This window comes from Stenotrophomonas sp. YJH_SMC_37 (assembly GCF_059370035.1).
The window spans coordinates 170468-263490 of sequence record NZ_JCAFTG010000007.1; the positions used below are offsets into that span (position 1 = coordinate 170468).

81 protein-coding genes, 1 rRNA gene and 1 riboswitch (1 of these 83 cut by a window edge) are annotated in these 93023 nt (G+C 67.3%); of the genes, 24 read left to right on the plus strand and 58 right to left on the minus strand.

From position 1 onward, the window contains the following. The 20 genes from AC5P8J_RS12105 to AC5P8J_RS12200 form a co-directional block, all read right to left on the minus strand. Positions 1-587 carry the 5' portion of an NAD(P)/FAD-dependent oxidoreductase gene (locus tag AC5P8J_RS12105; protein WP_021203494.1) on the minus strand. The gene continues 664 nt to the left of window position 1, outside the view, so the window shows 587 of its 1251 coding nt (coding positions 1-587); it begins with the start codon at positions 585-587; its stop codon lies off the left edge, out of view. Between the two features lie 53 nt (positions 588-640). Continuing rightward, complete coding sequence (locus AC5P8J_RS12110) at positions 641-3016, minus strand: MMPL family transporter (protein ID WP_032953699.1); 2376 nt, start codon at positions 3014-3016, stop codon at positions 641-643. After that, the gene (locus AC5P8J_RS12115; protein WP_021203496.1) at positions 2988-3617 is read right to left on the minus strand and encodes a LolA family protein; all 630 of its coding nucleotides are present in this window, start codon (positions 3615-3617) and stop codon (positions 2988-2990) included. Before AC5P8J_RS12115 ends, AC5P8J_RS12110 begins: the two co-directional genes overlap by 29 nt. Further along, positions 3614-4039: an acyl-CoA thioesterase gene (locus AC5P8J_RS12120; RefSeq protein ID WP_031270261.1), complete on the minus strand. Its 426-nt coding sequence runs from the start codon at positions 4037-4039 to the stop codon at positions 3614-3616. The genes AC5P8J_RS12115 and AC5P8J_RS12120 overlap by 4 nt, the downstream gene beginning before the upstream one ends. Beyond that, positions 4032-5582: an HAL/PAL/TAL family ammonia-lyase gene (locus AC5P8J_RS12125; RefSeq protein WP_014038932.1), complete on the minus strand. Its 1551-nt coding sequence runs from the start codon at positions 5580-5582 to the stop codon at positions 4032-4034. Before AC5P8J_RS12125 ends, AC5P8J_RS12120 begins: the two co-directional genes overlap by 8 nt. Further along, the gene (locus AC5P8J_RS12130) at positions 5572-6513 is read right to left on the minus strand and encodes a lysophospholipid acyltransferase family protein (protein ID WP_021203498.1); all 942 of its coding nucleotides are present in this window, start codon (positions 6511-6513) and stop codon (positions 5572-5574) included. The genes AC5P8J_RS12125 and AC5P8J_RS12130 overlap by 11 nt, the downstream gene beginning before the upstream one ends. 1 nt (position 6514) lies before the next feature. Beyond that, a complete protein-coding gene (locus tag AC5P8J_RS12135) occupies positions 6515-7285 on the minus strand; it encodes a glycosyltransferase family 2 protein (protein WP_495216834.1) in 771 nt (256 codons plus the stop codon). Further along, complete coding sequence (locus tag AC5P8J_RS12140) at positions 7275-8960, minus strand: ApeI family dehydratase (RefSeq protein WP_494540183.1); 1686 nt, start codon at positions 8958-8960, stop codon at positions 7275-7277. The genes AC5P8J_RS12135 and AC5P8J_RS12140 overlap by 11 nt, the downstream gene beginning before the upstream one ends. Next, entirely contained in the window at positions 8953-9504 is a 552-nt protein-coding gene (locus AC5P8J_RS12145) for a COG4648 family protein (RefSeq protein WP_031270265.1), read from the minus strand. Before AC5P8J_RS12145 ends, AC5P8J_RS12140 begins: the two co-directional genes overlap by 8 nt. Before the next feature lie 22 nt (positions 9505-9526). Next, the gene (locus tag AC5P8J_RS12150; RefSeq protein WP_006402206.1) at positions 9527-9784 is read right to left on the minus strand and encodes an acyl carrier protein; all 258 of its coding nucleotides are present in this window, start codon (positions 9782-9784) and stop codon (positions 9527-9529) included. A gap of 17 nt (positions 9785-9801) precedes the next feature. Next, positions 9802-10059: a phosphopantetheine-binding protein gene (locus AC5P8J_RS12155; RefSeq protein ID WP_005411610.1), complete on the minus strand. Its 258-nt coding sequence runs from the start codon at positions 10057-10059 to the stop codon at positions 9802-9804. Continuing rightward, complete coding sequence (locus AC5P8J_RS12160) at positions 10046-10843, minus strand: lysophospholipid acyltransferase family protein (RefSeq protein WP_021203501.1); 798 nt, start codon at positions 10841-10843, stop codon at positions 10046-10048. Before AC5P8J_RS12160 ends, AC5P8J_RS12155 begins: the two co-directional genes overlap by 14 nt. Then, positions 10836-11579, minus strand: a complete 744-nt coding sequence (locus AC5P8J_RS12165; protein ID WP_019661717.1) for a beta-ketoacyl synthase chain length factor — start codon at positions 11577-11579, stop codon at positions 10836-10838. The genes AC5P8J_RS12160 and AC5P8J_RS12165 overlap by 8 nt, the downstream gene beginning before the upstream one ends. A 215-nt stretch (positions 11580-11794) precedes the next feature. Beyond that, positions 11795-12808, minus strand: a complete 1014-nt coding sequence (cydB, locus tag AC5P8J_RS12170) for a cytochrome d ubiquinol oxidase subunit II (protein ID WP_197575346.1) — start codon at positions 12806-12808, stop codon at positions 11795-11797. 1 nt (position 12809) lies between these two features. Then, entirely contained in the window at positions 12810-14207 is a 1398-nt protein-coding gene (locus AC5P8J_RS12175) for a cytochrome ubiquinol oxidase subunit I (RefSeq protein WP_478436103.1), read from the minus strand. Positions 14208-14336: 129 nt separating this feature from the next. Continuing rightward, on the minus strand, positions 14337-15536 hold the full coding sequence (locus AC5P8J_RS12180) for an ABC transporter permease (protein ID WP_227853723.1): 1200 nt from the start codon (positions 15534-15536) through the stop codon (positions 14337-14339). Between the two features lies 1 nt (position 15537). After that, entirely contained in the window at positions 15538-16833 is a 1296-nt protein-coding gene (locus AC5P8J_RS12185; protein ID WP_495216835.1) for an ABC transporter permease, read from the minus strand. Between the two features lie 321 nt (positions 16834-17154). Beyond that, entirely contained in the window at positions 17155-17370 is a 216-nt protein-coding gene (locus AC5P8J_RS12190) for a hypothetical protein (protein WP_021203506.1), read from the minus strand. Then, entirely contained in the window at positions 17367-18020 is a 654-nt protein-coding gene (locus tag AC5P8J_RS12195) for an RNA polymerase sigma factor (protein WP_495216836.1), read from the minus strand. Before AC5P8J_RS12195 ends, AC5P8J_RS12190 begins: the two co-directional genes overlap by 4 nt. 37 nt (positions 18021-18057) lie before the next feature. Further along, on the minus strand, positions 18058-18387 hold the full coding sequence (locus AC5P8J_RS12200) for a hypothetical protein (RefSeq protein ID WP_010482336.1): 330 nt from the start codon (positions 18385-18387) through the stop codon (positions 18058-18060). Positions 18388-18554: 167 nt separating this feature from the next. Here AC5P8J_RS12200 and AC5P8J_RS12205 point away from each other — a divergent pair, with 167 nt between their 5' ends. The 5 genes from AC5P8J_RS12205 (at position 18555) to hemF (ending at position 24566) form a co-directional block, all read left to right on the plus strand. Further along, positions 18555-20924, plus strand: a complete 2370-nt coding sequence (locus tag AC5P8J_RS12205) for a S9 family peptidase (RefSeq protein WP_227853720.1) — start codon at positions 18555-18557, stop codon at positions 20922-20924. Beyond that, a complete protein-coding gene (locus AC5P8J_RS12210; RefSeq protein ID WP_134732117.1) occupies positions 20921-21340 on the plus strand; it encodes an NUDIX hydrolase in 420 nt (139 codons plus the stop codon). The genes AC5P8J_RS12205 and AC5P8J_RS12210 overlap by 4 nt, the downstream gene beginning before the upstream one ends. A gap of 30 nt (positions 21341-21370) precedes the next feature. Beyond that, positions 21371-21931, plus strand: a complete 561-nt coding sequence (locus tag AC5P8J_RS12215; protein ID WP_021203511.1) for a hypothetical protein — start codon at positions 21371-21373, stop codon at positions 21929-21931. Between the two features lie 70 nt (positions 21932-22001). Then, positions 22002-23615, plus strand: coding sequence for a hypothetical protein (locus AC5P8J_RS12220; RefSeq protein WP_111102305.1), 1614 nt, complete (start codon positions 22002-22004; stop codon positions 23613-23615). A 54-nt stretch (positions 23616-23669) separates the two neighbouring features. Next, the gene (hemF, locus tag AC5P8J_RS12225; protein ID WP_021203513.1) at positions 23670-24566 is read left to right on the plus strand and encodes an oxygen-dependent coproporphyrinogen oxidase; all 897 of its coding nucleotides are present in this window, start codon (positions 23670-23672) and stop codon (positions 24564-24566) included. A 36-nt stretch (positions 24567-24602) separates the two neighbouring features. Here hemF and AC5P8J_RS12230 read toward each other — a convergent pair whose 3' ends face one another. Both AC5P8J_RS12230 and polA read right to left on the minus strand, forming a co-directional pair. Further along, complete coding sequence (locus AC5P8J_RS12230) at positions 24603-25082, minus strand: DUF421 domain-containing protein (protein ID WP_021203514.1); 480 nt, start codon at positions 25080-25082, stop codon at positions 24603-24605. Positions 25083-25410: 328 nt separating this feature from the next. Next, the gene (polA, locus tag AC5P8J_RS12235; protein WP_227853719.1) at positions 25411-28185 is read right to left on the minus strand and encodes a DNA polymerase I; all 2775 of its coding nucleotides are present in this window, start codon (positions 28183-28185) and stop codon (positions 25411-25413) included. Between the two features lie 98 nt (positions 28186-28283). On the opposite strand from polA, the gene AC5P8J_RS12240 reads away from it, so the two are divergent. Further along, on the plus strand, positions 28284-28568 hold the full coding sequence (locus tag AC5P8J_RS12240) for a DUF2782 domain-containing protein (RefSeq protein ID WP_005411628.1): 285 nt from the start codon (positions 28284-28286) through the stop codon (positions 28566-28568). 160 nt (positions 28569-28728) lie between these two features. Here the strand turns inward: AC5P8J_RS12240 and AC5P8J_RS12245 are convergent, their stop codons facing one another. Beyond that, positions 28729-29175, minus strand: a complete 447-nt coding sequence (locus tag AC5P8J_RS12245; protein ID WP_005420335.1) for a universal stress protein — start codon at positions 29173-29175, stop codon at positions 28729-28731. Positions 29176-29358: 183 nt separating this feature from the next. On the opposite strand from AC5P8J_RS12245, the gene AC5P8J_RS12250 reads away from it, so the two are divergent. Next, a complete protein-coding gene (locus AC5P8J_RS12250) occupies positions 29359-29505 on the plus strand; it encodes a hypothetical protein (protein ID WP_195763046.1) in 147 nt (48 codons plus the stop codon). An 81-nt stretch (positions 29506-29586) separates the two neighbouring features. Here AC5P8J_RS12250 and AC5P8J_RS12255 read toward each other — a convergent pair whose 3' ends face one another. The 6 genes from AC5P8J_RS12255 to rpmB all read right to left on the minus strand — a co-directional run bounded on the left by AC5P8J_RS12255 (position 29587) and on the right by rpmB (position 36002). Beyond that, entirely contained in the window at positions 29587-30141 is a 555-nt protein-coding gene (locus AC5P8J_RS12255) for a hypothetical protein (protein ID WP_155030348.1), read from the minus strand. 121 nt (positions 30142-30262) lie between these two features. Continuing rightward, complete coding sequence (gene uvrD, locus AC5P8J_RS12260; protein ID WP_227853718.1) at positions 30263-32455, minus strand: DNA helicase II; 2193 nt, start codon at positions 32453-32455, stop codon at positions 30263-30265. Positions 32456-32464: 9 nt separating this feature from the next. Beyond that, positions 32465-33886, minus strand: coding sequence for an FAD/NAD(P)-binding protein (locus tag AC5P8J_RS12265; RefSeq protein ID WP_227853717.1), 1422 nt, complete (start codon positions 33884-33886; stop codon positions 32465-32467). A gap of 45 nt (positions 33887-33931) precedes the next feature. Next, positions 33932-35350: a cardiolipin synthase gene (gene cls / locus AC5P8J_RS12270; RefSeq protein WP_021203520.1), complete on the minus strand. Its 1419-nt coding sequence runs from the start codon at positions 35348-35350 to the stop codon at positions 33932-33934. 237 nt (positions 35351-35587) lie between these two features. Further along, positions 35588-35755, minus strand: coding sequence for a 50S ribosomal protein L33 (gene rpmG / locus AC5P8J_RS12275; protein WP_169411268.1), 168 nt, complete (start codon positions 35753-35755; stop codon positions 35588-35590). Positions 35756-35765: 10 nt separating this feature from the next. Next, positions 35766-36002 carry a 50S ribosomal protein L28 gene (gene rpmB / locus AC5P8J_RS12280; protein ID WP_005411638.1) on the minus strand — a complete coding sequence of 79 codons (237 nt, stop codon included), beginning with the start codon at positions 36000-36002 and terminating at the stop codon, positions 35766-35768. Between the two features lie 281 nt (positions 36003-36283). On the opposite strand from rpmB, the gene AC5P8J_RS12285 reads away from it, so the two are divergent. Next, complete coding sequence (locus AC5P8J_RS12285; RefSeq protein ID WP_227853716.1) at positions 36284-37498, plus strand: glycosyltransferase; 1215 nt, start codon at positions 36284-36286, stop codon at positions 37496-37498. A gap of 13 nt (positions 37499-37511) precedes the next feature. On the opposite strand, the gene dnaQ is transcribed toward AC5P8J_RS12285, so the two are convergent. Together dnaQ and AC5P8J_RS12295 are read right to left on the minus strand one after the other, a co-directional pair. Then, positions 37512-38021 carry a DNA polymerase III subunit epsilon gene (gene dnaQ / locus AC5P8J_RS12290; protein ID WP_021203522.1) on the minus strand — a complete coding sequence of 170 codons (510 nt, stop codon included), beginning with the start codon at positions 38019-38021 and terminating at the stop codon, positions 37512-37514. Positions 38022-38186: 165 nt separating this feature from the next. Beyond that, positions 38187-39080, minus strand: a complete 894-nt coding sequence (locus tag AC5P8J_RS12295; RefSeq protein WP_021203523.1) for a LysR family transcriptional regulator — start codon at positions 39078-39080, stop codon at positions 38187-38189. A gap of 108 nt (positions 39081-39188) precedes the next feature. On the opposite strand from AC5P8J_RS12295, the gene AC5P8J_RS12300 reads away from it, so the two are divergent. The 5 genes from AC5P8J_RS12300 to AC5P8J_RS12320 all read left to right on the plus strand — a co-directional run bounded on the left by AC5P8J_RS12300 (position 39189) and on the right by AC5P8J_RS12320 (position 45883). Next, positions 39189-39587 (plus strand): RidA family protein, encoded by a 399-nt coding sequence (locus AC5P8J_RS12300; RefSeq protein WP_021203524.1) that lies wholly within the window; start codon positions 39189-39191, stop codon positions 39585-39587. A 228-nt stretch (positions 39588-39815) separates the two neighbouring features. Next, entirely contained in the window at positions 39816-40148 is a 333-nt protein-coding gene (locus AC5P8J_RS12305; protein WP_021203525.1) for a hypothetical protein, read from the plus strand. A 56-nt stretch (positions 40149-40204) separates the two neighbouring features. Continuing rightward, complete coding sequence (locus AC5P8J_RS12310; RefSeq protein WP_065185918.1) at positions 40205-41458, plus strand: TolC family protein; 1254 nt, start codon at positions 40205-40207, stop codon at positions 41456-41458. Further along, positions 41455-42660, plus strand: a complete 1206-nt coding sequence (locus tag AC5P8J_RS12315) for an efflux RND transporter periplasmic adaptor subunit (protein ID WP_111128566.1) — start codon at positions 41455-41457, stop codon at positions 42658-42660. Before AC5P8J_RS12310 ends, AC5P8J_RS12315 begins: the two co-directional genes overlap by 4 nt. Before the next feature lie 10 nt (positions 42661-42670). Continuing rightward, entirely contained in the window at positions 42671-45883 is a 3213-nt protein-coding gene (locus AC5P8J_RS12320; RefSeq protein WP_495216838.1) for an efflux RND transporter permease subunit, read from the plus strand. 130 nt (positions 45884-46013) lie between these two features. Here AC5P8J_RS12320 and AC5P8J_RS12325 read toward each other — a convergent pair whose 3' ends face one another. From AC5P8J_RS12325 to AC5P8J_RS12360, 8 genes are all read right to left on the minus strand, one after another. Further along, on the minus strand, positions 46014-47786 hold the full coding sequence (locus AC5P8J_RS12325; protein ID WP_494540186.1) for a DUF885 domain-containing protein: 1773 nt from the start codon (positions 47784-47786) through the stop codon (positions 46014-46016). 387 nt (positions 47787-48173) lie between these two features. After that, positions 48174-48521, minus strand: a complete 348-nt coding sequence (locus tag AC5P8J_RS12330) for a lipid-A-disaccharide synthase N-terminal domain-containing protein (RefSeq protein WP_058979230.1) — start codon at positions 48519-48521, stop codon at positions 48174-48176. After that, positions 48521-49243: a glycosyltransferase family 2 protein gene (locus AC5P8J_RS12335; protein ID WP_227853713.1), complete on the minus strand. Its 723-nt coding sequence runs from the start codon at positions 49241-49243 to the stop codon at positions 48521-48523. The genes AC5P8J_RS12330 and AC5P8J_RS12335 overlap by 1 nt, the downstream gene beginning before the upstream one ends. Before the next feature lie 90 nt (positions 49244-49333). After that, on the minus strand, positions 49334-50299 hold the full coding sequence (locus tag AC5P8J_RS12340; RefSeq protein ID WP_111102317.1) for an NAD-dependent epimerase/dehydratase family protein: 966 nt from the start codon (positions 50297-50299) through the stop codon (positions 49334-49336). 85 nt (positions 50300-50384) lie between these two features. Continuing rightward, positions 50385-51308, minus strand: coding sequence for a ParB/RepB/Spo0J family partition protein (locus AC5P8J_RS12345; RefSeq protein WP_005411652.1), 924 nt, complete (start codon positions 51306-51308; stop codon positions 50385-50387). Continuing rightward, positions 51308-52105 carry a ParA family protein gene (locus AC5P8J_RS12350; protein ID WP_019661751.1) on the minus strand — a complete coding sequence of 266 codons (798 nt, stop codon included), beginning with the start codon at positions 52103-52105 and terminating at the stop codon, positions 51308-51310. Before AC5P8J_RS12350 ends, AC5P8J_RS12345 begins: the two co-directional genes overlap by 1 nt. A 113-nt stretch (positions 52106-52218) precedes the next feature. Continuing rightward, the gene (gene rsmG / locus AC5P8J_RS12355; protein WP_111098844.1) at positions 52219-52857 is read right to left on the minus strand and encodes a 16S rRNA (guanine(527)-N(7))-methyltransferase RsmG; all 639 of its coding nucleotides are present in this window, start codon (positions 52855-52857) and stop codon (positions 52219-52221) included. A 39-nt stretch (positions 52858-52896) separates the two neighbouring features. Further along, a complete protein-coding gene (locus tag AC5P8J_RS12360) occupies positions 52897-53496 on the minus strand; it encodes a 4'-phosphopantetheinyl transferase family protein (RefSeq protein WP_019661752.1) in 600 nt (199 codons plus the stop codon). Positions 53497-53580: 84 nt separating this feature from the next. Here AC5P8J_RS12360 and AC5P8J_RS12365 point away from each other — a divergent pair, with 84 nt between their 5' ends. Beyond that, a complete protein-coding gene (locus tag AC5P8J_RS12365; protein WP_005411656.1) occupies positions 53581-53832 on the plus strand; it encodes a GlsB/YeaQ/YmgE family stress response membrane protein in 252 nt (83 codons plus the stop codon). A gap of 81 nt (positions 53833-53913) precedes the next feature. On the opposite strand, the gene xth is transcribed toward AC5P8J_RS12365, so the two are convergent. From xth to AC5P8J_RS12385, 4 genes are all read right to left on the minus strand, one after another. Continuing rightward, positions 53914-54681, minus strand: a complete 768-nt coding sequence (gene xth / locus AC5P8J_RS12370; RefSeq protein WP_111098845.1) for an exodeoxyribonuclease III — start codon at positions 54679-54681, stop codon at positions 53914-53916. 174 nt (positions 54682-54855) lie between these two features. Then, positions 54856-56265 carry a coniferyl aldehyde dehydrogenase gene (locus AC5P8J_RS12375; RefSeq protein WP_188250627.1) on the minus strand — a complete coding sequence of 470 codons (1410 nt, stop codon included), beginning with the start codon at positions 56263-56265 and terminating at the stop codon, positions 54856-54858. Positions 56266-56392: 127 nt separating this feature from the next. Continuing rightward, on the minus strand, positions 56393-56932 hold the full coding sequence (gene tli1a, locus AC5P8J_RS12380; protein ID WP_276577078.1) for a Tli1a family immunity protein: 540 nt from the start codon (positions 56930-56932) through the stop codon (positions 56393-56395). A gap of 54 nt (positions 56933-56986) precedes the next feature. Next, positions 56987-57604 (minus strand): hypothetical protein, encoded by a 618-nt coding sequence (locus AC5P8J_RS12385; RefSeq protein ID WP_478436110.1) that lies wholly within the window; start codon positions 57602-57604, stop codon positions 56987-56989. A 315-nt stretch (positions 57605-57919) separates the two neighbouring features. On the opposite strand from AC5P8J_RS12385, the gene AC5P8J_RS12390 reads away from it, so the two are divergent. Beyond that, a complete protein-coding gene (locus AC5P8J_RS12390; protein WP_495216839.1) occupies positions 57920-58570 on the plus strand; it encodes a hypothetical protein in 651 nt (216 codons plus the stop codon). 42 nt (positions 58571-58612) lie between these two features. Beyond that, positions 58613-59257 carry a hypothetical protein gene (locus AC5P8J_RS12395; protein ID WP_447905606.1) on the plus strand — a complete coding sequence of 215 codons (645 nt, stop codon included), beginning with the start codon at positions 58613-58615 and terminating at the stop codon, positions 59255-59257. A gap of 168 nt (positions 59258-59425) precedes the next feature. Here AC5P8J_RS12395 and AC5P8J_RS12400 read toward each other — a convergent pair whose 3' ends face one another. Both AC5P8J_RS12400 and AC5P8J_RS12405 read right to left on the minus strand, forming a co-directional pair. Then, positions 59426-61087 (minus strand): MFS transporter, encoded by a 1662-nt coding sequence (locus AC5P8J_RS12400; protein WP_005420402.1) that lies wholly within the window; start codon positions 61085-61087, stop codon positions 59426-59428. A gap of 127 nt (positions 61088-61214) precedes the next feature. Next, entirely contained in the window at positions 61215-62642 is a 1428-nt protein-coding gene (locus AC5P8J_RS12405) for a DcaP family trimeric outer membrane transporter (protein WP_495216840.1), read from the minus strand. Positions 62643-62887: 245 nt separating this feature from the next. Between AC5P8J_RS12405 and acs the strand changes: the two genes are divergently transcribed. Both acs and AC5P8J_RS12415 read left to right on the plus strand, forming a co-directional pair. Then, a complete protein-coding gene (gene acs, locus AC5P8J_RS12410) occupies positions 62888-64831 on the plus strand; it encodes an acetate--CoA ligase (protein WP_262214560.1) in 1944 nt (647 codons plus the stop codon). A gap of 121 nt (positions 64832-64952) precedes the next feature. Then, positions 64953-65618 (plus strand): response regulator transcription factor, encoded by a 666-nt coding sequence (locus tag AC5P8J_RS12415; protein WP_111098071.1) that lies wholly within the window; start codon positions 64953-64955, stop codon positions 65616-65618. Positions 65619-65720: 102 nt separating this feature from the next. On the opposite strand, the gene AC5P8J_RS12420 is transcribed toward AC5P8J_RS12415, so the two are convergent. From AC5P8J_RS12420 to glyQ, 8 genes are all read right to left on the minus strand, one after another. Continuing rightward, the gene (locus AC5P8J_RS12420) at positions 65721-66176 is read right to left on the minus strand and encodes an REP-associated tyrosine transposase (RefSeq protein ID WP_021203537.1); all 456 of its coding nucleotides are present in this window, start codon (positions 66174-66176) and stop codon (positions 65721-65723) included. Positions 66177-66323: 147 nt separating this feature from the next. Continuing rightward, positions 66324-66899, minus strand: coding sequence for a manganese efflux pump MntP (locus AC5P8J_RS12425; protein WP_478436112.1), 576 nt, complete (start codon positions 66897-66899; stop codon positions 66324-66326). 88 nt (positions 66900-66987) lie between these two features. Continuing rightward, positions 66988-67077: riboswitch (yybP-ykoY riboswitch) on the minus strand. 140 nt (positions 67078-67217) lie between these two features. Beyond that, the gene (locus AC5P8J_RS12430) at positions 67218-70676 is read right to left on the minus strand and encodes a hybrid sensor histidine kinase/response regulator (RefSeq protein ID WP_021203539.1); all 3459 of its coding nucleotides are present in this window, start codon (positions 70674-70676) and stop codon (positions 67218-67220) included. Positions 70677-70882: 206 nt separating this feature from the next. Further along, complete coding sequence (locus tag AC5P8J_RS12435) at positions 70883-73030, minus strand: S46 family peptidase (protein ID WP_188250636.1); 2148 nt, start codon at positions 73028-73030, stop codon at positions 70883-70885. Between the two features lie 189 nt (positions 73031-73219). Further along, positions 73220-77074: a translocation/assembly module TamB domain-containing protein gene (locus tag AC5P8J_RS12440; protein WP_021204692.1), complete on the minus strand. Its 3855-nt coding sequence runs from the start codon at positions 77072-77074 to the stop codon at positions 73220-73222. After that, positions 77071-78867, minus strand: coding sequence for an autotransporter assembly complex protein TamA (locus AC5P8J_RS12445; RefSeq protein WP_019661765.1), 1797 nt, complete (start codon positions 78865-78867; stop codon positions 77071-77073). The genes AC5P8J_RS12440 and AC5P8J_RS12445 overlap by 4 nt, the downstream gene beginning before the upstream one ends. 206 nt (positions 78868-79073) lie before the next feature. Continuing rightward, positions 79074-81149, minus strand: coding sequence for a glycine--tRNA ligase subunit beta (glyS, locus tag AC5P8J_RS12450; RefSeq protein ID WP_227853707.1), 2076 nt, complete (start codon positions 81147-81149; stop codon positions 79074-79076). Between the two features lie 73 nt (positions 81150-81222). Further along, complete coding sequence (gene glyQ, locus AC5P8J_RS12455; protein ID WP_019661767.1) at positions 81223-82134, minus strand: glycine--tRNA ligase subunit alpha; 912 nt, start codon at positions 82132-82134, stop codon at positions 81223-81225. Between the two features lie 83 nt (positions 82135-82217). Here glyQ and AC5P8J_RS12460 point away from each other — a divergent pair, with 83 nt between their 5' ends. Genes AC5P8J_RS12460 through AC5P8J_RS12470 form a run of 3 tightly spaced genes read left to right on the plus strand, consistent with a single transcriptional unit; the run spans position 82218 to position 85732 of the window. Beyond that, the gene (locus AC5P8J_RS12460) at positions 82218-84053 is read left to right on the plus strand and encodes a GspE/PulE family protein (RefSeq protein WP_227853706.1); all 1836 of its coding nucleotides are present in this window, start codon (positions 82218-82220) and stop codon (positions 84051-84053) included. Next, the gene (locus tag AC5P8J_RS12465) at positions 84025-84771 is read left to right on the plus strand and encodes a glutamine amidotransferase (protein WP_134732171.1); all 747 of its coding nucleotides are present in this window, start codon (positions 84025-84027) and stop codon (positions 84769-84771) included. The genes AC5P8J_RS12460 and AC5P8J_RS12465 overlap by 29 nt, the downstream gene beginning before the upstream one ends. A 49-nt stretch (positions 84772-84820) precedes the next feature. After that, entirely contained in the window at positions 84821-85732 is a 912-nt protein-coding gene (locus tag AC5P8J_RS12470) for a BPSS1780 family membrane protein (protein WP_019661770.1), read from the plus strand. An 85-nt stretch (positions 85733-85817) separates the two neighbouring features. Here the strand turns inward: AC5P8J_RS12470 and tatC are convergent, their stop codons facing one another. From tatC to AC5P8J_RS12490, 4 genes are all read right to left on the minus strand, one after another. Further along, on the minus strand, positions 85818-86567 hold the full coding sequence (gene tatC / locus AC5P8J_RS12475) for a twin-arginine translocase subunit TatC (protein ID WP_058979271.1): 750 nt from the start codon (positions 86565-86567) through the stop codon (positions 85818-85820). Next, the gene (gene tatB, locus AC5P8J_RS12480) at positions 86564-87025 is read right to left on the minus strand and encodes a Sec-independent protein translocase protein TatB (RefSeq protein WP_019661771.1); all 462 of its coding nucleotides are present in this window, start codon (positions 87023-87025) and stop codon (positions 86564-86566) included. The genes tatC and tatB overlap by 4 nt, the downstream gene beginning before the upstream one ends. Before the next feature lie 15 nt (positions 87026-87040). After that, entirely contained in the window at positions 87041-87268 is a 228-nt protein-coding gene (gene tatA / locus AC5P8J_RS12485) for a Sec-independent protein translocase subunit TatA (protein ID WP_026347229.1), read from the minus strand. Between the two features lie 75 nt (positions 87269-87343). Continuing rightward, positions 87344-88234, minus strand: a complete 891-nt coding sequence (locus tag AC5P8J_RS12490; protein ID WP_019661773.1) for a lipid-binding SYLF domain-containing protein — start codon at positions 88232-88234, stop codon at positions 87344-87346. A 165-nt stretch (positions 88235-88399) separates the two neighbouring features. Here AC5P8J_RS12490 and hemH point away from each other — a divergent pair, with 165 nt between their 5' ends. The 3 genes from hemH (at position 88400) to AC5P8J_RS12505 (ending at position 92609) form a co-directional block, all read left to right on the plus strand. After that, complete coding sequence (gene hemH / locus AC5P8J_RS12495) at positions 88400-89362, plus strand: ferrochelatase (protein WP_019661774.1); 963 nt, start codon at positions 88400-88402, stop codon at positions 89360-89362. Continuing rightward, positions 89359-90213, plus strand: a complete 855-nt coding sequence (locus AC5P8J_RS12500; RefSeq protein ID WP_019661775.1) for an alpha/beta fold hydrolase — start codon at positions 89359-89361, stop codon at positions 90211-90213. Before hemH ends, AC5P8J_RS12500 begins: the two co-directional genes overlap by 4 nt. A gap of 290 nt (positions 90214-90503) precedes the next feature. Continuing rightward, positions 90504-92609: a methyl-accepting chemotaxis protein gene (locus AC5P8J_RS12505; RefSeq protein ID WP_021204699.1), complete on the plus strand. Its 2106-nt coding sequence runs from the start codon at positions 90504-90506 to the stop codon at positions 92607-92609. Between the two features lie 297 nt (positions 92610-92906). Here AC5P8J_RS12505 and rrf read toward each other — a convergent pair. Then, positions 92907-93021, minus strand: a 5S ribosomal RNA gene (gene rrf / locus AC5P8J_RS12510). Between the last annotated feature and the right edge of the window lie 2 nt (positions 93022-93023).

The following is a 93023-nucleotide window of genomic DNA, read 5'->3' on the forward strand; positions in this document are numbered from 1 at the left end:
TCGCGCACGTGGCAGAAGATCGCGCCGCGCACCGGGAAGTTGGAAGGCGACTCCAGCTGCAGCAGCCGCGGCAGCAGGCGCGCGAAGCCGGAGGCATCGAGGATGAAATCGGCCTCGATGCGGTATTCACTGCCGTCCGGGCGGCGCACCGTCACCGCCGGTTGCTCGCCCGGCTCGACCGCAAGCACTTCGTCGCCGAAGCGCAGCGTGGTGCCCATGCGCTCGGCACCGCGTGCCAGCACGTTGTCGAAGTCGGCGCGCTGCACCTGGTAGGTGGTGCCCCAACCCGGCGAGAACTTCTTCCTGAAGTCGAATGCAGTGCGCGCTTCGCCGTGCACGAAGGCGGCACCGTTCTTGTACTGGAAGCCCGCCTCGACCACATCCTGCAGCAGGCCGGCCGCCTCGATGTACTCCATGCTCTGCGGCAGCAGGCTTTCGCCGATGGAGAAGCGTGGGAACTGCTGGCGTTCCAGCATCAGCACCTGGCGGCCCTGCTGGCGCAGCATCGCCGCAGCCACCGAACCGGCCGGGCCCGCGCCGATGATCAGGATTTCAGTACGTTCGACAGCATCCACAGCAGTGTTCATCGGTGCGTCCTTGTTGCTCGATCAAGTGGAAAGAAGGAAGTCGGAAAACAGGCTCAGGCCGGCGGCAGATCGTGCGGCGGCGGACGGAACAGCGGCGAGATCAGCCAGACCAGGCCGATGCCGAACAGCAGGGTCAGGCCGAACGCGCGCAACGCCGGGGTCTGCGACAGGCCCAGCAGACCGAACGACAGCCAGGTACTGGCCGCGCCCACGCACACCGCCAGCCAGGCACTGGCATCACCGCGGTGCTCGATCAGGAAGATGCCGTAGTCGATGCCCATGCCCAGCAGCAGCATCAGCGCCAGCACGTTGAACAGCTGCAGCGGCTGGCCGAACAGGCCCAGCAGGCCCAGGGTCAGTGCACCGGCAATCAGGGTCGGTGCGAACACGCGCCAGGCTTGGCGTCGGTAGCGCAGCCACAGCGCGCCGAACACCAGCACGATGCCGACCAGCAGCAGGCCGCCCATCAGCTTGCGGTAGTGGCCCAGCAGCTGCGAGAAGTCGGCGGTACGGTCCACCCAGCGCACGCCGGGCAGGCCCTCGGCCGCGCCACGCAGGGTGGTCAGCGCATCGGCACGCGACAGGTCATCGACCATCACCACGCTGATCATCTGCCCGCCCACCGCGCCCACCCACAGGTGACGGAACGGCTGCGAGGCGGGCGAGGCCAGAAAGGCTTCGGCGGTAAGCGGCGCATCCGCGAACTGCGGACGCTGCAGCGGCTCTCCCACCGCCTCGGACACGGCCGACAGCACGCCAGGTTCCACCTTCGCGGTCAGCGCGGCATCGGCCTGCTGGCGCGCCGGCGACGGCAGCCAATCGCTGATCGCGCGATAGCCACCAATGCGCTTGTCGTTGGCCAGTACACGCAGGCGCTCGGTCAGTGCTTCCTCGCGCTGCAGCAGCTGCGCAGCATCCGCGCCCTGCACCAGGTAGAACTGCGCCGGGCTGGGCATGCCCAGCAGCTGGCTCAGGCGGATCTGCTGCGCCATCAACGCTGGCGGTGATGACTGCAGGCTGCGCAGGTCGTCGTTGCTGTGCAGGCGTGCGATGCCGATTGCAGACAGTGCCAGCGTGATCACCACGAACATCGTCACCGCGCGACGGCCATGCAGGCGCGGGAAACGTTCCAGCGTATTGCCCAGCCACTGCGAGAACCGGGTCTGGCGGATCTCGCCGCCATCGAGCCACGGGAACCAGAAGATCACCGTGAGGAAAGCAGCCGCCAGACCGACCACCGAGAACAGTGCCATCTGGCGCAGGCCCGGGAACGGGGCCAGGCCCAGTGCCAGGTAGGCCAGCGCGCTGGTCAGCAGGGCCAGCCACAGGCCGGGCAGCAGGTGCCGCAGCAGCTTCCAGCGACGATCGGCCGGCTCGGCCTGGCGCGAGGCGAACCAGTGAATGCCGTAATCCTCGGCCACACCCACCAGCGATGCACCGAACACCAGGGTCAGCACGTGCACCTTGCCAAACACCAGCACGGTCACCGCCAGTGCCACGCCGCAGCCGATCAGCAATGACGCGGCGACCAGCAGGATCGGGCGCAGCGAACGGAACGCCAGCCACACCAGCAGCAGCACCGCGGCCAGCGAGCCCCAGCCGATCGTGTTGATCTCACGGTTGGCCTGCACTGCGGCTGCCTCGGCATGCAGCGGCACGCCGGCGTGCAGGATCTCCAGCTCCGGTGCTACGGCCTTGGCCGCCTTTCCGGCGCGTTCCAGCAGGCCATCGAGATGGCGTTCGCCGTCAAGCTGGAATGCCGAACCAGGTGTATCGAACTGCAGCACGGCCCAATGCCTGCCCTCGGCTTCCAGCAGGCCGTCATCGCCCAGCCGCAACCCCGAGCCCTGCGCCTGCTGCTGCCACCATTGCGGCCACAGCGACAGCGGGTCCTGGCGCCAATCGGTCAGGCGTGGGGCGCCCATCGGACCGTACAGCGCAGCCAACGCCTGCTCCGCCAACGCGCCCGGCTCGCTGCCCTGCAGCTGCTCGCGCTGGGCCGGGGTCAGCAGGCGGTCGCGGTACGGCGCGTAGAACGCGCGCGCCTCATCGAACCAGCCCTCGATGGAACCACTGGGCACCAGCAACGCGTGATCGGCATCCTTGGCCATAGCCGCAGCGAACGCGGACTGCGCGCGCTTGGCGGCGGCACCGTCCTGGCTGCCCAGCAGCACCACCACCTGCCGTGAACTGCCATCGGCGATGCGCCGGGTGACGTCGCTCAACAGGCGGTCACGCGCATCCTGCGGCAGCAACGCGAGGATGTCGGTGTCGATCCGCGATTGCTGGCTCCACAGCTGCCACTGCTGTGCGCCCAGCGCCAGCAGCAGCACCAGCCAGGCGATGCCCAGCCAGTGCCACCAGCGCCGCAGGCGGTCCGGTGCGTTCGATGCCACGGCCTCACTCAAAGCGGCGGGCCTCGTCGGCATTGAGCGTGGCCGGCGCCTCGCTCAACGCGCTGAACTGGATCTGCGTGCGGTCCTTGTTGGCCTCGACGATCTCGACCTGGCGCACGTAGCGGTCACCTTGCAGGGTCAGCGACTGGAAGGCCTTGGCCAGCATCGCCGACTTCGGCGTCAGCCGCAGCCGCCAGCCCTGCCCTTCACGACTGGCCGCCACGTTGAACTGGCTGGACAGCGCCTGCACGTCGCCACTCATCAGCGCGAACATGATCGCGTTGACCGAACGCATCGCCGGCTGCTGCCGTGCATCGAGCTCGACACGGGTGCTGCCATCGCGCTGGCGGCTGAGGATGCGGTCGGCGGTCACCACCACTTCGGAGGGGAACGGCTTGAGCGTGGTCCAGATCACGCCGTGCCGGCGGGCGACCACGAACTGGCCCTGCGAGCGCAGCGGGTTCCTGAAGCCGCTGACCTGCTTTTCCTGGCTGAACTGGCCACGCAGCACGTCCGGCCGCGCCACCGCCTGGGTGATCGCATCAATGGCGGGGTCGGCCGCCTGCACCTGCGGTGCGGCAACGAAAATCAGCGCGCACAGCAGCGCGCTGGAAAGACGGACAAGGGTGTTCACGGTGCAGGCACTCCCAGGCGTTCCCACAGTACCGGCGGGCACTGGTACTGCATTTCCTTGCTGGCCGCGTCCACCGCGACCTGGATGGTCATCGCGCGGGTCAGCACCTGGCCGTTTTCCGCATCGAGGATTTCGTACTCGATCTTCAGCCGGTTCTCCCATTCCACGATGCGCGCGACCACGCGCAGGGCCTGGTTGAACAGCAGCGGCCGCACGTACTTCACCCGCGCATCGACCACCGGCCACAGGTAGCCCGACTCGAGCATCTGCGGATAGTCGTAGTCGTAGCGCCCGAGCAGCGCGCAGCGCGCGATCTCGAAGTACTTGAAATAGTTGCCATGCCAGACCACGTTCATCGGATCGCAGTCATGGAAGGCGGGCGTCAACGCAATTTCGCCAACCCGTTCAATAACCTCATTCACCGGCGTACAGCTCCCAACGTTGCGCGCGGATCTCCACCAGCAGTTCCCGCAGTTCGCGATCCAGCGCGCGGTCTTCTTCAACCAGGGCGATGCGCTGCCCCAGGTCGGCGTACATGTCGGCCAGACTGCCATGCAGCTGCGCGTTCAGGCCAACCCGTTCGCGCAGGGCCAGGCCCTGGCGGGCAGCGATCAGCATCGCGGCCACCACCTGTTCAGTCAGTTCGATCACGCGCAGGCAGTCACGCGCGGCGATGGTGCCCATGCTGACCTTGTCCTGGTTGTGGCATTCGGTCGAACGCGAGAACACGCTGGCCGGCATGGTCTGCTTCAGCGCTTCGGCGGTCCACGCCGACACGCTGATCTGCAGTGCCTTCAGGCCATGGTTGATGGCCGCGCGCGGGCCGGTGGCCGCCGACAGGTTGGCAGGCAGCCCATGGTTGTAGCGGGCATCGACCACCAGCGCCAGCTGGCGGTCGAGCAGATCGGCAACGTTGGCCACGGTGTTCTTCAGGGTGTCCATCGCCAGCGCGATGTGGCCCCCGTAGAAGTGGCCGCCATGCAGGATGCGCTCGCCGTCGGCATCGATCAGCGGATTGTCGTTGGCGCTGTTCAGTTCGGTTTCGATCAGCTGGCGCAGGAACGGCAGGCTGTCCTCCAGCACGCCGATCACATGCGGCGCGCAGCGCAGCGAATAGCGGTCCTGCAGGCGCTGTTCATTGCGCGGCGGACGCTCGCTGTGCAGGTCGCTGCGCAGGCGCGCGGCGATGCGGCCCTGGCCCGGATGCGGCTTGGCCGCGAACAGGGTTTCGTCGAAGTGGTGCGCGTTGCCGTCGCTGGCCAGCACGTTGAACGCGGTCAGGCGCGTGGCCATGCGTGCCAGGTAGTCGGCGCGCTGCCAGGCCAGGCAGGCCAGGCCGGTCATCACGGCGGTGCCGTTCATGATCGCCAGGCCTTCCTTCGGCCGCAGCTTCAGCGGGGTCATGCCGATCTTCGCCAGCACCTCGGCTGCCGGCCGCACGCGGCCGTCGTGCAGCACCTCGCGCTCGCCGCACAGCACCGCCGCCACGTAGGACAGCGGCGTGAGGTCACCACTGGCACCGACCGAGCCTTCGGCCGGAATCATCGGCAGCACGTCGTGCTGCAGCAGCGTGGCCAGGCCTTCCAGCAGCGGCACACTGACACCGGACATGCCACGCACCAGCGAGGCCAGGCGCGCGGCCAGCACCGCACGGGTCTCGACCGGGTCCAGGTAACGGCCCAGGCCGCAGCCATGGTAGGTGTACAGGTGGTGCGGCAGTTCAGCCACCAGTGCCGGCGGGATGTTCACCGTGCACGAATCGCCATAGCCGGTGGTCACACCGTAGATCACGCCATCCTCGCGCAGCAGTCGGTCGAGGAAGTCGGCGCCGCGCTGGATGTGCGCGCGGAACGCCGGCGCGTCGCTCAGCGCGGCCTCGCACTGGCGCTGGGCCAGGGCAACCACGTCTTCGATGGTCAACGGTGCATCGCCAAAGCGGCACACGGGTACGGCGTCAGTCGTCATGCGGAGCCTGATCCCAGAAGGGGAAGAAATTGAACCAGTCCAACGGGGACTGGATGACCTGCAGTTCCAGCCAGCGCGCGAAGCGCTGTGCCTGTTCGGCCAGTGCGGCGTCGCGCGAGCCACGCGGCAGCACGATGCGGTCGGCGAACTGTTCGAATGCAACGCGATAGCCCTCGCCCTGGTGCAGGCAGGCCATGGTGTAGACCGGGCACCCCAGCGCGGCGGCGAGTACATAGGCGCCGATCGGGAACGGGGCGCGGTGGCCAAGGAAATCGGCGGTGACGCTGCGGCCACCCTGTACCGGCGTGCGGTCGCCGACGATGGCAACGAAGCCCCCCGCCGCAACGCGCTCGGCCAGCATCACCGCCGTGGCCGGCCCCATTTCGGTCACCTGCACCAGTTCCACCGCCGCCAGCGGGTCCAGCCGCTGCAGCAGACGGTTGAAGCGCTGCGCGTGTGCGGTATGCACCAGCACGGTGATGCGGAATCCCGGCACCTGCTCGGCCAGCACCTGGCACAGCTCCAGGCAGCCGATGTGCGCGGTGAGGATCAGCCCGCCCTCGCGGCGCGCGATCTTCTGCAGCACCAGGTCGCGGTGCAGGTGGATGCGTTCGGCCGGGTAGCGCCCGCCCAGGCCGAGGATCTTGTCCAGCATCGTGTCGGCGAAGGTAAAGAAGTGGCGCAGGCTGTCACGCCGTTTCGGCGCGCGGCCGAGCACGCCGCTGTGCGCCTGCAGCCGCTGCAGGTACTGCATCGAGGCCTGGCGCCCTACACGGTTGCCCAGCCAATGGCAGGCCACCACCGGCCACACGCACAGGCGGAACGGCCAGCGCCCGAACCAGCGGTGCACCCAGCACAGGAACAGCACGCCGGCCACCGAGGTGGATTCGCCGATGTCGGCCCAGTGTGGGGCGCCCTGCGCGGCCGTCATCTCAGCGCTGCCCCCGCAGGCGGCGCCACAGCAGGCGCGGCGCGCGCCAGAGCATGCCGAAGAACAGACGGGTATGCATGCGGCTGATGCGCACGTTGTCGCGCCACACATCGAAGTGCGACACGCCATCGGCAGGATAGGTCACGCGCGTGGCCAGGTGCTCGACCGGCAGCCCGCGCCAGTACAGGCGCACCATTATTTCGGTATCGAAGTCCATGCGCCGGCCGATGGTCTCTTCACCGATCACGCGCAGCACCGGCGGCAGTGGATACACGCGGAAGCCGCACATGGTGTCGCGCAGGTGCAGCGACAGCGTGTTGATCCAGACCCAGATGTGGGTGGCGTAGCGACCGTACAGGCGCGCCTTGGGAACACTGGCGTCGTAGGCCGGAATGCCACAGATCACTGCACCCGGGTGCAGGCGCGCGGCTTCGATGAAGCGTGGCAGGTCAGCCGTATCATGCTGGCCGTCGGCATCGATCTGCAGCACGTGGCTGTAGCCTCGCGCGCCGGCCTCGGCGAAACCGGCCAGCATTGCCCCGCCCTTGCCCTGGTTGATGTCCAGGCGCAGCAGGTCGACACCCTGGCGTTGTGCCAGCGCGCGCAGCACCGCCGCGCACCCATCGTGCGAACCATCGTCGACCAGCAGGCAGGGCAGTCCCGCGGCCTGCACGCCGTCGAGCACCGCCGCGATGGCGTGCTCGTGGTCGTAGACGGGAATCACCACCAGTGGCGCGAATGCGGCACCGGCAACGGCCGGATCAGTCCGCATCGGCGAAGACCACTTTGCCGCTGGCATGCACACCATGGCTGGAGGTGTAACGGAAGGCCAGCGCGCTGCGTGCGGCATCCCAGTCCAGCTGCAGGGTCAGCTCATCGCCGGGGCGGGCCACATGCTGGAACTTCACCGCATCCATGCGCAGAAACGCTGCCGGCATTGCGAACACCTGGCGGCCGAAACGCACCGCCCAATCCAGCTGCGCCACGCCGGGCAGGATCGCTGCCTGGGGGAAGTGGCCCTGGAACGGCCGCAGCGTCGGGTCCAGGGTCATGCGCAGGGTGGCGCTGGCGGCGTCGCGGCGGTTCCAGACCGGCACCGGCATCAGTGGCTGGAACAGCGCTGCCAGCGCCGCCTGGGTTACCTTGCCCTGCGCATTGATCGGCAGCGCCTGCACCAGGCGCCAACGGCGCGGCCGGGTCACTGCGTCATGCGCGTGCGCCAGGCGCGCGCCAAGGCGCTGGCCCAGGGCGCGGCGCGCGGTGTCACCACCCGCCAGCAGCGCCCGGTCAGCCGGTACCACCACGGCCGCCAGCTGCTCGCGCTGGCCGGGCAGGACCAGCACGCGCGCGTCGTCCACTTCGGCGTCTTCGCGCAGCGCGCGCTCCAATGCATCCAGCGAGACGCGGCGTTCTTCGATCTTGACGATGCGATCGGCCCGGCCCAGCAGGCGGAACCGGCCATCGGCCAACGCTTCCACGCGGTCCTGGGTACGCCACCAGTCGAGGGTTTCCAGATGCGCCGAGGCGACGGCCAGGCAGCCATCCTCGATGCGCCACTGCACGCCCGGCAACGGTTGCCACGGTGGCAGGTCGGTGTCCCAGCGGCGCCAGGCGATGCCACCGGTTTCGCTGCTGCCGTAAACCTCGGTCGGCGCCACACCCAGCCACTGCCGCACCTGGCGTGCGGCTTCTTCCGGCAGCGGGCCGCCGGAGGAGAACACCGCGCGCAGGCGGCCATGCAGGCTGGCCCAGTCCAGCTGCTCGGGCAGGCGCTTGAGGTGGGCTGGCGTCGCCACCAGCACCGTGTCGGTACCGGCCAGCGCACCCACCAGGTCTTCATGGAAGAACCGGCGTGGATGGATCAGGCGGCCGGCGGCCAACGGCCACAGCACGCGGAACAGCAGGCCGTAGATGTGCTGGTGGGATACCGTGCCATGCACCTGCACGCCCTCCATCTGCGCGCCGAACGCGGCCTGCAGCGCCTCCACCTCGCGCGCCAGCTGGTCCAGGCGCTTGCCGATCGCACTCGGCTGGCCGGTGCTGCCGGAGGTGAACACGCACAGCTCGCAGGCGCGTTCGTCCAGCACCTGCAGTTCGTCGTCCAGCGTGGCGTCCAGCGCCGCCAGCGGGCGATAGTCGGCCGACACGTCGCCTGCGAAACCGCTCACCTGCGGCTGCAGTGCCTGCAGCGTGGCCGGCAGGTTGTCGGCCGCCAGGAACACCCGCTTGCCGGCATGCCAGGCACCGAACAGCGCCGCCGCGAAGGCCACGGCGTCATCGAAGTACAGGGCCCAGTCGCGGCCTTCGGCCGCCGCAAAGGCGGCGCGCCAGCCCAGCACGCGCTGGCGGAAGCGGGCGTGGTCGATCACCTCGCCATCGCAGACGCCAACATTGCGCTGCGGCCGCGCCTCCAGCAGCAGCCGGTCCAGGGCAATCCACTCAGCCATGCACGTGCGCCGCCTTCACCCGCCGCCGCACCAGCCACTCACCTGCGAACAACACGCCCATCATCACGTACGCCAACAATCCGTTGTAGAGCATCCAGACCCGGTCCGACGCGTACAGCGCGGTCAGCAGGGCCAGGCTACCGTTGAGAACGAAAAACCCGCACCACACCTGGGTGACGCGTCGGGTATAGGCCACCGCGAACGGGGGCAGGTCCGGCTCCTGCAGCCGCGCCAGGCGCTCCACCAGCGGTGGCCCGAAGCGCAGGCTGGTGCCGAACACCGCCAGCATCACCGCATTGACCAGCGCCGGGTACAGCTTCAGTGGCAGGGCCTGGTTGAGCACGGTAGCCAGTACCGCCAGCAGGCCGGTGCCCGCCGCTGCGGCCCACCACAGCGGCTGGCGCGAACTCAGCGCGCGCAGCAGGGCCAGGGTGAACAGCAGCAGCGACAGCCAGCGTGGCTCGAAACGACCCATCGCCAGGTACACCAGTACCGGGTAGGCCAGCGAGATCGCAGCCACCACGACCGTGCGTGCGCGTGCCATGGTGGAGCCGTCGGCGCTGCGGTCAGGCGGCTGCCTGGTCCGGCAGCAGCCTGTGCACCACATCGACGATGTCCTGCACGGTACGCACGGCCTTGAACGCTTCCGGCTGCAGGTTGCGGCCGAGCAGCGGCTTGAGCTGCACGATCAGGTCCACCGCATCGATGCTGTCGATGTCCAGGTCGTCGTACAGGCGGGCTTCCGGGGTGATCCGGGCCGTTTCGATCTCGAAGCTGTCGGTCAGGATGCTGACGATGCGTTCGAACAGTTCATTCTTGGTCATGGCAATTCCTGGCGCCGTTACGACTGGCGGGCGGCGACGAACTCGCCGAGCGCGCGCACGCTGGAGAAATGGCGACGGGTTTCTTCCGAATCGGCCGAGAGGCTGACACCGTACTTCTTCTGCAGCGCCAGTCCCAGCTCCAGCGCGTCGATCGAATCCAGGCCGAGGCCCTCGACGAACAGCGGCGCGGTCGGATCGATGTCCTCCGGCGTGATGTCCTCCAGCGAAAGGGAGGAAATGATCAATTCCTTGATCTCGTGCTCAAGTGCTTGCACGGTTCGGATCTCCAGACAGGTCGAAATAACGAGAAAGGTGCTCGGTGACGCGACGGGCCGCCAAGGCATCCCCCCTTGGCGAGTCGTCTTCGGCCAGAAATGGCGCGATCGGGATATCTTCGCCGATCTGCAGCCGAACGTGAAAGCGACGTGAGGGGACACGATACCACTTCTGCCCCTTGGTCAGCGTTGGCGGGCTGCAGGTGATCCGCACCGGGGTGACGTCGATGCGGCCCCGTACGGCGATGTTGGCGGCCCCGCGCTGCAGCCGCGGTGGCTGCCCCGGCACGCTGCGGGTGCCTTCCGGGAAGATGACCAGGGTGCCTCCAGCGCGCACTGCGGCCACACAGTCATCGACCAGGCCGGCGCCATCGTCATTGGAGATGTAGCCGGCAGCCCGCACCGGGCCGCGCATGAACGGGTTGCAGGCCACCGCCCGCTTGACCACGCAGTCGGCGTTGGGAAGCAGCGAGATCAGGCAAACCACGTCGATCAGGGTCGGGTGGTTGGCCAGCACCAGCAGGCCGTCGCGCTGCAGGCGTTCGCCGCCCTCGATCTCGTAGGTCATCACCCCCAGCCCGCGCATCAGCCGCAGATGGCTGGCGAACGCGACCTGGACCACGCGCCGGGCACGGCGGCGCCGCGCCACCGGATCACGCATCAGCAGCAACACCGGCATCACCAGAACGCCGAGCAGCAGCCCGCCCAAGCCGAATGCGGCAAAGCTCAGGCCGGTGCCGAGCACCCGCCAAGCATGATCGAGACGGCGCAGCGCCTCAGCCACGGCGCCCCCAGCGCCAACGCTGGCCCTGAGCCACGTGCTCCAGCGCCGGCGCGCCGGACAGCAGAAAGCGGTGCAGGTCCAGCGCGTGCGGCAGCGTGCCCGGGGCGGTGGCAGTGGCCTCCGGCGCCGCCTCCCACTGCAGGGAGAGGATCGGCTGGCCCGGCATCGGCGCCGTCAAGCGCCAGCACCAGGCAAAGAACGGGTCAGGTTCGTCGGCAAACGTCGCGTAAATTTCAGGAAGCGGCGACTCATAGACCACCACCCGCACTTCGCGGGCGCCATCGGCGAGCAGACCGGCCGCTTCCAGGCAGGCGGTCTCGACCGTGGCCTGGCCGGCGGCCAGCGCCAGGTAGTTGCCGCGGTGACCGCGCGCGATCGAATACAGCGCGGCGATCGCGTTGTGCACCGACAGGCCGAACCCCGTCGGTGACAGGGGCTGATCGCTGGCGAGCGCCCCCAGCAGCTCCATCGAACGGGCCACGTCGCCGTGGCGGCTGGCGAACACCAGCGGCACCTGGCTGTCAGCGCCCTGCCCGTCCTCGCACCAGCAGGCAGCCTGGATCGCCATCCGGCCCAGCCGCTCGATTCGACGGCGCTGCATTGCCGGGATTTCGGCGAGCGGCGGCGTGTCTTCGCCAACCGGAGGATACGGCGCATCGGCCCAGCCCAGCCACTGGCTACGCTCGCTCAGGCCGGGCGCCCAGGCAGCCCAGTCGACGATGGAGAATTCGATCATTAGCGAAGGTGCTTCAACGGGAGAACGATAGGCACGAGCCATTACGGCGACGCGCGGCGGCCCCCCGTTCCTGCAGCCGTGCGTCCGTCCAGGACGTCGCCGGCTGCCCCCCTGGCTGCCGGAAAGGAGCGCACGCTAGCACGTCCCGCCCGGGGTGTGCAGATTTCACATTCCACAACAGGGGGCCCGGCACCAGCGGGCCCCGCTTCAATCGATCAGTGGTAACCGCTATCGGCGCGCACTTTGCCGCGGAACACCCGGTACGACCACGCCGTATAGCCGAGGATGACCGGCAGCAGAATGACCAGGCCGACCAGGCTGAAGCCCAGCGAGGAGGCCGGCGCGGCGGCCTGCCACAAGGTCATCGACGGCGGCAGCAGGTAGGGCCACATGCCCAGCACCAGGCCGAGGAAGCCGAGCACGAACAGGGCCAGGCTGAGCAGGAACGGCGGCAGGTCGCGGCGCGGATGGGTCGCGCTGCGCCACAGCGCGGCGGCCACCGCCAGCGTCAACAGCGGCACCGGCGACAGCCACCAGAAGTTGCCGTCGCTGAACCAGCGCGCCATCAACCGCGAATCGAGGAACGGCAGCCAGCTGCTGACCAGGCCCATCGCCGCGATCACCGCCACCACCAGCGGCCGGGTCATCTGCCGGGCCAGCGCCTGCACGCGCCCTTCGGTCTTCAGGATCAGCCAGGTGCTGCCCAGCAGCGCGTAGCCGGCGACCAGCGCAGCGCCGGTCAGCATCGCGAACGGGCTGAACCAGGTGAATGCGCCGCCCTGGTAGGTACCGTCCACCAGCGGGATGCCCTGCACCAGGGTGCCGAGGATCACGCCCTGGGCAAAGGTCGCCAGCAGCGAACCGAGGCCGAACGCCACGCTCCACAGCCGGCGCGATCGATGCGCCTTGAAGCGGAACTCGAAGGCTACGCCGCGGAACACCAGCGCCACCACCAGCAACAGCACCGGCAGGTACAGCGCCGACAACAGCACCGCATAGGCCTTCGGGAACGCCGCCAGCAGCCCGGCGCCGCCCAGTACCAGCCAGGTCTCGTTGCCGTCCCAGATCGGCGCGGCGGTGTTCATCATCAGGTCCAACTGCTCCTCGTCCTCGGCGAACGGGGCCAGGATGCCGATGCCGAGCACGAAGCCATCCAGCACCACGTACATCAGCACGCCGAAGCCGATCACCGCAAACCACGCCACCGGCAGCCAGGTCATCAGGTCCATGTCAGCGCTCCTCCAGCGGTTCGTCGGCCGCCGACAGCGGGCGTGCCGGGGTGTGGCTGCCGTGGTCCAGCGATGGCCCATCATCGTGCGGACGCGGTCCGTGGCGCAGGATCTTCACCAGGTACCAGATGCCCCAGCCGAACACGAAGGCGTAGCCAACGACGTAGACCGCCAGCGACAGCGCGGTCATCCACGCGCTCTGCGGGCCGACCGCATCAGCGGTGCGCAGCACGCCATACACCACCCACGGTTGGCGGCCCATCTCGGTGACGAACCACCCGGACAGCAGCGCGATGAAGCCGCTGGGCAGCATCCAGTTCCAGCCGCGCAGCAGCCACGGCGAATCCAGCAGCTTCCTGCGCCACAACTGGAACGCCGACACCCAGGCCAGCAGCAGCATCAGCGTGCCCAGCCCGACCATGATGCGGAAGGCGAAGAACACCGGCGTCACCGGCGGCCGCTCGCTGGCGGGTACCGAGGTGAGAGGATCGAAGGTGCCGTCCAGGCTGTGGGTGAGGATCACGCTGCCCAGCTTCGGGATGGCCACTTCGAAATCGTTGCGCTCCTCCTTCTCGTTGGGCAGCGCGAACACCACCAGCGGCACGCCCTCGCCTTCCCGGGTCTCATGCCAATGCGCTTCCACCGCCGCGATCTTCATCGGCTGGTGCTTGAGCGTGTTCAGGCCATGCATGTCGCCGACGAAAATCTGCACCGGCACGGTCAGTGCCGCGAACGCCACCGCTGCCACCAGCATGCGCCGGCCCGCTTCCACGTGCGTGCCCTTGCGCAGGTACCACGCACCCACGCCACCGATCACGAAACAGGTGGTGATGAACGAACCCAGCGCCATGTGCGCCAGGCGATAGGGGAACGAGGGATTGAACACCACCTGCCACCAGTCCACCGGATGCACGATGCCGTTGACCATCTCGTAGCCGGCCGGCGTGTGCAGCCAGCTGTTGGACGACAGGATCCAGAACGTGGAGAACAGCGTGCCCAGCGCGACCATGCAGGTGGACAGGAAATGCAGGCGCGGCGAGACCCGGCCCCAGCCGAACATCATCACGCCGAGGAAGCTGGCTTCCAGGAAGAACGCGGTCAGCACTTCGTAGGTCAGCAGCGGGCCGATCACCGTGCCGGCCACCTCGCTCAGCCGCGGCCAGTTGGTACCGAACTGGAAGGCCATGACGATGCCGCTGACCACGCCCATGCCGAACGACACCGCGAAGATCTTCTGCCAGAAGAAATACAGCTCGCGCCACACGGGCAACTTCGTGCGCAGCCAGCGCCATTCGATGAAGGCCAGCCAGCTGGCCGTGCCAATGGTGAAGGCGGGGAACAGCACGTGGAAACTGATGACGAATCCGAACTGGATCCGGGACAACAACAACGCGTCCAAGGGACGCCTCCTGCCTGTGACCGGTGGGATACCGGACCACTTTAGGAGGATTTCGTTAAGGTGAGATGCGACCGGGTGACGCGCTGCTTCACTTTGTCGCAGGGGAAGCTGGGTGACAGGATGAATGGGCTACAGGGGCTTCAGCAAGGCCAAGGGCGGCTCCTTGGCGATTCGCAGGGCGCGGGGTACAAGTGCAGTCAAGCAGGCCGCCATCACCAGCACGACAGCGCTCGATATCGAGAACCACGGTGAACCTGTGATGCCGTCCTGCGGCGCCCCTACCCACTGCAACGACACCGCGCCGAGCAGGGCGCCCAGCGTGGTGAACAGTGAAACCTCGAACATGATTTCGGCGAAGATCACGGACCTGCGAGCACCCAATGTCCGTCGAACCCCGATGGAGTACCGGCGCCGGTCAAGCCACGCGCCTACAACTCCGGAAACGCCGGCCATCAGCACACCGAGAACAACGGCCGTCATGACCGCGAGCACGGTCGTAGCAAAGCGATCAGCTTTGACGTAGGCATCGCGATATCCCGCCAGGGTCTCGACACCGGCCGGAGTCACGATCCGGTAAGGCCGCTGCAGCGCATCGACAGTACGATCAAGCGATGAACGATCAACCTCCGACCTCCACTTCGCCAGATAGTAGCGACTGGCGCCCATGGGGAGGCCCGGAAGCAGCGCCCACTGCGAGTCCCGCTCATTACCTCCTGGTGCCGGTCCAGCAACAGAGGCAAACACGCCCATGATGACCCGGCTGCTGCCGGGGCCGAAATACAGGTGGCGGCCAACAGCACTCTCCGTTCCGAACAGTCGGGCAGCCAGCGATTCACTGATCAGCACCACCGGAGTGCCTTCAACCATGTCGTCCTCCGTGGCGTCCCGCCCCAGGACGATTCCCGCGCCCAGCATCGCCAGCAGACCAGAGCTTGCAGTTACCACGGGAATGCGATCACATCCGGCAACGTCTGTCGTACCCGCATTCATCGAATACACCATGGCCGACTCACTGGTGCATACGCCGTATCGATGGGCTCTTCCTCCGAACGGAACAGCGTCGCTCACAACCGTGTCCTGAACACCGGGCAGCCGGATCGCGGACAGGTCTGCCCGCTGCACTGCTGCATCCGCGCCTTCTTCGACATCGGATACCCTGACCACACCAATCGATGCTGCCTCCCGGATGCTCCCGGTGTTCAATCTGGCGAAGCTGTCCAGCGCAGATTGCAGTGCGAACGCACATGCCAGGCTTGCAAGCGCTGCCTGCACTGCAAGCAGTGCGGCGCATCCCAAATGCCGTCGAGTCTCCCTCATCGATTCGATCATTTCAGGCAACCCCCTTCGCAAAGGCATTCGAAAGGGAGCTGACCCTGCAGATTTCAAACGACGGGACCAATGAACAGAGCAACGTCGTGACGACTCCCAGGCCGGCGGCCATCAGCATTGCCCCAGCATGCATCGCGGTTATCGCGCTGGGCAGAACGTCTCCCGCAGCAACCACGCGGATTCCCAGCGTATAGGTGACGACAGCGAGCGCACTGCTTGCGGCTCCCGCCGCGATGGATTCCCACATGAGCTGGATGAACACGTCCCGGCGTCGCGCGCCAAGTGCACGTCGTATCGCGAGCTCCCGCCGACGGCGCCCCAGACTGAAGCTCAGCAGCGCCCCCGCGTTGACGATGCACACACCGAGAAGGATCAGTGACAACCGAAGCTGCATCCTGGCCCGCTCTGGAACCAATCCCAGCCTGTCCAGCCACTCCATCAACGGCCAGAGTGCCACCTGCTGGGTGCCTGGTTCGATCCGAAGGCCCTTTGCCTGTGCATAGGCATTCAGATTCGCCCGGTAGGCGGCGACATCATCCGCGGTGGGCAGCCACGCCCACAATTGAAGCCATGACACGTTGGCTCCTGCAGGGTCCGTGTCCTGGTCACCTCCCCAAATCGCCGTCCCGTCCACAACAGTCAGCCTGTCCGCGATTGCGGTCTCAACCGGCAGGTAGATCTCGTCAGGTTCCACAAACGGCCAGCGTGTGAGATCTCCCTGAAACATCGGCACCGGATGCCAGTCCTCCGCGACACCCACAACAGTGTAGGTGCGCCTGCCCAGTTCCAACCGGTGACCAACACAGTCCTGTGCACACTCGCGCTCGGCGAGCGCACGCGACAGGACCACTATACGACTCGCAGCATGCCCCTCCTCGGCGGTCCATGCGCGCCCTTGAACAACAGCAATGCCAAGCACACTGAAGACTTCGGACGTAGCGAACCTCGCACGCAGCCTTTCGCTGGAGGCTCCCGGCCGGGAGAGCGTCACCGCCCCCCCTGCCATTGCTGCCTGTTTCCACGTCCCACCTTGGCCCAGAAGCGCCTTCGCATCTGGCCAGGTCAGTGCCTGTCCCGGATCCGGGGAACCACTGCGCAGGGCATCTGGACGCGCGTCAAGGTACGGGCGGAACAATGCGGAGCTCCGGCCTGGTGCGGGATCCGACGATGCCTGGAGAACAATGGAGAGCATCACGGTGGTGATCCCTACCCCCGCACCCAGCATGAGAGCGATTGCCAGATGAGTGCCGATCCGTTGCTTGAAACGGGCAAGCGAAAGCTGGATGTAGTAGAGCATCATCCAACTGCAGCCGGCGTTGGATTACTGGCGCACCTGTCCATGTGATTCTCACTCCATACCCGTGGAAGCTGATGGTTGAGAGTCTCTGATTGTGAAACTCCGACTCAAGCGGAGGGATGGAGTTTGCAACTTTCCTCAGGAAACACACGTAGCTCGCGGACCCTGGATAGAGCGACTGCCACTGATGACGAGGCCGACGTGACGGAGTCTGACGGGAAAGGCCAACTGCCGACGTGGAGACAACGCCCGACGCTTGGATATCTGATCGGAAGTTGGAGGAAGAAACGTCCCAAAGCAGTTGCGGGCGTCAATGTTCTTCTAGACCCAGAAGTACCAAGCGCCGGCCGCCAGCAGCGCACCCACCAGCATTACCTGCACCACCACATAGCCCACGCCACTGTCGCGCGACTCGGCGGCAATGCGCTTCTGCAGCGCCTCGCTCACATTCGGTGTCTGTTCCTGCTGAGCCTGCTCACGCAACGCCTGCGCCAGCGCGCGCTCTTCCGCATCGCGAGGGTCGGTGGGTGGGTTCACAGCAGCTCTCCGGCAGTGGCATGCCGCGTCAGTTCCTGCTTCAGGACCTGGCGCGCGCGGTGCAGGTGGCTCTTGATGGTACCGCGTGCCAGCCCAGTCACCTGCTCGATCTCGGCCAGATCGAAATCCTCCAGGTAATGCAGGCCGACGATCAGCCGCTGCGGTGCACTCAGCCGTTCCAGCGCCTCGCCAAGATGGCGACCAGCCTGCAGCGCCTCGCTCAGTTCAGCCGGCCCCGGCCCTTCATCGCCAATACCCAGTTCCTCGGGTACTTCCACCGCCACCATCCATTGCGCCTCCAGCCGTCGCCGGCGCAGGTGCTGCAACGCCGTGGTGTAAGCCACCCGTGAAACCCAGGTGCGCAAAGAGGATTCAAAGCGGAACCGGTGCAGCTGGCGGAACACGGCCAGGCAGGTTTCCTGCAGCAGGTCGGCCACCTGATCACGGTCGCCCACCATGCGCCCGATCACATGCGCGCAGGCGCGTTGATGGGTCTCGACCAGCTGCGAAAACGCCGCCTGCGAGCCATCGATGATGGCCCGCACCAAGGCTTGGTCCGAATCCAGCGGTGCAGCGGGTGCCGCCGTCGCCGCTGCATCGTTGCGGCGACGGCCCCGAAGTGCCGACAGCGCTTCGCCGAGCAGGCTCATGCGCGGGGCGCCCCCTGTGCCCGTGGCATGTCCTGGCTCAGCCCTTGCGCGCGGCAGGGCGGGTGAAGTGCCAGGCCAGCAGCTGGCCAAGGCCGGCGCTGCCGACCATCGCAGCGGCGGCGCCGAAGGTCAGCTCGCGTGCACCGATCGCCTCCAGCAGGCCCATCGCCACGGCCAAGCTGACCAAGCTGATGCCCCAGCGCAGCGCGCCCTGGCGGCGGCGCTCTTCTTCCAGCACGGCCAGCGAGCGGATCACTTCCTCCGGCACGTGCGGGGCCACCAGCTTGCTGCGCGCGCGGGCATCGGCAATGGCATGGATCGCGTAGGCGATGCAGATGAAGAGGGTGATCGGGATCAATTCCTGCATGGTCGGGCTCCTGTTCGGTGGATGATGCGGGTTCAGGAGAATGGATGCGCGACCACGGCAACCGGTTGCGCCACTTTGCCAATGCCGCTGCCATGACCTGTGGCCCCTGCCCCCGGCCCGGACGGCTGCTACCCTTGGCCGGTTTCCTCTTCTGGTGCCGTCCGCCCATGTCCCGAGTGCTGCCCCTGTCCCTCCTGCTGTCGGCCGTGCTGGCCGCACCGGCCGCGCACGCCGCGCCGACGCCGATCACCATTGAACAGGCGATGGCCGACCCGGACTGGATCGGTCCGCCGGTCGAGAAGGCCTGGTGGTCGTGGAACAGCCAGCAGGTGGAGTACCAGCTCAAGCGCAGCGGCAGCCCGGTACGGGACACCTTCCGCCAGCCGCTGACCGGCGGCGTGGCCGCGCAGGTGGCCGATGACCAGCGCGGCACCCTGGACGTGGCCGAGCCTGTCTACGATCGCAACCGCAGCCGCAGCGCCTTCGTGCGCAATGGCGATGTGTTCGTGCGCGACCTGCGCAGTGGCGCGCTGACCCAGCTCACCCGCAGCAACGAACGCGCGGGCAACGTGAACTTCGCCGCCGACAATGGCGTGATCTGGCGCGTCGGCCAGAACTGGTTCCACTGGACCGCCGCCAGCGGCGTGCAGCAGGTGGCCAGCCTGAAGGCCGAAAAGGATCCGCGTACGCCGCCGAAGGCCGATGTGCTGCGCGACCAGCAGCTGCGCACGCTGGAAACCCTGCGCCGCGACCGCGAGCAGCGCGAGGCATTGAAGGACCAGGACCAGCGCTGGCGCCAGGCCGACCCGACGCGTGCGCCGGGCCCGGTGTACCTGGGCGCCGACGTGGAGATCGCCGACAGCGTGCTGTCGCCGGACCTCACCCACCTGATCGTGGTGACCAAGCCGAAGGACTTCGACGACGGCCGCACCAGCAAGATGCCGCTGTACGTGACCGAATCGGGCTACGAGGAAACCGAGGACACCCGCACCCGCGTCGGCCGCAACGGCTTCGAGCCGCACACGCTGTGGTACGTGGACGTGCGCACCGGCAAGGCCGAAAAGCTCTCGCTGGCCAGCCTGCCGGGCATCAGCACCGACCCGCTGGCCGAACTGCGCCGCAAGGCCGGCAAGGACGCGCTGAAGGGTGAGCGCAGCGTGCAGGTGATGAGCGACTTCATGGGCGGCGGCATCCGCTGGAGCGCCGATGGCCAGCAGGCCGCGGTGATGCTGCGTGCCAACGACAACAAGGACCGCTGGATCATCAGCGTCAACGCTGCCGACGGCCGTGTGCAGAACCGCCACCGCCTGACCGACAACGCCTGGATCAACTGGGGCTTCAACGATTTCGGCTGGATGGCCGATGGCCGCACGCTGTGGCTGCTGTCGGAGGAATCGGGCTTCTCGCACCTGTATACCCAGGCCGGCACGGCCAAGCCGCAGGCGCTGACCAGCGGCAAGTGGGAAACCTCGGCGCCGGTGCCGTCGGCCGATGGCAAGGGCTTCTACTTCCTGTGCAACCAGCAGGCGCCGCATGACTACGAAGTCTGCGCGGTCGACACCGGCAGCCGCCAGGTGCGCGAGCTGACCAGCCTCAACGGCGTGGAGGACTTCTCGCTGTCCCCAGACGGCCAGCAGCTGCTGGTGCGCTACTCCGGCGCCTACCTGCCGCCGCAGCTGGCGGTACTGCCCAGTGCCGGTGGCCAGGCGCGCGTGCTGACCGACACCCGCACCGCCGACTACAAGGCACGCCAGTGGATCCAGCCGAAGCTGGTGGCAGTGCCGTCCAAGCACGGTGCCGGCGTGGTCTGGGCCAAGTACTACGAGCCCGAAAACAAGGAGCCGGGGAAGAAGTACCCGATCGTGATGTTCGTGCACGGCGCCGGCTACCTGCAGAACGTGCACCAGCGCTACCCGGCCTACTTCCGCGAGCAGATGTTCCACAACCTGCTGGTGCAGAAGGGCTACATCGTGTTGGACATGGATTACCGCGGCAGCGAGGGCTACGGCCGCGACTGGCGCACGGCCATCTACCGCAACATGGGGCACCCGGAACTGGAAGACTACAAGGACGGCCTGGACTGGCTGGTGGACACCCAGCAGGGCGACCGTGACCACGCCGGCATCTACGGTGGTTCCTATGGCGGTTTCATGACCTTCATGGCGCTGTTCCGTGCACCGGGCACGTTCAAGGCCGGCGCCGCGCTGCGCCCGGTGGTGGACTGGCACAACTACAACCACGGCTACACCAGCAACATCCTCAACACCCCGGACATCGACCCGGAGGCGTACCGCGTTTCCTCGCCGATCGAGTATGCGCAGAACCTGCAGGACAACCTGCTGATCGCCCACGGCATGATGGATGACAACGTGTTCTTCCAGGATTCGGTGAACCTGACCCAGCGCCTGATCGAACTGCACAAGGACAACTGGTCGATCGCACCATATCCGCTGGAGCGCCACGGCTACGTCCGCGCCGATTCCTGGCTGGACCAGTACAAGCGCATCCTCAAGCTGTTCGAGCAGAACCTGAAGTGAGCAACGCCGCAGCCACGATCCGGATCGTGGCTGCGGTCATCCTGGATGACCGCGGCCAGGCGCTGGTGGTGCGCAAGCACGGTGCACGCCGCTTCATCCAGCCAGGTGGCAAGCCCGAACCCGGCGAAGCGCCCCTGCAGGCGCTGGCCCGGGAGCTGGACGAGGAACTGGGGGTACAGCTGTGCGCCGATGCCGCCATCGCGCTGGGCACGTTCGAGGACTGGGCGGTAAACGAGCCCGGCCACCGCGTGCAGGCACAGGCCTGGTGGGTGCAGGTGGACGGTGCGCCGCAGGCGCGCGCCGAGATCGCCGAGCTGGCCTGGGTGCCGCTGCAACCGCCGCATGGCCTGCCCTTGGCACCCTTGAGCGAACACCATATCCTGCCGGCGGTCGCCACCCGGGTGACGGTCCGCTGAGCAGGCGGGCGCCGACTGCAAGGACATCGGATGTCAATGTCGATCCCGTCGATCCCCTCGCCGCCGTCCCCGGCCTATCACGCCTGGGTGCGCCCGGTGGCACAGGCCTCGTTCTGGCTGTCACTGCTGCTGACGATCTACTTCGTGCTGCAGGGACTGGTGCTGTGGCCGCTGAACCACCTTGCGCTGTGGCACCTGGTGGAAAGCGAAGTGCAGCACCAGCAGCTGCACAGCCTGGTCTGGCTGCTGGCGCACCCGGTGGCCGCGTCAATGATCGTCGCGCTGTTGTGCCTGGCCTCGACCGTGTCCAGCTGGGGCCTGCTGCGTGAACGTCGCTGGGCCCTGTGGAGCTTCGTGGTGCTGCTGCTGTTGAGCGGCTTGAGCAACTTCGCAGTCGCCTGGTGGCTGGACGTGTTCATGCGCGACCTCATCCCATTGCTGGCCGATGACCCGGCCCTGCTGCAGGAGCTGCAGCTGAAACGCTGGCTGATCACGCTGACCGTGGTCGGCATGTCGTTCGTGCTTCTCGGCCTGCAGGGCTGGCTGGCCTGGCGCTTGCTGCGCCCCGACGTGCGCGCGCGCTTCCGCTGAGTTCTGCCGGGTGTGGGCCAGGGCCTCCGGCAGCACCCGGCGTTTTGCTTTTGATCGTCAACGAGTCGACATGCTCTCACTCGCACCGTACCGCCACTGGCTGGCCTGGGCGTTGCTGCTGGCCACGCCGGTGGCCGCGGCACAGGCACCGCAATGCGGCCTGTTCAAGGCCGACGAAGGCAGCAGCACGCTGCGCGTCAGCTCATCCAACCGTGGCGAGCAGAAGCACTTCGGCAGCGCTCCGACCCCGGTCGCGTTCCAGCAGATCGAAGGCAAGCTGCAGCTGGTGAGTCTGGAATATGGCCTGCCCAGCGCGCTGCAGGTGCGCGACCGTGGCCGCACCCTCGAGGTGGACGGCACGGTCTACACCCTGCAGGCCCCTGCACAGTGCGCCGCAGCCGCTGCGCCGGCTGCGGGCAGCTGCCTGGCCGATGCGGCGGCCTGCCTGGACAACCGCCACGAGGCGACCCCGACCGTGCTGGCAGCGGCGTGCCGGGAAGGCGTGCCCGGCATGTGCCTGCAGCTGGCCGATCGCTGGCATGACGAGGCCAGGGCGCCGGCCACGCCGGATGAGGCGCAGCAACAGGCCCTCCTCGATACCGCACTGGCCGGCATCGAACTGCCTGTGCCGTGCCGGAATGGCGGCTTCAGCAACGAGACACCGGCCTGCGCAGCGGCGCTGGAAGCGGATCCGGCGCTGCGGGAGCAGATCGTCAAGGCCGCGATGGGTGCGGCGATGGTCGAAGCCGTGAGCTCCGTGCTGTCACCCTCCACGCCGGTAGTGGTGCCGGCCGCGCAGCGCCAGCAGCTGTTGCAGTTGTGCCAGCAGGTCGGCCATGGCGGCTTCTGCAGCCGCGTGGCCGAGCTCTCGTGGGAATCCGGCGACCCCTTGCAGGCGGTGCAGGCACTGACCACAGCGTGCGCGCCCGGCAAGGACAGCGCCGCCTGCGAGCGCCTGCCTGCATTGCAGGCGCTGGGCGCCTCGTTGCGACCGCAGCCGGCTACGGCGCTGCCCTGCGGCACCTTCCGCGCCGCAGGTGGCCTGATGGATACGCTGGACTTCGGCGATGCAGGACGGGTCGGCATCGGCTGGGACAGCCAGCTGCGTGCTCGTGTCGAAGACGGCGACATCCGCATCCGCCACGACAAGGGCGGCGACTTCGTGCTGCGGCCGTTGCCCGGGGGCCAGCTGCTGGGCCTGGACACGTGGACACGCTTCCAGGTGTTCGTGCCGACCGGCGAGGGCGCGAGCACCTGCAGCCCGCCGAAACACTACACGGTGCTGCCGCTGCCGCAGGACTGCCCGCAGGCGCTGGCCAGCGGCGGTGCCGAAGCCTGCTGCGCGCAGGGCAAGCTGCAGGGCTGCAACATTCTTGGCAACCGTCTTGCGCTGTCCGGCCAGTGGCGACAGGCGGCAGAGCACTACACCACCGTGTGCCGTGCCGGCGTGCGCGAGGGCTGCGAAAACCTGGTCGCAGCGCAGGGCCGCAGCAGCGACGTCGACGCCCATGCGACGCTGGAGCGGCTGTGTGCCGCCGACCGCAGCGGGCGCCACGTCGCCTGCGACGTGCTGGACACCGGAAACTGGAGCGCCCTGGAGCTGGGCCGCGTCCTGCAGGAGGCGGTGGACGAAGCGACGGCCGAGGACACTCCGGCGCCGCGCGCTTCCAACCGCAAGCGCTGAGCCTGCCAGGGCCTGTCCGCAGCGTTGGCCTGGCCCTGCGGTAAAGTACGCGCCATGAACGAATTCGAGCGCGTGCGCACCTACCTCACCGACCTGCAGGACCGCATCTGTGCGGCGATCGAGGCCGTCGATGGCCGGGCCCGCTTCCAAGAAGACCTGTGGCAGCGTGCAGAGGGCGGTGGCGGGCGTACCCGCGTGCTGCGCGACGGTGCGGTGTTCGAGCAGGCCGGCATCGGCTTCTCCGACGTTGCTGGCAGCCGCCTGCCGCCGTCGGCCTCGGCCAACCGCCCGGAACTGGCGGGCGCCTCCTGGCGCGCCACCGGCGTGTCGCTGGTGTTCCACCCGCTCAACCCATACGTGCCGACCACCCATGCCAACGTGCGCTTCTTCCAGGCGCAGCGCGACGGTGAAGTGGTGGCCAGCTGGTTCGGCGGCGGCTTCGACCTGACCCCGTTCTACCCGTTCGACGAGGACGTGCAGCACTGGCACCGGGTCGCACGCGATCTGTGTGCACCGTTCGGCGACGAACGCTACGCCGCGCACAAGCGCTGGTGTGATGAGTACTTCTTCCTGCGCCACCGCAACGAAACGCGCGGCGTCGGCGGTCTGTTCTTCGACGACCTGCACGGCGACTTCGAGCGCGATTTCGATTATCTGCGCGCGGTCGGCGATGGCTTCCTCGACGCCTACCTGCCGATCGTGCAGCAGCGCAAGGACGCCATCTATGGCGAGCGCGAACGCGAGTTCCAGCTGTACCGCCGCGGCCGCTACGTGGAATTCAACCTGGTCTACGACCGCGGCACCCTGTTCGGGCTGCAGAGCGGTGGCCGCAGCGAAAGCATCCTGATGAGCCTGCCGCCGCGGGTGCGCTGGGAGTACGGCTTCTCGCCCGAACCCGGCAGCCCCGAATCGCGCCTGGCCGACTACCTGGTGCCGCGCGACTGGCTCTAAGGGGTGTCGTCGCGCGGGGCGTGGGCTCGGCGCTGGTCAGCTGCCCTTCCGCGCGATGATGGTGATGTGCCCTGTCGTCTCCAGCAGGGCAATCTGCACATCTTCAATCTGCAGCCCGCCCTGCTGGCGCAGCGCGGCATCGAAGTCGGCGCGGCTGATCAGCTCGCGGCGAAGTACCGCCTCGAACAGGCGACCATCGCGCGCGATTACGGTGGGTTCTCCTTCGATCAACCGCTCCATGCGCCGATTCCGGGTGGTGAGCCAGCCCACCCCGTAGTTCAGCAGGATCAGGGTCGCCGCCAGCAGCAGGCCGCCGCCCAGCGAGGTATCCGTGCCCAGCAGCGCGTTCTGCACCGCGTTGCCCAGCAGCACGATCAGCAGCACGTCGAACGGCGTGATCTGCCCCAGAGCCCGCTTGCCGCCCAGCCGGACCATGCCCAGCACCACGACGTAGACCACCACCGCGCGCAGGATGAATTCCCACCACGGCATGGCCAGGGCGAACAGGTCGGGCATGGTCTTCCCCTGCGGAACGGTGGCCCAGCGTGGCGCAGGCGATGGCGTCTGGCAACGGCACAAATAAAAAGCCCCGCTGACCAGGGGGAGGTCAACGGGGCCGGGGAACGGGCACTTGGGGAGGAGTCCCCGTTCCGAGATCTGCTCCAGGGGATGGGAGAGATCCACAACAGGCATTGCGCCTGTCGGGAGTTATAGAAGCACTCCGAACACTAACGGTTCGTGAAGGGGCCCCATTTAATGAAATTCAATCGGGGCAACATTCATGGTCGAGTCAGAAACCCCCGACTCATGAACAAATTCACGTCGTTTTCGGCCCGGAATGCGGTCAGTGCGCTTCATCCCAGTTGCTGCCGACGCCCGTATCGACCACCAGCGGCACCCGCAGTTTGGCCGCTTGCGACATGCGTTCCACCACCTGCAAGCGCAAGTCTTCGACGAAACTGCTTTCGGTTTCGAACACCAGTTCATCGTGCACCTGCAGGATCATCCGTGCCGGTGCCCCGCTGTCGCGCAGCCACTGGTCCACATCCACCATCGCGCGCTTGATGATGTCGGCGGCTGTGCCCTGCATCGGCGCGTTGATCGCGGCGCGCTCGGCCCCGGCACGCAGGCCCTGGTTGCGGGCGTGGATGTCGTTCAGGTACAGGCGGCGGCCGAACAGGGTTTCCACATAGCCCTGGTCGCGGGCCTGCTGGCGCATCCGCTCCATGAAGTCGCGCACGCCCGGGTAGCGGTTGAAGTACAGCGCCACGTAGTCCTGCGCCTGGCCGCGGTCGATGCCCAGGTTGCGGGCCAGGCCGAAGGCGCTCATGCCGTACATCAGGCCGAAGTTGATCGCCTTGGCGGCGCGGCGCTCGTTCGGGGTCACCTCCTCCAGCGTGCGCCCGAACACCTCGGCGGCGGTGGCCCGGTGCACGTCGGCACCCTGCTCGAAGGCGCGCACCAGGCCCGGGTCCTCGGACAGGTGCGCCATGATCCGCAGCTCGATCTGCGAATAGTCGGCGGCCAGCAGCTGGCAGCCTTCCGGGGCGATGAACGCGCGGCGGATGCGACGACCGTCCTCGGTGCGGATCGGGATGTTCTGCAGGTTCGGGTCCGACGAGGACAGGCGGCCGGTAGCGGCGCCGGACTGGTGGTAGCTGGTGTGCACCCGGCCGGTGTCCGGATTGACCATCTCCGGCAGCTTGTCGGTGTAGGTGCTGCGCAGCTTGGCCAATCCGCGGTAGTCGAGGATCACCCGCGGCAGTTCATGCTGGTCGGCAATCGCCTCCAGCGCCTCTTCATTGGTGCTGGGCTGGCCCTTCGGGGTCTTCACCACCGCCGGCAGCTTCAACTCGTCGAACAGCACCGCCTGCAACTGCTTGGGCGAATCCAGGTTGAAGCTGCGGCCGGCCAGCTCGGTGGCCTTCTGCTGCGCGGACAGCATGCGCGAGGACAGGTCCTGGCTCTGCCGGCGCAGCTCGTCGGTGTCGATCCGCACGCCGTTGGCTTCGATGCTGGCCAGCACCGGCACCAGCGGCATCTCGATGTCGCGGTACACGCTGTCCAGCGCCGGCTCGGCCAGCAGCTGCGGCTGCAGCGCGCGATGCAGGCGCAGGGTGATGTCGGCGTCTTCGGCCGCATAGCGGCTGGCTTCGTCGATGCCCACCTGCGAGAACGGAATCTGCTTGGCGCCCTTGCCGGCCACGTCCTCGAACTTGACGGTGCTGTAGCCCAGGTAACGCAGGGCCAGCGAATCCATGTCGTGACGGGTGGCGGTGGAGTTGAGCACGAAGCTCTCGAGCATGGTGTCGTCGTGGTAGCCCTGCACGCCCACGCCGTGGCGGCGCAGCACATGCAGGTCGTACTTGCCATGCTGGCCCAGCTTCTTCTTCGCCGGGTCCTGCAGCGCCGGGCGCAGTGCGTCCAGCACCTGCTGCGCTGGCAGCTGGACCGGAGCCCCCGGGTAATCATGGCCGACCGGAATGTAGGCCGCCCTGCCCGGCTCGACCGCCAGGCTGATGCCCACCAGCCGCGCGCGCATCGCGTCCAGCGCATCGGTTTCGGTGTCGAAGCTGATCAGCTCGGCCTGCTGCAGGCGCTCGACCCAAGCCTGCAGCTGCTCGGCGGTCAGAACGGTCTCGTACTCACCTGGTGCGGCCAGCGCCGGATCCAGCGTGTCCGCTGCCGGTGCCTCGGCGCTGCCCCGCGCGAAGCCGGCCGCGGTACCGCGCAGGCTCGGGGTGGCCTCGCTGGCCGCTGCCGGCGCCGGCACAGGCGCACCCAGTTCCTTCAGGGCCTGGGTGAAGCCGTAGCGCGTATACAGTTCGGTCAGCTCCGGCACGTCCTGCTCGCGCAGCGCCAGGCTGGTCGGGCTGGCCTCGAGCGCCAGGTCGGTGCGGATGGTCACCAGCTCGCGGTTCAGCGGCAGGCGCTCCAGCGCGGCGCGGAGGTTCTCGCCGATCTTGCCCTTCATGGTCGGCGCGGCCGCCATCACCCCGTCCAGGTGCTGGTACTCGGCCAGCCACTTGGCAGCGGTCTTCGGCCCGCACTTCTCCACGCCCGGCACGTTGTCGACCGCGTCGCCCATCAGCGCCAGCAGGTCGATGATCTGGTCGGCGCGCACGCCGAACTTGTCCATCACCGCCGCGTCGGAATCCATGCGGCTGCCGGTCATGGTATTGACCAGCTCGATACCCGGGCGCACCAGCTGGGCGAAGTCCTTGTCGCCGGTGGAGATGGTCACCTTCAGGTCCTGCGCCAGGCCCTGCAGCGCAAGCGTGCCGATCACATCGTCGGCTTCCACGCCGGGGATGCGCAGGATGCTGATGCCCAGCGCTTCGACGATGCGGCACATCGGCTCGACCTGGCTCCGCAGCTCATTGGGCATCGGCGGGCGGTTGGCCTTGTACTGGTCGTACAGGTCATCACGGAAGGTCTTGCCGGGCGCATCGACCACGAACGCGACGTAGGCCGGGCGCTCCTTCAGCGTCGAACGCAGCATGTTGACCACGCCGAACAGCGCGCCGGTGGGCTCACCCTGTGCATTGGACAGGGGCGGCAGCGCGTGGAACGCGCGGTACAGGTAACTGGACCCGTCGATCAGGACTAATCTGCTCATGCGCCGATTCTACGCGCCCGTGCCTGCACCGCGGCGACACGGCGCGCACACCGCGATGGGGCATAATCAGGGCTCTTTCCAGGCAAAGGCCCCCGCCGATGAAGACCCTGATGCTGGCTTCCCTGCTCCTGCTCGCTGGCTGCGCCAGCATGGGTGGCGCGGGTGCTCCCCCGGTGGACGTCAAGGGCGCCGATGTCTCCAAGCGCACTATGGACAACGGCGATGTCATCGAGGAATACCGTGTGTCCGGCCAGCTGCGCATGGTCAAGGTGACGCCGTCGCGCGGTGCCCCGTTCTACATGTACGACAAGAACGGCGATGGCCGATTCGACAACGACAAGGATGGCGTGTCGCCGGTGTACTGGAAGCTGTACAGCTGGTGATGTGACCGGGGTCGGATCCCTGCAACTCAGTAGATCTGCAACTCAGTAGATCCACGCCATGCGTGGATCCACCCCGGCCCCCACAAAAAACAACGCCGGCGCGCATCCTGCGGCCGGCGTCGGGTCCCTCCCCGGGAACGCTTGAATCTGCGGGTATGGATCAGCGGATGACCAGTACCGGCAGCGTGCTGCGTGCCAGCACCTCGGCAGTCTGGCTGCCCAGCAGCACGCGGGTCACGCCACGGCGGCCGTGCGAGGTCATCACGATCAGGTCGCTGTTGCGCTCGGCCGCCGTCTCGATGATGCCGTCGGCCGCGTAGCGGTCCAGCACGTGCACCGGGTTGGCGGTGATACCCTGCTCGGCAGCCTTGGCCAGCGCCGGCTGCAGCACCTTCTGCGCCCCTTCCTCGCGGTCGGCCTTGTACTCGGGGCTGTTCATGTAACCCACGCTCCAGCCCATGGCGTCGTACATGCCGACGGCCCACGGCTCGGAAACGGTGACGATATCGACCTCGGCATTGAGGTCCTTGGCCAGCTCCAGGCCCTTCGCCAGGCCCTTGTCGGCCAGCTCGGACCCGTCGGTGGCAATCAGGATGCGCTTGTACATGGTGGGGCTCCGTGGCGGTCTGCCAGATGGGAACGACACCATTGCACACCGGATGTGGAGGCGGCGCCTTGAGCAGGATCAATCCGGCGCCGCGCAGCGGCGTGTGCGCACCGCCGGCTTGCGTACCCGATCACTGCGGCGCAAGCTGGGTAGGCGGCGCCGCGCCGCCTTGGGAGAACCCGCATGCAGGACGGCAAGCCGACACCACGCTCCCCGCTAAGGATCATCCTGTGGAGCCTCATCGCCGCCTTCGTGCTGTTCTGCGGCGGTTATTACCTGGGCAAGGATCTTGCCCAGCGCGACAACGCCCGGCAGTCAGCCGGCCGATAACCTGCTCCTGTAGAGCCGAGCCCATGCTCGGCTGCGGACGAAGCAGCCAAGCATGGGCTCGGCTCTACATCAGGCCCGCCTTCAGGCGATCTGCACGATCCGCGCGTTCTGGCACAGCGGGTAGCTGGCCACGAACCCGTCAATCGCATCGCGCATCGCCTCGAACGATTGGCCGTACATGTACAGCGCGGTCTCGCTCGGGCCCTGCCACCAGCTGCAGATCTCGCCCAGGCCGTCGATGTTCTCCGACAGCTGCTCGAACACGTGGTTGGAATCGCACTGTTCGTAGACCTCGTCCGGCAGGTTCAGGCCATCCAGGTAGATGCCCAGGCCCTCGGTCACGCCGAAGCTGCGATCGGCTTCACCCGCGCCCTGGATCTTCGAGCCCTTCGGTGCACCCAGCTGCTCCAGCAGGTCGATCAGCTTGGGCACGCCATCGGCATCGACCAGCGCCACTTCGATATCGCCGTATTCGACCTCACCCAGGTCGGACATCGCCGTGCCGCCGCCGGTGATCTCGCCGACATTGGCCGCCTGCAGCAGCGCATCGAGTGGGTCCTCGAACAGTTCGTGGCGATGTTCGGGCTGCAGCCGGGCATTCAACGTCACGGTGACGTGCAGCGCGGGTTCGGTCATGGGAGCGTTCCTGAAAGAAGTGCCGCCTATTGTAGAGCCGAGCCCATGCTCGGCTGCTTTTGGCGGTACAAGCAGCCGAGCATAGGCTCGGCTCTACAGGTATCCCGCCGCTCGACGGTGATCAGATCACCGTCAGGTTGGCGTAGGCCATCACCAGCCACTTGCTGCCGGCGTCGGCGAATTCGACCTGCACGCGGGCGTGTGCGCCGCTGCCTTCGTAGTCGGTCACCATGCCTTCGCCAAACTTGGGATGGGTAACCAGCGCGCCGAGCTTGACCGGCGGTGCCTCGATCGAGGCATGGCCCATCACCCGGCTGGCGCCCATCGAGGCCGGTCGCGAGACCTGCACCTTCGGGCGGACTTCGTGCAGCAGCTCGCGCGGAATCTCGCGCAGGAAGCGCGACGGCAGGCTGTAGTTGTCCTGGCCATGGATGCGGCGCGATTCGGCATAGCTCAGCACCAGCTTCTGGCGCGCGCGGGTGATGCCGACGTAGGCCAGGCGGCGCTCTTCTTCCAGACGCCCGCTTTCCTCCAGCGAACGTGCGCTGGGGAACAGGCCTTCTTCCAGGCCGGCCAGGAATACCAGCGGGAATTCCAGGCCCTTGGCCGAGTGCAGGGTCATCAGCTGCACGCCGTCCTCGCCCGCCTGCGCCTGGCCCTCACCGGCCTCCAGCGCGGCATAGGCCAGGAACGCGACCAGCTCGTCCATGTCCTCGCCCACTTCCTCGATGTCGTCGGCGCGGCGCACGAAGCGCGAGGCCACCGAGACCAGTTCGTCGAGGTTGTCGGTACGCGATTCCGAATCCAGCGCGTTGCGGCTTTCCTTGCTCCAGTGCTCGCGCAGCTGCGAGCGGGCCAGCACGTGGTCCACCCGCTCGGCCAGGGTCATGTGCAGGGTCTGCGCCTGCAGCTCGTTGACCAGCACCAGGAAGCCGGCCAGCGCATTGCGCGCACGTGCGGCCAGCGCGCTGCCCTGGGTGACCAGCATGGTCGCTTCCCACAGCGAGATGCCCTGCGCACGCGCTTCGCGGCGCACTTCGTCCAGTGTGCGGTCGCCGATGCCACGGGTGGGCGTGTTGACCGCGCGCTCGAAGGCCGCGTCGTCGTTGCGGTTGGACAGCAGGCGCAGGTAGGCCAGCGCATCCTTGATTTCGGCACGCTCGAAGAAGCGCATGCCGCCATACACGCGGTACGGCACCTGTTCGCTCAGCAGCGCTTCTTCCAGCGCGCGCGACTGCGCGTTGCTGCGGTAGAGCACGGCCACTTCGGTGTAGCTGCCACCGTCGCGCACCCACTGACGGGCGCGCTCGACGATGTAGCGTGCCTCGTCCATCTCGTTGTACGCGGCATACAGATCGATCGGCTCGCCGTCGCCGCTGTCGGTCCACAGCTGCTTGCCGATGCGATCCGGGTTGTGCGCGATCACCGCGTTGGCAGCGCCGAGGATGTTGGCGGTGGAGCGGTAGTTCTGCTCCAGGCGGATGGTCTGCGCGCCCGGGAAATCGCGCAGGAAGGCCTGCACGTTCTCGACCTTGGCGCCGCGCCAGCCGTAGATGGCCTGGTCATCGTCACCGACCACGAACACGTGGCCGGAATCGCCGGCCAGCACGCGCACGAAGGCGTACTGGATGGCGTTGGTGTCCTGGAACTCGTCCACCAGGATCTCGCGGAAGCGGGCGCGGTAATGCGACAGCAGCGCCGGGTTGTCGCGCAGCAGTTCGTGCGCGCGCAGCAGCAGCTCGGCGAAGTCGACCAGGCCGGCGCGGTCGCAGCGTGCCTGGTACTCGATGTAGGCCTGGCGCATGGTTTCCAGCCACGCGTCGTGCGGTTCGGGCTGGATGTGCTGCGGGCGGCGGCCTTCGTCCTTCTGCGCGTTGATCCACCACGCGATCTGCTTGGGCGGGTACTTGCCGTCGTCCAGCTCCAGCGCCTGCACCACGCGCTTGACCAGCCGCAGCTGGTCGTCCGAGTCCATCACCTGGAAGCCTTCGGGCAGCTTGGCGTCCTGCCAGTGCAGGCGCAGCAGGCGGTTGGCCAGGCCGTGGAAGGTACCGATCCACATGCCACGGCTGCCATGGGGCAGCTGGGCGTCGATGCGGTGGCGCATCTCGCCGGCCGCCTTGTTGGTGAAAGTCACCGCGAAAATGCCGTGGGTCGGCACGCCATCGACTTCATGCAGCCAGGCGATGCGGTGGGTGAGTACGCGGGTCTTGCCGGAACCGGCACCGGCCAGCACCAGGTGGTGGCCGGGAGGAGCGGAGACGGCTTCGCGCTGGGCCGGGTTCAGGCCATCAAGCAGGTGGGAGACATCCATGCCCCCATTTTACGGCATCGCCGTCGCGGCTCCTGCGACCACTTCGGTGGCCAGTGCCTGGGCCTGCTGACGCAGTTCAGGCACCGCCAGGCTTTCCCACAGGCTGCCGATGCGCAGGCTGCCGAGTACGCCCAGCCGTGCCTGCGACTGGCCACCGGCCGCACGCAGGCGGTCGCCCGGCACCGTGCTGTCCAGGCCCAGCCCATGCGGGCCGGGGCGGGCCAGGCCATCGGCCTGCAGCTGCTGCAGCAGCGGATTGCGCAGCGCGCTGGCGCGGGTTTCCACGCCGGTGGCGTTGATCACCCCGCTGATCGTCCAGTGCTGTTCATTGCCGTTGGCATCGCGACCCGACAGCCGCAGGGCATCGCCTTCGCGGCCGACGGATTGCAGGCGGGACCGGTGAATGCGCAGTTGGCCGCTTTCGGTCAGCGCCTGCAGCTGTGCGTCGACCTCTTCGGCGATGCGGTGGCGATGCACGTCCCAGTAGCGCACCACATGGCGCAGGAAACGACGCTGGTCGGCCTCGTCGAGGCTGCACCACAGCGCCTGCCCGTGCGGACGGATGCGGTCCATCACGCCCTGCCACGGCAGGCCATCGGCCTGCGCTTGACGGGCGAAGCCACGCAGCGCACGCAGGCGCTGGCGCAGGTTCATCGGCAGCAGCACCGCCGGATCGAAGCTGGGCAGGCCGCCGTGCGCGTGCGGCAACGGCAGCAGGCCATGGCGCGAGATCACATGCAGCGGGCCGGTATGACCGGCGGCGACCAGCGCCAGCACGGTGTCGGCCATGCTCAGGCCGGAGCCGACAATGGCCACGGCCTGGTCGCCGGCCAGGGTACGCACACCGTCGTAGTCCCAGGCCTCGATCACGTCATCGGCGGGCAGTGCGTCGGCACCGGCCACCGGCAGCGGCCGCATGCTGTTGCCGGTGGCGAGCACCGCCTGCGCGGCATGCAGCGTGCTGCCATCGCCGAGTGTCAGCTGGTAGCCGTGGTCATCAGGCTGCAGGCCCAGTACCGGCTGCGCGATCACCTGCAGCTGCGCCGGGCTCGCCGCGGCGGCCTCCTGCAGGCGCTGCTGCAGGTAGGCAGCAAAGTAATGGCGACACACGTAACGCTCGCCCAGCACCTCGCGCGCCTCGCCCGGGTAGGCGTTGGCGGCCATCAGGTAGTCGAGGAAATCGCCAGGCTGGTCGGCAAACGCACTCATCTTCGCCGCCGGCACGTTCAGCAGGTGCTCCGGCCACGGCGTGGCATAGGCGATGCCCTGCGCCAGCTGCGAAGCCGGTTCGAAGATGGCCAGCGCCAGCGGCGCCTGGGCCTGGCGCAACACCTGGATCGCCACCAGCACCCCGGCCGCACCACCACCGATGATTGCCAGGTCCAGTTCGCCATTACGCGGTGAATCAGTCATGCGCCGATTGTAGGCCATCGGCGATGACGGGCCGGGTTGCCGAAGCGGGCGGTTGCCGCCGTTTCACATCAACGCATCGGCCAGCCGTGCGATGCCTTCGCGGCTGCGCCGCCACGTGGGGCGGCTGCGCCACTGCTGCAGGTCCAGCTGCCGCGACTCACGCAGGTAGCCGTCCTCGATCGCGCACAACTGCTTCACCAGCGCGTGGTCGTAGCAGATCAGGCCGATCTCGGCATTCAGCGCGAACGAACGGATATCCATGTTGATCGAGCCGAGTACGGCGATGTCCTCGTCCACGCTCATGTGCTTGGCGTGCAGGAACTGCGGTTCGTACAGCGCGATGCGCACGCCACAGCGCAGCAGCTCGTCGTAGTAGGCCTCCTGCGCCCATGACGTCAGCCGCTGGTTGTTGCTGGCCGAAAGGATCAGTTGCACCTGCACGCCGGACAAGGCCGCAATGCGCAAGGCGCTCAGCGTGGCTTCGTCGGGCACGAAATACGGGGTGACCATCACCAGCCGGCGCCGCGCCAGGTGGATCAGCGCCGCCACTGCATCGCGTGCGTTGCTGTAGGGATAGGCGGGACCGCTGGGCAGCAGCTGGGTGGCGATGTCGTCGCTGCACTCGGGCACATCGGCGATCACGTCCAGGCGCTGGCCGGTTTCCATGTACCAGTCGCTGGCGAACACCGCTTCCAGATGCGCCACGGCCGGGCCACGCACGCGCGCCACCAGCTCGCGGTTCGGGTGGCCGGGCACGAACTGCGGACCGGCCAGGTTCTGCGAACCGACATAGGCCACTTCGTTGTCGATCACCGCTATCTTGCGGTGATTGCGCAGGTCCATGCGCCCGCTGCGGCGCCAGCGCAGGCCACCGGGCAGCATCGCGCGCACTTCGATGTCGCGCGCTTCCAGGCGCTTGCGATAGGCGCGCAGGCCGCGCTTGGCGCCTACTGCGTCGAGCAGCACGCGGCATTGCACGCCACGTGCAGCCGCACGCTGCAGCGCCTCGACGATCGCCTCGCCCACCGCGTCGTCGAACATCAGGTAGTACAGCAGGTGCACGCGGTCTTCGGCCTGGTCGATGTCGGCGATCAGCGTGTGCAGCGATTCGTCGTAGTCGGTCAGCAGATCGACGGCGTTGCCGTGCACCGGCATGAAGTCGCCCTGGCGCTGCACCAGCGGCACGATCTCGGCGCTGGCGGTGTCCGGCTGCGGGGTCCAGCGCAGGCGATGCTGCAGCGCCTGTTCCTCGCGGATGACCTGCGAGGCCTCGGCCTGGCGGCGGATGCGCTCGCGCGACAGCCACGGGTGGCCGAACAGCAGGTACAGCGGCAGGCCCAGCAGCGGCACGAAGCCCACCAGCAGCAGCCAGCTGCGCGCCGCCCCCGGCGTGGTGCGGGTGGGAATCCAGCACAGCGCGACCAGCCGGATCAGCCAGTCGATCAGCAGCAGATACGAACCCAGCAACCACTCGAACAGCATCGCGTCGCCCGTCGGGAGGTGATGGGCCATTCTGCCCAGCAGGATTTGTAGAGTCGAGCCATGCTCGACTGCCTTTCGAACCGACGGCAGAGAGCCAGCGTGTCGACCAGGGTCGACAGCTACCGGGTGCGGGGAGAGCGTGCCGACCAACGGTCGGCACCCACCACCTGGATGCCAGGCATGAAAAAACCCGCCACAAGGGCGGGTTTCTTCGCGGGGATCAGCAATCCGTGCGGATTACTTGATCTTGCCTTCCTTGTACAGGACGTGCTTGCGCACGACCGGATCGTACTTCAGGAATTCCATCTTCCCCGGGGTGTTCTTCTTGTTCTTGTCGGTCGTGTAGAAGTGGCCGGTACCGGCCGAGGAAATCATACGGACCTTATCGCGCTTGCCTGCCATGATGCTTTACTCCTCAGACCTTTTCGCCGCGCGCACGCAGCTCAGCCAGAACGGAATCAATGCCGTTCTTGTCGATGGTGCGCAGTGCATGCGCGGAAACACGAAGCTTGACCCAGCGGTTCTCGCTGGCCACCCAGAAACGGCGCTCGTGCAGATTCGGCAGGAAACGACGACGGGTCTTGTTGTTGGCGTGCGAGACGTTGTTACCCGTCTGCACTCGCTTGCCGGAAACCTGGCATACGCGGGACATTGCGCACCTCGATAGTAGTAGTTGTCAGCCCGTAGCCCGGGCGACGGCGGCCTCGATGGTTGCCCACCACACGTCAAGAGAATCAAAGGGTTACGCTGGCGTTGGGCGGCCGGGGACGTGCTCCCGGGGGCGCCGCCCGGTAGAAAACCGGACACAGCGAGCCGCGCATTATGCACGGGTTCAAGCACTTGCGCAAGTTACCCACAGGCGGGGACTGAACCGGCAGGGCCGGGGGCACTCCGCCAACCGGCATACTGGCCCGGATCACTGCGGAGCTTTCCATGCGGCTGCTGGCCCTGACCTACGGAACCGAAGGCGATACGCGCCCGCTGGCCATGCTCTGCCATGGGCTGATCGGCGCAGGCCACGCGGTGACACTGCTGGCCGATGGCGGCACCCTGGGCAGCGCGCAGGCCTTGGATGTGCCCCACGCGGCCCTTGAGGGTGACATCCATGACGAAGTGGTCGCCCTGGTGTCGCGTGGCAACGGTGTTGCCGCCGCCAGGTCCGGTCTGGCACGGATGGCGCTGCAGCATGTCAGCGGCTGGATGCGCCAGGCCGATGCGGCTGCCGAAGGCTGCGATGCGATTCTGACCGGCGGACTGGCGGCCTTCGTCGGCATGAGCGTGGGCGAACGCCGCGGAATGCCGGTCATCGGCACCGGCATGATCCCGCTGACCCCGACGCGGGCCTTCCGCTCTCCGTTCCTGCCACCGGGACGCTCGCCGGGCTGGTTGAACCGCGCCAGCTATGGGCTGGTCAACGGCCTGATCTGGCGCCAGTTCCGCCGGCCGATCAACGCGGCACGCCAGCAACTGGGGCAATCGCCGCGCCGCGCGTTGTGGTCCGGCCTGCCGATGCTCTATGGCATCTCGCCGCAGCTGCTGCCGCCACCGGCGGACTGGCCAGCCGACCACATCGTCTGTGGCCAGTGGCGGCTTCCTGATGCGCCGTGGAAGCCCCCGGTCGATCTGCAGGCCTTCCTCGATGCCGGGCCGCCGCCGGTGTACCTGGGCTTTGGCAGCATGACCGGGTTTGATCGCGAGCGCGTGCTGCCGGCCCTGCTGCAGGCGCTGGCGCCACGCCGGGTGCTGCTGTTTCCGGGGTGGGCCGGGCTGCCGACGGGCGCGCTGCCAGCAGATGTGTTCGTGCTCGGCCCGACGCCACACGAAGCACTGTTCCCGCATTGCGCACTCGCCATCCACCATGGTGGCAGCGGCACCACGCATTCGGCCTGCCGCGCCGGCATTCCCTCGCTGGTGATGCCGTTCGCCGCGGATCAGTTCTTCTGGGCCGATCGCCTGCATCGGTTGGGCGTGGCACCGGCACCGTTGTCACCGAAGCGACTGGATGCAGCAACGCTGGCGGCAGCCATCACCTTCGCTGAAACCGACGCAACACGCGCACGCGCGGCAGCCCTGGGCGCGGCGATGAGCCATGAGGACGGGGTGGCACGTGGCGTGGCAATGATCGAGCGCTGGTTGCGGCCGGTGTAACAGCGGCCAGGCCTCAGCGCAGGTGCGGAATCACCTGCGCCAGCAGATGGGCATCCTTGAGCGCGCCGTGCAGGCCGCGCTTGCTTGGGATACGCAGGCGCTGCAGCACGTCGTCCAGCTTGTTGCCCTGACCGGGCCAGCGCCCGCGCGCCAGCTTCAGGCTGCAGGTGACGCGACAGTGCTGGGCCAGCGTGGCAGGAATGCCAGCCAGGCGCAGCTCATTGTCGAGGAAACCCACATCGAAGGTGGCGTTGTGCGCGACCATCTCGCTGCCGCGCAGGAAGTCCAGCAGTTCGGCGGCCTTGCTGGAAAACAGCGGTTTGCCCACCAGCATCGCATCGCTGATGCCATGCACGCGCTGTGCGCCCCAGTCCACCTTGCGCTGCGGCTGCAGGTAGGTGTGGAACTGGCGGCCGCTGAGCTGGCCGTCGATCAGTTCGACGGCACCGATTTCGATCACGCGGTGTCCCAGGCGGTGGGAGATGCCGGTGGTTTCGGTGTCCAGTGCGACGATGCGATTCATGCGTGGCGATGGTTGCTGTTGCGTGCCGCGATGATTTTCGCATGCCTGCGGCAGGAAGCCCTCCCTGTAGCCGAACCCGTGCTCTGCTCACGCGCGAAGCGCGGGCCTTGAGCGCTGGAGCGAGAAGCAGCCGAGCGTGGGCTCGGCTCTACAGGTGCGTGTGCATCACCCCAACGCTTCCACCACCCAATCGATGAACACCCGCAGCCGCTGGCTCATGTGCCGGTTCGGCGGGAACATCACATGCATCGGCATGGGTGGAAGCCGCCAGTCCTGCAGCAGCGGCAGCAATTCGCCGCGCGCCACGTGCGGCGCGGCCATGTAGCTGGGCAGCGCCACCACCCCCAGGCCGGCCAACGCGGCCGCCAGATACGCGTTGCCGTCGTCGAAGCCGACCGTGTAGCGGCCCTGCACCTCGATGCGCTCATCGCCACGTTGTGCAGTGAACACCCGCGCCCGGCCACTGCGCGGGCTGAGGAAGCCGACCATGTAGTGGTCCGGCCCTTCCAGCGCGCGCGGATCGGTCGGCACGCCGAAACGCTGCACATAGCCGGGGCTGGCGTGGAAACCGATCGGCAGCGCCGCCAGCGGCCGCGCCACCAGCGCCGGGTCGGCCGGGGTGCCGCCGCGGATCACGCAGTCAACGTTGTCGGCGATGACGTCGACCTCGCGGTCACTGACGCCGATGTCCAGCTGGATCTCCGGGTAACGCGCCTGGAAATCCGGCAGTGCGGGTACCAGCCGCAACCGCGCGTAGGGTCCGGGTACATCAACCCGCAGGCGGCCGCGCGGCTGGCTGGCCGCGTCACCCAGCCCGCCCTCCACCTCTTCCAGCTCGGCCAGCAGGCGGGCGATGCGCGGGTAGTAAGCCGCGCCATCGGCGGTGACGCTGACCCGTCGGGTGGTGCGGTTGAGCAGGCGCAGCCGCAGGTGTGCCTCCAGCTGCTGCACCAGCTGGGTGACCGTGGTGCGGCTGACCTGCAGAGTCTGCGCGGCGCGGGTGAAGCTGCCGGTTTCCACAACCCGGGCAAAGGCCCGCATCGCCTCGAAACGGTCCATGGCGGGCCATGATTGTTTGGGATTGGCAATCAATCTAGGCTGATAATCGCGGTTTATCCAGACAGCACTGGCGCGGAGGATGGCGTTCTCTCCCACGGATTCCTTCCCATGTCACAGCGTGATGTCGTTTTCCCCACCGGCCGCCAGGCCCTGTACGAGCGCAACCGCTACTCGCCGGCGATCCGATCCAATGGCTTCCTGTTCGTCTCCGGCCAAGTCGGCAGCCGCGAAGACGGCTCGCCCGAGCCGGATTTCGAGGCGCAGGTGCGCCGCGCCTTCGAGAATCTCAATGCGGTGTTGGCTGCCGCAGGCTGCACGTTCGATGACGTGATCGACGTGACCGTGTTCCTGGTCGACCCGGAGAAGAACTTTGAGAAGGCCTGGGCGATCGTGCCCGAGTACTGGGGCGAGGCCCCGCACCCGACCCTGACCGGCATCGGCGTGACCTGGCTGTACGGGTTCCAGTTCGAGATCAAGGTGATCGCGAAGCTGCCTGCAGACCGGTAGTGCCGGCCGCTGGCCGGCAATGTGTCGGGGGTCGAAAAGCGTGTCGACCAAGGTCGACCCCTACCGGGGGGCTGATCGTGCGAAAGCAGCCGAGCGTGGGCTCGGCTCTACAGAAGCGCAGCCCGGTGGGCCGAAAGGCCCGCCCCACCTGAACGGGAGATTCCGACGTATTCCCGAAGCGGCCATTGATATTGTATCCGGCGAAAACCGCTTGCTAGCCTCCCCTTCATGCGCTGGATCACCCGCCACCTCCGTTCGACCCTGCTGATGCTGCTGATGGCGGCATTCGTGGTCGTGCCGGTGGCCGATGCCCTGGCGTGCACGGTGGAACCGCACGCCAGCACGGTGCATGTGGAGTCCACACCGGATTCCGATGGCGACAGCGACGGCAAGCATGTCGGTGCCTGTGGCCACAACCACTGCCACCACTCCAACCTGAGCCTGCCGGCGCACACGATCGCCGCCTTCGGGGCGCCACTGCCGGCGCGCTGGATGAGTGCAGGCGATGCGGCGACCTATGCGGTCGCCCAGGATGAATTGACGCGTCCACCCCGGGCGTGAGTTGAGCGCGTCCCGCGATTGCGGGCTCCCGTTTCACTCACAACCGGAATCCCCCTATGTCGATCCTGACACCTCGGTCGCTGCGTGCGGCCGGGCGGGTCGTCGCCGTGTTGCTGGGCCTGGCCCCGGCGGCATCGGTGATGGCGCAAGCCGCCCCTTCCTACGACACCCTGCTTGAACGCCTGGACCAGCTGCCCGGCACCCGCGTCGGTGCGGCGCTGGCCGAGGCCGCCGACGCGCGCGCCGACCAGGCCCGCGCACTGCCCAACCCTTCCCTGTCCTGGTCGGCCGAGAACGCCTGGGGCACCGGCTCCTATGGCGGCATGGGCAAGGCCGACAGCGTGCTTACCCTGTCCCAGCCATTGGAGGTCTGGGGCCAGCGCGGCGCGCGCGTCCGTGCGGCCCGCGCCGAGGCACAGGCGGCCAACCTGCGTGGCACGCAGAGCCGCAGCGATGTGGCCAGCCAGCTGGCGGTGGTCTACGCACAGGCGGAAAGTGCACTGCGCCGCTACACCCTGGCCGAAGAGGCACTGAGCCTCACCCGCGATGACGCCAACGCCGTCAACGCGATGGTCAAGCAGGGCCGCGAACCGCAACTGCGCGCGGTGCAGGCGCAGAGCGAAGTGGCCAACGCCAACGCCGCACTGGATGAAGCGCAGGCCTTCCGCGATGCCGCGCTGGCCCGCCTGGCCGGTGCTGCACTGCTGGATGCGCCGGTGCAGTCGATCGGCGACAGCCTGCTCGACCGTGCGCCGCCGCTGCCACGCGGCGCCACCGATACCGCACTGGCGGTGCGCATCGCTGAAGCCGAAGCCGATGCGGCGGGCAAACTGGTCGAGGTGGAGCGCAAGCGCGCCCTGCCCGACCTCAGCGTCACCGCCGCGCAGACCCGCTTCCGAGAGGGCGGCGAGCGTGCCTACAACCTCGGGCTCAGCCTCAGCATCCCGCTGTTTGACCGCAACCGCGGTGGCATCCGCGCCGCCAATGCCGACCAGCGCGCGGCCGAAGCGCGCCTGGACCAGCAGCGCCGCGACAGCGAGGCGGCACGCCTCTCCGCCGTGGCCGGTTTGAAGGCCGCCGGCAGCCGAACCCGCGCCGCCGATGAAAGCGTGGTCGCCGCCGAAGAGGCGTATCGCCTGGCCCGCATCGGCTTCGACGCCGGACGCATCTCGCAGCTGGAACTGCGCAGCACGCGCAGCGCTCTTATCGCCGCCCGCGCCGCCGCCGTGGATGCGCGCCTGTCGCGCGTCGGCGCGGAAATCGATCTTGCCCGCCTTGAAGGGCGCGCACCCTTTGTGGAGGCCCCATGACTCTCTCCCGTACTTTTCCGCTGATCGGCGGCATGCTGCTGACTGTGCTGCTGGCCGGCTGCGCTGGCAACGCGCAGACACCTGCCAATGAAGACCCCGCTGCGACCAAGGCCGGCACCGACGACAGCCATGGCCACGCGCCCGGCAGCAAGGAAGCCAAAGCCGAATCCGCGAAGACGCCGGCAGACACCGATGAAGGCGTGGTACCGCTGACCCCTGAGCAGATCAAGGCGTCCGGTATCGAAGTGGTTGCCGTCGGTCGCGGCGGTGGCGGTTCCACCCGCCTCGCCGGTCGGGTGGAACCCTCGGTCGGTGCCCGTGCCTCGGTGGCCTCGACCGTGACCGGCCGCGTCGAGCGCGTACTGGTCGCGCCGGGCACGGCGGTGAAACAGAACCAGGCGCTGGCCATCGTGGTCAGTGGCGAGGCAGCGGTGTTCCGCGCCAATGCGCTGGCCGCATCCGCCGAAGCCGAGGCCGCACGCCTGGCCTATGGCCGCGACAAGGCCCTGGTCGACCAGGGCGTGGTCGCCCGCCAGGAGCTGGAAGCCTCGCGTGCGCGTTCGCTGGCGGCACAGGCCCAGGCCGCTGCCGCACAGGCACAGGCCGCGGCCAACGGTGCGCCCGATGCCAGTGGACGCGTGCGCATCACCAGCCCGGTGGCCGGCATCGTCGGCAACGTGCAGGTCACGCCGGGCGGTGTGGTCGCCGCCGGCAGTGCGGTGGCCGACGTCGCCGACCCGTCGATGAACGAGCTGGTGTTCACCGCACCGCCAGCGCTGGCTGCACAGGTCATGCCCGGCATGAAGCTGGAAGTAAGCGTGCCGGGTGGCAGCTTCACCGCTACCGTCACCGGTTCGGCCGCCGATGTACGGCAGCAGGGCGGCGTCGCAGTGATCCGCGCCACGCCGGTGGATGCATCGCTGCCGCCGGCCGGTTCGCCGGTATCGGCCGTGGTGGTCACCGAAGGCCAGGACGGCTCGCTCAGCGTGCCCGCCGATGCGGTGCAGAACGTCGATGGAAGCAGCGCGGTGTTCGTCGCCGTCGAAGGTGGCTTCAAGGCGCAGCCAGTGCTGGCCGGGCGCCGTGCCGGTGACCGCATCGAGATCCTCGGTGGCCTGAGTGGCAACGAGCGCATCGTCGGTGCCAACGCCTTCCTGCTCAAGGCCGAGCTGGCCAAGGGCGAAGCCGAGCACGGCCACTGAGGAGGCGATCATGTTCAAGCTGATCATTGAAACAGCGGTGCGCCACCGCTGGCTGGTGGTGTTCATGGCGGCGCTGATCGCCGCCGTGGGCCTGTTCCAGCTGGGCAAGCTGCCGATCGACGCCGTGCCGGACATCACCAACCGCCAGGTGCAGATCAACACGGTGGCCCCGGCGCTGACCCCGGAGCAGATCGAACGGCAGGTGACCTATCCGCTGGAAACCGCGCTGGCCGGCATTCCCGGCCTGACCACCACGCGTTCGCTGTCGCGCAATGGCTTCTCGCAGGTCACCGCGATCTTCACCGATGCCACCGACATCTACTTCGCCCGCCAGCAGGTGGCCGAACGCATGCGCGAGGCATCGGAAGACCTGCCCGATGGTGCGTCGCCGATGCTGTCGCCGGTCACCACCGGCCTCGGCGAGGTGCTGATGTGGACGGTGGACTTCACCGCGTTCGATCCGACCAGGCTGGCCAAGCCCGGTGAAGCCGGCTGGCAGGCCGGCGAGGTCTACCGCACGCCGGAAGGCAACCTGCTGCGCACGCCGGAAGAGCGCGCGACCTACCTGCGCACCGTGCAGGACTGGATCATCGCGCCGCAGATGCGCTCCAGCCCGGGGCTGGCCGGGGTCGATACGGTCGGCGGCTACGTCAAGGAATACGGCGTGCATCCGGACAGCGCCAAACTGGCCGCGCATGGCCTCGGCCTGGCCGACCTGGTCACTGCCCTGCAGCGTTCCAACGTGCAGGCCGGCGCCGGCTTCGTGCAGCGTGCCGGCGAAGGCCTCGTGGTGCGTGCCGATGGCCTGGCGCTGACCACCGAGGATCTTGCACAGGCGCCGGTGGCCACCCGCAATGGCGTGGTGGTACGCGTGGCCGATGTGGCCACCGTGGAACTGAGCCGCGCGCCGCGCCTGGGTGCAGCCAGCCGCAACGGCCACGAGGCCGTGCTGGGCACCGCGCTGATGATTGCCGGTGGCAACAGCCGCACCGTGGCGCAGGCCGCAGCCGCACGTCTGGAACAGGTGAACACGTCGCTGCCGGCCGACATCGTGGCCGCACCGGTGCTGGACCGCAGTGTGCTGGTCAATTCCACCATCAAGACCGTGGCCCGGAACCTCACCGAGGGCGCGCTGCTGGTGGTGGTGGTGCTGTTCCTGCTGCTGGGCAACCTGCGCGCGGCCACCATCACCGCGCTGGTGATTCCGCTGTCGTTCCTGTTCGCGGTGATCGGCATGAACCGCTTCGGCATCAGCGGCAACCTGATGAGCCTGGGTGCACTGGACTTCGGCATCCTGGTGGACGGTGCGGTGATCGTGGTCGAGTCGACGCTGCTGATGCTGGGCCAGCGCCGCGCCGAACTGGGCCGGGCGCTGACCGCGATGGAACGGCTGCGCGTGGCCGCCGATTCCGCGCTGAAGATGGCGCGCCCGGCGGCGTTCGGCCAGCTGATCATCCTGCTGGTGTTCGCGCCGATCCTCACCCTGGAAGGTGTGGAGGGCAAGACGTTCCACCCGATGGCGGCGACCTTCATGCTGGCCCTGGTCGGTGCCTTCCTGTTCTCCTTCACCTTCGTGCCGGCGATGACGGCGCTGCTGGTGCGCGAGCCGAAGCTGAAGGACGGCAATGCACATGCAGACGACGGCGAGCACGAGACCAGGCTGATACGCGTGCTGCGCGCGCGCATCGAGCCGGTGATCCGCAAGGCTGTGGCGCATCCGCGCACGGTAGTGGCCAGTGCGGTGATGATGGTGGTGGTGGTGGGCATCGGCTCGTTCTCGCTGCTGGGCCGCGAGTTCATGCCGACGCTGGACGAAGGTAACGTGGCGATGCAGGCGTTGCGCGTGCCGTCGACGTCGCTGGAGCAGTCACTGGCCATGCAACTGGCGTTGGAAAAGGTGATTGCCAAGCAGCCGGAAGTGGAGACCGTGTTCTCGCGTACCGGTACCGCCGAGGCGGCGATCGATCCGATGCCGACCAACATCTCCGACAGCGTGATCGTGCTGAAGCCACGCAAGGACTGGCCCGATCCGAAGTTGGCCAAGGACGCGCTGGTGGCCCGTTTCGAAAAGCTGGCCGGGCAGCAGCTGGGCAACAGTTTCGAGTTCAGCCAGCCGATCGAGCTGCGCTTCAACGAGCTGATTTCCGGCGTGCGTACCGACCTGGCCGTAATGATCTTCGGCGATGACTTCAGCCAGCTGCAGAAGGTGGCCGACCAGGTGGCGCTGAAGCTGCGTGCGGTGGGTGGCGCGGCCGACGTGCGGGTGGAACAGATCTCCGGCCTGCCCACGCTGAAGGTGGCGATCGATCATGTGGCGGCGGCGCAGTATGGGCTGACTGCGGCGGATGTGAGTGATGCACTGTCCACCGGCATCGGCGGTACTGCGGCGGGCAAGATCTTCGAAGGCGACCGCCGCTTCAACGTGGTGGTGCGCCTGGACGATGCCGCGCGCAACGATCCGGACCAGCTGGCATCGCTGCCGATCGCCACGCCATCGGGGCTGGTGATTCCGTTGTCGTCGGTGGCGCGCATTACCGTGAGCGAAGGGCCGAACCAGATCAGCCGCAACAACGGCAGCCGCCGCGTGGTGGTGCAGGCCAACGTGCGTGGCCGCGACCTGGGCGGCTTCGTCGGCGAAGCGCAGGCCGCGGTAGCCGACGTGGCACTGCCGCCGGGTGCCTACCTGACCTGGGGTGGCCAGTTCGAGAACCTGCAGCGCGCGGAAAAGCGGCTGGCGACGGTGGTACCGGTAGTGTTCCTGCTGATCGGCAGCCTGCTGTTCATGGCGCTGCGCAGCGGCAAGGAAGCCATTCTGGTGTTCAGCTGCGTGCCGTTGGCGCTGGTCGGCGGCATCCTCGCGCTGCTGCTGCGTGGCATGCCGTTCTCGGTATCGGCGGCGGTTGGCTTCATCGCCGTCTCCGGCGTGGCGACCTTGAACGGCTTGGTGTTGATGCAGGCGATCCGCGAGCGCCTCGACGCCGGCGACCTGCCGCTGCAGGCGGCGATCAACGGTGCCTCCAGCCGCATCCGCGCGGTGCTGACCACGGCGCTGGTAGCGATCGTCGGCTTCATTCCGATGGCGATTGCCAGCGGTTCCGGTGCGGAGGTGCAGAAGCCGCTGGCGACGGTGGTGATCGGTGGCCTGATCACCGCCACCGTGCTGACCCTGCTGGTGCTGCCGACGTTTGCCGCACGCGTGGCCAAGCCGCGGGCGGTGGGGTGAGGTGAGAGGGGGTCGGAGCCCCGCCCTTCGGGCGGGGCTCTGACCCGATCGCATCACGCTCGCCGGGCATGGCCCGGCGCTACCACCGCGCATTCTGGTAGCGCCGGGCCATGCCCGGCGACGCGTCGGGTCAGGCCTTCTTGCGCTCGGCGATGTAGGCCTGGATCTGCTGTTCCAGCACAGGCAGCGGCACCGAGCCCTGCTTGAGCAGGGTGTCGTGGAAACCCTTGATGTCGAACTTGTCGCCCAGCTCCTTCTCGGCCTGCGCACGCAGGCGCACGATGGCGATCTCGCCCAGCTTGTAGCTCAGCGCCTGGCCCGGCCAGGAAATGTAGCGATCCACTTCGGTGGTCACTTCATGCTCGCTCAGCGCGGTGTGGTCACGCAGGTAGGCCAACGCCTGCTCGCGGGTCCAGCCCTTGCTGTGCACGCCGGTGTCGATCACCAGGCGTGCAGCACGCCACATCTCGTAGGTCAGGCGGCCGAAATCCTCGTACGGGGTTTCATAGATGCCCATTTCCACGCCCAGCTTCTCGCAGTACAGCGCCCAGCCTTCGCCATAGGCGGAGATGTAGGCGTTGCGGCGGAACTCGGGCAGGTTCTTCTGCTCGGCGGCGATGGCGCCCTGCAACGCGTGGCCCGGATCGGACTCATGCAGGGTCAGTGCCGGCAGGTTGTACAGCGGGCGCGACGGCAGGTTGTAGGTGTTGAGCCAATAGGTGCCCATGCCACCGCGGCCGGCGGTCCAGAACGGCGCGATGTCCGGCGGCACCGGCACGATGGTGAAGCGCGCGCGCGGCAACGTCATGTATTTACCCAGCTGGCCATCGGCGCGCTTGGAGATCCACGCGGCACGCGACAGCAGTTCTTCCGGTGTCTTGGCATAGAACTGCGGATGGGTGCGCAGGAAGGCCAGGAACTCGGCGAAGCTGCCCTTGAACTTCACCTGCTTGATGATGTCGTTCATTTCCTTCTGGATGCGTGCGACTTCATCCAGGCCGATGCGGTGGATCTCGTCCGGCGACAGGTCCAGCGTGGTGTATTCGTGGATCTGCTGCTTGTAGTACGCCTTGCCGTCGGGCATCGCTTCGGCGGCCAGGGTGGTGCGCGCCTGCGGCACGTACTCGTTGACGAAGAAGGTGCGCAGCTGCTGGAACGCCGGCACCACCTTGCCGCTGATCGCTTCACGCGCCTGCGCCTGCAGCCTGGCCTGTTCGGCCGCCGGAACGGTGTTGGGCAGCTTCTTGAACGGCGCGTACAGTGGCGACTCGGTCGGGTCCTTCAACTCGGCGACGGTGGCGATGGACACCTCGCGGCCATCGAGCACCGCGCGCGGCACGCTGAAGCCACGCTTCAGGCCGGCGCGCATGTTCTCTGTCTGCTGCCCGAAATAGCGCGGCACATCGTTCAGCCGTGCGATGTAGTTCTGGTAATCCTGCACGGTCTTCATCTCGCGCCGGGCCATGAAGGACAGGTTGGACCAGAACGAGGAGTCGGCGTTGAACGGCATCTCGTAGCCGCGCAGGCGCACCTCTTCGGCGAGGTTGAACACCTGGTCGCGGTAGATCGCGTAGTTGACCTGGTTGTCGGGCGACAGGGTCTTCGGGTCGATCTTCTTCAGCGCGGCCAGGGTCTCGTCCCACACCTTCAGGCGCGCCTGCTGCGCGGCCGGGCCGACGTCGGGCATGCGGGTGGCATTGGCCGGGGCGTCCTCGTCCTCGCTGGCCTCGCCGCCGCCATCCTGGCGCCACTTCCATTCCTTCTCGTACACCGCACGGAAGGCGGCGTCGGCGGGCGATTCGGTGGCCACGCTGGCCGGCGCGGCGGTGGCGGGCGGTGCAGCCAGCGCCACAGCGGGGGCGGACAGGGCGAGCAGCAGGGCAACGGCAAGACGGGTTTTCACGAGCACAGGTTCCCGGGAAGGCAGACCCCGATCATGGCACCGCCCACGGTCCAAGGCATGGGACGAAGGTCCTGCCTGCGCAGCAGGCAGGACCGGGAACCGCCCGCAGGCCGGGGACCCAGCGGCGCAGGCGCGTGGTAGAGCCGACTGTCAGTCGGCTGCTCTTCCGCCACATGCAGCAAAGCCCGCGCTCCGCGCGAAAGTCGACTGACAGTCGACTCTACCCACAGCAGGCAGGACCGGGCCCCGGCCGAAGGCGCGTGGTAGCGCCGACTGGGTAGAGCCGACTGTTAGTCGGCTGCTCTTCCGCCAAACGTGGCAAAGCCCGCGCTCCGCGCGAAAGTCGACTGACAGTCGACTCTACCCATGGCAGGCACCCCGCAGGCCTCAGTGGCTGGCCTTGTCGCGCTTCCAGCCGCGGTGCTTGATGTCCAGGTGCAGGCTGTACAGCGCGGTGAACGCCGGGAACAGGTTCTGCAGCACACCCACCGAGTCCTGCTTGGCCGAGAACAGGAAGTAGCTCAGCGTCATCAGGCTGCCGATCACGCTCATGTACCAAAACAGGCGCGGGATGACGGGCTTGCCGGCACGCTTGGAGGCGATGAACTGGACCAGCCAGCGGCCGCCGAACATCAGTGCGCCGGTGTAACCGATCAGCTTCCAGCCGGTTACATGCAGGCCGGTCCAGTACAGCCAGGTCAAGGGCTGATCCAGCCAGTGAAGCTCCAGATCCATCAGCGCTCCTCCACCGCGGTGCGCTTGCTTCGGGTGATCAGCCAGGCCACGCCACGCAGATCGCGGATGCCGACCAGCGCACGGCCGAGGTTGTTGTACTTGGACACGCCAGCGGTACGGTGGCGGTGGTTGACCGGCACACTGGTGGTCTTCCAGCCGGCGCGCTGCATCAGCGCCGGCAGATAGCGGTGCATGTGGTCGAAATACGGCAGGTCGAGGAACGCGCTGCGTTCGAACAGCTTGATGCCGCAACCGGTGTCGGGGGTGTCGTCGCGCAGCATGCGCGCACGGATGGCATTGGCCCAGCGACTGGCCCAGCGCTTGCTGCTGCTGTCCTGCCGGTTGACGCGCCAACCGGCGAACAGCTTCACCTGCGTGTCGGCGGCGTCGCGTGCGGCGAGCAGCTTGGGAATATCGGCCGGATCGTTCTGGCCATCGCCATCCAGGGTCGCGATCCACGGCGCCCGCGCATGCTTGACGCCGGTGCGCACCGCCGTGCTCTGCCCGCTCTGGTTCACATGGTGCAGCACGCGCAGTTCCGGGGTGGTTGCCTTCAGCCCCTGCAGCACCGCCAGGGTGTCATCACGCGAGTGGTCGTCGATGTAGACGATCTCGAACGGCAGTCGGCCACGCAGCGCAGCGGTGATTTCGGCGACCAGCGGGGCAACATTGTCGCGCTCGTTGAACACCGGGACGACAACGGAAAGCTCGGGTTGGCTCATAAGGCACTCGGCCAAAGGGGGGACAAAGACCGCGCATTCTCCGAAACCGAGGTTATCCGAAGATGAACCCGGCGGCGTGAGGATCCGTCCTCAGGCGCGATCGCCAAAATACTCGCGGCACCACTGCACCACAGGCGGCAGGCCTTGTTCGATCGGGGTCACCGCATCGAAGCCGAAAGCGTCATGTGCGCGCCGGGTATCGGCCATCGTGCGCACCATGTCGCCGGGCTGCATGGGCTTGTAGACCTTCTGCGCAGGGCGGCCGGCGGCCTGCTCGATCACGCTGATGAAGCGCTCCAGCTCGACCGGCGTATGGTTGCCGAGGTTGAACACCCGGTGCGGCACCGGGCCGTCGGCCGGATGCGCGAGGGCGCCGAGGATACCGGACACGATGTCGGAGACATGTGTGAAATCGCGCTGCATACGGCCTTCGTTGAACACGTCGATCGGCCGACCGGCCAGCACCGCGCGCGAGAACAGCAGCGGTGCCATGTCCGGCCGGCCCCACGGGCCATACACGGTGAAGAATCGCAGCCCGGTGGCATGCAGGCCGTACAGCTGTGCGTAGGTGTAGGCCATCAGCTCGTTGGCCGCCTTGGTCGCCGCGTACAGCGAGCGCGGCTGGTCCACGCGCTGGTCCTCGGAGAACGGCGGCGTGGCCGAGTCGCCATACACCGAACTGCTGGAGGCATACACCAGGTGCTGCACGCCACGGTGGCGGCACAGCTCGAGCATGTTGACGAAGCCGACCAGGTTGCTATCGACGTAGGCCTGCGGGTTTTCCAGCGAATAGCGCACGCCGGCCTGTGCAGCCAGATGGATCACGGCGGTCGGCTTCACTTCGTCGAACAGCGCGGCCAGGCCTTCGTTATCGGTCAGGTCCAGCGTGCGCAGGTCCAGCGCCGGGCACAGCGCGGCCACGCGGTCACGCTTGATCTGCGGGTCGTAGTAATCGTTGAAGTTGTCCAGACCGACCACGGCCTGGCCGGCCTCCAGCAGCGCGCGGGCGGTGTAGGCACCGATGAAGCCGGCAGCGCCGGTAAGCAGGATGGTCATCGCGGGTCTCGATCAAAGCACCCCGCTGCCATCGGCGTGGCCGACGTCGCGGGGATGCGTCGGCCGGCGTGATGTGGCGCCGGGTTCAGCCCTGGCGCGTACGCAGCTTTTCCAGCACGCCGTCCAGGGTGTCCAGATCGGTGTAGTGGATGATCAGCTTGCCCTTGCCGCCACGGCCGTGGTTGATCGCCACCTTGGCACCCAGCGCTTCGGACAGTTCGGTTTCCAGCGAGGCGATGTCGGCCTGCTGCACCTTCGGCGTCGCCACCGGGCGGTTGCTCGGCACCTTGCCGGCGGCGAAGGCCTGCGCACGGCGCTCGACCTCGCGCACCGACCAGCCTTCATCGGCCGCTTCCTGCGCCAGCTTGCCGGCCAGCTCGGGAGCCAGGGTCAGCAGCGCGCGGGCGTGGCCCATTTCCAGGCGGCGGGTTTCCAGCAGCAGCCGGATCGCCACCGGCAGCTCCAGCAGGCGCAGCAGGTTGGACACCGCCGCGCGCGAGCGGCCGACGGCCTCGGCGGCCTCGGCATGGGTCAGGGTGAACTCGCTGATCAGGCGCTGCAGCGCCTCGGCTTCTTCCAGCGGGTTGAGGTCTTCGCGCTGGATGTTCTCGATCAGCGCCATCGCGATGACGGTGCGGTCTTCCAGCTCGCGCACCACCACCGGCACTTCGTCCAGCCCGGCCAGCTGCGATGCGCGCCAACGGCGTTCACCAGCGACGATTTCGTAGTTGCCCGCCGGCAGCTGGCGCACCAGGATCGGCTGGATCACGCCCTGCGACTTGATCGAGTCGGCCAGCTCGGACAGCTTGCCCTCGTCCATCTCGCGGCGCGGCTGGTACTTGCCCGGCTGCAGCTGGCCGACCGGCAACTTGCGCAGCACTTCACCCGGCAGCGGCTCGATCACCGCGGTGGTGGCCTGCACCTGGCTGACCGCGCCCTTCGGGCCCAGCAGCGCGTCCAGGCCACGGCCGAGGCCTCGCTTCTTGGCTGCCGGCTTGCTGCTGGTCATCAGACGGTCTCCACGGCCTTGCCGGCCTTGTTGCGTTCGTTGTTGCGGCGGATGATCTCGCCGGCCAGGCCCAGGTAGGCCACGCCACCGCGCGAGGCGCGGTCGTAGCCGACGATGCTCTGGCCATGGCTGGGTGCCTCGGCCAGGCGCACGTTGCGCGGCACGATGGTGCGGAACACGCGGTCGCCGAAGTGCTCGGTGAGCTCGGCCGAGACCGCATTGGCCAGGTTGTTGCGCACGTCGAACATGGTGCGCAGCACGCCTTCGATCTCCAGCGCGGGGTTCAGGCTGGTGCGCAGCGCTTCGATGGTTTCCACCAGCGCGCTCAGGCCTTCCAGTGCGTAGTACTCGCACTGCATCGGCACGATCACCGAATCGGCGGCGGCCAGCGCGTTGAGCGTCAGCAGCGACAGCGCCGGCGGGCAATCGATCAGGATGTAGTCGTACTCGTCGCGGATCGGCGCCAGCGCGCGCTTCAGCCGCTGCTCGCGCTCGCTCTGGCCCATCAGCTGGATCTCGGCGGCGGTCAGGTCGATGTTGCCCGGCAGCAGGTCGTAGCCTTCGGCGGTCTGCACGCGCACATCGGCGGCGCTGTTCTCGCCCAGCAGCAGATCGCAGGTGGAGGCCGCCAGCTCACGCTTGTCCACGCCGCTGCCCATGGTCGCGTTGCCCTGCGAGTCCAGGTCGACCAACAGCACGCGCTTGGGTGCGTTGGCCAGGGAAGCGGCCAGGTTGACGGCGGTCGTGGTCTTGCCGACGCCACCCTTCTGGTTGGCGATGGCGATGATGCGGGCCATGCGGGTGTGCCTCGTCGACGGATGGTTGGGACCGGTCATTATGCGTACAACCGGCCCCTTGCGGAAATCGTGGATCGCCAACCCGTTGTTCCACAAAGGGCTGGCGGCGCGAATCAGGGACCTGCAACGGTGACCAGGTGGCGTTCGCCGGCCAGGCCGGGCACGCTCAGCGGGGTCACCTCACGCACCTGCCAGCCAGCCGGCAGTTCCGCGATCTCCTCATGCGGGTAGACGCCCTTCATGGCCAGCAGCACGCCGCCGGGCCGCAGCAGGTGGCCACCGACGCGGACGATGCCGGCCAGGGTGTCCATCGCGCGGGCGGTCAGCTGGTCATAACGGCCGGCCTCGTCCAGCGCCTCGGCGCGCGATTCGGCGACGCGGGCATTGCCCAGGCCGAGCTGGCGCACGGCCTCGCGCATGAAGCGCGCCTTCTTGCCGTTGCTCTCGACCAGGGTGACCTGCAGGCCCGGGCAGGCGATCGCCAGCGGGATGCCCGGCAACCCGGGACCGGTACCGAGGTCGGCCAGGCTGCCATCAGCCACGAACGGCTGCATCGCCAGCGAATCGAGCAGGTGGCGGGTAACCATCTCCTGCGGGTCGCGGATGGCGGTGAGGTTGTAGGTGCCGTTCCAGCGGTGCAGCAGGGCCAGGTAGCGCAGCAGCGGCGGCGCCAGCGCGGCGTCCAGGCCCATGCTGGCCAGGCCCTGTTCCAGCGTGGCAGCCACGCTGGCGGGAAGTGGGTGTTCGCTCATGCCGCCATTATCGCCGGTTTTGCGCGCTGATTCCCCGCTTCAGTGCGGATACCAGGCCAACGCCGCACGGAACTGGCCGCTGGCCTGCCATTCGTGCAGGTGCCAGCGCGCGGCCTCGCCCAGTTCCAGGTCGCACCAGCGCAGGTGCAGGGCGCCATCGGCCCCCGGCGCCAGCTGCAGGCGATGCAGGCCGAACGAGATGCCCTGGCCGTGCGCCTTCAGGATCGCCTCCTTGACGCACCACACGCGGAAGAACCAGTGCTCGCGGTCGGCCTCGTCCAGGCGTTCCAGCCAGGCCACCTCCTGCGGGTGGAAGAAGCGCCGCACGATTTCCAGAAGACGCGGCCGCGGCCGCAGCAGTTCCAGGTCCACGCCCAGCCGCACGCCTTCGCCCAGCGCCACCAGCAGCACCTCACCGCTGTGGCTCCAGCCGGTCCCGTAGTGGGCCAACGGGCCGCTCAGCTCCGGCCGGCCCTTGTCGTCACGGACCAGTGGCAGCGTCTGCGGATCGGTGCCCAGCGCCTGCGCCAGTACCTGCCGGGCCTGCGGTTCACCGCGCTGGCCCGGCACGTGCGGGCAGCGCCAGACCGTCACCGGGCCGAAGCGCCAGGGGCCGTCGAGGGTGGCTGGCAGGCTCATCCGCACGCGCCCATCACGCAATTGCACGACGGGTTCACAGCCGTGCGCGTCAACTGGTCACAGTTCCCCACCGGAGGTTCGATCATGGGCATCATCATCTGGCTGATCGTCGGCGGCATCGTAGGCTGGCTGGCCAGCATCATCATGAAGCGCGATGCCCAGCAGGGCATCATCCTCAACATCGTGGTCGGCATCGTCGGCGCGCTGATTTCCGGCTGGCTGTTCGGCGGTGGCATCAACGAGGCGATCACCATCCGCACCTTCCTGTTCTCGCTGATCGGTGCGGTGATCCTGCTGGCGATCGTCAACCTGTTCACCCGCAAGAGCATACGGTGATCTGAGGGGTAGCGCCGGGCCATGCCCGGCGTCACCCTGCCGCCGCTGCGCTCGCCGGGTATGCCCCGGCGCTACCTCAACTCAACCCAGCTGCACCCACGCCGGCGCATGGTCGCTCGGGCGTTCCCAGGTGCGCGGCTCGCGGTCGATGCCCGAAGCCACCGCACCGCTCTTCAGCGCATCGGAAACCAGGGTCAGGTCGATGCGCAGGCCCAGGTTGCGACGGAAGCCGGCGGCGCGGTAATCCCACCAGCTGAAGGTACCCGCCTCGTCGTTGTGCAGGCGGAAGCCATCGTGCAGGCCCAGCTGCAGCAGCTTGTTGAGCGCGCCACGCTCAGCGGTGGAGGTCAGGATGTGGTTGTCGTTCCACACCTCCGGGTCGTGCACGTCGCGTGCGTCCGGGGCAATGTTGAAGTCCCCCATCACGATCAGCTTCGGGTGCCGCTGCAGCTCCTGCGCGATCCAGGCGTGCACCGCCTCCAGCCAGCGCAGCTTGTAGTCGTACTTGTCGGTACCGATGTCCTGGCCGTTGACCACGTACAGGTTGATCACGCGCAGGTCGCCGAAGGTACCGGCGATGACGCGCTTCTGCTCGTCCTCGAAGCCGGGAATGCCGATCTGCACGTCCTGCGCAGGCTCACGCGACAGCAGCGCCACGCCGTTGTAGGTCTTCTGGCCGGCGAACACGCTGCGGTAGCCCGCGGCGATCAGCGCCGAATCGGGGAACTTGTGGTCCTCCAGCTTGGTTTCCTGGATGCCGACGATGTCCGGGCCGAAGTCCTTGAGCCACTGCTCCAGGTGCGGCAGGCGGACATTGAGCGAATTGACGTTCCACGAGGCGATCTTCATGCGGGCATTCTACCCGGGTGGCCGGGATGGGGCTCGGGCCGGATTCCCGTGTAGAGCCGAGCCCACGCTCGGCTGCATTGATCGGCACCCAGCCAGGAGCAGCCGAGCGTGGGCTCGGCTCTACAGAAGAATCGGGCCGGGCCCTGATTCAGCAGAGCCACGCCCTGCCTGGGTTCACCGCAGCAGCAGCTTCAACAACCCCGCAATCTTCGAATACGGCGGCCGCAGCCGGTCGCTGGCCGCCCAGCGCGACTGCCACAGCACCGGCAGCCGCTTGCTCATCGCATCGAACCCGGCCCGGCCGTGGTACGCGCCCATGCCACTGGCCCCTACCCCGCCAAACGGCAGGCCATCGGCGGCGAAGTGCAGCAGCGTGTCATTCACCGTCACCCCACCGGCCACCACCTGGCCGAGGATGCGTTCCACCGTCGCGCGGTCCTGGCTGAAGGGGTACAGCGCCAGCGGGCGGTCACGCGACAGCACGTCGGCCAGCGCGGCATCCAGGTCCGGATAGGCCCGCACCGGCAGAATCGGGCCAAAGATCTCCTCGCGCATCAGGTCCAGGTCATCCGGCGGGTCCAGCACCACGGTCGGCACCAGCAGGCGCTCGCGGTCGGCGCGCGCCTCATCCACCTGCGCCAGCGGAATCACCGGCACGCCGCGTTGCCGCGCCTGTGCCAGATAGCCCTGCAGGCGACGGTACTGGCCGTCGTTGATGATCCGCGTGTAGTCGTCGGCATCGCTGAAGTCGCCGTAGCGTTCGCGCACCTGCTGCTGCAGCGCCTGCACGAACTCGCGCTGGCGCGCGGTATCGATCAGCACGTAATCCGGCGCGATGCAGGTCTGGCCGGCGTTGAACCACTTGCCGGTGGCCAGCCGCGCAGCGGCTTTTTCAAGTGGAAAGTCGCTGCAAACGATCGCCGGCGACTTGCCGCCCAGTTCCAGCGTGACCGGTACCAGATGTTCGGCGGCGGCGGCCATCACCTTGCGGCCGACGGCCGTCGAGCCGGTGAACAGCAGATGGTCCAACGGCAGCGACGACACCGCTGCGGCCACCTCCGCCCCGCCCTGCACCACCGCCACCCGATCGGGCGGGAACACGCTGGCCAGCAGATCGGCCAGGAACGCACTGGTGCGCGGCGTGTGTTCCGAAGGCTTCAGCAGCACATGGTTACCCGCAGCGATGGCGGTGGCCAAAGGCACCAATGCCAGCGTGACCGGGTAGTTCCAGGGCGAGATCACCCCGACCACGCCCAGTGGCGTCGGCCGCAGCTGCGCGCGCGCTGGCCACAACTTCCATCCCGCCGATGCCCGCTGCGGCTTCGACCAGCGCCGCAGGTGGCGGCGCAGGTGGTCGATGGCCGACAGCACGCTCATGCCATCGGCCAGCTTCGATTCAACGTGGGCGCGATGCCCGAAGTCCTCGGCGATGGCCTGCGCCATTTCGTCCAGGCGTGGCTTCAGCCCCTCGCGCAGGCGGCGCAGGTCGGCCTCACGCTGGTCGAGCGTGGGGCGCTGCGACTGCCAGGCGCTGCGCAGGGTGTGCAGGATGGCGGGGAGCTCGGCCGGGGTGATGGTGGTCATGGGCCGATTGTAGGGTCGACCCGTGCCCGGCTCGCATGCCAACCTTCACGCCGTGGCACGGGGTCTCATTCGGCCCCCTCCCGACCGCCTTGCATGCGTTCACCCCCTCATGCAAACCCGTCCATCACTACGTCTTCTGCTGGTCGGTAGGTTGTGCCGGGCAAGACTGCGGTTCTGGCAACTCAAGCGGAATCTTGATCGGGTATTCGGGGCTGCCGTAGGCGTAACAGGAAGTGGTGACCTGAATCTCATCGCAGGGCAGGAAATGTACAGTGATGCCGCAGACATTCTGGTTGGTGTAATCCGGGACGGTGACGATTTTGCTGTGGTAACGCTTTTGTGCCTCGATTTGTTGCAGCCAGGCGTCGTATTTCGACTCATCTGCAAATCCAGGAAATCCTTTTGAGCCTCCTACCCCGGTTTCCCAATCGACTCGTACCATCACCCCTGGCCGCCACTGATCTGGAACCGTGTAACAGCAGCCTCCACCGCCGCCTTGATTCGGGCCAATGCTGTCAACGGCCGAACGGCCATCGACACTGAATCGGTTGATCGCCCAATGGGTGTGGTTGACGCCATAGATCGCGCTGGCATTCACCGCGTAGGCCGACAAGAGCAGAGGTGGGCCAGCAAGAAATGCCAGTGCCACGCGCTTCAAAACAAACATCACTGAAACTCCAGAATGTATAGCCCTCATAATTTGTCCGAGGGAACGAATGCGCTACTCGGGCGCAAACTCCAGCCGCCAATCACGCAAGAACTCGACCTCCCGCGCGATCAGTGCTGATCCTGCTGCGGACGCGTCGGAGAACTGTTCGCCCGACATTGGAATCCTCTTCAGGGGGACATTCCGATCACCTACGAAGAAGTGGGGCGTAAAGCAGTAAGGCTCATCGCCCGATTCCGTGGGCTGCTTCACCAACGTCGCAAACACGGCATTCGTCGGCATGCTCGGTTTGGCGCCTGAGCACCACGGATGCGACGAGACGATGTCCTGAATCCGCGCACCAGCCCGACGGAACTCCGTGGGACTGAAAACCTTGCCGAGAGAGACTCGATGTACCCGATAGGTGTCGTCTTCCGGTTGTGCCTCGACAAGCCATCCTGAGTTGTCATGCGATGTGCAGCTGCAATCGCAGGTCACCAGTGTTGCGTTTGGTACGGCGTTGTTCCAGGACAGCCAGACTGTCTCTGTCTTGCATAGCTGTTTGATCACGGGCGATCTTTCCTCGACTCGCAGGCTTCCCTGCCGTGTCGCATCGTCGGCAGCTACATGCGTTTCTGCGCCAGCCGCTGACGCTGAGACAGTGATGATCGCTGCCAGAAGTACCCTGCGCATTCCCCGATCCGATTCGATGAATCACACATGCTATGGGGCGTACGGATGAACAAAGGGAGTTCGGGCCATTTGCGTCAGACGTTGGCAGTTCTTGCTAGAAGTCCCCGTCTTCCGTGTGGCTGGATACGTCATCCCGCACCGGTACGATCAAATACTGGGCTGATATGTAGATTCGTACTTGTTTCATTGCCGCACGACGTCAGCGCGCTGAAGGTAGTATCCCACCTCCAATAACATGCGTAGATGCGACGCGTATTTGCATTTCTGACCGGATGTCTTCTCCTGGCCGGAGCTTCCGATGCCAGCGAGCAGTCCATGGATGTCGCGGCAATCGGCCTGAACGCCGAGCACGAACACATCCCATTGGTGGGCGACAGCCTGGCTGCCGTCGTCGGCGAGCTCGAGGGCGATGCCACACCTGGTGCCAGTATTGGCAGGGTGCTCGAGATACTTGCAGAGAGACTCGAACGTACGACCTGCTATCTACAGCCCCCCGTCAAAGACAGCTCACGTTCGTCCGGCATGACCTGCAACGGACCCGATGTAGACAGCCTCTTCCCGTACTACACCACCTTGCGGCAGGCGAGCACACCGGCGGAGCATGATCGGTACGGCCGTCGCTTCCTGGATGCCTATGCGGCGTTGCTCAGGGATGCACCGGATGCTGCCCTCATGCGACCAGGCGAGGATGAGGCGGTAGATGGGTTGCTACATGTGCTCTTTCCGTTCGAGGCTTGGGACGAGAGGCTGAGCATTCCACGCCCCGACGTGCACTTCCCGTTTGTTCCTGTGTGCAACCTCCTTGTCGCTCGCGCTGCGCGCTGCCCAGGAGCCGACCAGTTGCGCATGCAGATCGGGCAGGCAGGCGATGAGAGTGAACAGCGCTTGTTGTGCGTCAAGGAGTTCTCGAGGCGGCAGCTGGCGGAGGAAGGTGAATGCCCGGAAGTCACCACCACCAGCCCCTGATGCCAATCGCATGCTCCCGTCAAGATGACGGTCTCCTGGAGAATGAATTTGTTGAGCTTGATCTTCACTGTGCTTGCAACGCTGGCTTCAACAGAGGATGCGAAGTCTGGCAGCGGGAGATGGGTGCACGCTCGCAGCAACATCACACTGCGATACGACGGCGAGGAGAATGGTCGCTACCGGAACCTGTCGGTGATGAAGCAGGGCAAGCTGGTGCGCCGCATAGCGTTGGGCAAACGCTCGTACTCTCTGTTCGAGTACGACCCCGATCCGGCGACGTCCCCTGACGGTCGGTATGTGCTTGTCACTGACGTGGAATCTGGGGAGGTTGGCTTGACGGATGGACGCCGTTCTCTGCATGAAAGGCCATATTGCGGTTTCATCGACACACGAAGCGGCTGCCTGTTCGCGCGTCAGACCGGGCAATTCTGTGGAGGGCAGTTCAATGACGTTGGAGCCTGGGTATCTCCCGCCCTTCCTGACCTGCACCCTTCTGAGGTGCACCCCACCGCGGAGGACTATGCCTCAGGTCGCCTGAGTCCCTCGGATGCACCCGATGGTTCCCTCGACAATCTGCTTCGCTGCGACCCACCAGGCCCAGGCAACAGGGACCACTACGGGAAGCTGATAGATGCAGGGACGTTTGAAGTCACGCCTTTGCAGAGAGAGGCGCTGTATGGCCGGTAGAGTCGAATGTCAGTCGACTGCCGTTGGTGCGAAGCCCAAGAACCCCGCGCTGTGCGCGATAGTCGACCAACGGTCGACTCTACCCTCCCGTCAGGCGGTCCGGCCCCCACAAACAGAAAGGCCGCGGTCTGCACCGCGGCCTTTCCTTTACTGCATGGACCCCACCGGTTACTTGGTGATATCCACGTTCTTGGTTTCGCGCAGGAACAGGCCGCCGATCACCACCGACATCAGTGCGATCGCAATCGGGTACCACAGGCCGTAGTACAGGTTGCCGGTACCGGCCACCAGCGCGAACGAGATCGCCGGCAGGAAGCCACCGAACCAGCCGTTGCCGATGTGGTACGGCAGCGACATCGAGGTGTAGCGGATGCGGGTCGGGAACAGTTCCACCAGGTAGGCGGCGATCGGGCCGTAGACCATGGTCACGTACAGCACCAGCAGCCACAGCATGAAGATGGTGCCGGCAATGTTGATGCGCGCACCATCGGCCTTGGCCGGGTAGCCGGCAGAGGTCAGGGCGGTCTTCAGTTCCGCGCCGAACGCATCGGCCTTGGCCTTGCCTTCTTCCTTGGTCAGGCCGGCGGCCTCATACGAGGTGACGCTGGCACTGCCCACGTTCACCATCGCCAGCGAACCGGCGGCGGCGGGCTGCACGTCGTACGGCACACCGGCCTTGGTCAACGCGGCGGTCGCCACGTCGCAGGAGCTGGTGAACTTGCGCAGGCCCACCGGATCGAACTGGAACGAGCAGGTGGCCGGATCGGCGACGACCAGTGCCGGGGAGCTGCTGCGCGCTTCTTCGATGGCCGGGTTGGCGAAGTGGGTCAGGCCCTTGAAGATCGGGATGTAGGTGATGGCCGCCAGCAGGCAGCCGGCCAGGATGATCTTCTTGCGGCCGATGCGGTCGGACAGCCAGCCGAAGAAGATGAAGAACGGCGTGCCCAGTGCCAGCGCTGCGGCGATCAGCAGGTAGGAGGTGGTGGCATCGACCTTCAGCATGCTGCTGAGGAAGAACAGCGCGTAGAACTGTCCGCCGTACCAGACCACGGCCTGGCCAGCCGCTGCACCGAGCAGGACCAGCAACATCAGCTTCAGGTTGCCGCCCTTCAGGCTGTCGCGGAACGGGGTCTTGGAGCCCTTGCCTTCAGCCTTCATCTGCTGGAACAGCGGCGATTCGCTCAGCTGCAGGCGGATCCATACCGAAATGCCCAGCAGCAGGATCGACACCAGGAACGGGATGCGCCAGCCCCAGGCCTCGAACGCCTCGTTGCCCAGCGTCATGCGGCAGGCCAGGATGATCAGCAGCGACAGGAACAGGCCCAGCGTGGCGGTGCACTGGATGAAGCTGGTGTACAGACCGCGCTTGTCGTCCGGCGCGTGCTCGGCCACGTAGGTGGCGGCACCGCCGTACTCGCCGCCCATCGCCAGACCCTGGGCCAGGCGCAGGATGATCAGGATCACCGGTGCGGCGAAACCGATCGAGGCGTAGTTGGGCAGCACGCCGACCAGGAAGGTCGAGATGCCCATGATCAGGATGGTGACCAGGAAGGTGTACTTGCGGCCGATGCGGTCGCCGAGGCTGCCGAAGAAGGCCGCGCCGAACGGACGCACGAAGAAGCCGGCGGCGAACGCCAGCAGGGCGAAGATCATGCCCGTGGTTTCATTGACGCCACTGAAGAACTGCTTGGCGATGATGGCCGCGAGCGAGCCGTACAGGAAGAAGTCATACCACTCGAAGACCGTGCCGAGGCTCGATGCGAAGATGACCTTCTTGTGGCCCTTGGTCAGGGTGCCCGCTTTATGTGCGGTGCTGGGTGTACTGGACATGGGACGCTTCCCCTCCGAAGCAATCGTTGTTGGTGGGTGCCGACCGTTGGTCGGCACTCAATTGGGTAGATGCCGACCTTGGCCGGCACCCCATCTCGGTAGGTGCCGGCCGCTGGCCGGCACGCTCTCAGAAGCTGTACTTCGTGGTGAACTGCAACCGGGTGATGTCACCCTTGTTGCCGTTCTCCACTTCGCGACGGCCATACATCAGCTCGGCGCCGATATCGACCTTGGGTAGCGGTGAATAGAAGATGTTGCCGCGGACGCTCTGCACGCTCTTGGTCACCAGCGGGCCGAGGATGCTGTCGTTGTCGTAGTCGCTGCGCGCGTAGATCAGGTTGGTGCGCAGCTTCGGCGAGAACGCATGCCGCCAGCCGACGTAGCCGGCCAGCACGCCGGTCGGGTTGAGCTCGTCGCGGGCCACGTCGTAGGCACTGTCGGCGGTGATGCCCAGGCCGATGTAGCGGGCGATGCCTTCGCCGCCGGTCAGCTGGTAGTGCAGCGAATCGCTGTCACCCATCACCCACTTGCCGCCCAGGGTCAGGCCGCCGGCCACCTTGTCGGCCTTCGCGCCGGTGGCCTGGTTGTCGACCTTCAGCTGACGGACGATGCCGCCGACGCCGAAGGTGCCCCAGTCGCCCTTCCAGCCATAGCGCAGGGTCAGGTCGGGCAGGCTGCCACGGTCGGAGTTGGCGCTGGCGTTGGTCCAGGCGCCGGTGACCGGGTTGCGGGTGCCGGTGAGGGTGGAGGTTTCCGGGTTTTCCAGCGCGACGCTGAAGCCGCCCTGGGTGTAGCGCACCTGGGCCTGGCGCACGAAGATCACGCCGTCGGTGGGGCCGACGAAGTCGACCGCTTCCGGCAGTGCGGCCGCGTCCATGAAGTTGGACCAGGTCTGGCCGGCCAGCCAGTTGTTCCAGTACATGTAGGCGTGGCGCAGGGTCACGCCGTAGGTATTGGTGGCAGTCTGGTTGCCCAGCGAGTTGCCGAAGAAGTCCATCTCGAAGAACGCACCGGCCTTGTTGCCCGATTCGCTGACGTTGTCGATGCCCAGGTTGAAGCGCGAGAACTTGGCATGGGCGTTGAAATCGGTGCCCGAGCGCTTGCCGCTGCCGCCAGCGCCTTCGACCGGGGTCTGGCCCGGCAGGTACAGCGAACGGCCGGTCGCGTCGTCGGCCAGCTGGCCATCGCTGGTCTGGGTGGCCAGGAAGTCGGCCTTGATGAAGCCGCCGATCTTGACCGTGGTGCCCGGCGCGGCGCCCGGGGTGAGGGTGGTGACCTGGATCGGCTGCTTGCCGGCCGGCACCTGTGCGACCGGCTTCTGCTCGGCCTGCACCGTGCGCACTTCGGTCACGGCCTGCTGGGTCTGGCTGATCTGGGTCTGTTGTTGTTGCTGCGAAGACAGCAGCAGCTGGACCTGGCGTTCCAGTTCGGCAACGCGTGCTTCCAGTGCCTTCTCTTTGGCGGTCTCTGCGAACGCCATGCCCGGTGCGACCAGGGCGACCAGCAGGCAGGCCGCCAAAGGTGTGCGCACGGCTTTCAACGTACGGTGGCTCATGTTGCCCTCTCTCCCAAGTGGCAAGGTGATGCCGCGCGTGGGGCACGGTCGAGCCGAGACTGCGGGGCGATTATGTATAGCGGCTATTCGCCATTGGTCGAACCCGGGCCTGCAAGGCGCTCACTTTCGACCATGGTCTAACCAGGGTGGTGACGCGGCCGGGGGTGGATGGGGCAAACTGAGGGGGATCGGTCGTTGCAATGCTGCGACCGCACATACAAAGTCAACGTGCAAGTGAGGGTGCCATGGCTGATATCTACCCCGTCGATCCGCAGTTCGCCGCCAAGGCACGCATCGACAAGAAGACCTATGAACAGCAGTACCAGGCGTCGGTGGCCGATCCGGATGGATTCTGGGGCAAGGCCGCCGAGCGCCTGCAATGGATGCGCAAGCCGACGAAGATCAAGAACGTCAGCTATGACCTGTCCGACTTCCGCATCAAGTGGTTCGAGGATGGCGAGCTCAATGCCAGCGTGAACTGCTTGGATCGCCAGCTGGAAACGCGCGGCGACAAGACCGCCCTGCTGTTCGAGCCGGACGGCCCGGATGCGCCGGCCCAGCACGTCACGTATCGCGAGCTGTACGAGCGCACCTGCCGCCTCGGCAACGCGCTGCGCAACCTCGGCGTCAAGAAGGGCGACCGGGTCACCATTTACCTGCCGATGATCGTCGACGCCGCGGTGGCCATGCTGGCCTGCGCGCGCATCGGTGCGATCCACTCGGTGGTGTTCGGTGGCTTCGCACCGAACTCGATCGCCGACCGCGTCAGCGACTGCCAGAGCAAGCTGATCATCACCGCCGACGAGGGCCTGCGTGGTGGTCGAAAGATTCCGCTGAAGGCCAACGTCGATGCCGCGCTGAAGCTGCCGGGCACGAACACGGTTGAAACCGTGCTGGTGGTGCGCCACACCGGCGGCGCGGTGGACATGCAGGCCCCGCGCGACCGCTGGTTCCACGACGTGGTGGACAGCCAGCCGTCCACCTGCGAACCGGAACGCATGAACGCGGAAGACCCGTTGTTCATCCTCTACACCTCCGGTTCCACCGGCAAGCCGAAGGGTGTGCTGCACACCACCGGCGGTTACCTGCTGTACGCGGCCTACACCCATGAAGCGGTGTTCGACCTGCGCGAGGACGACATCTACTGGTGCACCGCCGACGTCGGCTGGGTTACCGGCCACAGCTACATCGTGTACGGGCCACTGGCCAACGGTGCGACCTCGCTGATGTTCGAAGGCGTGCCGAACTATCCGGACACCTCGCGCTTCTGGAACGTGATCGACAAGCACAAGGTGAGCATTTTCTACACCGCCCCGACCGCGATTCGTGCGCTGATGCGCGAAGGCGAGGAGCCGGTGAAGAAGACCTCGCGCGCGTCGCTGCGCCTGCTCGGCAGCGTCGGCGAGCCGATCAATCCGGAAGCCTGGCGCTGGTACTACGAGGTGGTCGGCGACAGCCGCTGCCCGATCGTCGATACCTGGTGGCAGACCGAGACCGGCGGCATCCTGATCTCGCCGCTGGCCGGTGCGATGGACCTCAAGCCGGGTTCGGCCACCCTGCCCTTCTTCGGCGTGCAGCCGGCGCTGGTCAATGCCGATGGCGAGATCCAGGACGGCCCAACCGAGGGCAACCTGATCATCCGTGATTCCTGGCCGGGCCAGATGCGCACGGTGTACGGCGACCACCAGCGTTTCATCGATACGTATTTCCGCACCTACCCGGGCAGCTACTTCACCGGTGACGGTTGCCGCCGCGACGAAGACGGCTATTACTGGATCACCGGCCGCGTCGACGACGTGATCAATGTGTCCGGCCATCGCATCGGCACCGCCGAAGTGGAAAGCGCGCTGGTCTCGCATCCGAAGGTGGCCGAAGCGGCGGTCGTGGGCTTCCCGCACGACGTCAAGGGCCAGGGCATCTACGCCTACGTCACCCTGGTGGCCGAAGAGGCCCCGAGCGATGAACTGCACAAGGAGCTGATCGCCTGGGTGCGCAAGGAGATCGGGCCGATCGCCACGCCGGACCACCTGCAGTGGGCACCGGGCCTGCCGAAGACCCGCTCGGGCAAGATCATGCGCCGCATCCTGCGCAAGATTGCCGAAAACGCGCCGGACCAGCTCGGCGACACCTCGACCCTGGCCGATCCGTCGGTGGTGGCATCGCTGGTGGACGAGCGCAAGGTGCGCTGATGGCGTGACTGCGGGCGCAGAACGCGCAAGGGACGTGGCCGGGAGGAGGGACCCGGCCGTGTCCGACCCGTCCTGCACCTGCCATCACGTCGCTCTTTTTCCTGATCGATAAGCTCGACCCATGACCACCCTCCTGATTGCCGATGACCACCCGCTGTTCCGCGAGGCCCTGCGTGGGGCCGTGCAGCGGGTCATCCCCGGCGTGCAGCTGTTCGAGGCCGACAGCGTGGAAGCGCTGTACGCGCTGGCCGACCAGCACAACGACGCCGACCTGGTCCTGATGGACCTCAATATGCCCGGTGCGCAGGGTTTCAACGCGCTGGTGCACATGCGCTCGCTGCACCCGCACCTGCCGGTGGTGGTGGTGTCCGCACGCGAAGAAGCCACGGTGATGCGCCGCGCGCTCGACCACGGTGCGCTGGGCTTCATTCCGAAGTCTGCGGATTCGGACACCATCGGCCATGCGCTGGGCGCCATCCTCGATGGCGAGACCTGGGCACCGCCGGAAGCGCACAACGTGCCGCCTACCGGCAGCGAAGAACGCGAAGTCGGCCAGCGCCTGCGCGAGCTGACCCCGCAGCAGTTCCGCGTCCTGCAGATGCTCGGCGCCGGCCGCTTGAACAAGCAGATCGCCTACGACCTCAACGTCTCCGAAGCAACGATCAAGGCCCACGTCACCGCCATCCTGCGCAAGCTGGGCGTAACCAACCGCACCCAGGCCGTGCTGATGGCCGGCAAGCTGGCCATCGACGACGACGCCATCGTACTGCCGCCGGAAGAAGACTGAAGGTGACGGACTGCGGAGCCGAGCATGGGCTCGGCTCTACAGACGTCATGATGCCCCTGTAGAGCCGAGCCCACGCTCGGCTGCTCTTTGCCTCAATACCAATCACTCCTCAAGCAACCATCGACTCCACACATAGGGGTATTCCCCGATGCGCGTGGCCAGTCCAGCACGCACGGGATTGGCCGCGATGTACATCGCCTGCGTGCGCAGGCACTCATCGCCGCGCAGCGCATGATCGTAGTATCCCGGCTGCCAGATCGGCGCGCTCGCATCAACGCGCCTGGCGATGGATCTTCCACTCCGGGACTTCAGGATCTGCATGCAGCCGGCCAGCGTGCCCGTACGCAGCTCGATCAACCAATGCAGGTGGTCCGGCATGATCACCCAGGCCAGGGAGAAGGTACGACCGGTTTGCTCGACTGTGCGCAGCGCTTCGATCAGCAGATCGACGTTGCCCTTGTCACTGAACCAGGGACGACGCGCATGCGTCACCGTCGTAAGGGCATAGACATTGCCGGTATGCGACCAACGACCATAACGGAGTGCGGGACTGGCCATGCGAAGACGCTATGGCACGCGTGACAGCATCTCCATCAGTGCAACACCGCAATGCTTGTCAGCCAAAAACCTGATGTAGAGCCGAGCCCATGCTCGGCTGCCATGCAAAGCAGCCGAGCGTGGGCTCGGCTCTACAGATTTCCCTGCTTACCCCACACCGTGCAGGTGTTCGTACAGGATCGTCGCGCCGATGATCATCAGGATCACGCCGCCGATGATCTCGGCACGCTTGCCGACCATGCTGCCCAGCACGCGGCCGAGCATGATGCCGACGGTGACCATGGTCAGCGTGCACAGACCGATGACCGCCGCCATCACGCCGATATGCACGTCCATGAAGGCCAGGCCGATGCCCACGGCCATCGCGTCGATGCTGGTGGCGAAACCGGTCAGCGCCAGCTTCCAGAAGCCGTGGTGCTGCGCAGGGTCTTCATCATCTTCGCCACTGTCCGGGCGCAGGCCGTTGTAGATCATGTGGATGCCCAGCGCGCCGAGCAGGCCGAAGGCGATCCAGTGGTCGAAGGCTTCCACGTACTGCAGGGCAGCACGGCCGAGCAGCCAGCCGATGATGGGCGTGATCGCCTCGATGACACCGAAGATGATGCCGGCGCGCAGCGCATCGCGGAACACCGGCTTGCGCATGGCCGCACCCTTGCCGATCGCCGCAGCGAAGGCATCGGTGGACATGGCAAAGCCGATCAGGAGGATCGAAATGGGGGACATGGACAGCGGCTGAGGTCGGGCTAGGACGGACGCACGGCCTGCGCTCGCGCCCAACCTGACGTTGCGCGCGCGGGCCGCTGGTCTCGCCAACCATCATGGTTGTCCACGCCACGGCGCACTGGCCGAGTATGTTGACGTGGACGATTCCTGCGAAGGAATCCGGCTACTCCCCAAGGGGACGCGAAGCTTAGCATCGCGATTCGCGCGTGGCGCATTTCCAGCGAAACGCGCAGGCAGGGCTGGTTTGTATAGCGATGGCTATATCGGCGCCGTGCAGCGCGCGGAAGCCGAGCATAGGCTCGGCTCTACAGTTGCCAATCAGGCGTCGCTATTGCCGGCATCGCGCAGCGCGCCCAGGAAGGCGCGCAGCGAGGCCGGCTTGATCGGCTTGGTCAGCACGCGGTAGCCGCGTTCGCGCGCCATCCGCTTCAACTCGTCGCGACCATCGGCGGTCAGCAGCGCGCCGGGCAACGGGTAGCCCGCAGCCTCGCGAAGTGCCACCAGCGCATCCAGGCCATCCATGCGGTCGTGCAGGTGGTAGTCCACCAGCATCACCTGCGGGCGCTCGGCGATCTTCTCCAGCGCCTGGTCGACGGTGGCGGCAGTGATCACCTGCACCTGCCAGCGGCCGAGCAGCGCGCGCATGCCGTCGAGGATTTCCTCGTCGTTGTCCACGCACAGCACCCGTAGGCCCGCCAGCGAATCGCTGCGCACCGGTGTGGCCACGGCCTGGGTCGCCTTGGCAGGCTCGGTGTAGCCGGGCAAGGGCGCAACCCGTGGCAGGATGATCGAGAACATCGAACCCTTGCCGACCCGGCTGCGTGCGTTCAACCGATGATCGAGCAGGCGCGAGATACGCTGGCATATCGACAGGCCCAGGCCCAGACCCTGCTCTCCCCAGTCGAACGGCTGCTGGTAGCGGTGGAACTCGTCGAAGATCTGCCGCATATGGTGTTCGGGAATGCCCGGGCCGGTATCCCATACCTGCAGCTCCACTTCGTCGCCACGCTGGCGCACCGCCAGCACGATGCGCCCCTGGCGGGTGTAGCGCAACGCGTTGGCCAGGAAATTCTGCAGCACGCGGCGCAGCAGGCGGCGATCACTGCGCACCCACGCCGGGCGCGCGAACAGGTCCAGGCGCAGGCCACGACCGGCGGCGACCGGCGTGTACTGCGCCGCCAGTTCGCGCATCAACGCACTCACGTCGAACTCGCCGATCACCGGGTGCAGGCCACCGGCATCCAGCCGCGACACGTCCAGCAGGCCATCCAGCAGTTCTTCGGCCGCGCGCAGGGACGCATCCACGCGTTCGGCCAGGTGCTTCTGCTCATCGCTCACGTGGTCGCTGTCACGCAACGCCGAAGCGAACAGGCGCGCGGCGTTCAGCGGCTGCAGCACGTCGTGGCTGATCGCCGCCAGGAAGCGCGTCTTCGACTGCTGTGCGACCTCGGCCTCATGCGAGCGCTCGGCCACGCGCTGTTCCAGCGTCTCGTTGGCTTCAAGCAGCGCCTTTTCGGCGTGCTTGTAGTCGGTGATGTCGTTGTAGCTGGTCACGTAGCCGCCGCCGGGCAGCGCCTGGCCGCGCATCTCGATCACCTTGCCGTCGCTGCGGGTGCGCTCGAACACGTGCGGCGAACCGGCGCGCATGTAGCCGATGCGGCGGTTGATCTGTACTTCGATATCGCCCTCGCCCAGCTCGCCGCGCTCGGCGTTGTATCGGATCAGGTCGGCCACCGGGCGGCCCACGTAGAGCATGCCGTCGGGGTAACCGAACATGTCCTGGTAGCGGCGGTTCCACGCGGTCAGGCGCATGTCCGGATCGACCACGCTGACCCCGGCGCTGATGTTCTCCAGCGTGGTCGACAGGATCTCGCGGTTGAAGCGCAGTTCCTGCCCGGCTTCGTCCAGTACCGCCACCACTTCACCCAGGTCCATGCCCGAGCCACGCAGCAGGCTGGTGAGCAGCAGGCGCGCCGATGCCGCACCAATCGAGGCGGCCAGCAGCCGTTCGGTGAACTGTACCCAGGGGCGGTCCGCAGGCGCCGAGGACTGAAGCTCGCGCCCCAGCGACTGTGCCTGCTCGAAAAACGAACGCCGCGCGTGGCGCTCTCCGACCACGCGCGAGGCCAGTGCCAGCAGGTCGCCCACATGCACGTGGCCGGGCCAGCCGCCGGCCACCGACGGGCGCTCGGCGTAGGGGTCGAGGAACGGCGCGGCGCGCAGCCGCTCGTCCACACCGGGGCGCCAGCGCGCGGACACCAGCATCATCGTCGCCGCGTTGACCAGCAGCGACCAGAACGTGCCGTGGGTCAGCGGATCCCAGCCGGTCATGCCGAACAGCTGCTGCGGACGCAGCCACTCGATGCCGAACGGACCGTGCTGCACCCAGGCGGCATCAACCCAGCCGGCCATGGTCATCGCCGGCAGCAGCAGCGTGTACAGCCAGGTCGCGAAGCCGAGCAGCATGCCCATCTCGACGCCGCGACGGCTGGCGCCACGCCAGTACAGGCCGCCGATCAGGCCGGGCGCGAACTGCGCTACCGCCGCGAACGCCATCAGGCCGTACGAGGCCAGCGTGCTGTCGTTGCTGCTGGTGCGGTAGTAGCTGTAGGCCATCAGCGCCAGCAGCAGGATCGCCAGGCGGCGGATCCACAGCACGCGCGAGGCAACGTCGGCCGCCTCCTGGTGGTCGCCGCTGCGACGCAGCAGCACCGGCATCACCAGGTCATTGCTGACCATGGTGGCCAGCGCGATGGACGACACGATGACCATGCCGGTGGCCGCCGAAAAGCCGCCCACGTACGCGATCAGCGCCAGTGCGTTGCGGCCCTCGGCCAGCGGCAGGGCCAGCACCATCGAGTCGTCGGCGACGCTGCCGCCGGTGCCGAACAGGGTCACGCCGGCGGTGGCGATCGGCAGCACCATGCCCGAGATCAGCACCAGGTAGCCGCCGAACATCCAGCGCGCGCGGCGCACGTCGCGCACATCGCCGCACTCGACCACGGCCACGTGGAACTGGCGCGGCAGGCAGATGATGGCGAGGAAACTGAGCAGGGTCTGCGAGATGAAGCCCACCGGCGGCAGGCCGGTGAACAGCGTATGCACTGACTCGACCACCGCGTCGGTGCGGTTGCTCAGCCAGAGGTAGGCGAACACGCCCACGGCCAGCATCGCCAGCAGCTTGATCACCGATTCGAAGGCGATCGCCAGCATCATGCCGTGGTGGTGCTCGGTGGCATCGACCTGGCGGGTACCGAACAGGGTGGCGAACAACGCCATCAGCAGCGCCACGTACAGCGCGGGATCGGTGAAGAAGCCGGTCGGGCCGGTGTTGCCGGTCAGGACCTGCAGGCTCATCGCCACCGCTTTGTACTGCAGGGCCAGGTACGGAATGATGCCGATCAGCGCGATGATCGCCACCAGCGCCGCCAGCCGCCGCGAGCGGCCGAAGCGCGAGGAGATGAAATCAGCAATGGAGACCACGTTCTGGCTGCGCGCGATCAGCGCCAGGCGCTCGATGATGCGCCAGCCGAACAGCAGCAGCAGCAACGGGCCGATGTAGATCGGCAGATAGCCCACGCCATTGCGCACAGCGGTGCCGACCGCGCCGTAGAAGGTCCACGACGAGCAGTACACGGCCAGTGCCAGGCTGTAGACCACCGGCCGCAGCCACGGCCGGTCGGGATACATCGGCCGACGGTCGCCCCACCACGCCACGCCGAACAGCAGCGCAGCATAGGCAACCGAGACCAGCAGCAGGATCCAGCTGGAGACCACGCGCGCGTTTCCGTCAGGACAGGGGTCAGTAGATCACGACCGCTGGTCGTGCGGGTAGGTCATGGCGGTGGGTCACGACCGTTGGTCCGTCTGGTGGGTCACGACCGTTGGTCGTGACGGGGACATCCGTGCCCACTGACAGTGGGCACCTACCGGGAATCAATGGGCACCCACCAGGAAGCGGTGGGCGCCTGCCAGGTACCGGTTTACTGGGCCGGCACGCCCATTTCCTTCAGCAGCTCGGGTGCCGGGTAGACCTTGGCCAGCAGCCAGCGCAGGTAGCGCATGTCCACGTGCACGGCGCGCTTGTAGCGCGGGTCGAACCACCAGCTGGCGCTGACCGATTCCCAGTTGCTGTCGAAGTTCAGGCCGATCAGTTCGCCCTTGGCGTTGAGCACCGGCGAGCCGGAGTTGCCGCCGGTGGTGTCCAGGTTGGTCAGGAAGTTGACCGTCTGGGTCTTCAGCGCCGGGTCGGCGGTGCTGCCGAAGTCACCCTTGGCGATCGCGGCCAGCAGCGGCTTGGGTGCGTCGAACGGATAGGCGTTGGTGTTCTTCTCGACGATGCCGGCCACGGTGGTCACCGGCGAGTAGGTCACGCCATCGCGCGGGTGCAGTGCCTCGACCCTGCCGTAACTGATGCGCAGGGTGCGGTTGGCATCCGGGTACACGGCGCGGCCCTGCTTGGCACGCCAGGCGAACAGCGCCTGCATGTACGCCGGGCGCAGGCGCAGCTGCTCGCCTTCGCGGGTCTTGCTCTCGTTTTCGATGCGCAGCTGCGCGGCCACCAGCGGGCCGGCCACGGCGATCAGCGGATCGGCGGCCAGGGCCTTGCCTTCGCGTGCGGCGGCAAAGCGCGACAGGCGCTGCGCCTCATCGCCCAGCTGGGTTCCGGCGTACAGGGTGTCCAGCGCCGTGGCCAGCTGCTGCGGGGTGCGGCCGAAGGCCGCGTCGAACTCGGCCACGCGCTGCGCGTCCGGCAGCTGCTGGTAGCGGGTCAGCAGGGTGGTCAGCAGGGCCTTCTCGACCTCCGGCGCGTAGCGGCGCTGGACCTGCTTGAGCACGCCTTCGATCATCGCCTGGTCGCGCTGCTGGTAACCGCTCTCGCGCTGCGCGTCAGGCTTGGCCGATTCGATGCGCAGGCGCTCCAGCAGCAGCGCAGAGCGCAGCAGCTGGCTCTGCGCGGCGATCTGGTCCAGCAGCAGGTCACGCTCGCCCACCGCCGCGCCCTGCGACAGGTTGGCCAGCAACGCCTTGATGTCGCCCTGGTACTTGCGGTCGGTCGCGGCCAGCATCGCGGTCTCGTCGGCGGCACGCTGGGCCTTGGCGTCGCTGCGCAGCAGGCCTTCCAGTTCGCCAGCGGCGCGCTTGCGGTTGTTCTTCAGCGACTGCAGCTGCGAGGCATAGCGGGTACGCGCCTGCGCGTCCTTGGCGGTGGCGGCCTCGATGGTGTCGATCATCTGCTGGAACACCGACACGCGGCGCGGCAGCACGGCATCGATCTGGCCGGCGAATTCGGCCGCGGTGCGGTGGCGATAGGTGATGCCCGGGTAGCCGGCCAGCATCGCGTAATCGCCTTCCTTCGGGCCTTCCACCGACATCTGCAGGTGCGCCGGTGCCTGGTAGGGCACGTTGTCCTTGCTGTAGGCGGCCGGCTTGCCGTCCTTGCCGACATAGGCGCGCAGCAGGGTGAAGTCGCCGGTGTGGCGCGGCCACATGAAGTTGTCGATCTCGTCGCCGTAGTTGCCGATCGCGCGCGGCGGCGCGTACACCAGGCGCACGTCGCTCAGTTCCAGCTGGGCGATGCGATAGAAATCGGTGCCGTAGTACATGTTGGCAACCGAGCAGCGCACGCTGCCGTCCTTCTCGCACTCGGCCACGATCTGCTTGCTGGCCGCATCCACCGCATCGAAATAGGCGCGACCGGTCTTGCCACGCGCCTGCGCCAGCACCTGGTCGGTCACCTTGTCGAAGCCGACGGTGACCAGCACGCGGAAGTCCGGGTTGGCCGGACGCTCGTCGGCACGGTCCTTGGCGATGAAGCCACCGTTGATCAGGTCGTGCTCGGGCGAGCTGTTGTACTGGATCACGCCCATCGCCACGTGGTGGTTGGTCAGCAGCAGGCCGTCGGCGGACACGAACGAACCGGTGCCGCCACCGGCACGCACCACCGCGCTCAGCGGCGGCGCAGTGACGTTGGCCAGGTCGGCCGGATTGCCCTTGAAGCCTGCGGCCTGCAGCGACTTGGCCAGTTCCGGCAGCTGGGTCGGCATCCACATGCCTTCGTCGGCGTGAGCACCGGCGGCGAGGGTCAGGCCCAGGGCCAGGGCGGTGGGAAGGGCTTTGCGTGGTGACATGAGGCAATCCGGTACGACAGAACAGCCCGGGACCATAGCCGCTGGGGCCGGATGGGGCAACGGCCGATGGTTGGGGGCACGTACCTGTAGAGCCGAGCCCACGCTCGGCTGCTCTTCTGCCCGCCCCACCTTCCCGCGCTGCGCGCGGAAGCCGAGCATGGCTCGGCTCTACAGGGATGCCACGGCGGGTTATTTCTCCCGCCGCCAGTTGATCGACCCACGGTTTTCCACCGTGCTCGACTCCACTTCCACATCAAACCCGCGGCGCAGCAGGTACTTCAGCGTGATCACCGAACCTGCGCCCACCAGCGACACGCCGTAACCCACGTACAGCTTGGGCGAGATGTACTTGCCGACGCCGATCACCGAGCCGCCCAGCGCGCGCGACTGGCTCACGCCGGCATCGTCCAGGCCCAGCTTGGCACCCAGCTGCGACGCCAGCAGGCCACTGCCGGCCGAGAGCGCCGCCGAGGCCGCGTTGACCTGCTGCGCCTGGTCGCTGCTGGCGCCGGTCAGGCTGCGTCCCAGAACCAGATAGGCCAGTGCCTCGGACTGCGACATCGCAGGATCGGACCACACGTCGGCACGCGGTTGCTGGGCACGCCCGGTCACGTCGATGCCGGCGGTGACATCACCGATCCGTCGCTCGGCACGGATGTTGATGCGCGGGTCGGACACCGCGTTGTAGTTCCAGTTGAGGTTGCCGCGGGTGATGGTCAGGTCCTGCCCGTACGCCTTGTAGCGGCCGCTCACTTCCAGGCCGCCATTGGCGGTCATTTCGCGGCCGGGCTTGGCCCAGACCTGCATCTTGCCGGTCAGCGCGCCCTTCAGGCCGAACCCGGTCATCTTCACCTTTTCGCCGAGGCTGACGGTCAGGTCCATGTCCAGCGGCGAGGTGCGCGACTCTTCCGGATCAGCCGGATCCAGCACGACCACGTCTTCGGACACCGAGGTGCCACGGTCCAGGCGCTCCAGGTCGATGTCGGCCTCGGGCACGTGGACGGTACCGCGCAGCTCCATCGCTGCCTTGGCCAGGGTGAAGTCGAGGTTGGGGTTGGCGACGATGCGCAGTTCGCTGGTGTTGGACAGCAGCACGTTCTCGCCGTGGATCTTCAGCTGCAAGGGCTGCGCATCACCGAACCACGACAGGCCACCGTCCACGTACAGCGTGCCCTGGCCGGAGTTGGCCTGCGCGGTGATCTTGGCTGAACCGTCGGGCTGGGCCACGAAGCTGCCCTTGCCCTGGTCGAAGGTCAGGCCCAGCGCGGGGAATTCGCCCTTGAAGTTGCTCAGCTGCGCGTCGCCACCCAGCGACGGCTGCCCGCGCGTACCGCGCAGGCTCACGTGGCCCTCGATCAGGCCGGTCGGGCGCACGATGTCCGGCGAGAACAGCTCCAGCCAGTACAGCCGCGACATGTTCAGATAGAGCTCACCGTTCAGTGGTGCACTGGCTTCCCAGCCGGTCTGCATCTTCGCGTCGACGAAGCCGTTGCCCTGGAAGCCCATGCCCAAGTAGCCCTTGATGCTGGACGGGGTCATGTCGAGCTTCAGCGAGAACTGGTCATAGCGCACCAGTTCGCCGCGGGTGGTATCGCCCACGGTGTTGCGGTTCTCGCCCAGGCGCACGCCGCCTTCCTTCGAGCGCACTTCCACATGGCCTTCCCAGGCCGCGCCACGCGGGCGGATCTGCGCGTCCAGGCTGACGTCGCCGCGCAGATAGATGCGGCGGCCGGACTGCGGCGGCAGCCACGGCTGCACCAGCGCCAGCGGCAGCGCGTCACTGCGCACCACCAGGCCTTCGCGCGGCCAGTTGGCCTGTGCGCACAGCGCGCCGCTGCTGGCGGCGGCCAGGCAGGCTTCGGACAGGGTGTAGGTGCTGCCGTTGATCGCGAACGCCGCCGGTGCACGCAGCGACCACGCATCACCCTTCACCGGTGCGATGCGCAGCGAGGCCAGCTCGCCGCGCCACTGCGTGCCCTGCTGGCGCACGCTGCCCTGCAGCTCGATCGCCCCCATCTCGTTGCGGGTCTGCGCAGCCAGGCGCAGGTTGGAGACACTGCCCTGCGCATCCACGTTCAAGCGCTCCAGCAGCATGCCCGCGTTGACCTGCTGGCCCTGGATCGCCAGCGTGCCGCTGTCGCCGCGCCACGGCAGGCGGCCCTTGATGCTCACGCTTTCGGCGCCGTAGCCGTCCCAGTTGAGGTTGTTGCCGACCAGGTCGGCGGTGATGTCCGGCGCGTCGCGCGGGCCCTTCACCTGTACCTGGCCACGCAGGCCACCATCGGCACCCGGCAGCAGATCGCTCAGCTGCAGCGGTTCGAAACGCGCATCGATATCGAGGCGGTCGCCGACCTTGCCCGACGCGGTCACCCGGCTGCTGCCCAGCGACAGCTTCAGGTCGCCCTGGCCCTGCGCGCCCTGCAGCGCGAACTTTCCCTGCGCATCGAGATTGCGCTGGCGCAGCACGCCCTTCAGCGACGGCAGATCGACCGTGGCTTCCAGTGTGCCGGTGGTACCCGGCGGTGCGTTTGCCGGCGGCGGCAGTTGCCGTCCCTTCGAAGCCAGGTTGCCGGACAGCCGGCCGTTCCAGCCCGGCACGAAGTAGCCAGGGTCGAAGTCCTTCAGCGTGGCCTTGGCATCCCAGTCCAGCTGCGGTGCCCACGCCACCTGGCCTTCCACCTGCAGCTGTCCACCCGGCGTCTGCGCCTGCAACTGGTGGATCGACGCGGCCTGGTCGTTGCCGCGTACGTCGAAGCGCAGCTGGGCCTTCTGCTTTTCGCGTTCGACATCGGCGCGGCCGATCGCCGCCCAGGCCTTCAGGGTACCGGCCAGGCCGAAGCGTGCTTCCTTCAGGGTGACCGGCACCGGTGCGCTGCCGGCGGTGTTCGGGTCCGGTGCCGGCACCCAGGTCAGGTCACGCGCGACCACCGAGAAGTTGAGCTTCTGCTGGTCTTCCTGACTGAAATCGGCGGTACCTTCCAGCCGCGCCTCACCGCCAAGGCCCTTCACCAGCAGCGGTGAGACCTTCAGCACCTGGTCCTGCAATGACACCACCGACGGTGCCAGTTCCAGTTCCTGATCGCCCTGCTTTACCTTGCCACGCAGGTTGGCATTGCCGCCCTTGCCGGCGGCGGTGAAGTCCAGCGACAACGGCGCGATCGCCGAGCTCGCCAATGCTGGCGACAGCAGCGCCAGATCCAGCTCGTCGCTGCGCACGCTGGCGTTCCAGTTCGGGTCGGTGCGGCCATCGAACACCAGCATCGCGTGCAGTGGCTTCGGCGCGCGCCCGGCTACGGCCACTTCCATGTGCGACAGGTCTCCGCGGGCGACCAGGCCCACCGTGGCGGCCGTGCGCCCACGCGGTGCCGGCAGCACGGCAGTGACGGTCACGTCGGTGTCGTAGTCCTTGGCCGGGATGTAGCGACCCTGGGCGGTGAAGTTGCCCATGTCGCTGTCCACCACCAGCCTGCGTGCCTGGAACTCGCCATTGGCGATCTCGATGCCACCACGCACGCGACTGATGTCGATCACCGGCTCGTTGGCCTGGCTGATGCGGAAGCCGTCGATGGCAATGGCGTCGGCCTGGATCGCCAGCGGCATCTCGATCTGCGGCAGCGAATCGGGCCACGACGGCAGCTTGAACGGCTCATCGCTCTTGGCCAGGTTCAACGTCGCGTTGCTCAGCTCCAGCTTGTCCAGCAGCAGCTTGCGGCCCAGCAGCGGGCGCAGGTCCGGCTCCAGGTAGGCGCGCTCGGCGTGGAAATGGATGTCGTCGTAACGGAAGTCGACGTTGTACAGGGTCAGCGGCCCTGCCACCGGGCCGTCCACCTTGTCCCAGGTGAAGCTGGCACCCACCGGGAGGCGCGCCACCACCTGGGCCAGCAGTACGTCACGGCCGGCCACGGTCTGCAGCAGCCAGTACACCGCCAGCAGGGCCAGCAGCACCAGGCCCAGCACGCCCACGCCGGACCAGGCCCAGAAGCGGCGGCGGCGGTAGAAACGCACGCGCGGCGGCCTGTTCGGAGTCGGTGCGGGGGCACTCACAGGTCCGCTCCGATGTTGAGGTACAGCTGGAACTGCGAATCCGGGTTGTTCAGGCCGTGCGCGATATCCACCCGCACCGGGCCCACCGGCGATTTCCAGCGCACGCCGAAGCCGACGCCGGTATGCAGGTCGATGGTGTTGTCAAAGGCACTGCCGGTATCGACGAACACCGCCGCACCCCAGGGGCCACCGTTGAAGTAGTGCTCGTACTCGGCCGAGCCGATCACCAGGTTCTTGGCACCCAGCGCATACTTGTCCGGCTTCGGCGTACGCGGGCCAACCTCACGGTAGGCGTAGCCGCGGATGCTGCGGTCACCACCGGCGAAGTAGCGCAGGCTCGGCGGCATCGCCACCAGGTCGCTGGTCCAGGTGGTGCCACCCTCGCCGCGCAGGATCAGGCGATTGCTATCGCCCACCGGGATGTACCAGCGCAGCACGGCATTGGCCTGCACGAAGCTGGTGTCCGAACCCGCACCTTCCACACCGGCGCGCATCGTTGCCGTACCGCTGACGCCCTTGCGCGGGAACAGCTCGTCATCGACGTCGACGTAGTCGGCGACCAGCTGCGGGTAGACCAGCGTCGAGGTGTTGTAGACCGCGTCGGTGAATTCGGTGCCCGAGGCATAGCGCCAGCGCTCGCGCAGCGCGTTGATCGAGGCGATCGCGGTCCAGTGTTCGTTGATCTCGCCGCTGCGGCTGGCGATCAGCTTGAAGTTGCGCAGGTCGATGTAGTCGGTCTGCTCGTCGTAGGCGCTGGCAGCGAAGGTGTACCAGCCATCAAGCCAGTTGAAGGCTGGAATGCGGTAGCTGGTGATCAGGCTCTTGCGCTTCTGCGCATAGTCCAGCTGCGTGTTCATCTTGTGGCCGCGGTTGTTCAGGAACCGCCGCTCGATGCCACCACGCACACCCGGGCCACTCTCGCTGCCGTAGCTCAGGCCCGCGGTGTAGATGGTGCGCTTGGCGCGCGTCAGCTTCACGTCCACCGGCACTTCGCCGTTTTCGTCGGCCTGGTCCGGGCGCGGCTGGATGTCGATCACGCTGAAGTAGTCCAGCTTGGTCAGCGACTCGCGCAGCCGGTCCAGCTTGCCCTCGTGGTAGTAGCTGCCCTGCTCCCAGTACACCAGCGGGTCGAACAGCTTGTCGACGAAGTAGTCCTGCTGGAAGCGCACCGGGCCCATGTTGTAGCGGCGGCCGCTGTCCCAGGTCAGGTCGATGTCGGCCGCGTTGTCGGCGCGGGTGATCTGCACCTGGCGCTGGGTGTAGTCGGCATCGAAGTAGCCACGCTCGGCCAGGCGCCGGGTGATGGTGATCTTGCTGGCTTCGTACTGGGTGTGCTCGAAGCGCTGGCCCTTGCGGGGCTTGAATGCGGCCAGGTCGTCCTGCAGGTACTGGTCGTACATCGCCGGGCCGGTGATGTCGATGTGCTCGCGGCGCACGGTCACCGGGGCCCCTTTGTCGACATGGATGAGCACGCGAACGTGCTCATCCTGGCGCGGCGCCTCGACCTTGATCACCGGGTTGTAGTACCCGAACGGTTCCAGCGCCTGGCGGGTCTGCCGCTCGGCCTGCGACAGCAGGTACTCCAGGCGCGATTCACCCTGCTCCTTGCCGATCGTGTCGAACAGCGACAGCGATTCCTGGATGTTCTCGATGATTGCGGCGTCGTCGCCCTTGTCCAATCCCTTGATGTCCACCTTGTCGATGGTGCCGCGCGCGTGGGCCACGGAGGTGGCGGCCAGCGACAGGACCATCAGCGGCAGGGCGTATTTCTTTGGCTGCATGCGGCACAGCATACCGACCGGAGGTGACGATGCGAAATGCATCACGTCGTTGGAGATCGGTTGTTAAGTGGCGGTCAAAATACGCGCCTTTGTGGCGATCATCGGGATCGCACGCGAGGATGCCGACGTCGCGTGCGGCGACGGCGATGATCCCGATGGACATCCGCCGGCGATGTTCCGGTAGTGCCGGCCAGCGGCCGGCACTACCGATACGGGCGTCAGCTCGACAGATGCTCGATCGCCGCCACCTTGCCCAGGCGCTCGCCCAGCATCGTCAGCAGCGCCAGGCGGTTGCCACGCAGCGCCGGATCCTCCGCGTTGACCATCACGCCATCGAAGAACGCGTCGACCTGCGGGCGCAGGCGCGCCAGGCGCGCCAGCACGGCCACGTAATCCTTCTGGTGCAGGCTGGCGCCGGTGTCATCGATGGCCGCGGTGACCGCCTCAGCCAGCGCGCGCTCGGCATCTTCCTGCAGCAGTGCCGGGTCGATCTGGGCCGGGATCTCGCCCTCGGCCTTGCGCAGGATGTTGCGGATACGCTTGTTGGCCGCGGCCAGCGCTTCGGCTTCCGGCAGCGCGGCGAAGGTGCCGATCGCATCCAGGCGGCGGTCAAAGTCATACAGCGAGGCGGGCTTCAGCTCCGCCACGGCGTTGAAGTGCGTGGCCGGCACGCCCTTGTCAGCGTAGTAGCCCTTCAGGCGGTCAAGGATGAAGTCGTACAGTTCGCCGATGTCGGCCTGCACGTTGCGCGCGGCCAGGCCGGCGTTGGCACTGGCCAGCAGCGCGCGCAGGTCCAGCTCGAAGCCGCTTTCGATGATCGTGCGGGCCAGGCCCAGCGCGTTGCGGCGCAGGGCGAACGGGTCCTTGTTGCCGGTCGGCTTCAGGCCTGCAGCAAAACCACCGGCCAGCGTATCCACGCGTTCGGCGATGGCCAGCACCTTGCCCAGCGGCGACAGCGCGATGTCATCACCACCGAAGCGCGGCTGGTAGGCCTCGTCGATGGCCAGCGCAACCTCGGCCGATTCACCACCTGCCACGGCGTAGTGGCGGCCGGCGATGCCCTGCAGTTCCGGGAATTCGTTGACCATGCGCGACTGCAGGTCGTTCTTGGCCAGCTCGGCAGCCCGCTTGGCCTGCGCCGGATCGGCACCGACCTGGGCTGCGATCACTTCGGCCAGTGCGGCCACGCGCGCCACCTTGTCGGCCACGCTGCCCAGCTTGGCCTGGTAGGTCACCGTCTTCAGGCCCTCACCCATCGACACCAGGCCCTGCTTCAGATCCTCGTCGAAGAAGAACTTGGCATCGGCGAAGCGCGGGCGGATCACCCGCTCGTAGCCCTTGGCCACTTCGGCCACGTTCTTCGACTCGATGTTGGCAATGCCGATGAACTTCTCGGTCAGCGTGCCGGCCGCATCCAGCACGGGGAAGAACTTCTGGTTGATTTCCATCGTCTCGATCAGCGCTTCCTGCGGCACCGCCAGGAACGCGGGCTCGAAGCTGCACAGCACTGCCGACGGCCATTCGACCAGGTTCACCACCTGCTCCAGGTTGTCCTCGGTGATGCGGGCACTGCCACCGGCCTTGGCTGCGGCAGCTTCGACCTCGGCGACGATGCGTGCGCGGCGCTCGCTCGGATCGACCAGCACGAACGCGGCGCGCAGCGCTTCAACGTAGTCCTGCGGCTGTGCCAGCGACACGGCCTGGTCGTGGTGGAAGCGGTGGCCACGGCTGACACGGCCGGCCTGCAGGCCGAACAGTTCGGCCTCGACCACAGTGGCACCGTGCAGCAGCACCAGCCAGTGCGCCGGGCGCGCGAAACCCCAGGCGTGATCGCCCCAGCGCATCGGCTTGGGAATCGGCATCGCCGCGATCGCCTCGCGCAGGATCTCCGGCAGCAGGCTGGCGGTGCTCGCGCCCGGGGTCACTGCGCGGTGCACGAAGCGCTCACCCTTGTTGTCGGTGGTCTTCTCCAGCGCGGTCCAGTCGATCCCGGCCTTGGCGGCGAAGCCCTGCAGGGCCTTGGTCGGCTGGCCTTCGGCGTCCAGCGCGATGTTCAGGTACGGGCCCAGCACTTCGCTGTGCTGTTCCGGCTGTTCCAGGCCGACGCCCGGCAGCAGCACGGCCAGGCGGCGCGGGGTGGACAGCGGGCGCGCATCGCCCAGTTCCAGCGCGATGCCACGCTTGCGCAGGCCTTCGACAACACCGTCAAAGAAGGCTTGGGCCAGGCCCGGCAGCGCCTTGACCGGCAACTCTTCGGTGCCCAGTTCAATCAGCAGGGGGGACAGTTGGCTCATCGTTTCAATCCTGTGGTGGGGGCGCAGCGCGCGACGCGTCCGGCGCCCCGGAGTAAGGGGGAGAGCGCGGCCTTCAGGCCTTCTTCGCGCCCGGGAAGCCCAGCTTCTCGCGCTGTTCGTAATACGCCTTGGCCACCGCCTGGGCCAGTGCGCGCACCCGCAGGATGTAGCGCTGGCGCTCGGTCACGCTGATCGCCCGGCGCGCATCGAGCAGGTTGAAGGTGTGGCTGGCCTTCATCACCTGCTCGTAGGCCGGCAGCGGCAGGCCTACTTCCACCAGCTTCTGCGCTTCGCGCTCGCAGGCGTCGAAACGGTGGAACATTTCTTCCACGTCGGCGTATTCGAAGTTGTAGGTGCTCTGCTCCACCTCGTTCTGGTGGTAGACGTCGCCGTAGGTCACCGGCTGGCCGTCCGGGCCGTAGGTCCAGACCAGGTCGTAGACGTTGTCGCAGTTCTGCAGGTACATGCACAGGCGCTCGAGACCATAGGTGATCTCGCCCAGCACCGGGCGGCATTCCAGGCCACCGGCCTGCTGGAAGTAGGTGAACTGGGTCACTTCCATGCCGTTGAGCCAGACTTCCCAGCCGAGGCCCCACGCGCCCAGCGTCGGCGATTCCCAGTTGTCCTCGACGAAGCGCAGGTCGTGCACCAGCGGATCGATGCCCAGTGCCTTCAGCGAATCCAGGTACAACTGCTGGATGTTGTCCGGCGCCGGCTTCATCGCCACCTGGTACTGGTAGTAGCGCTGCAGGCGGTTCGGGTTCTCACCGTAACGGCCATCGGTCGGGCGCCGCGACGGCTGCACGTAGGCCGCATTCCAGCTTTCCGGCCCGATCGCACGCAGGAAGGTGGCCGGGTGGAAGGTACCGGCACCCACCTCCAGGTCGAGCGGCTGGATGAGCACGCAGCCCTGCTGGGCCCAGAACTGGTTCAGGGTCTGGATCAGGCCCTGGAAGGTGATCGGAACGGTCGGGGTCGCGGACATGCGTACGAGTCTTGGCCGGCAAGGGGGTGCGCTAGTATAACGGCCGACCTGCGGGGCATTCCGTACCCGGGAGGAGCAGGCAGATGGAACATCGGCTGCCGGTGGGCACGCCCGGCGAGCCAGGCGGCGTCCCGCTGCCGTGGGGCCGCCTGCATTTCGAGCAGGTGGGTGCGGCGCTGCTGGCCGACGGCCTGGTCGCCGAGCACGAGGGCGAGCGCATGCGGTTTTCTGCACAGGGCGCGCGCAATGCCAGTGAAGTGCACCCGCTGGTGCTGCTGTCCAACCTCAAGCTGGCCACCCGCGACGGCGGCGAACTGACCCTGGAACGCCTGACCGAATGGCTGGCCCAACGCACCGGCAACCGCTACCTGCGCATCGATCCGACCCGGGTCGACGTCGCTGCGGTCACCGCGCTGGTCTCCCACGCCTATGCCCGTCGCCACCGCTTCCTGCCGCTGGCAGTGGATGCCGAACGGGTGCTGGTGGCCACCAGCGAGCCGCTGGTGCAGGAATGGCGTCGTGACCTGCAGCACCTGACCCGCCGCCGCATCGAGCTGGCGGTGGTCAATCCGCTGGACCTGCACCGCTACACCATGGAGTTCTACGGGGTGACCCGTTCGGTGCGTGGCGCGCGCGGCGACGTCCGCGGCGAGGCCAACACCACCCTGCCCAGCTTCGAGCAGCTGGTCGAGCTGGGCCGCACCGGCGACGTCAATGCCGACGACCAGCACATCGTGCACATCGTCGACTGGCTGCTGCAGTACGCCTACGAACAGCGCGCCTCGGACATCCATCTGGAGCCGCGTCGCGAGATGGGCCGCATGCGCTTCCGCATCGACGGCGTGCTGCACAAGGTGTTCGAGGTGCCGCCAGCGGTGATGACCGCGGTGGTCAGCCGTATCAAGGTGCTCGGCCGCATGGACCTGGCCGAGCGGCGGCGCCCGCAGGATGGCCGCATCAAGACCCGCTCGCCGGGTGGCCGCGAGGTCGAGATGCGCCTGTCGACCATGCCCACCGCCTTCGGCGAGAAGTGCGTGATGCGCATCTTCGACCCGGATGCCGCGTTCAAGAGCATCGACCAGCTCGGTTTCAGCCCGCAGGAGGTCGCCGGCTGGAATGCGCTGGTCGAGCGGCCGCACGGCATCGTGCTGGTCACCGGTCCAACCGGCTCGGGCAAGACCACCACCCTGTATTCCACGCTGAAGCGGCTGGCCACGCCGGACGTGAACGTGTGCACGGTGGAGGACCCGATCGAGATGATCGCGCCGGAGTTCAACCAGATGCAGGTGCAGGCCAACATCGACCTGGACTTCGCCAGCGGCGTGCGCACCCTGCTGCGGCAGGACCCGGACATCATCATGATCGGCGAGATCCGCGACCTGGAGACCGCGCAGATGGCGGTCCAGGCCTCGCTGACCGGCCACCTGGTGCTGTCCACCCTGCATACCAACGACGCGCCCTCGGCGGTCACCCGCCTGCTCGACCTGGGCGTGCCGCACTACCTGCTCGCCAGCACCCTCAACGGCATCCTCGCCCAGCGCCTGGTGCGCACGCTGTGCCCGCACTGCAAGCAGCCGCACACCCTTGGTGCTGCCGACTGGGCGGTGCTGGCTGATAGCGATGGCGCATATCCAGATGCCGCCACGCCCTGTCGGCCGGTTGGCTGCCTGGAGTGCCGGCGCACCGGATTCCTTGGCCGCATCGGCCTGTATGAGTTGCTGCCATTGGGCTCGCGGCTTCGCGGGCAGATCCGCGCCGACATGGATCTGGCCGGTTTCAGCCGTGCCGCACGTGCTGAAGGGCTGCGGACCCTGCGCCAGGCCGGGCTTGAAAAGGTGGCGCAGGGGCTGACTACAATCGAGGAAGTCCTGTCAGTACTGCCGCCCCCGGATGAATCCAGCCCCGTTCCTGATCGTTGAAACCGGCCGACCGGTGCCGCCGCTGCGCCGCTATGGGCGCTTTCCACACTGGATTCGCGTCGCCGCCGGACTGGAAGAACACGAGACGGTGGTGGTCGATGTCGAACACGGTGATGCCCTGCCCGATCCGCATGCCTTTGCTGGCGTGCTGGTGACCGGCTCGGCCGCCTTCGTCACCGACCACGCCGACTGGAGCGAGCGTAGCGCCGCATGGCTGCGCCAGACTGCCCACGCCGGTCTGCCAGTGTTCGGCATCTGCTATGGCCATCAGTTGCTGGCCCATGCGCTGGGGGGCGAGGTGGCCTACAACCCGGCTGGCCGCGAGTCCGGCACGATCGAACTGGAACTGCAGCCGCAGGCGGCACAGGACCCGTTGTTCCAGGGCCTGCCGCAGCATTTCGCCGCCCACGCCACCCACCTGCAGACCGTGCTGCGTGCGCCCGAGGGTGCCCAGGTGCTGGCACGCTCGCCGCTGGATGGCTGCCATGCATTCCGCTGGGGCCGCCACGCCTGGGGGGTGCAGTTCCATCCGGAATTCGCCACCCACCACATGCGCGGCTACGTGCGTGCCCGCGCCGACTGCATCGGTCGCCACGGCGGCTGCGCCCGCACCATCGAGCGCGCAGTCAGCGCCGCGCCGCTGGCCCGCCAGCTGTTGCGCCGTTTCGTGCGCCAGGCGCGGCTGTCTTCAGCCCAGCCGATGGCAAAACAGGGATAATCGGCGGCACGGGCAGCCGCCCGGCCCCTCCTGTCCCTCCCGGATGTCCATGAAAGAGATTCGCAAGCTGCCGGCTTCGGCGGGCGCCCAGTGGTTGCTGGATACGTTCTCCCTGTACCGGCGTGCGCCGCTGCAGCTGGCCCGGATCGGCCTGGCCTGGCTGCTGGTGAGCTGGCTGGTCACCCTGTTGTCCACGCTGATTCCCGGCGCGGCAGGCATGGCCGTGCAGCTGATGACCCTGGCCATCTCGCCGATCATGTTCGGCGGCATGCTCTACGCCGTGGGCGAGATCGACGAAGGCCGCCCGGGCCTGGCCTCGCACTTGCTGCAGCCGATCCGCGACCACCGCGTCAGCCACCTGCTGGTGCCGCTGGCGATCCAAGTGCTGGCGGTACTGCTGCTGGGCGCGCTGCTGTTCATGATGATCGGTCGCGAGGGCTTCACCGCCTTCAGCGAGGTCATGACCAAGATGGAAGAGATCAGCCGCAGTGGCCAGCAGATCAAGCCGGACGATGCCGCCGCGCTGGTCGCCAACCTGCCGGCAAAGCGCATTGCGCTGTGGATGCTGCTGGTGTTCCTGAGCGCGGTGGCGCTGTCGCTGGCGATGTTCACCCAGCCGGCGCTGGTGGTGTTCGACAAGCAGAGCGGCATGCATGCGCTGCGCCTGAGCCTGCAGGGCTGCATCGAAAACATCGGCGCGATGATCGTGTTCGCCGCACTCGGCCTGATCGCCGCGTTCTGCATGTACATCCTGTTCGTGATCGTGATCCAGATCGCAATGCTGATCGGTGGTCCGCTGGCTGCGGCCTTCATCGCCCAGCTGGTACTGACCACGGTGCTGATGCCGCTGTACGTCGGTGCGGTCTACGCCGCGTGGAAGCAGATGTTCGTGCATCGCGGCAGCCGTGCAGCGCCGCCGATCCCGACCACGCCGACCTCGAGCGACGTGTTCCACGCCTGACCGGTCCCACCGGGAGCGCCGGGCCATGCCCGGCGGTGGCATCACATCGCACCCCGCACGCCGGGCATGGCCCGGCGCTACCGCATCACGCGGCGGGTTTCTTCACTACCGACGACGGCACCAGCCAGCGCGCGGCGTGGATGCCCAGCTCGTACAGCAGGCACATCGGGATCGCCAGCATCAGCTGCGAGACCACGTCCGGCGGAGTCAGCACTGCGGCTACCACGAAGATGCCGACGATTGCGTAGCCACGGCCTTCCTTGAACTGCTGCGGCGTCACCCAGCCCAGCAGCACCAGGATCACCATCGCCACCGGCAGTTCGAAGCTGCCGCCGAAGGCGAAGAAGATCGCCAGCACGAAATCCAGGTAGGCGTTCGCATCCGGGGTGATCGCGATCACGTCCGGGCTGAAGGTGGTGAGGAAGTGGAACACCGCCGGCAGCACCAGGAAGTAGGCGAAGGCGCAGCCGATGTAGAACAGCAGCACCGACGACACCAGCAGCGGTACGGCCAGGCGTTTCTCACGCGCGTACAGGCCCGGGGCAACAAACGCCCACAACTGGTACAGCAGCCACGGCACCGCCACGAACAGGGCGACGAAGAAGGTCAGCTTCAGCGGGGCGAAGAAGGCGCCGGCCGGGTTGGTGGCGATCATCGTCTGCCCGTTCGGCAGCTGCGACACCAGCGGTTCGGCCAGTGCGTTGTACAGCTTCTGGGTAAACGGCAGCAGCGCCAGCAGCACCACGCCCAGGCCCAGCAATGCGCGCACCAGGCGGCCGCGCAGTTCCACCAGATGCTCGACCAGCGAGCTTTCGCCGAAATCCTGTTCACTCATGGCTGGCGCTCCGTGCTCTGCGGCGGCGGTGTCGCGGCTGCTTCAGCGGGCGCGTCTGCAGCCGCCCCGGCAACGGCGCCAGCCTGGGCCGGTGGGTCCACGCCGGGCTGGGCAATCATGTGCGGCGGCAGATCGGCCTGCGCCGGTGCTCGCACTTCCTGCGCCAGATCGTCGCCCTGCTGCCGCGCCTGCTGGGCCTGGCGACGGAGCGCTTCGCCACTGGCGCGCAGCTGGTTCTCGGTGTCCTGCATGCCTTGGCGCACGTCCTGCATCTGCCGCTTGATCTCTTCGGCGTGCAGTTCGCGCTCCAGTTCCTGTTTCACCGAATCCCACTGGTTGCGGGCACGACGCACCCACAGGCCGGCGAAGCGGGCCGCCTTGGGCAGGCGCTCGGGACCGAGCACCACCAGAGCGACCACGGCAATCACCAGCAGTTCGCTGAAGCCGATATCGAACACCGCGACCGCTCCGGATCAGCGTGGGTTGCGGTCGTGCTCGTCCTGCACGGTGCGCGAGGCATCCTGGCTGCGCGACTCGTCGCCCAGCTGCGCGTTCGGCTTGTCGTCGTCGCGCATGCCCTTCTTGAATTCCTTGACCGCCGAGCCGAGGTCCTTGGCGCCACTGGTCAGGCGCTTGGTGCCGAACACCAGCAGGACGATGGCCAGCACGACCAACCAATGCCAGATGCTGAAACTGCCCATAAAGACGCTCGTTACGTTAGTGATCAGGCTGTCGAGCATAGCGCACCGGCTGTAAGCCGGCGCGCGTGACGAAAGTCAGTTCCCGCCCAGCGTTTCCGTGCGGATTTCGCCGTCATTGACCGGCTGGAAGCCCTGCTGCTGCGGTGGCGGGGTCTGCGGCACGTTCTGCAGCGGCGCCGTGGTGGCTTCCGCCGGGGCGGCCGGTGCTGCCTGAACAGGCGCCGGCGCAACCGCCGGGGCCGCTGCCGGACGCGGTGCGCTGCCGTTGCCGCTGCGGTTGCTGCGTGCAGCGTAGGTGGCCTCTTCCAGGCGGTCACGGAAGGCCACCACATCCATCGACGGCGAACCGGCAGCGCGGCCTTCGAAGATCATGCGCGGCGTGGTGTTGCTGCCGTAGGCATCCAGATTGGCGGCATCATCGATCTGCAGCACCGCACCATCCAGCGCGACGCCGGCAAACAGGCCGCGCGCGCGCGACCAGGACCAGATCTCGGCCTTCAGCTGGCCGTCGGTGGCAGCGGCGGCATTGCGGCCGACCGGGCCGGCGGCGACACCGGCATCGGCGCCCAGCGTGAACTTGCCATTGACCAGGTTGTCCAGGCTGCGGTCGTTGCGGAACACCAGCACCACGTCCGAGGACTGCACGCCGGCCTGGAAGCCGATGCTGCCGCCGGTCAGCTTCACGAACACCGGATTGGACCAGGCGCCGTTGGGCATGCGCACCGACATCAGGCCGTGGCCACGACGACCACCAATGACCAGACCGGCCTTGATCGTGTCGGGAATGACGATGACCGCGCGGCCTTCGTCGAGCAGTTTGTCCGGAATGCCCTGTTCGGGGATTTCCTGGATTTCAGCAAGCACGCGCACGGCATTGCGCGCACGCTGGTCTTCCTGCGGTCCGGCCATGGCCTGGCTGGACAGCAGGCTGGCGGCGATCAGCAGGGCTTGGATCGGGCGACGCATGGCAGGCTCCAGAAGTCAGTCCATAGGAAGATATAGCAAGTGACTGAAATTAGTAGCGTTGTCATGAATCCCCAATGAGCGTTCCCTGCTCACATTGATGCGCGCTATGCCTGCAATCCGAACCCTGCATCCCGGCACGGCGCCGGATCGGCGACAATACCGCCCATGCTCGACGCACCCGATACCGCCGTGCTGGCGGTCAACCTAGGCACGCCCGAGACGCCGACGGCCCCCGCCGTACGCCGTTACCTGGCCGAATTCCTGTCCGACCGCCGCGTGGTCGCGATCCCGCCACTGCTGTGGCAGCCGCTGCTGCGCGGACTGATCCTGCCCCTGCGCAGCAGTCGTTCGGCGGCCAAGTACGCCCAGGTCTGGCTGCCCGACGGCTCACCGCTGATGGTGCATACACGCCAGCTGGCGCAGGCCATGCAGGCCCTGTTGCCGACCCTGACAGTGCGCCATGCGATGCGTTACGGCGAACCGGCGCTGGCCAGCGAGCTCGACCGCCTGGCAGCCGACGGCGCGCGCCGCATCGTGGTGCTGCCGCTGTACCCGCAGTACTCCACCACCACCACCGCCTCGGTCGAAGACCGCGTCGATGCGTGGCAGCGCCGCAACCCAGGCGTAACCGTCAGCCTGGTGCGCGATTACTCGGTCGATCCAGGCTGGGTCGAGGCCGTGGCCGGATCGATCCGCCGCTACTGGGAGCAGCACGGTCGCGGCCGGAAACTGATGTTCTCCTTCCATGGCATCCCACAGCGCCTGGCCGACGCGGGCGACCCGTATCCGCAGCGCTGCGAGGCAAGCGCGCAGGCCATCGCCCACGCACTGGGTCTGGGCAGGGACGACTGGCAGATGGGTTACCAGTCGCGCTTCGGCCGCGAGCGCTGGCTGCAGCCGTATGCCGAGCCCAGCCTGTGGGCGCTGGCCGAATCCGGCGTGAAGCAGATCGACGTGGTCTGCCCGGGCTTTGCCACCGATTGCCTGGAAACGCTGGAGGAAGTGGCGCTGGGCTTCACCGAGACGCTGGCCGAGCGCGGCGCGACGATGCGCTACATCCCCTGCCTCAACGCCGATCCGGAACACGCTCGCGCCCTGGCGCGGCTGGCCGTGGCCTCGCTGGCATGAGTCTGCAGCCGTTTGAACTGGAGGTCGGTGGCGCGCGCGTCGCCGGCCTGCGCAATCACGGCGACGGCCCGCGCGTGCTGGCCCTGCATGGCTGGCTCGACAATGCGGCCAGCTTCGTGCCGCTGGCGCCGCACCTGTCGCCGTTGCAGCTGGTGGCCATCGACCTGCCCGGGCATGGCCACAGCGCGCACCTGCCGGCCGGTGCCAGCTACACCACGGCCGCCGCGATCTGCCACGTACTCGATGTCGCCGACGCGCTGGGCTGGGACCGCTTCAGTCTGCTCGGTCATTCAATGGGCGCCGGCATCGCCAGTCTCACCGCCTCGGTCAGCGACCGCGTCGAGCGGCTGGTGGCGATCGAAGCACTGGGCGGCCTGCGTGGCCCCGAGGAAGAAACGGCCAACCGTCTGCGTGAACATGTAAACGCCACGCGGGGACTGGCACGCAAGCAGTTGCGCGTGTTCCCTGACCTGGCCGCGCCGATCCGTGCGCGGATGATGACCAACCAGCTCAGCGAAGGATGCGCACGGCTGCTGGTCGAGCGGGGCGTGGAACCGGTCGAGGGCGGCTACCGCTGGTGCAGCGATCCGCGGCTGATGCTGCCCACCGCGATCCGCCTCAGCGAAGGCCAGATCGACAACCTGCTGCAGGCCATCGCCTGCCCGACGCAGGTAATCTATGCCACGCCTGCGCAGTCCTACTACCCCGAGCCGATGCGCAGCGAGCGCCTGCAGCACCTGCGCAACGGGCGGCTGGCGGTGTTTCCCGGCAACCATCACCTGCACATGGAAAACCCGGAACAGATCGCAGACGTGATACTGCACTTCTTCAGCAACGACAACGCCGGCTGAGTCGCGGCGTCCGCGCACTTCACTCCGCGCAGTTGCGGCCGATACATCAGTTGCGGGCCCCTGCGCCCGCCGCACGCGGACCCGGTCGGGCCTGCGGCGTGTGTCTGGTCCTGCAAGGAAGTCCGCATGCCCGCTCTGCTGCACCGTCATCCACAGGATGTGGCCACGGTGCCACGTCTGCCCGTCGCTGATCGCGTCGCATTCCCCGAATTCCCGGCACCCGCCCTCGTCACGCCCTGCTGCGTGCGTTGCGGCGTGGCCGTTGTCTTTAGCTGACCCAGGAGTCGCCGATGTCCGTTGCATCCTCCCGTCCCCCCGATACCGCCCGCCTGCCGCATCTGCAGCAGCTCGCGCGCCGCGCTGACCGCCGCCTGCTGATCGGCAGCGGGATATTGGCTATGGCTGCCCTGGTGCTGGCGCTGCGTGGGCCGCAGGCACAAGCCGCCGCGTTGGCGGCCGTCGCCGTATTGCCAGCCGCGTGGTTGGGCGGCCCCCAGGCGGGCCGGGCCGTCGCCCGCAACGGTCTGGCGTTGCTGTTGTCGCTGCAGCTGGCCGTGTTGTGCGCGATCATCAGCCTGTCACCGGCATTGCCGATTGCCCTGCTGCTGGGCGTGCTGCTGGGCCACCGTGATCGCCTTCCGGTGTGGCTGGCCGGTGGCGTCGGTACGCTCTCCCTGCTGGCACCGCTGCTGGACGGTACTGCGCTGTGGCCGGCGCTGCTGCAGGCCGCGATGCTGGCCGGCCTGACCCTGTTCCTTGGCCAGGTCGCACTGCGGCTCCGCCAGCAGACCGAAGCACTCGGCCACGGTCCCCGCCGGCTGGCCGCGCTGGCGCGCGACATCGCCACCGGCGCCGATCTTGGTGCACATGCTGACACCACCGCCTACGCACCAGGTTCGCTGGCCCATGCGCTGGCCGACACCGCACGCCATGTGCAGGCCCAGCGTGGACGCGAAGCGGAGGCACACGCCGAGAACGCGCAGATCCGCCAGGCCCTCGATGCCTCGCGCACCGCGATGATGATTGCCGACAACGATCACGTGATCCGCTACGTGAACCGCTCGGTGGTGGCCCTGCTGCGTAACCAGCAGGCAACGTTGCGCCAGGCCTTCCCCGATTTCGATGCCGAGCGCCTGGTCGGTAGCAGCATCCATCGCTTCCACGCCAACCCGGACCGGATCCGCGCCATCCTCAATGGCCTGCAGGTCAGCCACAACGGCAAGGTACAGATCGGCCCGGTGCACTTCGCACAGGTGGTTACTCCGGTCTTCGACGCACAGGGCGTGCGCCTGGGCTTCGCCGTGGAGTGGCATGACCGTACCCATGAGCTCGCGTTGGAGAACGCCGTCGCCGGCATCGTCGCGGCCGCCGCCGCCGGCGACCTCGACCAGCGCCTGCAGGCAACCGAAGGTGCCAGCTTCCTCGATGGCCTCACCGGTGGCATCAACCAGTTGCTGGATACGTTGGGCAGTACGGTTGACGAGGTGCGGCAGATGCTCTCGGCGCTGGCCAGCGGCGACCTCGATCGACGCATGCATGGTGAGTATCACGGCGCCTTTGCCGCGATCCAGCGCGATGCCAACGCCACCGCCGGCCAGCTGGCGCGCATGGTGGGCCGTATCCAGCAGTGCGCGTCCTCGATCAGCACCGCTGCGAGCGAAATCGCTGCGGGCAATGGCGCGCTGTCCGAGCGCAGCGAGCGCCAGGCAGCGCACCTGCAGGAAACCGCCGCTTCGATGGAAGAGCTGACCGCCACCGTGCGCCAGAACGCTGCCCATGCGCGCGAGGCGAGCCAGCTGGCAATCACCACCCAGAGCGCCGCCAGCGACGGCAACGTCGCCATGCAGCGAGTCGTCGACACCATGCAGGCGATCGAGGGAGCCTCGAAGCGGATCGGCGACATCACTGGCGTGATCGATGGCATCGCCTTCCAGACCAATATCCTCGCGCTCAACGCGGCAGTGGAGGCCGCCCGTGCCGGCGAGCAGGGCCGCGGCTTCGCGGTGGTGGCCAGCGAGGTGCGCGTGCTGGCGCAGCGCTCCGCCGCCGCCGCACAGGAAATCAAGAAGCTGATCGATGAGGCGGGTCGCCAGGTGGGCGAAGGTGCCCAGCTGGTGGCCGATGCGGGCCAGCGGATGCAGGGCATTGTCGGGGGCGTTGAGAATGTCAGCCACCTGATGCACGAGATCTCGGCGGCATCTCAGGAGCAGTCGGTTGGCATCGAGCAGATCAACCAGACCGTGGTGCAGATGGATCAGGCCACGCAGCAGAATGCGGCGCTGGTGGAGGAGGCCACCGCTGCCGCACGTGAGCTGCAGTCGCAGGCTGGGACGCTGACTGAAGCGGTGTCGGTCTTCCGCCAGCAGGAAGCACACGAGGTCCCGCGGGCCGCCTGATCAGGGTCTGCCAAGCGAGTGGATGAGGACGGCGCCCGCAGGGCGCCGTCTTTTTATGCGTGACCTGCCCCTGGTAGTGCCGGCCGCTGGCCGGCAACCGATTGCTGTGTGGGCCTGCTGTTGGTAGCGGCCAACCTTGGTTGGCACCGCTGCTCCTCGCAGGGGGTATCCACGCATGGCGTGGATCTACCGGGCGATGTAACGCCATCGGGTTGCCGGCCAGCGGCCGGCACTACCGGCGTTTGCTACGCACAAAGAAAAACCCCGCTGCGTGAGCAGCGGGGTTTTGGGTGTAAACCCTGGCGATGACCTACTCTCGCATGGCTTGAGCCACACTACCATCGGCGCAGCTGCGTTTCACTTCCGAGTTCGGGATGGGATCGGGTGGTTCCACAGCGCTAATTTCACCAGGGA

Bases quoted from the DNA above. Each gene is read 5' to 3' on its own strand.
- AC5P8J_RS12110 (WP_032953699.1), bottom strand. From the start codon at position 3,016: ATGCCGACGAGGCCCGCCGCTTTGAGTGAGGCCGTGGCATCGAACGCA.
- AC5P8J_RS12125 (WP_014038932.1), bottom strand. From the start codon at position 5,582: ATGACGACTGACGCCGTACCCGTGTGCCGCTTTGGCGATGCACCGTTG.
- AC5P8J_RS12130 (WP_021203498.1), bottom strand. From the start codon at position 6,513: ATGACGGCCGCGCAGGGCGCCCCACACTGGGCCGACATCGGCGAATCC.
- AC5P8J_RS12135 (WP_495216834.1), bottom strand. From the start codon at position 7,285: ATGCGGACTGATCCGGCCGTTGCCGGTGCCGCATTCGCGCCACTGGTG.
- AC5P8J_RS12140 (WP_494540183.1), bottom strand. From the start codon at position 8,960: ATGGCTGAGTGGATTGCCCTGGACCGGCTGCTGCTGGAGGCGCGGCCG.
- AC5P8J_RS12145 (WP_031270265.1), bottom strand. From the start codon at position 9,504: ATGGCACGCGCACGCACGGTCGTGGTGGCTGCGATCTCGCTGGCCTAC.
- AC5P8J_RS12150 (WP_006402206.1), bottom strand. From the start codon at position 9,784: ATGACCAAGAATGAACTGTTCGAACGCATCGTCAGCATCCTGACCGAC.
- AC5P8J_RS12165 (WP_019661717.1), bottom strand. From the start codon at position 11,579: ATGATCGAATTCTCCATCGTCGACTGGGCTGCCTGGGCGCCCGGCCTG.
- cydB (WP_197575346.1), bottom strand. From the start codon at position 12,808: ATGGACCTGATGACCTGGCTGCCGGTGGCGTGGTTTGCGGTGATCGGC.
- AC5P8J_RS12180 (WP_227853723.1), bottom strand. From the start codon at position 15,536: ATGATCGAATCGATGAGGGAGACTCGACGGCATTTGGGATGCGCCGCA.
- AC5P8J_RS12185 (WP_495216835.1), bottom strand. From the start codon at position 16,833: ATGCTCTACTACATCCAGCTTTCGCTTGCCCGTTTCAAGCAACGGATC.
- AC5P8J_RS12195 (WP_495216836.1), bottom strand. From the start codon at position 18,020: ATGAGCCTGCTCGGCGAAGCGCTGTCGGCACTTCGGGGCCGTCGCCGC.
- AC5P8J_RS12200 (WP_010482336.1), bottom strand. From the start codon at position 18,387: ATGCAGGAATTGATCCCGATCACCCTCTTCATCTGCATCGCCTACGCG.
- AC5P8J_RS12205 (WP_227853720.1), top strand. From the start codon at position 18,555: ATGTCCCGAGTGCTGCCCCTGTCCCTCCTGCTGTCGGCCGTGCTGGCC.
- AC5P8J_RS12215 (WP_021203511.1), top strand. From the start codon at position 21,371: ATGTCAATGTCGATCCCGTCGATCCCCTCGCCGCCGTCCCCGGCCTAT.
- AC5P8J_RS12220 (WP_111102305.1), top strand. From the start codon at position 22,002: ATGCTCTCACTCGCACCGTACCGCCACTGGCTGGCCTGGGCGTTGCTG.
- hemF (WP_021203513.1), top strand. From the start codon at position 23,670: ATGAACGAATTCGAGCGCGTGCGCACCTACCTCACCGACCTGCAGGAC.
- AC5P8J_RS12230 (WP_021203514.1), bottom strand. From the start codon at position 25,082: ATGCCCGACCTGTTCGCCCTGGCCATGCCGTGGTGGGAATTCATCCTG.
- polA (WP_227853719.1), bottom strand. From the start codon at position 28,185: ATGAGCAGATTAGTCCTGATCGACGGGTCCAGTTACCTGTACCGCGCG.
- AC5P8J_RS12240 (WP_005411628.1), top strand. From the start codon at position 28,284: ATGAAGACCCTGATGCTGGCTTCCCTGCTCCTGCTCGCTGGCTGCGCC.
- AC5P8J_RS12245 (WP_005420335.1), bottom strand. From the start codon at position 29,175: ATGTACAAGCGCATCCTGATTGCCACCGACGGGTCCGAGCTGGCCGAC.
- AC5P8J_RS12250 (WP_195763046.1), top strand. From the start codon at position 29,359: ATGCAGGACGGCAAGCCGACACCACGCTCCCCGCTAAGGATCATCCTG.
- AC5P8J_RS12255 (WP_155030348.1), bottom strand. From the start codon at position 30,141: ATGACCGAACCCGCGCTGCACGTCACCGTGACGTTGAATGCCCGGCTG.
- uvrD (WP_227853718.1), bottom strand. From the start codon at position 32,455: ATGGATGTCTCCCACCTGCTTGATGGCCTGAACCCGGCCCAGCGCGAA.
- AC5P8J_RS12265 (WP_227853717.1), bottom strand. From the start codon at position 33,886: ATGGCCTACAATCGGCGCATGACTGATTCACCGCGTAATGGCGAACTG.
- cls (WP_021203520.1), bottom strand. From the start codon at position 35,350: ATGCTGTTCGAGTGGTTGCTGGGTTCGTATCTGCTGCTGATCGACTGG.
- rpmB (WP_005411638.1), bottom strand. From the start codon at position 36,002: ATGTCCCGCGTATGCCAGGTTTCCGGCAAGCGAGTGCAGACGGGTAAC.
- AC5P8J_RS12285 (WP_227853716.1), top strand. From the start codon at position 36,284: ATGCGGCTGCTGGCCCTGACCTACGGAACCGAAGGCGATACGCGCCCG.
- dnaQ (WP_021203522.1), bottom strand. From the start codon at position 38,021: ATGAATCGCATCGTCGCACTGGACACCGAAACCACCGGCATCTCCCAC.
- AC5P8J_RS12295 (WP_021203523.1), bottom strand. From the start codon at position 39,080: ATGGACCGTTTCGAGGCGATGCGGGCCTTTGCCCGGGTTGTGGAAACC.
- AC5P8J_RS12300 (WP_021203524.1), top strand. From the start codon at position 39,189: ATGTCACAGCGTGATGTCGTTTTCCCCACCGGCCGCCAGGCCCTGTAC.
- AC5P8J_RS12305 (WP_021203525.1), top strand. From the start codon at position 39,816: ATGCGCTGGATCACCCGCCACCTCCGTTCGACCCTGCTGATGCTGCTG.
- AC5P8J_RS12310 (WP_065185918.1), top strand. From the start codon at position 40,205: ATGTCGATCCTGACACCTCGGTCGCTGCGTGCGGCCGGGCGGGTCGTC.
- AC5P8J_RS12315 (WP_111128566.1), top strand. From the start codon at position 41,455: ATGACTCTCTCCCGTACTTTTCCGCTGATCGGCGGCATGCTGCTGACT.
- AC5P8J_RS12320 (WP_495216838.1), top strand. From the start codon at position 42,671: ATGTTCAAGCTGATCATTGAAACAGCGGTGCGCCACCGCTGGCTGGTG.
- AC5P8J_RS12330 (WP_058979230.1), bottom strand. From the start codon at position 48,521: ATGGATCTGGAGCTTCACTGGCTGGATCAGCCCTTGACCTGGCTGTAC.
- AC5P8J_RS12335 (WP_227853713.1), bottom strand. From the start codon at position 49,243: ATGAGCCAACCCGAGCTTTCCGTTGTCGTCCCGGTGTTCAACGAGCGC.
- AC5P8J_RS12340 (WP_111102317.1), bottom strand. From the start codon at position 50,299: ATGACCATCCTGCTTACCGGCGCTGCCGGCTTCATCGGTGCCTACACC.
- AC5P8J_RS12345 (WP_005411652.1), bottom strand. From the start codon at position 51,308: ATGACCAGCAGCAAGCCGGCAGCCAAGAAGCGAGGCCTCGGCCGTGGC.
- AC5P8J_RS12350 (WP_019661751.1), bottom strand. From the start codon at position 52,105: ATGGCCCGCATCATCGCCATCGCCAACCAGAAGGGTGGCGTCGGCAAG.
- rsmG (WP_111098844.1), bottom strand. From the start codon at position 52,857: ATGAGCGAACACCCACTTCCCGCCAGCGTGGCTGCCACGCTGGAACAG.
- AC5P8J_RS12360 (WP_019661752.1), bottom strand. From the start codon at position 53,496: ATGAGCCTGCCAGCCACCCTCGACGGCCCCTGGCGCTTCGGCCCGGTG.
- AC5P8J_RS12365 (WP_005411656.1), top strand. From the start codon at position 53,581: ATGGGCATCATCATCTGGCTGATCGTCGGCGGCATCGTAGGCTGGCTG.
- xth (WP_111098845.1), bottom strand. From the start codon at position 54,681: ATGAAGATCGCCTCGTGGAACGTCAATTCGCTCAATGTCCGCCTGCCG.
- AC5P8J_RS12375 (WP_188250627.1), bottom strand. From the start codon at position 56,265: ATGACCACCATCACCCCGGCCGAGCTCCCCGCCATCCTGCACACCCTG.
- tli1a (WP_276577078.1), bottom strand. From the start codon at position 56,932: ATGTTTGTTTTGAAGCGCGTGGCACTGGCATTTCTTGCTGGCCCACCT.
- AC5P8J_RS12385 (WP_478436110.1), bottom strand. From the start codon at position 57,604: ATGCGCAGGGTACTTCTGGCAGCGATCATCACTGTCTCAGCGTCAGCG.
- AC5P8J_RS12390 (WP_495216839.1), top strand. From the start codon at position 57,920: ATGGATGTCGCGGCAATCGGCCTGAACGCCGAGCACGAACACATCCCA.
- AC5P8J_RS12395 (WP_447905606.1), top strand. From the start codon at position 58,613: ATGAATTTGTTGAGCTTGATCTTCACTGTGCTTGCAACGCTGGCTTCA.
- AC5P8J_RS12400 (WP_005420402.1), bottom strand. From the start codon at position 61,087: ATGTCCAGTACACCCAGCACCGCACATAAAGCGGGCACCCTGACCAAG.
- AC5P8J_RS12405 (WP_495216840.1), bottom strand. From the start codon at position 62,642: ATGAGCCACCGTACGTTGAAAGCCGTGCGCACACCTTTGGCGGCCTGC.
- acs (WP_262214560.1), top strand. From the start codon at position 62,888: ATGGCTGATATCTACCCCGTCGATCCGCAGTTCGCCGCCAAGGCACGC.
- AC5P8J_RS12415 (WP_111098071.1), top strand. From the start codon at position 64,953: ATGACCACCCTCCTGATTGCCGATGACCACCCGCTGTTCCGCGAGGCC.
- AC5P8J_RS12420 (WP_021203537.1), bottom strand. From the start codon at position 66,176: ATGGCCAGTCCCGCACTCCGTTATGGTCGTTGGTCGCATACCGGCAAT.
- AC5P8J_RS12425 (WP_478436112.1), bottom strand. From the start codon at position 66,899: ATGTCCCCCATTTCGATCCTCCTGATCGGCTTTGCCATGTCCACCGAT.
- AC5P8J_RS12435 (WP_188250636.1), bottom strand. From the start codon at position 73,030: ATGTCACCACGCAAAGCCCTTCCCACCGCCCTGGCCCTGGGCCTGACC.
- AC5P8J_RS12445 (WP_019661765.1), bottom strand. From the start codon at position 78,867: ATGCTGTGCCGCATGCAGCCAAAGAAATACGCCCTGCCGCTGATGGTC.
- glyS (WP_227853707.1), bottom strand. From the start codon at position 81,149: ATGAGCCAACTGTCCCCCCTGCTGATTGAACTGGGCACCGAAGAGTTG.
- glyQ (WP_019661767.1), bottom strand. From the start codon at position 82,134: ATGTCCGCGACCCCGACCGTTCCGATCACCTTCCAGGGCCTGATCCAG.
- AC5P8J_RS12460 (WP_227853706.1), top strand. From the start codon at position 82,218: ATGGAACATCGGCTGCCGGTGGGCACGCCCGGCGAGCCAGGCGGCGTC.
- AC5P8J_RS12465 (WP_134732171.1), top strand. From the start codon at position 84,025: ATGAATCCAGCCCCGTTCCTGATCGTTGAAACCGGCCGACCGGTGCCG.
- AC5P8J_RS12470 (WP_019661770.1), top strand. From the start codon at position 84,821: ATGAAAGAGATTCGCAAGCTGCCGGCTTCGGCGGGCGCCCAGTGGTTG.
- tatC (WP_058979271.1), bottom strand. From the start codon at position 86,567: ATGAGTGAACAGGATTTCGGCGAAAGCTCGCTGGTCGAGCATCTGGTG.
- tatA (WP_026347229.1), bottom strand. From the start codon at position 87,268: ATGGGCAGTTTCAGCATCTGGCATTGGTTGGTCGTGCTGGCCATCGTC.
- AC5P8J_RS12490 (WP_019661773.1), bottom strand. From the start codon at position 88,234: ATGCGTCGCCCGATCCAAGCCCTGCTGATCGCCGCCAGCCTGCTGTCC.
- hemH (WP_019661774.1), top strand. From the start codon at position 88,400: ATGCTCGACGCACCCGATACCGCCGTGCTGGCGGTCAACCTAGGCACG.
- AC5P8J_RS12500 (WP_019661775.1), top strand. From the start codon at position 89,359: ATGAGTCTGCAGCCGTTTGAACTGGAGGTCGGTGGCGCGCGCGTCGCC.
- AC5P8J_RS12505 (WP_021204699.1), top strand. From the start codon at position 90,504: ATGTCCGTTGCATCCTCCCGTCCCCCCGATACCGCCCGCCTGCCGCAT.